Source organism: Selenomonas sp. F0473 (genome assembly GCF_000315545.1).
Classification (GTDB): Bacteria; Bacillota; Negativicutes; order Selenomonadales; family Selenomonadaceae; genus Centipeda.
The window spans coordinates 35280-149437 of sequence record NZ_JH992902.1; the positions used below are offsets into that span (position 1 = coordinate 35280).

Here is a 114158-nt window from a genome sequence, read left to right on the forward strand (position 1 = left end):
TCCACCTGTTCCCATTCCGAACACAGCAGTTAAGCGTCCGAAGGCCGAGGGTACTTCGTTGGAGACGACGCGGGAGTGTAGGTAGTTGCCGCAAAAGGGACTCGTGAATCGCGTGGTTCACGAGTTCTTTTACAAAATATGATAACGGCGGCTTTGGTGAAGCGGTTAACACACTGGATTGTGGCTCCAGCATGCATGGGTTCGATCCCCATAAGTCGCCCCATAGGGGTATAGCTCAATTGGTAGAGCAACGGTCTCCAAAACCGTAGGTTGTGAGTTCAAGTCTTACTGCCCCTGCCATTGAGATCAACCCGTATCGTGCAAACGATACGGTATTTTTATGCCTTCTACGTTCTTTTTCTTGTCAAAGATTCAATAATAGTGTAAAATGACACATGTGCAAAACGGCATATAATTTCCCGGGAATTTAAGGAGGAGATATACTCATGAAGAGATTCGTTCAGATGGCATTTGTGCTCTGCTTCACCTTGTTCGCTGTGCAGGCAAGCGCATCGCCCTATTCTGATAAAGTGACGCTGCAGGAAGGTGCAGTCATTACAAATATCAATCGTTTGGCTGTCGGCGCTCCTCTTTATATACCGGTCGGAGATGCCGCGCCTTCCCTTGAGATCTTGACCCAGGTCGTTGCAGATGCAAGCCGTATCACTCATGCGAATATCATTCCTTACGATACGGTTGTAAAGGGAATTCAGGAAGCGAAAGGCGTTGATATTAAGACCCTGCCACGCCGCGATGCTGCGAAGGAGTATAAGGACAATGTTGCAAACTTCGCAGATGCCTACATCATCCTGACGGTTGCAAACAACAGCCGCACGATTTTCTTCTTTGACGTCTACCGTTCCGGTTCGAACGATCTCCTTTATACCTACGAGGTACGTGCAAATAAATCCGACGGAGATACGGTGGCGACCTTTACGTCGCTCTCTGAGCAGTTCTATAAGAACTGGCAGCGGTCGGTCGAGGAACAGAATAAAGGTAAGTAAGATATCGTATTGGTAAGATATCGTATTGTTTAGAGCCCTCACATACGTGAGGGCTTTTTTCTGTCTTGAGACGAGTTTTATTACCAGCTACTGATAAATTTATTGACAAATGGGAAGTGCTGTAATAAGATAGACACGCTATCTTTTTGAACGGGTACTTTTGGGAGGCAAATTTTTGATATGAGTATAAATGAGAAACTCCGTAATATTGCGATCATCGCACATGTCGACCACGGCAAGACGACCCTTGTGGACGCGATGCTGCGGCAAAGCCACGTGTTCCGCTCGAACGAGCAGGTAGGAGAGCGTGTGATGGACTCGGGCGATATTGAGCGTGAGCGCGGGATTACGATTCTCTCGAAAAATACTGCCATTCTTTATGACGGGATCAAAATTAATATCGTAGACACACCGGGGCATGCGGATTTCGGCGGCGAGGTGGAGCGCGTCCTGAACATGGTGGACGGCGTGCTGCTCTTGGTGGATGCGTTTGAGGGACCGATGCCGCAGACGAAATATGTGCTGCGCAAGGCGCTCGAGCAAAAACTCAAACCGATCGTCGTCATCAATAAGATTGATCGTCCGGATCAGCGCGTGGACGACGTATATGACGAAGTACTGGAGCTCTTTATGGAGCTGGACGCGGACGACGATCAGCTCGATTTCCCCGTGATCTACGCGACGGCGCGCGACGGTATCGCAAAGTTCAACATGGAAGACGAGAGCGATAATCTCGAGCCGCTTATGCAGACGATTGTCAAGGAGATTCCCGCGCCGCAGGGCGATGCCGAAGGCCCTCTGCAGATGATGGTGACGACGCTCGAGGCAGACGATTATGTCGGCCGTGTCGCGATCGGCCGTATCATTCGGGGCTCTGTCCGTCCGAACCAGAATGTGGCGGTCATCAGCGGCGACCATGAGACGAAGGCCAAGATCGGCAAGGTCTATGTCTATCAGGGGCTCAAACGCGTCGATGTGGATGAGGCGGGGATGGGCGAGATTGTCGCGCTCACGGGACTCGGTGATGTGAGCATCGGTTATACGGTGGCGGATGTAGAGAATCCTGAGGCTCTGCCGACGATCAATATCGACGAACCCACACTCTCTATGACGTTCGGCGTCAATACGAGTCCGTTCGCAGGACGTGAGGGACAGTTCGTGACATCACGTCATCTGCGCGACCGTCTCTTTAAGGAGATCGAGACGAACGTCGCCATGCACGTCGAGGAGACGGATTCGGCAGATGTGTTCAAGGTCTCGGGACGCGGCGAACTGCATCTCTCCATTTTGATCGAGCAGATGCGCCGCGAGGGCTATGAACTCCAGGTCGGCAAGCCGGAGGTGGTCTATAAGACGATCAACGGGCAGCGCTGCGAACCGATGGAGAACCTGACGGTCGAGGTGCCGCAGGAATATATGGGCGCCGTCATGGAGGCACTCGGCACGCGCAAGGCGGAGCTGTCGAACATGACGGAACTCTCGGGCTATATCCGCATGGAGTTTTTCATCCCCGCGCGCGGCCTGATCGGCTTCCGTTCGGAACTCCTCACGAATACGAAGGGCAACGGCATTATGAATCACGTCTTCCACGGTTACGTCCCCTACAAGGGGGATATGAACGGGCGATCGCACGGATCTCTGGTGGCGTTCGAACAGGGGGAGACGACGGGCTACGGGATTTTCTCTCTGCAGGACCGCGGCACGATGTTCATTTCGCCGGGGCAGCAGGTTTACGAGGGCATGATCGTCGGCGAGAATTCGCGCGACATTGATATGGACATCAACCCGTGTAAGAAGAAGAACGTCACGAATCTGCGCACGTCGGCATCGGACGAGGCGATCCGACTCACACCGCCCCGTATTCTAAGCCTTGAACAGGCGCTCGAGTACATCAACGACGACGAGCTTGTCGAGGTGACGCCGGAAAATATTCGTTTGCGAAAGGCGATTCTCGATCGTACGGCACGCGGACGCGCTGCGAAAAATGCAAGGAAATAAGCGGCTATAGACCCTCAAAGAAAAATGTCAAGAAGAAAAAATATTTTTTAGCATGATTTTCTTGCATTTCTGAAAGAAATATGATAACATGTCTCCGTCAATAGGATTGAGACCTGTCACTAAATTTAGCGACAGAATATTTACTGAGGAAGGAAGATATAAATGGGTGCAAATTCATTCTTTGCCCGTGTGAAAGACATGCTTTCGCGTGTGGTGGACTCATTTATGCCAATGGCCGAAGAGGAGGAGTTCGAGGAGGAAGCCCGGCAGATCGGCGCACGTCAGGAGACGACCGCGTTGCGGGAGCGTCGTGTCGCCAACGGCGGGACGGTTTCGTATGCGGCTCCTTCCTACGGTACGGCTGCGCCGTACGCGGCAGGACGTACGTCCTCAACGGGGGATTCCGGCACGCAGTTTACCGTACATACGACGAAGGTAGCGGAACTCAAGGTTCGGATTCACCGCCCGCGGCGCTATGACGATGCGGCACCGGCCGTCGTTCAGCTCAAGCAGGGCATTGCGATTGCCGTCAATTTTGACTGCATGAACGAGCCCGAGCGCCGCCGTGTCTGCGACTTCCTCAACGGCGCCTGCTATGTGCTGCACGGTTCGGCGCGCGTCGTTTCAAGCACGATCATTTTTTACGCGCCGAAGGGTGTGGATGTGACCGAAGCGTTGATCATGACGAACTAATTGAATCGATATTACCGATCCGACATGGAAAGATCATTTTCTTTCCATGTTTTTTATTGGGGAATATGAAAAAATTCCTACGGAACATTGTTTTGTTTGTATTCTTATGCTATAATACACCGCAGTGTGAAAAAGCACGCGTTCCCGATAGCCAACCTGTGCCGCAGCTGCGGTGGTCCGGCACGTGAGGGACGCGGAAGAACAACAGGAGGTATTCTCATGGCAGTTATTTCAATGAAACAGCTTCTGGAGGCGGGCGTTCACTTCGGACACCAGACCCGCCGCTGGAACCCGAAGATGGCGCGTTACATCTTCACGGAGCGCAACGGCATCTACATCATCGATCTGCAAAAGACGGTGCGCAAAGTGGACGAAGCGTACAATTTCCTGCGCAGCGTCGCGCAGGAAGGAAAGTCCGTGCTCTTCATCGGTACGAAGAAGCAGGCGCAGGAGGCCATCCGCGAGGAGGCGCTGCGTGCGAATATGTTCTATGTCAACGAGCGCTGGCTCGGCGGCATGATGACGAACTTCCAGACGATTCAGCGCCGCATTCACCGGCTCAAGGAGCTTGAGGCGATGGAGGAGAACGGAACCTTCGAAGTTCTCACGAAAAAGGAAGTGCAGGGACTGCGCCATGAGATGGAAAAGCTCGAGCGCTATCTCGGCGGGATCAAGGATATGAACCGCCTGCCGGGCGCTCTCTTTGTCGTCGATCCGCGCAAAGAACGTATTGCCGTCGCCGAGGCGCGCAAGCTGAACATCCCTATCGTGGCGATCGTCGATACGAACTGCGATCCGGATGAAATCGACTATGTCATTCCGGGCAACGACGACGCAATCCGTGCGGTGAAACTCCTGACGGGCTGTATGGCGGACGCCGTGCTCGAGGGCAGTCAGGGCGGCGCGACGGAAGAAGCCGCGGCTGAATAAGGAATGAACAAGGGGGTAAGGGAGTATTATCCCTTGCCCTTTTTTTGATGAGGAGATCAAAATAGGAGGAATATATATGGCAACGATCAGTGCCGCAATGGTAAAGGAACTGCGCGAGCGTACGGGGGCAGGCATCATGGACTGCAAAAAGGCGCTTGCAGAGACCGACGGCGACATGCAGAAGGCGATCGACTATCTGCGTGAGAAGGGCATCGCGAAGGCGGAGAAGAAGGCCGGCCGCGTTGCCGCCGAAGGCGCCGTGACGGCGTATCTCTCGCATGACGCAAAGGTCGGCGCAATTGTTGAAATCAACTGCGAGACGGACTTTGCGGCGGGCAACGAGCAGTTCCGCGCGCTCAGCGCGAAGGTGGCAAAGCATATCGCAGACACGAATCCCGGGGATATCGATGCGCTCAACGCGAGCCGGCTGGACGGTAAGGATGTGGCGTCCCTTATCACCGAGGCGACGGCGACGATTGGCGAGAAGATTTCATTGCGCCGCTTTGCGCGGTATGAGAGCACGGGCCGCGTTGCGACCTATATTCACATGGGCGGCAAGATCGGTGTGCTCGTGGAACTCTCCGGCGGCGACGAGCAGCTCGGCAAGGATATCGCGATGCAGATTGCCGCGGCGATGCCGCTGGCAGTCGACCGCTCCGGCGTGACGGCGGAGCACATCGAGCATGAGAAGGAAGTGCTCCGCAAGCAGGCCCTCGAAGAGGGAAAGCCCGAGAAAATCATCGAGAAGATGGTCGAAGGGCGCATCAATAAGTTCTACGAGGAAGTCTGTCTGCTCGAGCAGAAGTTTGTGAAGGACCCCGAAAAGAAGATCTCGGAGGTGCTCGGCACCGTTCAGATCAAGGCGTTCACACGGTTCCAGCTGGGCGAGGGCATCGAGAAGAAGCAGGAAGATTTCGCTGCTGAAGTCGCCGCACAGATGCAGTAATAGCGCGTGAAGGAGAGCTGCCCGTCGGCAGCTCTTTTTTGCAGAGACAAAGCGGATTTTTTTGCAAAACTATGCTATAATATCGCAGAGTAGAGAGCGTGACAGGAGGAATCATCTTGGCAGCGAAATATCACCGCGTCGTTTTGAAACTCAGCGGAGAGGCTCTCGCGGGAGAGCAGGGCTTCGGCATCAACCCTTCTGTGGTCGAAGAGATCGCCGCACAGATTAAGAAGGTGCGGGATCACGGCATTGACATGGCGATCGTTGTGGGCGGCGGCAATATCTGGCGCGGGCTCTCGGGCAGCGCCAAGGGCATGGACCGTGCAACGGCAGATTACATGGGCATGATGGCGACGGTGATGAACGCTCTTGCGCTGCAGGATGCGCTCGAAAAACAGGAGGTCGATACGCGCGTGCAGAGCGCGATCGAAATGCGCCAGATCGCGGAGCCTTACATTCGACGCCGCGCGATTCGTCATATGGAGAAGGGGCGCGTCGTGATTTTCGGCGCGGGGACGGGCAATCCGTATTTCTCGACGGATACGACGGCGGCGCTCCGTGCCGCGGAGATCGAAGCCGACGTCATCCTCATGGCGAAGAAGGGGACGGACGGCATCTATGATTCCGACCCGAACAAGAATCCGGAGGCGAAGCGTTTTGAGGCGCTGGCCTATATCGATATTCTTCAAAAGGGGCTTGCCGTTATGGACGCGACGGCGACGAGCCTCTGTATGGACAATAAGATTCCCATCGTCGTGTTCAGTATCGACCGGTATGAAAATATTGCGCGCGCCTCGTTTGGGGAGGCGATTGGAACGACCGTAGGAGGCGAAGCCGTATGATCAAGGAGATCCTTTCCAAGCATGAGACGACTATGAATAAGGCGATCGAGGCGCTTCGCCGCGAGTTCTCGTCCCTGCGCGCGGGGCGCGCGACGCCGAATCTGCTCGATAAGGTGATGGTGCCGTATTACGGTACGCCGACGTCGGTCAACCAGCTCGCAAAGGTGACGGTGCCGGAGCCGCATATGATCGTCATTACACCGTGGGAAAAGTCCGTACTGCACGATATCGAGATTGCAATCTCAAAGTCCGATCTCGGTCTTTCGCCGAACTCGGACGGCAACGTGATCCGTCTCGCCATCCCGCAGCCGACGCAGGAGCGCCGCAAGGAACTGCTCAAGACGGTCGGCAAGAAAACGGAGGACGCGAAGGTCGCGCTCCGCAATATCCGCCGCGACGCGAACGAGGCGATCAAAAAACTCGAGAAAGATAAGGAAATCAACGAGGATGAATCCAAGCGCGGACAGGAATCCGTACAGAAGCTCATGGATAAATTCGTCAAGCAAATGGAAGAGATGCGCACGGCGAAGGAAAAAGAGGTTATGGAGATCTGATGCGGGAACTCTATACGGCGCGGCCTTGGCCGGCTGTTCGGAGAGAATTCGAGGCGGCGGGCATATCCTATACGGTGCGGCAGACGCGGTCGCCCCGTGATTTTTTTAAGGTAGACGAGCAGCGTCTCTATGTGGTTCGCACGAGGGAATCGGCGGGCGGCCTTGCGGTTATGATTGCGCCGGCACCCGGACGCAGCGCCTCTCTTGCCGCATATGACGCGGCCTGTCGCTGAGCGGAAAGAATTGCCCCTTCCGGCACTGCCGGAGGGGGATTTTGGCAGTAGGATCGTCGATCGGGGGCGGTGGGAAAAAGTTATGTGGAAACATATTTTTGGCGGCGGAAAATCGACTGCCAATCCACAGGAGCAGCCTTCGGCGATCGACTCGATTGATCGTACCAATATACCGCGTCATGTTGCTGTCGTTATGGACGGCAACGGCCGCTGGGCAAAGGCGCGAGGCCTTTCTCGTTCGGCGGGGCACGAGGCCGGGGCACGCACCTTAAAACGCATCGTACGCGCGGCCTCCGATATGGGCATCGAGGTGCTCACCGTATACGCCTTTTCGACGGAGAATTGGAAACGGCCGCCGATGGAGGTCGATTTCTTAATGCGCCTCTTCGATTCGTTCCTGCAGAGGGAGATTGAGGAACTGCATGCGGAGCATGTGCGGCTGCGCTTCATTGGGCGACGGGACCGATTCGGCGATCGGTTTTTACGCCGGATGCGGGAAGCGGAAGACCTCATGGCCGGCAATACGGGCATGAGGTTCAATGTGGCGGCAAACTACGGCGGTCAGGACGAGATCCTGCGTGCGGCGCGCAGCCTTGCGGCACGCGCGGCCGCAGGCGAACTCTCGCCTGAGGAGATCGATGAAGAATGTTTTTCAAATGCGCTCGATACGGCGGGAGATCCGCCGGTCGATCTCTTCATCCGCACGAGCGGGGATCTTAGGCTTAGTAATTTCCTGCTCTGGCAGTCCGCTTATGCGGAACTCTTTTTTACCGATACACACTGGCCGGATTTTACGCCGGAAGAGCTTGCCTCCGCTGTGAACGACTTCGCAGGACGGAATCGTCGGTTCGGCGGGCTCTCTGCGGATGATTAACATAGGAGGCTGTCTTTGATTACGCGTATGATTTCGGGGATTGTCGGCATAGGTCTTTCTGCTTACGTGATTCAGGAAGGCGGGCGAATGTTTGCGATCGCCGCGGCGGTGCTTGCCTTGCTTGCGTGGATTGAGTTCACGCGGGCATTTTCCCATCGCGGGGGGAATCCGACGCTCTTTACGGGCGTGCTCGGTATCGGAGGGATCCTTTACGGTGCTTTTTACGGAGCGCTTGACGTTATCCTGCTCTCCGTCACAGGCGCGACTCTCCTTGCCGTATTGAGCTGCGTGCTCCTCCGCGGGGATGTGTCGGTGCTCGATGTGGGCGTCTCCATTGCGGGGATCTGCTACATCGGTCTGCCGTTCGCACATCTCGTCATGCTGCGGCAGCTTTCGGGCGGGATATACACGACGCCTGTCGGAACGTTCGATCTAGGAACGGCGATGGTCTGGATCATGTTCATCGGCACATGGGCGAGCGACAGTTTCGCTTACTTTGCGGGGAATGCGTTTGGCTCGCATCGGCTGGCTCCGGCAATTAGCCCGAACAAGACGGTGGAAGGCTTTTTGGGGGGGCTTGTCGGGACGATTGCGGTTATGGTCGGCCTCGGATATGCGCTCCATTTTCCGCTCGAATATATGGCGGGACTTGGCGCCGCTATCGCTGTGCTCGCTACGTTGGGCGATCTCGTGGAGTCTATGATGAAACGCTATACGGGCATCAAGGATTCGGGTGCCGTTATCCCCGGGCACGGAGGCGTATGGGATCGCTTTGACAGCGTGCTCTTTACGGCGCCGCTCGTCTACTACTATACGATTTACTTTGTACTTTGATCATCGTGCAGTCATAAAGGAGACCCGATGTTAGAGAAGATTGTCGCGACCATTTTTGTATTTGGTCTGTTGGTCTTTGTCCATGAACTCGGCCACTTCATTACCGCCAAGCTGACGGGCATGCGTGTGGACGAGTTCGCGATCGGTTTCGGTCCGCGTCTCGTAAGTTTTCGCCGGGGAGAAACGCTCTATTCCATCCGTATCATACCGCTCGGCGGTTTCAACGATATCGCGGGCATGAATCCGGACGACAACGATGCGGGGGACCGCGGCTATTGCCGCAAACCGATCCTTTCGCGCATGTTTGTGATTCTTGCGGGTTCCGCGATGAATCTGATTCTGCCCGTCGCACTCTTCTTCGGCATCTTTTTCTTTGCCGGTGTGCAAACGCCGAACCCTGCGCCCGTGCTCGGCACTGTGCTTGCGGATCAGCCCGCGGCGCAGGCCGGGCTGCGGGCGCAGGACCGCATCCTCACGATCGACGGCCGACCGGTGGAGACATGGCAGTCCATGGTGGAGATGATCCGTGCCAATCAAGGGACGGTACCGCTGACAATGCAGGTCGAGCGTGAGGGGCAGGAATTGACGGTTAGCGTTATGCCGCGCTACGATACGGCACAAAAACGCGGCTATATCGGCATTGTCAACGATTTCGAGAGCACCTATCCGGGGTTCGTACAGTCCCTAACGATGGCGTTTGAGCGCACGGGCATGATCATCGTGATGATGCTGGATGCCCTGTACCGCATCATCCTCGAACTTTCCGGTTCAGAGCTTGCGGGGCCGATCGGTGTGGCACAGATGGCGGGCGAGGTTGCCGAGATGGGGATTGTGCCGCTGCTGAACTTTGCCGCACTCCTCAGCCTCAATCTCGGCATCATCAATTTGCTGCCGGTCCCCGCGCTGGACGGCGGACATTTCCTGACGCTCTGCGTCGAAGCCGTGCGCGGCAAACCGCTCAGCCCGAAGGTGATGCGCTACATTCAGAATGCGGGCGTGGGACTCATCATACTGCTCATGCTGCTCGCAATGAAGAACGATGTCGTCCGCATATTTGCAGGAGGCTGACTCAGGTTATGCCCACATATGAACGCCGCAAGACGCGGCAAATCCATATCGGCAATATTCCCGTCGGAGGGGGCGCCCCCATCTCCGTACAGTCGATGTGCAATACGAAGACGACGGATACGGAGGCGACCGTCCGACAGATCCGGGAACTCGCCGCGGCAGGATGCAATATTGTGCGGGTTGCCGTGCCCGATATGGCGGCGGCACAAAATCTCGGCAATATCATACGAGAAGTCAAGACGCCCCTCGTCGCCGATATTCACTTTGACTACAAATTGGCACTTGAGGCGATGAATCAGGGCATCTCGGCGCTGCGCATCAACCCGGGCAATATCGGCGGTACGGAGCGTGTGAAGAAAGTGGTAGCCGCGGCGCGTGCGGGCGGTATCCCGATCCGCATCGGCGTCAACGCCGGATCGCTCGACCACAAGATGCTGAAGAAGTACGGCGGGATCACCGCAGAGGCTCTTGTCGCGTCCGCGATGGAGCATGTGCGTGTCCTCGAAGAACTTAACTTTTACGATATGAAGATCTCGCTCAAGGCGCACGATGTGCCGCTGACTCTCGCGGCGTATCGTCTGATGAGCGAGCGCGTGGACTATCCGCTGCATCTCGGCATTACGGAGGCGGGGACGGCGGGCACGGGGATTATTAAATCCTCGGTCGGCGTCGGCGCGCTTCTTGCGGAGGGAATCGGCGATACGATCCGCATCTCTCTCACGGGGGATCCCGTCGTCGAGGTACGCACGGCAAATGAAATTTTGAAAGCCCTCGGGCTCAAAGAATACGGTCCCACTCTCGTCGCCTGCCCCACCTGCGGGCGCACGAGCATCAATCTCGTGGAGATTGCGGAGAAGGTGGAAGAGCGTCTGCGCGATATGGAGGATCCCATCGAGGTCGCCGTCATGGGATGCGTCGTCAACGGTCCGGGGGAAGCGCGCGGCGCGGACGTCGGCATCGCGGGGGGGAACGGCGAGGGGCTCATCTTCCGCAAGGGAGAGGTCGTACGAAAGGTGAAGGAAGAAGAACTGCTGTCCGAGCTATTCAAAGAAATCGATGCGATATTGGAGGAACGCAAGCAATCATGAGAGCGACGAATCTTTATGCGCCCACCCTTAGAAATACGCCTGCCGAAGCGGAGATCGCAAGCCACCGGCTCATGTATCGCGCGGGCCTCATCCGCAAATCCGCCGGCGGTATGTATACCTATCTGCCGCTGGCATGGCGCACGATCCGCAAGATCGAGCGGATCATCCGCGAGGAGATGGACGCCGCGGGCGGACAGGAGATCATGATGCCGATCCTCCAGCCGGCTGAACTCTGGGAGGAGAGCGGCCGCTGGGGGGCCTACGGCGCGGAGATGATGCGCGTCAAGGATCGCCATGAGCGCTCGTTCTGCCTCGGTCCCACGCACGAGGAGATGATCACGGCGCTTGTCCGTGACGAGCTGCGCTCCTACAAGCAGCTTCCCATCATGCTCTATCAGATTCAGGACAAATTCCGCGACGAACGCCGCCCGCGCTTCGGCGTCATGCGCAGCCGCGAGTTCATTATGCAGGACCTTTACTCCTTTGACAAGGACGTCGAGGGTATGCACGCATCCTACCGCAAGATGTATGAAGCCTATTCAAACGTATTTAGACGCTGCGGGCTGAATTTCCGCGCGGTCGAGGCGGACGCCGGCGCGATCGGCGGCGGCCGCTCCGAGGAATTCACCGTGCTCGCGCCCGAAGGCGAGTCGCGCATCGCCTGCTGCGATGCGTGCGGCTATGCAGCGAGCGACGAGAAGGCCCGGCTGCGCCCGATCGAGGCGCTCGACGAGACGGAACGCCCGCTTGAGAAAGTCGCGACTCCTCATACGAATACGATCGCGCTGCTGGCGGAATACCTCAAGATCCCCGTGGAAAAGACGATCAAGGCCGTCGCCTACCAGACGGAAGACGATACGCTCGTACTCGCCTTCCTGCGCGGCGATCACGAGGTCAACGAGGTCAAACTGGTCAATGCCGTCCCGGGGGCGCGCGAACTGCGTATGGCAGACGAGACAGCCATACGTGCGGCAGGGGGCTGTCCCGGCTTCATGAGCCCCATCGGCATCAAGGGGGGGACGCATATCGTTGTCGACGAGACGGCGATGCGGATGAAGAACGCCGTTTCGGGTGCGAACGAACAGGATTATCACTATATGAATGTCAATCCCGCGCGCGATTTCGGCAGCGTTACGGTCGCCGATATCCGGCTTGTCGCCGAGGGCGACCTATGCCCAGCGTGCGGGGAGGGGCGCCTCCATATCAGCCGCGGCATTGAGGCGGGGCAGATCTTTGCGCTTGGGACGAAGTACAGCGAGGCGATGCAGGCAAACTTCCTCGATGCCGACGGAAAGTTAAAGCCCCTGCAGATGGGCTGCTACGGCATCGGCGTCGGACGCACAATGGCGGCGGCGATCGAGCAGAACCGGGACGAGCACGGCATCATTTGGCCCCGCGCGATCGCCCCCTACGAAGTCGTCGTCGTTGCCGTCAACGCGAAAGTCCCGGAGCAGCTCGCCTACGCCGAGGAGATCTATGAAGAACTGCGCGCGGCGGGCGTTGACGTTCTGCTGGACGACCGCAGGGAGCGCGCGGGCGTGAAGTTCAACGACTGCGATCTGATCGGCTATCCCGTGCGCATTGCCATCGGGCCGAAGACAATTGAAAACGGCACAATCGAGGTCAAGCTGCGTCGGACGGGGGAGCTCGTGAACTTCGCAAGGGATACCTATCTGAAGGGCGTGCGCGATATGCTTGCCGCGCTTTGAATTTGAATAAGTGACGCGACGGTTTTATTTTAGATCCCGCGGCGCTTATTTTTATTACGGGATGCGGTATACGAAACGAAGGCTGTAGGGGCTAGGGTCCAAATAGATCGGAGACGATTTTTTTCGGCGTATTGAAAAGACGGTTTGTTATTGCTATAATGGTTCTATTCGAATAGATCCGATATGGGAGGTGGCTGTTGTGTTTCGTCCATTACCGTTCAACTTGAAAGAAAATGCCGAAAAGGGGCAGGAAATGCTCGGCAAGGTGCTTGAAACCGTTGTGGAGCATTCGTTTAACCCGCTGGACAAGGTCGGGGGGATGCTCTTCCCGTTCCGCGTCGATGTGATCGACTGTGAAAATCGCTACGAGCTGTTCGCGGAACTGCCCGGATTTTCCAAGGAGAGCATCGAGGTATCCTATCATGAGGACAGCAGACTGAAAATCAAGGCGGCGCGCGATGCGTCGGATTTCGCAGAGGCGAAGTTTCTCTGCCGCGAGCGTAAGACGGGCACATTCGAGCGCGATTTCCTCATTGACGACGTCGATGCGGCGGGCGTGTCCGTTTCCTACGAGGCGGGCGTTCTGCACGTTGTCCTGCCGAAACTTGAGGTTCAGACCTCTTGCCGTGTCTTTACGATTCAGTAAATTTTTTGAAGTAGGGAAAGAATTGTCGGGGAGGGCCGTTTATGGCAGAAGATCGGGATTGGGAGCTTTTTAAACAGAAATTGAAGGCGAAGACGGAAATCGATCTCGACCTTTATAAAGAGCCGCAGATGAAGCGGCGCATCAATAATCTGATCATGCGCGCGGGATACAAATCCTGCACGGAGTACTTTGACCATGTGTGCGGGAATAAGGACGACTTTGCGGCGTTCATCGAGTATCTCACCATCAATGTGTCGGAGTTCTTCCGCACGCCGGAGAAATTCAGCAAGCTTGAGACCGATGTCATTCCGGATCTCTTGAAACGATCGCCGAAACTCAATATTTGGAGTGCGGGCTGTTCGATCGGAGCGGAGCCGTATTCTCTTGCGATTATCATGAAGGAAATGACGCCGGGGACAAAGCACCGCATCCTCGCATCGGATCTCGATGTGGAGATTCTCGCGAAGGCTAAGCGCGGCGTCTATACGGCCGACGAGATCAAAAGCATGGCGCCGGAGCGCCGCCGCAAGTACTTCGACAAGGAGGGCGACAACTTTGCGGTCAAACAGGAGATCAAGAGCCTGATCGAGTTCAAGCGCCACAATCTCCTGCAGGATAAGTTCGAGACGGGGTTTGATCTGATCCTCTGCCGCAATGTTGTGATCTACTTTACCGATGAGGCGAAAGATCAGCTCTATCGGCATTTCTTTGAGGCACTGAAACCGGGCGGGATCCTCTTTGTCGGCGCGACGGAGTCGATCCTGAACTTCCGCAAGATGGGCTATACGAGTTTCCAGCCGTTCTTTTATCAACGGCCGCTCGAATCTTGACGGCGCGGCCGGTCGAGGCGCAGCGGCTGGCACTGCTGCGGCGTCAGATTGCGTGGGCCGAGGAAAAGACGTCGTTTTATCGCGAAGCGTTCGCGCGCACGGGCGTCGGTCCGGCCGATATCCGGTCTTTCGCCGATATGGATCGCCTGCCGCTTTTAGAGTGTGCAGCACAGGAAGGGGCGTCCGCCCCTTTTTTCATGCTTGCGCTTCCTCTTTCGGGACTTCTGCGTATGAGCGTGCTGCACGATGCGGCGGGGGATCCGGGCAGACCGCATTTTTACACGCGGGGCGACGTTGCGCGGCAGGTGCGGACGGCGGCGGAACTATTTACGGCATGCGGCGTCAACCGTGCGAGTACGGTGCTTCTTGCGGGGGATTTTGCCGACGGCAGGATGCTGGATCTTCAGTATGCGTTGGATATGATCGGGGCGCTGACGCTGCCGCTCGGTATCTCTCCCGACACGGAGAGGATGACGGCCGCACTGCGTGGCGCTGTGCCGGATACCCTCGTCGTCTGGGAGGAGGCACTGCCCGGACTGGCGGCCGCGCTGCGGGCCCGGGGGATTGTCGCGCAGCGCCTCGTTACGGTCGGGACGCGCATTGCGCCGACAAAGGAGTCGCGCAGCCTCTCTGCTGAGATCGCGGCGCAGCATATGCATATTTTGAGCAATGCCGCGCTTGGCGCGACGGTCGGATATTCCCGTGCGGGAGAAAACGGCATCCGGCTGGAGGAACGCCTTTTCTTTGCCGAAGTCCTCGATGCGGCGGGAAGAAGTCATATCGAAGACGGTGCGGCGGGAGAACTTGTACTCTCGACGCTTACGGCGGAGGCAATGCCGGTACTGCGCTATCGTACGGGACTAAAGGCGCGGTTGGAGCGGCGCGTACGCGACGCCGCAGAGATCGGTTTGTATATCATGGAGGTATGAAGAGTGGCGGATGATCGGCTGATTGCGGCGCTCGATGTGCCCACTCGCGGGGAAGCGGAAGCGCTCGTTGCGCGTCTTGGAGACAGCGTCGCTTACTATAAGGTCGGCATGGAGCTGTTTTATGCGTGCGGCGGCGATATCGTCATGTGGCTGAAGGAACAAGGGAAAAAAGTTTTTCTTGACCTTAAACTCCATGATATTCCGAACACGACCGCGCAGGGGCTGTGCTCGCTTTTGCGTCTCCGTCCCGATATCCTGAACGTGCACACGGCGGGCGGCCTGCGGATGATGCGCGCGGCGGCGGATGCCCTGCATGCGGCGGCGGAGGAACGGGGCGCCGCGTGTCCGAAGCTGATCGGGGTTACGGTTCTGACAAGCATGGATACGGGCGACTGGGCGGGACTCGGCCATGCGGGAACGATCGAGGATGCCGTTCTCCGGCGCGCGCGGCTTGCCCGAGAGGCGGGACTCGACGGCGTGGTGGCATCGCCGCAGGAGACGGCGCTCATACGGCGCACATGCGGTGCGGATTTTCTCGTCGTGACGCCGGGAATCCGTCCCGCGGGGGCGTCACGCGACGATCAGCGCCGCGTGACGACGCCGGCGGAGGCGGTTCGCGCAGGCGCGTCGCACATCGTCGTGGGGCGTGCGATTTATGCGGCGGAGGATCCGCGCGCAGCGGCGGAACAAGTGCTGCGGGAGATGGAGGAGATCTGATGACGGAAGAGGAAGTACGCGATCTGTTGGTGGAAACGGGCGCGATTATGGACGGTCATTTTTTGCTGACCTCGGGGCGGCACAGTTCGCAGTATGTGGAGAAATTTAACGTCCTGCAGCATCCGAAATATACGCAGCGGCTCTGCGAGGCGATGGCGGAGAAGTTCAAAGACGCGGGCATTGAGACGGTGGTCGGCCCCATGACGGGCGGTATCCTGCTCGCGCATGAGACGGGTAAGGCGCTCGGCACGCGCGCAATCTTTACGGAGCGTGTCGCGGGGAAGATGACGTTCCGCCGCGGTTTTACGCTGCGCAAAGGGGAGCGCGTCCTCATCGTCGAGGATATCGTGACGACGGGCGGCTCCATTAAAGAAGTCGTCGAGGTCGTGAAATCTGCGGGCGCCGTTCCGGCCGCGGTCTCGATGATCGTGGACCGCAGCGGCGGCAAGGCCGCGTTCGGCGATGTGCCGAAGTCCGTGCTCCTCACAATGGATGTGCGGAGCTACACGCCGGAGGAATGCCCCCTTTGTGCAGAAGGAATCCCGATGACCAAACGCGGGCGGACGGGTAAATAGGGAAACGGGCGAATGGCGGATTCATATACGGAGAAGATTGACGCCGCCCTTGCGGATTGGCGGAAGCTGGAGGAACTTCCGGAAGAGATCGTCGGCTTTCGGCGCACATATGAGCGCCAGCAGACGGAAGAGCGCTATGAGTTCTTTCGCTATGAGCATACGGAACTTCATCGCGCGGTGATCGGCTTTTATGACGCGGCGACGGATTCGTACAAGCTGCGCGTGCGGATCGGGGTCGTGAGTTATGCGTTGCCGGCTTTTATCCGTCAGGATCTCGAGAGTTTCGGCCGGGCGCTTGATATGTATCTGTCGCGCGTGATGGAGGAACTGACGGCCGAGACGCTGCATACGCAGGAGCTGGCGCCCGTGCGCGATGTGATCCTCGCGTGGCGGTACGGCGCGGCGCTGCCGAAGGAGTGTGAAGGATTCGCGCTCTTTGTGCGGCCGTCCTCTCCGGCCGCGCTGACGAACGGCTCCTATCTCGTCGTCGACTACGTGGATTTTGCCCGGGAAAGCGACGTCGGGATCTATTATAATTTTTACCGCAATGAGTTTTTTTGCGAGTACCACGTATGGGGCATGCCCTACGTCAGCTACGACTTCGACGCGGCGGATCTCGAGGAACTCGAGCGGCGCTTAGAACTGCATCTCGTGCAGTACCTCCGGATGGTGGCGGAAAAAGCGGATGCGGGGAGACCCGTGTGATATGTTTCGGTGTGAAAGAGAGGGAAACGTGCAGGGAGAGCGTTTGCAGGCGCTGCGCGGCGAGGTGCTCGCGCGGGCGGCGGGGCAGTTTCGCCGTATCGACGAGATCGCCGAGCACAATACGAAAAAAGTGCTCGATGCAATGCGCGCGTGCCGCGTGTCCGACGCGCACTTCGGCGTGAGCTTCGGCTATGCGTACAGCGATCTCGGGCGGGAAAAACTCGACGAACTCTATGCGCGCGTGTTCGGGGCCGAACGTGCGCTCGTGCGGACGCAGTTTGTCTCAGGGACGCATGCGCTTGCGACGGTATTATTCGGTATTCTGCGTCCGGGGGACGGTCTTGTCTCTGTGACGGGAAAGCCCTACGACACGATGCAGACGGTCATCGGTTACGATCACGGGAGTTCGGGTTCGTTGAAGGAGTTCGGCATCCGTTACGACGAATTGCCGCTGCGGGACGGTGCCGTCGACCTTGACGGCATCGCGCGCGTTATTGACGCGCAGACGAAGGTCGCCCTCATTCAACGGTCGCGCGGCTACAGCGAGCGGCGGCCGCTCAGCATCGAAGACATCCGTGAGATCGGCGCGCGCGTCAAGGCGGCGAATCCCGACTGCGTCTGTTTTGTAGACAACTGCTACGGGGAGTTTGTCGATACGCGCGAGCCGACCGATGTGGAGACGGTCGATATTACGGCGGGGTCGCTCATCAAGAATCCGGGCGGCGGGCTTGCGCCGACAGGCGGCTATATTGCGGGGCGCGGCGATTTGGTCAAAGCCACCTCTTACCGCCTCACGGCGCCGGGTATGGGGGATGAGCTCGGCGCGAGCCTTGCCTCCAATCGTCTGCTCTTTCAAGGGCTTTTTCTCGCCCCGCATGTTGTGGCACAGGCGCTCAAGGGGGCAATTTTTGCCGCGGGGGTCTTCGAGGGACTCGGTTATCGGACGTTCCCGCGCTTTACGGAAACACGCAGCGACATCATCCAGGCGGTTATCCTAGGGAATGCGGACCGCATGAAGGCGTTTGCCCGCGCGATCCAGGCGATGTCGCCCGTGGATTCGTTCGCCGCGCCCGAGCCGTGGGATATGCCGGGCTATGCGGATCAAATCATCATGGCGGCGGGGACCTTCGTGCAGGGGGCGTCTATCGAGCTGAGCGCAGACGGCCCGATGCGGGAGCCGTACTGCATCTATATGCAGGGCGGGCTTACGTTTGAACATGCGGCGCTCGCCGTGACGGCGGCGGCAGAGGCGATTGGGACGGGGCGAGATTTTGGCGCCTAGCGTCGTCATACGAAAAAATCCCCCGCGTGCGGACGGGCGCGCGGGGGATTTGCAGCGTATATACTTAGGCTTCGGGGAATGCGACGACGAGGAGCATCTTAAATCCCTTGTCCTTTGCCGCGTAAACCGAATGCGGATGCCGCGCGGGCATAACGATGCTCTCGCCTTCTTTGAGGTTGTAAACCGTGTCGTCGATCGTAATCACGCCCGCACCCTCGAGCGCGGTGACGAGCGCGTCTCCCTTCGACTCGTGCGTGCTGACGCCTTCGCCTTTGGCAAAGGCAAAGAGGGTGATCCCAAGCCCATTATTCTGAACGAGCGTCTTGCTGACGACCTGCCCCTCCACATATGCGACCTGTTCTTTGAGTAGAAGGGCCTGCTTGTGATCGATGTTATTTAAGATGGACATGATATTCCTCCTCCATGTATCGGTTGATTTGTTATGTGTCCAGCATACAATGAAGCGTGCCCGCAGGGCTGTGACTGAAACCACAATTCCGATGAAAATACTCGGAATGAAAGAAAAGCGAAGCTTTTTTTCTTATTGTCAAATGTCGGATGTTGTCCTATAATACGGATAGATTATTTTTATAAATCAGACAATCGTTCAAAAAGGAGGCTGAGACGATGGCATTGGATCGCAATGAGGTGATCGAACAAGTTCGTAAACTGAGCGCGGCGCCCTCCGTCTATGGAGGACTGAAGGAAAAGGCGGACGCATTCCTTGGCGCCGTGGATACGGCGCGGGAAAAACCGGCGTACGAGGCTTTGATTGAAGAGATCAAGAGCGACGTGCTGACGATCGATCAGCTCATCGGATTTACGGACTCCCCCGAGGGGATCGCCGCGTTTGGCGAGAAAAAGGCGAGCGGCCTGACGATTGCCGCGAAGAAAGCAAAATCGCAAGGAGAGACGACCTGTATTTGCCCCGCGTGTCAGGCGGGCAAGGTCATCCTAGAGAATAGGGCCGCAATTGCCTCATAAGAACGACGGAAGGAAAGGAGCTGCTGCACGAATCATTTCGTGTAACAGCTTTTTTATTGAGTCTCAAAGAGACCGGAGGGGGAAGATATGACAGTCGCCGACGTCTATATCAATATCCCCGTCAAGAGCATTGCGCGCGCATTTACCTATACCGTTCCCCCGGAGCTCCCGCAGATCGGCGCGGGGTGGCGCGTCTTCGTCCCCTTCGGCAATATGCGCGTGGAGGGATTCGTCGTCGATGTGCGGCCCCTGGATGAGACGCGGGACGGGGCGCATAAACTGCGCGCCGTGCTCGACGCGGTGGACGAAGAAGCGTGGTTCACACCGGAGCTTCTCGCGGCCGCGCGGGAACTATCGGACTTTTATCTTTGCTCCGCCGCAGAAATCATGCGTCTCTTCATGCCGGGCAAGAGCGGCCTGCGGATCTTTCCCGTCTATGAGGCGGCGGAAGACGCGGACCCCGCGCATCCTCTGTTGGCGGACGTCCGTGCGCGCGCCGTCTATGACTTTCTCCTGCAGAGCGGCGGGCATCGCATGGCGGAACTGCGCCGCGCGCTGCCCGACATGCCGGCGGAAGAGACGGTCGAGAAACTCCTGCGCTATCGCCTCGTGCACAAGAGATATCATGCCGACCGGCGGGATAAGGCGCGTTATGAAAAATATTATGCGGCTGCGGCAGAGATCACGGACGAGCGCCTTGCGGCATTTGCACGGAAACCCGCGCAGCTGCGTGCCCTGCGGATTTTCCAAGATCGGGAGGAACATGCGCTCCCTGCGCTGAAGCAGGCGGGGATCTCGCCCGCGACGGTGAAACGCCTTTGTGCGGAGCGGCTCGTCAAAGAGCATCTGCGCCGCAAGACGCGGGACAGCTACGGCGACCGCCGTGCGGCTGCCGTACGGGAGGCGCCGCTGACAGAGGCGCAGGCGCATGCGGTGAACGCTCTTCGCGAGGGACTTGCCGCCGATGCGTACCGCGGTTATCTCCTGCACGGCGTCACAGGCAGCGGCAAAACGCGCGTTTACATCGAAATCGCGCGTGCCGTGCGCGCCCGCGGGCGGCAGGTGGTTGTGCTCGTGCCGGAAATCGCGCTCACGGGGCAGCTCATCACCGCGTTTCGGGAAGTGTTTGCGGACGATATCGTCGTCATGCACAGCCGCCTTTCGCTCGCGGAGCGCAACGATGCGATCTTCCGCGTGCGGCGCCGGGAGGCCGGCATCATCATCGGGGCCCGCTCGGCACTCTTCACCCCCGCGGACAACGTCGGCTGCATCATCCTCGACGAAGAGCAGGACATGTCGTACAAGCAGGACGAATCCCCGCGCTATCATGCGCGTGCCGTCGCAGAGATCCTCGCGCGGCGCCACGGCGCGCTCCTCCTGCTGGGCAGCGCGACGCCCGCGCTCGAGACCTATGCGCGGGCGCGCGGGGGCGCGCTGACCCTCCTCACGATGCCGGAGCGCATCGGCAGTCAACCGCTCCCGCATGTGCGCGCCGTGGATATGCGGGAGGAACTCCGCCGGGGCCGGCGTACGATTATCTCGCAGACCCTGCGCGATCTCCTCACGGAGACCCTGGCGCGGCGCGAGCAGGCGATTATCATGCTCAATCGGCGCGGGTATTCGACTTTCGTCATGTGCCGCGCCTGCGGTGCGGTCGTCACCTGCAAGGACTGCGGGCTCCCGCTCGTCTATCATACGAACGGAACGCTCGTCTGCCATCACTGCGATCGGCGGGCCGCCGTACCGGAGACCTGTCCCGCCTGCGGCAGCCGTTATATCAAATATTTCGGCTCCGGCACGGAGAAACTCGAGGAGGAGCTCCTTCAGCTGCTGCCCACGGCGCGTGTCCTGCGTATGGACCGCGACACGACGGGGCGGAAACTCGCCCATGACGAGATCCTGGCGCAGTTTCGCAGCCGCGGCTATGACATCCTGCTCGGCACGCAGATGGTGGCAAAGGGGCACGACCTTCCCGGCGTACAGACCGTCGGCATCATCAGTGCGGATGCGAGTCTCAATCTGCCGGATTTCCGCGCGGCCGAACGCTGCTTTATGCTCATCACGCAGACGGCGGGGCGCGCGGGGCGTCACGGCGCGCGGGGCGAGGTCGTCGTGCAGACCTACAACCCCGAGCACTATGCCGTCCGCTGTGCCATGCGGCAGGACTATCGAGCCTTTTACGAGCGGGAAATTGTCTTGCGGCGCGAGCTCTTCTACCCGCCGTTCAGCCGCCTTGTGAAACTTCTCTTCCACGCGCCGCGCCGCGACGAAGCGTGGGAGACGGCGGAGAATTTTGCCTCCGCATGCCGCCGGCAGTTCGGAGCGGCGAAGGGGCGCGCCGTCATCGGACCGTCGCCCGCGCTCATAGAGAAAGAGCGCAGCGCGTATCGGTTCATCGTATTGATCAAGACGGATGAGCTTGCGCCCGTCCGGGAATTTTTACGTGAAAAAGAACTGCATTTACGGAATGACGTAGCTATTGATATTGATCCGATGGCTATATTTTGAAAAAGCCATTGTAAATAATTATAAATCATGGTAATCTTGACAAAGATAGGACGATGAGGGAAGTCGAATGGTGACGATTTTCGGATATGCGAAGATCAATTTGACGCTGGACATTTTGGGCGTACGGGATGACGGTTATCATGAGATTGCGACGGTCATGCAGTCGTTGGCGCTCAGAGACGAACTGACGCTGCGTCAGCGGGCGGAGGGCATCAGCCTCCGCGTGGATGTGCCGGGACTGGAGACGGATGCGCGCAATCTCGCGTATCGTGCCGCGGCGCTCCTCATAGAGGAGTGCGGCATCCGCGGCGGCGTGCATATCGACATCGTGAAGCGCGTCCCCGTTGCGGCCGGCCTTGCCGGCGGCAGCGCGGATGCGGCGGCGGCGCTGCGCGGGATGAACGAACTGTACGGCCTCGGCCTGACGGATGAGGAACTCCGCGGATTCGGGGCGCGGATCGGCTCGGATATTCCCTTTTCCCTGACGGGCGGCACTGTGTTTGCCACAGGCCGCGGCGAGATCATGGAACGGCTCTCCGATTTCCCGGAGACGGCTGTTCTGCTGGCGAAACCTCCCGTTGCGGTCTCGACGCCGTGGGCCTATCGTTCCTACGACGCGCATCCCCCGGAAAAGCACCCGGATAATGCGGCGTTCCTGCAGGCGCTTGCACACGGCGACGTCCATGCCTGTGCAAGACTTGCCGTCAACGTGCTCCAACCGGTCACGGAGGCGGCGCACCCGGTGATTGCCGATTACCGCGCGCGCATGCGCACGGGCGGCGCCGCGTGTGCGATGATGTCGGGCAGCGGGCCCACCGTATTCGGACTCTTTGCCGATGCGGCGGCCGCCGCACATACGGCCGAGGCGTTCCGCCGCGAGACGGACGCCGAAGTGCACCTGACACGGACAGCCAAGATGACGATGATAAAACGAACGTAATACCGAATCTGCATTGAAGGGATTTTATTTTATGAACGGAAAACTATCACCGGTTGTGGTCAACAGTTATCAGCCGCTGCGCGATATCGTCTGCGAGGTGTTGCGCGACGCGATTCGCAGCGGTGTGCTGAAACCCGGCGAATGGCTGAAGGAAAACGATCTCGCTGACGAACTGCTCGTCAGCCGCACACCCGTGCGCGAGGCGATCCGAAAACTGGAGCAGGAGGGTTATGTCGTTACGGTACCGCGGCGCGGCGCCTATGTCGCGAGCGTCTCTATCCGCGACATCAACGAGATCTTTGAGATTCGCGCGGCGCTTGAAGCGCTCGCGTGCGAACTCGCGGCCGAGCGCATTACGGAGGAGGAGCAGGAACGTCTGGAACGGCTGCTCGTCGCGATCGGGCGCGCCATCGAGGAACACGATATGGACCGTATCGTGCAGACGGATATTGAGTTCCACGAACTCCTCTATCAGGCGGCGCGCAATCAGCGCCTGCTGCTCATCATCGGCAACCTGCGCGAACAGCTCACGCGGTTCCGTACGATTTCCATGTCGTATCCCGGACGCCTGAAGGCGACGCTGGAAGAACACCGCGCTATCGTCGACGCCATCGGTTCCGGAGATGCGCGTCTTGCCCGCAAGGTCGGGGAAAAGCATATGGAAAATTCGGAGCAGACGCTGCTTTTCGCGATTGAAGATCAGGAGAAAAAGACGGGGACACCGCTCGTCAAGCGTAAAAGCAAGAAAAGCAAAGGGGCTGCCGAATAGCGTTACCCTGAGGATTGGAGGCATATATGTTGGACTTTATTACGGTCATACTGGCGGCGGGTAAGGGTACGCGCATGAAGTCGAAGCTGCCGAAAGTACTGCACTGCGCGGCTGGGAAACCCATGCTGCAGCACGTGATCGACGCTGCGGATACGGCGGGGGCGCGGCGCAATATTGTCGTCACAGGGTTTGGCGGCGAGACCGTGCGGAAAACCATCGGCGACAGCGCCGAATATGTCGAGCAGCGCGAGCAGCTCGGTACGGGACACGCGGTTCTGCAGACAAAAGAACTGCTGGCGGGAGAGCGCGGGACGATCATGGTGCTCTGCGGCGATACGCCCCTCCTCACGGCGGAACTCCTGGCGCGCTTCCATGAAGAGCATGTACAGGCGGGGGCAAAGGCCACCGTGCTCACGGCGATCATGCCGAATGCAAAGGGCTACGGACGCGTTGTCCGCCGTGCAAGCGGCGAGGTGCTGAAGATCGTCGAGCACAAGGACGCGACCCCGGAAGAACTGGAGATCCGCGAGGTCAACGCGGGCATTTACTGCTTTGACGCGGAGGCGCTCTTTTCGGCGCTCGAACGGGTGACGAACGACAACGCCCAAGGCGAGTATTATCTGCCCGATGTGCTCGGTATTCTGCGCGATACGGGGGAAAAGATCTGGGCGGTCGTCGCGGACAACTACGAGTGCACGCTCGGCATCAACTCGCGCAGCCAGCTCGCTGTGGCGGAGCGTATTCTGCGCAAGCGCAAGGTCGAGGAACTCATGGCGGACGGAGTGACGATCATCGATCCCAAGACGACGTTCGTCGATGCGGATGTGCGTATCGGCATGGATACGACCATTTATCCCTTTACGCTGCTCGAGGGCGATACCGTGATCGGCGAGGACTGCTGCATCGGACCGCACGTGCGTTTCCGGAACGCGGTCGTCGGGGACGGGGTCCGGGCGCATTACGCCTATGTGCACGACGCGGAGATCGACGGCGGGGCGGATCTCGGGCAGTTCACCCACATTCGCCCGGATACGCATATCGGGGAGAACGTCAAGATCGGCAATTTCGTCGAGGTCAAGAACTCCGAGATCGGCGCGGGCTCGAAGCTGCCGCATCTCTCCTACATCGGCGACTGCGACATGGGGACGGGGGTCAATATGGGCTGCGGGACGATTACCGTCAACTACGACGGCAAAACGAAGTTCCGCACAGTCATCGGCAATAACGCCTTCATCGGCTGCAACTCCAACCTCGTCGCTCCCGTTGCGGTAGGGGACGGCGCCTACATCGGCGCGGGCTCGACCATTACGCGCGATGTCCCGCCCAATACGCTGTCCGTTGCGCGCGCGCGTCAAAAAGACATCGAAGGCTGGAAAGACAAGAGAAAATAATCGTCCGGACCCGTTTTGAGATTCGTATGAAAAAGACGAACGAATACACTTCCAAAAGTATTCGGCGCGTGCTATACTGTAGTCGGTGTATGTATACAATCTAAGAAAACGCGCGCATTTTAGGAGGAATAGAAAGATGAGTTTTGAAACCGACAACGTTTGCATCCTGACGGGAAATGCGAATCCGAAACTGGCAAAGGACATTGCCGCACGGATCGGCGTTCCCCTCTGCGAGGCCTTCGTCGGGCACTTCAATAACGGTGAAACACAGGTGATGATCGAAGAGAGCATACGCGGAAAGGATATTTTTATCATCCAATCGACGAGCTTTCCGGTCAACGATAATCTGATGGAACTCCTCATCTTGACCGATGCGTGCAAGCGCGCCTCCGCGCACAGTATTACGGCCGTCGTTCCTTACTATGCCTATGCGCGGCAGGACCGCAAGACACGCGGCAGAGAACCCATTTCGGCAAAACTCGTCGCCAATCTTATGACGACGGCGGGCGTGACGCGCGTTGTGACCGTCGATCTCCATGCGGGGCAGATCCAAGGATTCTTCGATATTCCCGTGGACCATCTGGCCGCCGCTCCCGTGCTTGCCGGCTATTTTCGCGATCAGGCGATCGAGGACATCATCGTCGTATCGCCGGATCTCGGCGGGGTCACGCGTGCGCGCATCATGGCGGACTTCCTCCATGCGCCGATCGCCATCATCGAGAAACGCCGTCCGGAACCTGGCCGCGCGGAGGTGATGAATCTCATCGGAGACGTACAGGGCAAGACCGCGCTGCTCATCGACGATATCGTCGATACGGCAGGATCCCTCTGCGAGGGGGCCAAGGCGCTCATGGACCGCGGCGCAAAGAATGTGCTTGCAGCGTGTTCTCACGCGATCCTCAGCGATCCCGCAGTCGAGCGCATCGAAGCATCCCCTTTGGAGAAACTTGTCATCACGGACTCCATCCCGGTACCGCCGGAGAAGCAGTCCGACAAACTCGTTACGCTTTCCCTCGCACAGTCGCTTGCCGACGTTATTGTGCGCGTTCAAAGTCATCGATCGGTGAGCCTGCTGTTTAACCATCATTGAGCAAGTTCCCCGCGGCCGGATGAAGAGGCGTCTCAGGGGGCGTCTCTTTTTTCATCTACGCAGCTTTGCTAGGAGAGGTCCATGCATGTACTCATCATAGGCGCGGGGCCGGCCGGCGTCTCGGCCGCACTCTATGCGCGGCGCGGCGGCGCCGACGTGACAGTCGTTGCGAAAGGTGCCGGCGCGCTCCGTACGGCCACGTGCGTTGAGAATTATTACGGCATAGAAGATCCCGTCACGGGGGCGGAACTTGCGCGGCGCGGTATTGCGGGAGCGCGGCGCTTGGGCGTCGTATTCGTTACGGACGAGGTGCTCGGCGTCCGGGGCGATGAGGGCGGCTTTGCCGTCGACGGTAAAACGACGCGGTATCGGTGCGATGCCGTCATCCTGGCAACGGGGGCCGTCCGCGGGACGCTCTCCGTGCCCGGCATACGGGAGTTCACAGGGCGCGGCGTCAGCTCCTGTGCCGTCTGCGACGCATTCTTTTACCGCGGCAAGACGGTTGCCGTCGTCGGCGCGGGGGCATATGCGCTCCATGAAATACGGGTTTTGCAGCCCCATGCGGCACGCGTGATTCTGCTGACGAACGGCGCGGAGCCGACCGTCGGTATCCCGCCGGAGGTCGACGTCTATCCGGCGCAGATCGCACGGATCGAGGGAGAGCGGAGCGTTTCGCGCGTCGTCTTTGCGGACGGGACATCGGCGGATACGGCGGGCGTATTCCTGGCGATCGGCACGGCGGGCACCGCTGAACTCGCGGAAAAACTCGGCGTACTGATGGACGACGGCAAAGTTGTTGTACGCGCGCACATGGAGACCAACGTCCCGGGCGTCTATGCCGCGGGGGACTGTACGGGAGGCCTCCTGCAGATCGTTAAGGCCGCTTACGAGGGGGCGGAGGCGGGACTTGCCGTCGTACGGTATCTGCAAAAGAAGTGAAAAATACGGGGACTGCAGGGATTCCCCGTGAGAAAAGGGGAGGGATCGATATGCCGGCGCAAGCAAGGGAAGGCAGTCAATTCAGCGAACACATCGACGCGTTCAGCGTATGGGAGACGCTGACGAAGGAGGAGCGGGAACTCCTGCTCGCACATACGCAGTATGTGCGCTATCCGAAGGGGGCGGTCGTTCATCGCGGCGGACTGGGCCATATTCCGACGATGCATATCATGTCCGGCAGCCTGCGCGTCTATCTCCTCTCGGAGGAGGGACGCGAACTCACGCTGTATTTCATCCGGCAGGGCGAAATGGCGATCATTTCGAGCACCTGCGCGCTTGAAACCCTCAAGGGCGACGTCTATATCGACGCGAACGAGGATACGGAGGCGTTTGTCTCCGATACGACGGCTGTCCGCCGTATTCTGGACGCGAATATCAGCGCGCGTTTTAAAGCCTACGAGACTGCGGTGACACGGCTCTCGGAGACACTGTGGAAACTCCAGCAGATACTCTTTACGTCGGCGGACCGACGCCTTGCCAAATTCCTCATCGAGGAGTCCGAGCGCACCGCGCGCGATGAGGTGCGCTTTACCCATGAGCAGACGGCGCATTACCTTGGCACCGCGCGCGAGGTTGTCAGCCGTCTCATACGGGAATATGGACACGAAGGCCTCGTCCAAGCGTCGCGCGGCCGTATTCGGATCCTCGATCGCGCGGCGCTCCAAAAACGTGCGGGCGCCTAACTTCCCCGATCCTATAGCGGAGGTTTCTATGCTGCATTATCTGCCGGCAGGTATCGCCCTGCTGCTGCTCGTCATCTTGTTTCGATATCTGCCGCGGCGTGTTTTTTTCATCTTTGCGCTCTTGGTCGTTATTTTGGGCGGCGTACTCGTTCATATGCAGACGGCAAAACGTGCGGAGGCCCCCCTAACGAAGGAGCGGATCGAGACGATGAACCGGGACCAGGAGCTCTTCGTTCCATGGTGGGGGAGTTATCAAAAGAGCATCGGCGAGCTTGACCGCTGCTGGACGAGGTATCATCAGATTTTGGCGGATGCGAAGAAAGGGGAGAGCGATCTCGAGACCACCTATGCGCGTCTTGCGGATCTCGAGCGGGATATGCAGGAACTGCGCGCGCGCATGGATAAGAATGCGCCGTCCCTGGAACTCTCGGATGAGATATACAACCCGATTGCGAGCATCGTGAATAAGACGGGCGACTATGCCGCTGCGGAGCAGAAGGCTGTGACCCTTACGCGCGCGGCTGCGGATCCGGAGGCGATGAAGCAGCGGGATCCTGCGGAACAGGCGCGGCTCCTCGAACTCGTTATGCTTCGCGAGTCGCCCGTCGCACTCTTCATCGAAGACGAGATCGGTGCGATCCGCAGGTACCTTGCGCCCGTTTCCGCCGCGCATCGCGAAAATGCCGCGCATGCGGAGGAGCAGCCGCGGGAGAAAACTTGACGAACACGGCGTGTTCGGCTATAATACCCCTTGTGATTTAAGCAGCGCGCTCGTAGTCCAGTGGATAGGACGTTAGCCTCCGGAGCTGAAAGCGTGGGTTCGACTCCCGCCGAGCGCACCACTTTTGATCTTTTGCCCTGCAAATTTGACGCGGGGCTTTTTTTGTCTGAAAAAGGATTTTGACTGAATGCGAAGAATATTTACACCGAGAGTTTTTTTGTTTTTCGTTAGGAGATGAATGCATGGCCCGAAAAGAGGCGCAGGGACCGGCGATGCGTCCGATGCTCATGCGGACGCTGTACCTAAAAAAGAACGTCTTTCGGCAGTTTTTCTATGAGAGTTCGCTTCGCTTTGGGCAGCAGATCGGCCGCGATATCGCGGCGCTCAAAGATGAGACGGCATCCATCGTCAACAAGAAGTATATGTTCTCGTTGGGCAGAGATCGCAGCGGTGCGCACAGCTTTCTCAAATGGATCGCGGACGAGTTCAATGCGGAGGACGTATCGCATGAGCAGGAGGAACGCCTGCGCAGACTCGTCGCGGAGTATCCGAAGATCCGCACATATATCCGCATCGAGAGGGACCAGCTCGTCTTTGATCACGAGCGGTTCGCCGAGGATGTCGTGGCCGGCCGATTTAAGGAGAAGATTTTCGGCCTGACCTTTGATATTCAGAGCATCATCGAAACGGCCATCAATACGGGCTCCGTTCCGCTTGATTTCTCCATCGAGCCGTTCAAGAAGAAACTCCTGCAGTGCGACCATGTGCGGGCGAATATCCAGCCGTACGCGGAGCGTCTCCTTACAGATATGAGCCTCGGGCACTGGGACCTCTATGAAGAGCTGACTGCCGACGGGCGGGAGGACAGCGTCTGTCTGCGCCTGCCGCCGACGGATTTCCTCGTCGCACGGCCGCCGCAGCTCGACGTGATGATGAACGGTACCTGCGCCATTGATTTCGGCACGCGCAGCACCGTCGTCGTTTGCCGCGACCGGGAGGCGCGACTGCTGCGCATCGGCAAGGGGGACTACGCCAACGAGCCGACCATTCAGGACTATGAGAACCCGACGGCAATCGAGCTGATCGACATCGAGGCGTTCAAGCATCTTTACCGTGCGCGCGAGGGCCGTCCCTATACGGAGTGGGCGCAGGTTACGGCGTCGCATCAGGCGGCGGACGCGATCTTCAAGCGGCAGTCGGCGGAGGGGATTGCGGTCTATTACTCGGTGTTCAGCGAGTTGAAACGCTGGACGCGCGACACGGCGAACTCTCCGATCCTCAAAGACCGGCGCGGCTACATCCAAGAGGTCAAGCCCTATGCGGAGACGCTGCCGCTGGATGCGGGCGGATTCGATCCCATTGAGATCTACGCCTACTACCTCGGGCTTTACATCAACAATATGCACCGCAATATCTATCTCGATTACATCCTCTCGTTCCCCGTCGGTTATGAAAAGGATGTGCGGGAGCACATCCGCATGAGTTTTGAGCGCGGTCTCAAAAAGACCCTGCCGAAGGCGCTCCTCGACGATCCGGAGATGATGCGCCGCTTCCGCGTCTACGACGGGGCGAACGAGCCGGCCGCATATGCCGTCAGCGCGCTCGAGGCCTACGGACTCGAGCCGAGACATCCGGGTGAGGAGGTCGCCTACGGCGTGTTCGACTTCGGCGGCGGCACGACGGATTTCGACTTCGGCGTGGAGTATGTGCCGGAGAACCGCCGGCGTAAATTCATCATCGAGCAGTTCGGTTTCGGCAGCGATATGTATCTCGGCGGCGAGAATATCCTCGAGCTCCTCGCTTACGAGGTGTTTAAGGACAACCTCGCGGAGATGCGAAAGCACAAGATCACGTTTGCCCTGCCGCCCGAATGCGAGACGTTTGCCGGGGCGGAGGCGCTTGTACGCGAGACGCGCGATGCGGCCTCGCATCTCAACAATAAAATCCTCGCCGAGCGCCTGCGGCCCTTCTGGGAGCGGGGCGTGGGCTACGACGAGTTTGCGACGGGCGACGGGTTCCAGACGACGCTCACACTCTTTTCCTCGGAAAAGACGGGCAACGCCGGCAATCGCGCGCAGGTGTACCTCAACATCGACGTACGAAAACTCGAGCGCACGCTCGAGGGGCGCATTCGGCGCGGCGTGGAGAATTTCTTCCAAGCGATGGCGACGGCATTCAAGGGACGTACGGTGCGGCAGGTGCATATCTTCCTCGCGGGGAACTCCTGCAAGGCGCCGATCGTGCGTAAGCTGTTCGAAGAGTATATCGCCCGTCAGGTGGGCGGCGGAGCGCGCATCCAACAGAACTTCAAGAACGGCGGCCCCATGCAGAAAGGAAAGCCGCAGGCGGATCCCGCGAAGGCCGCCGCACCGCGTAAGGACGATCCGTTTCTGCTCTATCTACCGCTCGGTATGGAGGATGAGAAGAGCGGGAAGGGAAAGAAGATTTACGACGATTTCGACCGGCTCCGCACGGGCAAGACAGGGGTCGCATTCGGCCTTCTCCGCTGCCGTAAGGGAGGCAAGGATGTCAAGATCATCAACAAGAATGTGGATGAACACGACGAACTGCTCTTTCCTTACTTCCTCGGGAGCCTCAATGAGCGCGGCCGGTTCCGGGTGGATATCGACGCGCGCGTCGAGTACGGAACGTGGTCGTATTTCACCTATGCGGATGAAGATGAATTCGAGCTCTATTATACGCAGGAGCCGCGTGCGATGCAGGGACGCATGAAGGCCGCGGAGGTGCGTATGGTGCGCTGCATTATCGACGACGACGATGTGAGCGACGACGATGCGGTCGGGGTCTATATCCGCAAGAAGTCGCCGAATACGATCGAGTACACCGTAGCGTCGGAGAGAAGTTTGGAGACGAAGCCCTATGAGGGGAAAATATATACCGTTCGTCTGTGATCGTTTTGCGTGCAGAGAGGAGTACTGCGATGCGCCATTTGCCGTTTAAAAATTATATGGAGGACGCCGTCGATCACATGCTGGATCGGCTGGCGCCGCAGTATCCCCATATCTGCATGTGCGAGCGCTGCCGTACGGATATGATGATGATTGCGCTCAACAATCTTCCGCCGCGCTACGTCTCCACGCATAAAGGGGCCGTCATGCGCCGTGTGGAGGGCATGGAGATGTCCTATGATGTGGAGGTCCTGACAGAGACGCTGCGCGCGATGCAGATTGTCGGCGGGCAGCCGCATCACGGCCGCAACGAGGAAGGGATTTGACCGCTATTCGGAAACGATGACACCCGCTGATAAATATTTGTCAAGCGGGTGTTTTTTTGGTAGAATAGGAAAGACTGCAAAGGAATCTGCGCGTCGGCGTCTCTTCGGAGGTGCGGGCGCGTTTCTTTTGCGAGACGCTCGTCACTGAGAGAGAGGATGCTGCTATGTTCGCAAGGATCAGGCGCGATATCCGCGTTGTCTTTGAGCGCGATCCCGCCGCGCAGAGTACGCTCGAGGTTGTGCTCTGTTATGCGGGGCTCCATGCGATCTGGGCGCATCGCCTCGCGCATGCGCTCTATCTGCGCGGCTGGGTGCTCGTGCCGCGGCTCATCTCGAATTTTGCGCGTCTTTTAACGGGCATTGAGATTCATCCGGGCGCGACGATCGGCGAGGGCCTCTTCATCGACCACGGCACGGGTATCGTCATCGGCGAGACGGCGGAGATCGGCAGAAATGTCACGCTCTATCAGGGGGTGACGCTCGGCGGAACAGGAAAGGAGAAGGGCAAGCGCCACCCGACCCTCGGCAACAACGTTGTCGTCGCCTCGGGGGCAAAGGTGCTCGGCTCGTTCACCGTCGGGGATCACGCGAAGATCGGCGCGGGCTCCGTTGTGCTGCGCCCCGTGCCCGCCCACGCGACGGTCGTCGGCATTCCCGGACGCATCGTCGTCATGAAGGGCCGTCGCGTCCGCACGGAGACCGAACTTCTTCGTGCGCGCGCGCTTTCTATCGAGGAGGGGGAGAGCGTCGATGCGATTGCGGACGAACTGGACGTCGATCTCGATCACGATATGCTGCCGGATCCCGTGGCGGAGATGATCGACCAGATGCACGGAGAGATCGAGGCGCTCAAAGAACGCCTGAATACGCTTGAAACAAAATCATAGAGGTGTATGGAGTGCTTACTGTTTACAATACGATGACACGCAGGAAAGAGGAATTCCGGCCGCTCAAAGAGGGGGAAGTCAGCATTTACTGCTGCGGCGTGACGCCGTATAACGATCCGCATATCGGGAACGCCCGCCCCTTTGTCACGTGGGACGTCATTCGGCGCTATCTCGCGCGCAAGGGCTATCGTGTGCGCTACATTCAGAACTTTACGGATGTAGACGATAAAATCATCAACGCGGCGAACCGTGAGGGCGTGACGTGGAAGGAGATCGCCGATCGCTATATCGCCGCGTATTTCCGGGCGATGGATGCGCTCAATGTGCGCCGTGCCGATGTGTTCCCGCGCGTCTCCGAGACGATGGAGGACATCGTCCGCATGATTGAGACCCTGATCGCGCGCGGTTATGCCTATGCGACGCCGGAGGGCGACGTCTATTACAGCGTGGAGAAGTTCGCGCGTTACGGCAAGCTGAGCGGACGCAGCCTGGACGATATGGAGGCGGGGGCGCGGGTCGAAATCAACGAGACGAAACGGCACCCGATGGATTTTGCCCTGTGGAAGGCGGCAAAACCCAAGGAACCCGCATGGGAGAGCCCGTGGGGCCCGGGGCGCCCCGGTTGGCACATCGAATGCTCTGCGATGTCGGTGAAGTATCTCGGCACGGCGTTCGACTTCCATGGCGGCGGCAGCGACCTCATCTTCCCGCATCATGAGAACGAGATCGCGCAGGCGGAGCCGTGCATCGACGGACATGAGAAATTTGCACGCTATTGGCTGCACAATGGGTTCATTACGATTGACAACGAAAAGATGTCGAAGTCAAAGAACAACTTCTTTACAGTGAAGGACATCCTCAAGGAGTTCCCGGGAGAAGTGATTCGCTTCTTCATTCTCCAGACGCACTACCGCAGTCCGCTCGACTTCAGCGACGAGCGCCTGAGCGAGGCACAGGCGGCGCTCGCGCGCCTTTCTCATACGAAAGAGGTCATCGACGAGCTCTCGGGATGCGAGGGGACGGCGGACACTGCCGCCGTACTTGCCGTGCAGGCAAAGGAGTTCCTCGCGGCGTTCGATGCGGCGATGGACGACGACTTTAACACGGCGCTCGCACTCAGTCAGATGTTCGGGTTGTCCAAGGAAATTAACCGATACCGGCAGGAGCTCGAGCACGGCGCGGCGTTCGATGCAGCGCATTTTGCGGAGGCGGCGGATGCCTACCGTACGATGGCGGAGATCATCGGCATTTTTGAGCAGGAAACCGCGGCGGCGAGTGACGGGCTCGCGGACGGTCTCATGGAGATCATCATCGGTCTCAGGCAAGACGCACGCGCACAGAAGAACTGGGCGCTCGCCGACCGCATCCGCAACGAACTCAAAGAGCACGGCGTTGTCCTCGAGGATACCCCGACCGGCGTGCGCTGGAAGAGGGCATAACGGCGGCATGAAATTTGAACGCTTTCAAGAGCTTGTGCGGATGATGTTTGCGCCGGATGCCGCGGGGAACATCATCACACGCTATGAGAAAGTCGATGCGCGGGATGTGCATCCGCTCGTACTCGCTTACGTGGGGGACGCGTATTTCCATCTCTATGTGCGGATGCGGCTGCTCGCTTACGAGCAGTCAAAGGTGCGGCTTCTCGACACGTTCAGTGCGCAGATCGTCTCGGCGGTCTGGCAGGCAAAGGCGTATCGCGGCATTGAGCCGATACTCTTGGAGGAGGAGCGCACGATTTACCGCCGGGCGCGCAATACGAAGAGTCATGCGCCGCGCAGCGCAACGGTCGCGGAGTACCATGTGAGCACGGGCTTTGAGGCGCTGCTCGGGTCGCTCTATATGCGTGGAGAGACAGCGCGGCTCGAAGAGATCGCGGAAGCGGCGTTTCAAATCATCGCCAAAGAGATGATGGAACAGATAAGGAACAATCACAATGGAAATTAAACTCATATCAAAGACGCCGAACTACCTCAGAACCTGCTGGACGGCGGCGCGTACCTGTTACAGCGCGGACTCGCCCATCGAGCTCCTCACGCAGGAAAAGACGGACGAAGAAATGCTGCGTCTGCTCGATCGCATCATGAAGAGCAAGCACCTGAGCGTGGTCGAGCACTGCGCCATGACGTTTGCCGTCAAGGACGTCTCGCGTACACTCCTCGCGCAGTACAGCCGCCACCGCATCGGTGTCTCGCTGAGTGTGCAGAGCCAGCGCTACGTCTCCGAGCAGTCATCGAAGCAGGCGGGCGGACTCTTTGGTCATGTCGTTCCTCAGACCATCATGGAGAACGGCGAAGCACATGTGCGCTATATGGACTGCATGAAGGCGATTCAGGCGGCGTATGACGAACTGCTCGCCCTCGGCGTCGCGAAGCAGGACGCGCGTTTCGTCCTGCCGGGCGGCGCATGTACGAATTTTGTCACGACGCTCAATCTGCGCTCCTTTATGGACGTCTATGAGAAACGCGTCACGACCCCGGGCGCACAGTGGGAGATCAAGGAGATGATGTGCCGTATGCGCGACCTCATTGTCGCGGAGGAGCCGTGGCTCGAGCAGTATATTCCGCGAAGCTGATTCGATGCGCGGAACGTTGAGGACGTCTGTGAGAGGAGCGCGTGCATGAAACAGGAGAAACGGCATCCGGAGGAACGTCCCGCGGATCCTCCCGCCGGCATGCTGGTCGGGCGCCACGCGATCACAGAGGCGGTGAAGGCCGGACGCGGCGTCAACCGCATCCTGCTTGCGGACGGCATGCACGGCAACGGCATGCGGGAGCTGCGCGACCTTGCCCGTACCCATGATATCGCGGTGGATATCGTATCGCGGGCAAAGCTCGACGCCGCGGCGCAGGGGGCGCGGCACCAAGGCGCGCTTGCCTATGTCGCGCCCGTTTCCTATGTGCCTGTGGAGGAGATCGTCGCGGGCGCGCGGGCGCGCGGAGAGGAGCCGCTGCTGCTGCTGCTCGACGGCATCGAGGATCCCCATAACCTCGGCGCGCTGCTGCGCACCGCGGATGCGGCGGGGGTGCACGGCATTCTTCTGCCGCGTCGCCGCAGCGTGCCGCTCACGGAGACGGTGGCGCGCGTTTCGGCGGGCGCGCTCGCTTATGTTCCCGTCGCGCACATCGGCAACGTCGCGCAGACCATACGCGCACTGAAGAAAGAGGGCTTTTGGATCGCGGGTGCGGACATGGCGGGCAGCGACACCTACGACAAGGCAAATCTCACGGGGACGCTCGTCCTCGTCATCGGCAGCGAGGGACGCGGCATGAGCCGCCTCACGCGCGAGCTCTGCGACTTCACCGTGCGCCTGCCCATGCGCGGGAAGATGAACTCGCTCAACGCGTCCGCGGCAGGGGCCGTTCTCATGTACGAGGCGATGCGCCAACGTGCGGCGAAGGAGGCCGCGCATCATGGATAGCGGGCGGGAGCGCGCATACTATCTCGTTGATGGCTATAACGTCATCAACGCGTGGCCGGAGCTGATCCGTCTGCGCGGCAACCTCGACGAGGCGCGCGACGTGCTCGTTCGTATCCTCGCCGAATACGGCGCGTTCGAGAACTACGAGATGACGGTCGTCTTCGACGCGCTCTTTACCGAGGATGAGGAGCGCATTCTGCATCTCAGCAACCGCCTGCGCGTCATCTATACGGGGGCGGGGGAGACGGCGGACAGCTGCATCGAGCGGCTCGCCTATAGAGCGGTGCGCGCCGGACGGGAAGTCCACGTCGTCACCTCCGACGGCGCAGAGCAAAGCCTCATTCTGGGAGCGGGCGCCTACCGCATCCCCTCGCCGGAACTCCGCCGCGCCGTCAAGAAGGCGAAGAAACTGATGAAGGCGGAATACATTGCCGCGCATACGCAGCCCGTCGGGCGGATCGAGGTGCACGAACGTCTCGACCCCGCCACCGCCGCGCGGCTCGAGGAACTGCGGCGAAAGAAGTAAATCTCCCGCAGACCTTCGGTAGGAAAAGATAGAAGATATATTTACGAAAAGATGAGTTGCAGCCTTTTTCCATCCACTCTGACAAACAACCGAGTATTATGAGGAAAGCGCATGGAACTCAAAATCCTGATTACGTTCAAGACGATTATCCGTACGGGCAGCTTCTCCAAGGCCGCACAGCGCCTCAACTACACGCCGTCCACGATCACGTTCCACGTCGCGCAACTCGAGGAAGCGGCGGGGGTGCAGATCTTCGAAAAGAGCGGCCGGCGCATGATCTTGACGCAGGCGGGCGAGGCGCTCGTCCCTTACGTCGACGAGGTGCTCGAAGCCGCGCGTAAAATCCAAAATTTTCAATACGACATCTCGGGCTGTCACGGGACCCTTACGATCGGCGCGCCCGAATCCATGCTGTGCTTTCGCCTGCCGGCACTCCTCAAACGCCTGCACCGACACGCGCCGCATGTGGATCTCCGGCTGCGCTCGCTCTCGAGCCGCAGCGTGATTGAGGCGCTGCATGAAGACACCGTCGATATCGGCTTTGCCTACGGCGTGCACGATAAAGATCGGGAGCAGATCGATTTCCGGGTATTCGAGAACAGTCCGGCTCATTTTTACACATCGCCGTCGGTCGCCGCGCGCTGCCCGGATATGAAGACGAGCGGGCAGACGGTGGCGGAGGTAACGCGCATCTCCATGCCTCGGCCGGGGGAGATACGCGCGCTCCTGGACGAGTATCTGAGAAAGAAAGAGATTTCTTTTACGAATACCATCGAACTGCTCAGCACACAGACCATCATCAACCTCGTCGAAAACGATATGGGCATCGCGCTCCTGCCGGATTTCTCCGTGCAGGAGCGGGTGGCGCGCAAGACGCTCGCCATTGTGCCGTCCGAAAAGATCCACGTCCGCTCTTTCTGCGGAACGCGGAAAAATAAATGGCATAGCCCCGCGATGAATCTCTTTTTCGATATCCTGTCAGAGTATAAGGATGCGGCCGATGCGCCGTAATCGTTTGCCGGCCTTTTCGCCGCCGTATGAATGGTGAGGGGCGGCCTTTCTATTTGGGAGAGAAACACATGGAGCGGATCATTGCCGAAGAGATCAAGTCCTTCGATACGAGTATGGATGCGTTATGGAGCCGGCATGATCTCGTTCTGCTTGCTTCGGGATCCCTCATCTGCCTCCGTGCCGTATACCAAAGGGCGGCCTTGCGCGGCGTCCTTTCACAGCTGCGCTATGCTATTCTCCGCGAGGAGGACTACGCGATCGGCATGGCGGAGGAGAAGATCCGCGATGCGGTGCGGCGGGCGGCGATGCTCCAAGGGGCGCGCGTAATCGTCATTTATCTCTCCTGTCTCGACATCTTGATACGTCTCGACTTCTCCGATATCGAAGCGTGCCTTTCGGCAGAGACGGGGCGTATCGTGCGCTGTTTCTTTCGCGGCCCCCTTGCAAAGGCGGATGCAATCCCGCACGAGACGGCCAAGGAACTTCTGCGTCGTCTGCCGCCGGAGAAAACGCGCGTCGCTGCGCCTGCACCGCTGCCGCCGCCCATGAGCGACATTGCGGGCGTGAACGATCTGCTGCGCGGTTCGGATGCCGTAAACGTCCTTGTCACACCGTCGGGCTGCCGCAGCCCGCTGGCCCGCACGGACATGATGCGGGAACGCCGCGATGTATACGCCGCGCTGCCGGAGGCGGAGGATTATATCTTTGGCATGGAAGAGACGGTGCGCGCGCAGGTCGATACGCTTGCGGAAAGAGAGCGCTGCCGAACGCTGAATATTTTGAGCTCGCCCGTACCTGCATTCATGGGGCTGCAGGAAGAGTTCGTGATGGAGAATCTCCCCGCACAGAACTGTTATGGACGGTTTTTTGAAACGAACGGATTCCGAGATGCCGTCGCGGGGATTGCGGCGGCGACACTATTCCTTGTGCGGGAGGCTGCGGATGCGTGGGCGACGGTCTCCCGCGGCGTATACGTGCTCGGTTGGAGTGCGATCCTCGGCGGTGAGCGCGCACAATTTGAGACGGCGGAGCGGCTCTTTGCCGCGTACGGTTATACGATGCATATGGTCGGGGCGGACGAATTGCCGGAGTATCCCGCGCTCGTATGGGCGGTTTCCGCCGCGGGGGTGCCCGCGGCGGAGTGGATACGCGCGAACAGGGACATCCCTATGCTGCGGACGCTGCCCCTCTCCGCGGTTGGAACGGCGGTGTGGGAACGCGATGTGTGCGCGGCGCTCGGCGTACAGTATAAAGAAAGAATGTCGTTGAACGACGAGACAATATGCCCCCGCGAGGCATGCGGAGGGGAACGCGTTCTGCTGATCGGCGATCCGATCGCGTCGGAGGCGATTGCCAATGTCCTGCGCAGATACGGCCGGCATAACTTGCAGTTTGCGGCATATGCGTGGACGTCCGAGACGGCCGAACTCTATCGTCATGCGGCGGAGGGAGGGGAAATCTTTTGTTTTTGCACACGCGAGGAGCTGCAGCCCGTGTGGGATGCGGCGGATATCGTGGTTGCCGATCCCGTATATTGCGCTGTCCTCGGAGAAAAACGAATCGTCCCGCTCCCGTCCGGACTTCTGTCCGGCAGGAATGCCGCGCTGCCGGGCGGGGGCGTTTTAGGCGATGTGTTTTATAAGGAATTGATGAAATTTCTCGGACAATAACGCGCGTATCGAATAAAAAAGTTCAAAAAAATTGAATTCATCCTTTGAATCCTTTCAATTGTTCTGCGTCGTTCATTATGATAAAGTCAAAAACAATTCAACTTAACGGCGTATAAAAGGGGATTAGAACATGACAAAGAAAAAGATTGCGTCATTTCTTACGTTATGGCTGGCGGGCAGCGGCATCGCAAATGCCGCGCAGCCGGAGGTGCTCAGCGATACGGCAAGGGCGACGGAGGATACCTACGAACTCCCCGCAGTGACGGTCACAGGCGCGCGCACACTGACGGATACGGACGGGCGGCTCATGCTGCCGGGCGGCTTTCAAGCGCAGGAGACGAATTTCGGCCTGCTGGGCGATCGGGACGTAATGCAGGTGCCGTATACGGCGCAGAGCCTCACAACGAAGAATTTCGATACGTTTTCTGCGCCGTCGGGCGACGTGAATCAGGTTCTCGCGAATGTGCCGTCGCTGCGCGTGGGCACCTCGCTCATCAAGACGGACTTCTCCGCGCGCGGGATGCTTGCGAACGGTTCGGCGATGTATCTCAACAATGTGCCGGGCTTCTTCATCATGGCAGCTGGTCCGGTGACGAATACGATTGGACGTGCCGATGTTATGGTCGGGCCTGCGGCAACGCTTTCCGGCTCGGTGCAGTCCTACAACGGCCCCGACGGCGGACAGCCGGTCTCCGTCTACCTCTATACGAAGCGCCCGGAGAAGGGCGATTTCACGCGCTACCGGCAGACGATGGGCGGCTACGGCCACTACGGCAGCTATATCGACGTGAACCGCAGCGGTCTCGGCGACGGGACATTCGGCGTGCGCGTCTACGGCGAGCACAGCGAGGGGAATTTTGCCGTGAGCGGTGCGGGACGGCAAAAGACGAACCTCTTTGTCGATGTCAGCCGCGAGACACCGAAGAGCACGACGAATCTCTTCGGCGGATACTACAGGGACCGCCTGCGCGGAACGGAGCGGCGCTTCCAGATTCAGCGCACGGCGCGGCAGGTGCCGGGTGCACCCGATGCGAGCCGCAGCTACGATGATCCGAACCTCATGCACAGCGACTGGGACGGCTATCAGATCACGCTCAACCACGAGCAGAAGATCAATCCGCATACGAAGTGGTTCCTGAACGCCGGCACGAACGACATGACGAACCGCCGCTTCATCTATTGGTCGCAGGTGACGATTGATGGAGACGGCAACCTGCGCGGCAACCGCGTCTGGTCGCAGTATTTCTATCTCAAGAGCCGCTACGGACAGATCGGGGTAAACCATAAATTCCGCACGGGAGCAGCGGAGCATGACGTGACGCTCGCCGTGGACCGCTCGTGGCGCGTCCAGTACAACAATACGCGGCGCGATGGGGCGGGGGCGCAGGTGTCGGGCAATATCTACTCCGGCATCATCTATCGGCCCTCGATCTACAGCTACGACATCTCCGACAGTCTCGGGCAGAAGTTCCAGTATCAGGAAATGGATACGAGCATCAACCTGATGGACAATGTAAAGATCGGGAAATGGAATCTTCTCGCCGCCGTGACGCGCCGCCACGGGAACTATCGCGGCAGTGCGGCGGGCAGTCAGATCTCCGATACGCAGTATGCGCCGACGTTCGGTGTGACCTATGCGCCGACGGAGCGCCTCTCGGTCTATGGGGCATATGCGCGCTCCACGACGCGCGGGCAGGTCGTCCCCGGCGGCTATGACAACGAGGGGACGATCCTCCCCTCTGTGAAGGTGACGCAGAAGGAACTCGGCGTCAAGTACAAGTTCGGCAATATGTACGCCGCGCTCGCGTATTTCGACGTGAACCAGCCGAACTATATCGATGTTGCGACGGGGGCGTCGACGAAGGCATATCGCCTCGACGGCGAGAACCGCTATCGCGGCGTGGATCTCAGCATTACGGGCGCAGCCGCGCCGAAGTGGAACGTATTCGGCGGGATTCAGTACCTCCATGCGCGCCAGCAGCGGACGCAGGGCGGCGTAAACGACGGCCTGCCGACGGACAGCTCGGCGCCGTGGAGCGCCGTTGCGGGGGTTGAGTATATGCCGAATGCGGACTGGACCATCACGGGGCGTCTGAACTACGTCTCGCGCGGCACGATCATCGGCACCGGCCGCCGCGAACTCTCCGTACCGTCATCGGCAGTATTTGATCTCTTTGCGAACTATCGAACGAAGATCGGAACGACGCCCGTGTCTCTGCAGGCGTCCATCTACAACGTATTCGACCGCAGTTACTGGATTTTGCAGCCGGGTCAGGGGAGCAAGCTGCTGCTCTCGATGCCGCGGACGTTCATGCTCTCCGCGACGTTTGATCTCTGACTGCACTGCGGATAGACATGCAGGAGGGGCCGCTCCAGGACTTTTACAAGCCTTTGGGGTGTGCCCCGTATTGTATTTATGCTATAATTTCAGATGGAAGTTTTGGGAATAGGAGGATGATCATGAAACATCGTTTGTCATTTGGTTTTCTTGCGACTCTGATGCTCCTCTGCATCGTGCTCGCAGGATGCGGAGCGCAGCAGGCGTCCGCCCCTAAGGAGGAGCGTGTCGTGACGGATACGACCGGGCGTGAGGTACATTTGCCGGGAGAGATCAAGAGCCTCGCTATCGTGCCGATCCCGTGGGCGTCCATTGTCTACGCGGTAGACGGCACGGGGCAGCGCATCGCGGGGATGCATCCCTCGGCAAAGGCATCTTATGAGAAGTCCATGCTGAAGACGTTGGCGCCCGAACTGGCAGGAGCTTCGACGGATTTTGTCGGGCAGGATTTTTCCATTCACATGGAAGAGCTCGGCAAGTTGAACCCGAGCGCCATCGTCGTTTGGAATTATCAAGAGGAGGAAATCAAACAGCTGGAGGCGCTTAAGGTTCCGACCATCGCGTTGAAATACGGCACGATGGAGGACTTGCAGAACGGCATCCGCGTCATCGGAAAAGTGCTCGGCAAAGAGGACCGTGCCGAGGAAATCATTGAGTTCCAAAAGGACACAATGGCCTATTTCGACGGGAAAAAGGCGGCACTCGCGGACAAACCAAAGCCGAAGGTCCTTTATTTATACGATGAGAATCTCAAGGTTGCGGGCGGCAACGCCGTCAATACCATGATGATTGAGACGGCAGGCGGCGCGAATGCGGCGAAGGAAGTCGACGGAACATGGGTCAATGTCACGATGGAGCAGGTCGCCGCGTGGAATCCCGATGTCGTGATCGTCAGCAATTTCTCGCAGGTTCAGCCAAGCGATCTGTTCGAAAACAAGCTCGAAGGCCAGAACTGGAGCAATATTGCCGCCGTTCGTGAGGGTCGTGTGTGGAAAGCGCCCATCGGCCTCTACCGTTGGGATGCGCCGTGTGTCGAGACGCCGCTGATGATCAAGTGGCTCGGACAGAAGCTGCATCCGGACGTCTTTAACGACTATGTGCTTGCCGACGATATGCGCAGCTTCTATGAGAAATTCTTCGGTTATCAGCTGACCGACGAAGATTTGAAGTTCATTTTCCATGAGTGAGGCCGGGTTATGCAAAAGAGTAACCGATTGCTGTGGCTGAGCCTGACCGGCGGCCTGATCGCCGTGTTTTTCCTCTCCCTGGCGGCGGGGCGTTACCCGCTGTGGCCGGACGAGGTCGCTGAGATTCTGATGAATGCCCTCGGCGGTGCGCCCGGTGAAGATATGGCATCGACCGTTGTACTGGAACTGCGCCTGCCGCGTACTCTGCTCGCGATGCTGGTCGGCGCGGGACTCTCGCTCTCGGGGGCGGTATACCAAGGCATCTTCCGCAATCCGCTCGTCAGTCCCGACGTGCTCGGCGTCAGCAGCGGTGCGGGTTTCGGTGCGGTGCTCGGCATCCTGCTCTGGGGAACGGGCGGCGGCACGTCCTTGCTCGCATTTTTATGCGGTGCGGCTAGTGTGTGGCTCGCGTACTATTTCTCCAAGAGTCGCGGATCGGTGTCGATGATGTCACTCGTCCTTTCGGGCATCATCATCTCGTCCATCTTCTCCGCGCTCATTTCACTGGTCAAATATGCCGCCGATCCCTATGACAAACTGCCAGCCATCACCTATTGGCTGATGGGGAGCTTTTCCAAGGCGGACTTTGACAAGCTCGAAATCATCGGGCTCCCGATGATCGCGGCGGGGGCGCTCCTTCTCGCAATGCGCTGGCGGATCAACATTCTCTCGCTCGGCGAGGAGGAGGCGCGTTCGCTCGGAATCGATCCCGCGCGGCTGCGCAATATCGCCATCGTTGCGGCGACCGTTATCACGGCGCTCTCCGTGACCAGCTGCGGCATCGTCGGCTGGGTCGGACTCGTCATTCCGCATATGTGCCGCCGGATGGTCGGCGTCGATCATCAGCGGCTGCTGCCGGCAACCTGCTTCGTGGGCGCGATCTTTCTTGCACTCGTCGACATCTGTGCGCGCAGCCTGCTCGCAGCGGAGCTGCCGATCGGCATCCTCACCGCACTGCTCGGCGCACCTTTCTTTGCCGTACTCCTCAAGCGTACGCGGGAAAAAATGGGGGATTGGTCATGATCGAGGTGAAGGACGCCGCATTTTCTTACGACGGCAAAACAGAAATCTTTTCGGGGCTGAACTTCTCCCTCCGTGCGGGCGAGATATTGACGATCCTCGGACGCAACGGCATCGGCAAGACCACATTCCTCCGCTGTCTGCTCGGCATCCTGCCGTGGACGCGCGGCGGCTGTTTGGTGGCCGGGGAACCTCCCGTACCCGACGCCGTCAGCGACAAGATCGGGTATGTGCCGCAGAGTCATGCCCCCGCGTTTCCCTATACCGTCTTTGAGATGGTCATGATGGGGCGGGCGCGGCGCATCGGCCTCTTTCGAACGCCGAGCGATGAGGATCGCCGCCGTGTGGCGGAGCTGCTCGAACTCGTCGGCGTTGCGCCGCTCGCGGATCGACGCGCGACGGAACTCAGCGGCGGCCAGCTGCAGATGGTCTACATCGGGCGCGCGCTTGCGACCGAACCGAAGATCATGATCCTCGACGAGCCGGAAGCGCATCTCGACTTCCACAATCAGCTCATCGTACTGCGCCTGCTCAAAAAACTGGCAAGCGAGCGGAACATGACGATTGTTATGAATACGCATTCCCCCGAGAATGCGCTGAAAATATCCGACAAGAGCCTCATGATGCGCCGCGGCGAATACGTCTTCGGCGATACGCAGAACGTCCTCACCGAGGAGAATCTGCGCCGTTACTTCGATATTGACTGCCGCGTACTTGAGACACAAGTAGGCGGCGAAACCCATCGGGGGTTGCTGACGCTGCTCTAGCGATGAACAAAAACTGTTTGTATCCGTAGTTGGTGCAGATAGTTTTTTGATGCGCGGTTTTTGGTACAACATATCGGATATTCCCTCAATAAGGGATTTGTATTATAATAAATGCAGATATCATTTCGCAGCGATGGGGGGCTTAACGATGGCAGTCAAACAGACGGCGGGCAGAGATGTTTTAGGCGCGTTTGCGCCGACATTTGCTGCGTTGAACGACGACGTATTGTTCGGCGAGGTGTGGAGCAGGGAGGATGCACTTTCCCTGCGGGACCGCAGCCTCGTGACGGTGACTGCGCTCATGGCGCAGGGGCTCGTGGATGCGTCGTTCCGCTATCATCTCGAAAGTGCGAAGGCGAATGGCATCACGCGGACGGAGATCGCGGAGATCCTCACGCACGCCGCGTTCTATGCGGGATGGCCGAAGGCGTGGGCGGCGTTTCGCATGGCAAAAGACGTGTGGGCGGAGGAGACGAACGATGCCGACGACGCGATGGCGCGGCATGCGCGCCGGATGGTCTTTCCCATCGGCGCGCCGAACGATGCCTACGCGCAGTATTTCAGCGGAAAGAGCTACCTCGCGCCCATCTCGACGGCGCAGCTCGGCATTTACAATGTGACGTTTGAGCCGGGCTGTCGCAACAACTGGCACATCCATCATGCGGCGACGGGCGGCGGTCAGATTCTCGTCTGCGTCGCGGGACGCGGTTACTATCAGGAGGATGGGAAAGAGGCGCGGGAACTCCGGCCGGGCGATGTGGTCAATATCCCGCCGAACGTGAAGCATTGGCACGGCGCGGCAAAGGACAGTTGGTTTTCGCATCTCGCCGTCGAAGTCCCGGGCGAGCATACGAGCAACGAGTGGTGCGCGCCGGTGTCCGCCGAAGCGTATGGGAAACTAAAATAATAGCAAGCGCATAAAAGCAGCCTGTATCTCGAAAACACAGGCTGTTTTTTTGCCACGACGCACGAACGGAGATCCGCGCGGTTAAAATGAAATCTTCTCGCCCTGCCAGCCCGTTGTGCGGAGAAAATCCTTCCAGCGCAGCGCGTGCGGGTTGATGTTTCGATACCATGACAGATCGCGCGTCTTTTGATAATAGCCGTATTCAACCGCGTAGCGTGTCATGCCGCAGAGTTCCTCGACGAGCGGCTCGTTCGCGGCAAAAGCGGGGAAATGGGAGAGCAGCTCTTCGCGCGTATACGCGGAGCTATATACCGCCTGCTTGCCGGTGACCTCGACGAAGGTCTCGACAATTTCCCGCGGCGAGAGAACGTCTCCGATCACGGGCAGGGAGGCGCCCGCATACTGCTCCGGATGGGAGAAGATTTCGAGAACGGCCGGTCCCGTGGCGCTTGTCGGGTCGACGAACGGCGCTTTGAAATCCTCCGGCAGATAAATCGGAAAGACGAGCGTGTCGCCGTCGTCTTTCCGGTACGGCGTATAGAATTCCATAAAATTCGTATAGAAGAACGCCGGGTAGATAAAGCTGCTCTGAACGGGAAGGGTACGAATATATTCTTCGACGCGCGCCTTGTCAGTGAAATGCGGGGCGGAAAGCCTTCCGCCCGTAATCTGATCGACGTTCTCCAGACTGCTGTATACGATATGCGGCACGCCGGCCGCAGCGGCGGCGTCCGCGAGTTCTTTGCCAAGCGCCGTCTCATGCGTCGCAGGCGGCGGGAGATTGGGCGTCATCAAGAAGACTCCGTAAGAGCCGCGAAAGGCGCTCTCGAACGCGTCTTTATGTCCGAGCGTCAGCGGAATATGGACGAGCTCCGCGCCGCGGCGGACGAGTTCCCGCGCTTCGGGCGTATCCGTGCGCCGCGTGATCCCGCGCACGGCGAATCGGCCGTCGGCAAGCAGCGTCTTGGCGACGCTCGACCCTTGTTTTCCCAAAACGCCCGCGATCGTAATCAGCGGTTTTTCCGAACGGTTCATAACGCATCCTCCTTAAAACGTGTGCATTCTCACATGCATCATAACGCGGCGAAAGAGAAACGTAAATACACACAATGAAGTAAGGAAACGCTTACTTTTTGGTAAGTATTGCCGGGGCATGCGGCACAGGATATAATAGACGGGGAGGCGCATCCTATTGAAACAATATCGTCTGGGAATAGAAGCCACGCTGGAAATTCTCGGCGGCAAATGGAAAGCGCTGATCGTTTGCCTGCTCATGGCGGGGACGAAGCGCACGGGGGAGCTGCGCCGCCGCATCCCCGGCGTGTCGGAAAAGGTCTTGATCCAGCAGCTGCGCGAGCTTGAGCGGGACGGGATCGTCAAGCGGACCGTATACGAGCAGATGCCGCCCAAGGTGGAGTATTCGATCACGGAATACGGACGCACCGCCGATGCGATCGTCGACGTTATGTGCGCATGGGGGCGTGAAAATATCCGCAGGCGTCAAATGATGGGCGAGCACATTGTGCTGGACGGATGGAAGGATGGAGGATACTGAAAAAGCAGTCTGTATCTCGAAAATACAGGCTGCTTTTCGCATTTATCTCCTCAATCGCATCATTACCTCCTCATGTGATGCGAATAGGAGAAGTGAATCGTTTTATGTCGATGCGGGCGCTGCCCGCTTATTTTTTTACCACCGCTTGGTCTTGCGCCAAAACGACGGGCGCAGGAGAATGAGGAGCGTAAAGATTTCGAGGCGGCCGAGGAGCATCGTGAGGCAGAGCACAGCCTTGACGAAATCTGAGAGCGGCGCATAGGTCGCGGTCGCGCTCACGATGCCGAACGCGGGGCCGATGTTGCCAAGCGTCGTGACGGCAACGGCGAGGGCGTCGAACGGGAGCAGGCCGTCCGCCGTGAGCAGCAGCGCGGTGATAAAAATAATGAGGAGATAAAGGAAAAAGAACGTACCCACGCGCAGCAGCGCGGCACTGTCCACACGCGAGCCGTTGAGCGAGACGTCAACGACGCGGTGCGGATTCAGTTTTTGCAGGATAATGGCGCGGGCGTTGCGAAAGAGGAGAACGACACGCGCGACCTTGATGCCGCTCGCCGTCGATCCCGCGCAGCCGCCGATGATCATGAGCGTCAGCAGCAGGAGCTTTGAGAAGGTCGGCCACACTTCAAAATCTGCGGATACGAATCCCGTCGTCGAGAGGGACGGCACTTGGAATACGGCGGCTCGCAGTGCGGTCGGCACATCCAGCCCCATCTCAAGCGTGAGGTTCAGCGTGACGAGGAGGATCGCTCCCAGCACGATGAAGAGATACGTGCGAAACTCCGTATTGCGGCGGACGGCGGACGGCCCTTTGATCCAGACGCGGTAATAGAGCGAAAAGCTGCCGCCCGCGAGGAACATGAAGAAAGCGGTCCACAGCTCGAACGCAATGCTGTGAAAGTGCATCGCGCTGTCGTCATAGGTCGAGAACCCGCAGGTGCCGATCGTCGACATGGCATGGGTCACGGCAATGCCGGGTTCCACGCCGCAGAGCATATAGACGGCGGTTGCGGCCGCGGTAAAGACGAGATAGATCTTAAAGAGCGCCATCGTCATATCCCGCAGGCGCGGCATCACGCGGTCCATCGTCGGCCCCGCGCCCTCGGCGTTGTACATATAGATCGTACTCGCGCCCGACTGCGGGAGGAGCGCGATGAAGATGACGATGATGCCGAGACCGCCGATCCACGCGGTCATCATGCGCCAAAAAAGGATGCTGTAGGGGAGCGGGGCCAACGTTGCAAAGACCGTCGCCCCCGTCCCCGTAAACCCAGAGATGCTTTCAAAGAGCGCGTCGAGGAACCCGAGGTAGCCGCCGAGCAGATAGGGCAGCATCCCGAGGAATGTGCCCGTCATCCAGCCGAACGCCGTAATGGCGATGCCCTCGCGTGCCGTCAGTTCCTCGGCAGGTCGGCCGTAACGGCGGAACGTGAGGCCGAGAAACGCGCTGACAAGTGCGGACAGCATGAATGCCTCGCGGCTGCTTTCATGATAAACAATGGCCAAGACGAGCGGTATGACGAGCGACGCCGCGACGGCGAAGGCGAGGCGCGAGAGAATATAGTTGACGGTATAGATATTCATAGCTTTTTACCACTTACGCCCCGTACCTTCGAAGACCGTACCGACGAATAGAAAGAACGAAAATATTTCAATCCTGCCGAGAATCATCAACAGGGCGCATAGGACTTTCGTCCATGCAGGCAGGTCGGCGAGGATATCGAGCCCCGCGAGTGAGGCGACGCCGCCCGTCGTCGTAAGGCAGGAGACCGCCAGCGAGATCGTCTCGATCGGGGGAAGTCCCGCGAGGGCGAGCAGAAGGCTGCCGGCGGTAAATACGACGGCAAAGAAAAATGCGAGCATGAGAATCCGTCCCGCGGCGTGCAGGGAAACGATCTCTCCGCCTTGCCGCACGGCGAACACCATATGCGGATGCAGGGTGCGCAGCAGTTCCGTCCACGCAAGCGAACACAGGACCAAGAGCCGCGATACGCGGAATCCGCCCGCTGCGGATCCCATGCAGCCGCCGACGACGGCGAGCAGGATGAGGAGCAGATGCGAGAATCCGTGAAACTCATCCGGCGGACGGAGGGTCAGACCGTTTGTGGATAAAAAGGAGACGGCATAGAAAAAACCGCGTTCGATCGATTCCGATATCGGATGGCCGCCGTCTAAAATCGGGGGGAGCGAGAGTAGGATGCCCGCAAGGGCCAAGAGCGCAAAAAAAGCCCGCAGCTCCATATGCCGCATGAGGGTTCCTCCGGAGCGGCGGCGCAGCGTCTGCCAAATCGTGAGGAGCGGCAGGGCGGAGAGCAGCGATACGAGTCCTCCCGCCAGCATGAGCCCGGGCGTTGGCGCGATGCCGCCCGCCATCGAACCGGCACCCGAGGAGACGGTAAAGAGTGCGAGCATGAGCGCGGGCAGCGCCGCGTCGCCCGCAGCGAGATAGATACCCGCCGCCGCAAAGGTCAGCCCGATATAGAGCAGCATCATCTCCCGCATCGGCCTTGTCATGCGGTTCCAGAGAGGGCTGAACAGCCGATCCTGCCGCACCGTGAAATCGAGACCGAAACACCCGCCGGTGACGGGCAGCACCGTGACGAGAATGACGACGAAGAGAAGCCCGCCGAACCAGCTCATCAGCGCCCGCCAGAGAAGCAGCATCGGCGGCAGCACGCCGCCGAGCACGGTTGTGCCCGTCGTCGTGAGCGCGGAGATACACTCGACAAAGGTATCGACAGGGGAGAGCCGGAGGCCCGTCAGATGGAAGGGCAGCATTCCGAGCAGGCCCAGCATCGGCCAAACGATGAGGATAAACATCGTGCCCTCCAGTACGGAAAGCTGACGCATATGGCTGTGCCCCATATTTCCGAACACCATGCCGAGAATCGCCGTCAGCACGCTGAGCGCGAAAAATGCTCCCGCCCCTTTCTCGCCGTGTGCAAATCCATAGGCGAACGGGATCAGATAGAGCGGCGCGAAAACATACGCTGTGCGCCCCATCAGCACCCAGAATAAATCGAAACGCATCAGTCGTCTCCAAAATAAGACAGCGCCTTTTGGGCAAAACTTTTCAGCACAAAGAGGATCACACGGTCGCCCGGCAGCAGTTCCGTCGTGCCGTTCGGGATCGCGGCCTCCTCATTGCGCACGTAAGCGCAGACGAGACATTCGCGCGGGAGTTTTGCGTTCATGAGCTGCTTGCCCGCGACGGGCGCGCCGGGACTGACGATCACTTCGAGCGCTTCCGCGCGCGCTCCCTCGAGCAGGGTCACGCGCGCCACGTCGCCGCCGCGCGCGTAGGCGAGCACCTCGCTCGCGGAGAGCAGGCGCGCCGAGAGCGCGATGTTGACGCCGACCTTTTCCATGAGGTCGATGTATTCGTTGCGGTCGACGCGTACGACCGTCTTGATCCGATTGTCCGACAGATGGCGCGCGAGCAGCGCGAGCATGAGGTTCAGCTTGTCGTCCTCCGTGAGACAGACGATGGCGTCCGCTTCGGCGACCCCTTCCTCCGTGAGGAGATCCATGTCCGTACCGTCTCCGCAGATCGCAAGCCCCGTGGTCAGTTTCTCGGCGAGCATTTCGCAGCGTTCGCGGCTGCGGTCGATGACTTTGACCTGCACGCCCTGCTGTTCCAGCATAACGGCGAGCGCGCGCCCCGTGCGTCCCGCGCCGATGATGGCGACGCGTTTCAGTTTGTGCGTATCGCTCTGCACGAGACTTTGGCTGAACTGCTCGATCTTGTCCGGCAGTCCGATGAAGTAGGCGTTGTCGCCCGGGAGGAACACGTCGTCGCCGTGCGGGATGATCATGCGGTGATCGCGGAATATGAGGCCCGCGAGCACGCCGGGCGGCAGCTTCAGAGACTTCAGCGGGGTGCGCGCGATGGCAGATTTGCGGCGAATGCGCGTCTCGAAAAGACGCACCTTCCCCTGTCCGAAATCCTCCACATTGAGCGCGGCGGGCGTCATGAGGATGCGGTTGATCTCGCGCGCGGTAATGAGCTCCGGATTGAGGGCGAGATCGATGTCGAAGTTTTCTTTGAGATAGGTGCTTGCCTCCACTGTGAAATTCATATCGCGGATGCGGGCGATCGTATGGGCGATCCCGTGCTTTTTGGCGAGAATACAGGCGACCATATTCACCTCGTCGCTCTCCGTCACGGCGATGAGGATGTCCGCACTGGCGATGTCCGGGTCGTTCATCGTGAGCGGGCTCGCGATATTCGCCGCAACGGTCAATACGTCGAGGGTCGCCTTCGCCGCCTCGAGCTGGCTCTCCTCGCCGTCCACGACGACGACGTCCATCCCCTCTTCGGAGAGCAGGGACGCAATGCTGTACCCCAGCCTCCCCGCACCTGCAACAACGATACGCAAAACGATTTCCTCCCGTCGGCACTGTCAAATGATATAAGAAGTATACCATAATTTTCGCCCAATTCAAACGCACATTGTTATTTGCGGGAGGAACGGAGAAAAATTACGCGGGGAATCTTGCGCAGGGCGTGCAAACATGTTATACTAACACACGTCGCGGTCGCGTCTTTCGTGCGCGCTCGCGCGGAAATTTCTCTGCCGCCGCATGCCGCGGCGGCCACAGACCAAAGAGGAGGTGATTTCGTGAGAATGTACGAAGTCATATTTATCGTGAAGCCGATGGAGGAAGAGGCGACCAATGCCGTCATCGAGAAGTTCACGAAGCTCATTCAGGCAAACGGCGGTACGATTGAGAAAGAGGACCGCTGGGGCAAGAAGCGCCTCGCCTATGAGATCAATGACCACAGCGAAGGATACTATGTTCTGCTGTATGTGAACGCAGAGCCCGCCTGTGTCGCCGAGTGCGACCGCGTGATGAAGATCACCGACGATCTCTTAAAGCACATGATCGTCCGTGCGGAAAACGGCGTTCCGGAATCTGACAAAGAGTAAACAATCATCCCATCGACATGCGGGAGAGAACAACCGATGAACAGAGTCATACTGATCGGGCGCCTCACGCGCGACCCCGATATACGCTACACACAGAGCGGCAAGGCTTTCTGCCGCTTCACCGTCGCCGTTGACCGCCGCTTTTCGCGCGCGGCGCAGCAGGAAGGACAGCAGACGGCGGATTTTATCCCCGTCACCTGCTGGGAAAAGCTGGCCGAAATCTGCGGCAACAACCTCACGAAGGGGCGCCGCATCGGCGTCGAGGGGCGCATTCAGGTGCGCAGCTACGACGGCAATGACGGCCAGCGCAAATACGCGACGGACGTCGTGGCGGACAATGTGGAGTTCCTCGATTCGAAGAATGCCGGCGGCGCGGGCGGCTATGATGCCCCCGGCGGCTCCGGTCCTGCGCCCGCCGCGGGCGGCGCCGCACCCGACATGATGGGACCCGTGATTCCGGACGACGACATTCCATTCTGAGCGCCGATACGCCCGGAACACCCCGTGACAAGGAGGGACAAATACAATGATGAAACGAGATCGGGGCCGCAAGCCCCGTCGAAAGGTCTGCTCGTTCTGCGTGGATAAAGTAGATCATATCGATTACAAGGATGCCGCGAAACTCCGCCGCTTCACGACGGAACGCGGAAAGATTCTTCCGCGCCGCATTTCCGGCAACTGCGCCAAACATCAAAGACAGGTTACGCTTGCCATCAAGCGCGCCCGTAATATCGCACTTCTTCCGTTTACCGCGGAATAAGGGAGACACAAAGAATCAGAGATTCTTTCAGCGTCGCACCTTCACAGGTGCGGCGCTTTTTAAATAGAGTGAGAGGGAAAGAAAGGAGCGATTGTATGGATCCGAAGAAAAAGGCCAAACGGGTCGGCATCGCATTTATCGTACTGTTTATCGTCGCCGGGATTGTCCTCATGTATACGGGGAACGATGCCGTGGTGCTCGCAACGCGGCAGAAAGAGGGCATCCTCACGGCGGAGCAGGTGAAGATCGCATTCGACTCTGTCGGCGGGCGGCTCGTGCGGGAAGCCGTGCAGGAAGGGGATGAGGTCAAGGCGGGCGATATCATCATGGAGATCGATCCGACGGATAACGCGCTTGCCCTTGCGCGCGTCGAGGCACAGCTTGCGCAGATCGAGGCGCAGATCGCGGGATCGCGCGCCTCGATGGGAATTTCGATGCAGCAGGTCGGAACGAACGAGACGCAGAGCTTCCGGTAGATTGATCAACAGCGCGCGGCGCTCCAGTCCGTGCGCGCAACGGAGGCGAACAGCGCGCGCGACTATGAGCGTATGGCTGCTCTCTTTGCCGAGGGGGCGGTCTCGAAGGAGGCGCTCGACAACGCCGAGATGCGCCTGTCCGTCGCGCGCGCCGCGACCCGCCGCGAGGAAGAGGGGCTCGCGCAGCTCCTCGGCGGTGCAGCGGATACGGGCAGCACCGATACGATCGCGCTGCCGACGATCGATCAGGCGCGGCAGCGTGCCGCCAATATGGCGAACGATGTCGCGGCGCTTGAGGCGCAGCGCGATGCGCTCCTCGTGCAGAAACGCGAACTGGAGGTGGCGCGCGACCGCCTCGTCCTGCGCGCGCCGGAGGATGGGAAGATTCTCAAAATCCTTGCGAAAAAAGGAGAAATGATCGCGCCGTCCGCGCCCGTAGTACTGCTCGAGAGCAAGCGCGGCTACTACGACATTTATGTCAGCGAACGGCAGGTGGGCGGCGTCAAGGAGGGCAGCCGTATCACCGGACATACGGTTGCGGGGGCGCGCACCGATGCGAAACTACCATCAACAAATACAAAATCCGTGTATCACCGGACATACGGTTGCGGGGGCGCGCACCGTCCCGGGGACGGTGCGGCTCGTCACGGAGGCCCCCGGATTTGCCGATCTCAAGATGACGCGTGAGAAGAGCCAGGCGGACCTCTCGGCGTTCCAGATCCGCATCTATATCGACCCGACCGACGGGATCATCCCGGGGATGACGATTGGGGTGAACGATCGTGAATTCACTCAGAGCTGAGCTGAAATATCTCTTTTCGGGACAGGGGATGCCCTATGAAAAGGTCAGCATCATGGTCGCGATGGTCATATCGGTCGTCCTGTGCGTCATGCTGGGCGGAAATTTTTCCAAGGACGCTCCGGTCGTCGTCGTCGATCTCGACAACTCGGCCTATACGCGCGAACTCACGAACCGTATCGATGCCTCCGAATACATGAAGGTCGCGGCCGTCGTCAATACGCCAGCGGATCCGCGTTCCTTCCTCTATCGGGACCGGGCGGTCGCCGTCGTTTATTTCCCCGCGGGGATCGAAAAGGACCGGTATACGGGCGTGGAGAACCGCATCGGTATTTTTTACGATAATACGAACGTTGCGCAGACCGCAGAGATCAAAGAGGCGATGAACGAGCTTATCGCGCTCGACAACGCGGCCGCCGGCGGAGATCCGGGCAGTACGAACGACACGATTGCCGGAGGCATCCGCCTCGCGGACCGCAATCTGTTCAATCCGAACGCTTCTACGAGCAACGGCATGACGCTCGGATTTCTGTTCTTCTTCGGCTCGATGTTTTACACCTTTGCCACGATCGGTATGGTCCCGCGCCTGCGGCTCAGCGGCGAACTCGATGCGGTCCTGCGTGCGGGGACGCCGTGGGATATCATCGTGCGGACGCTGCCTTACGGCGGACTCCTCATCGTCTCGTGGTGCGTCGGCATGGCGGTGCTGCGCGTCTGGGGCGATCTCATCTTTGCGGGGCATCTCGCGAACTTCGTCTTTGTGCAGATCTTCTATGTGTTCGTCCTCGGCATGGTGACGACGCTCACGGGCTGGACGGCGGCCAACCCGGGCATCGCGGCGAGCCGCATGATCCTCATCATCCCGGGCGGGTTCATCTTCGGCGGTCCCACGGGTCCGCTCACACATTTTGCCGATTGGGTCGTCGGTTTTTCCCATATATGGCCGCTCACGTGGGAGTTCCACTTCACGCGGGACATCATCACGCGCGGGGCGGATTTCATGAACTATGCCGCGACCTTCGGCGCCTTCCTCATCTACATTGCCGTCATCGGTATTCTCTACACACTGCGCTTCTATCGTGCAAAGAAGGAGCTGCTCGCGCGCGATGCCGAGGAGCATGCGCGCGCCGGAGCAAGGCTTACGGCGGAAAGCTAAAGGAGGCGTTCACGATGGATATGACATCTCTGATTGCGGAGATTGGAAGCCGACCGGCGCATGAGATATCGTGCAGGCGCATCCTCGTGCCCGTCGACGGTTCGCACGCGTCGATGCACGCCGCCGGCTGGGCGATCGAATTGGCGCGAGTTGCGGAGGCGGAGCTGACGGTACTCATGGTCGTCGACTACGACGCGCATGTCTCGGCGCTGGAGCAGGTCAGTACGAGCGGCTACATGCCCGCGGAGCTAAAGATTTCGGCCTATCGTCTCCTCGCGGAGCTGATGCACGAGATTCCGCGGAGCATACGCGCGCATCCGCGCGTCGAGGAGGGCAATCCCGGCGAAATGATCGTCGCGGTCGCGGCCGAAGAGGAAAGCAACCTCATCGTTATGGGCATGCGCGGCTTCGGTACCTTTGAGCGGCTCGCGTTCGGCAGCGTGTCGTCGTACGTCAGCAAGCATGCACAATGTGCCGTATTGCTGAGCAAATAACTTCTAATGAACAGTTTACATGTTCTTAAATGATATCCAAGGGAATTGCGGTAGAGTAACAATGTCCATGAATCATCCGTAAAGGAGAGTGGGGAACATGAAGAAAAAGACAAATCGTTATTTTGCAGCCGCCCTTGCGGCGGCGATGGGGCTTGGTATTATGGCCTCGTCTGTCGGCACCGTCGAGGCGGCGCGCGGGGACCGTCCGCCCGCATATGAGAACGGCACGTCGAACGAGTTCAGTTTCCGCATGCGGGAAGAGGACCGCGTCCACGAGCAGAATATGCGGAAGATCCGCTTTGAGTTCCGCCGCGACGGCGATCAGGGCAAGTATCAGCGCGCCGTGCGCGAGGAACAGAAACGCCACGATCAGGTCGTGAACAAAATTATGCGGGACTATAAGAACAATAAGCCGTGGCATCGTTAACGACGAAGCGCGGGGACAGCGGCATCCTCTTTGATAAGACTTTCCGGTCGGAAGGTCTTATTTTTTTGTTCGTATACGGCGGGACCGTTTTTTATTTGTAATTTCATGCAGGTGTTTTGAAATGAAAGAAGAATTTTATGGGATGAGAGCAAATATATGCGGCTCTCGCCTAGTTTGGCAGAGATTCGCGTGAATGTTAAGGAGTGACGTCTATGATGAGCAGAAAGAGCATGAGGGGAATACTCGCCGCGATGGTATGCGCAGCTGTGATGTGCATGGGGGCTGCGATACCGCCGGCAGAAGCCGCTCGTATGAGCGATATGGTGGACAGCGTCAGTATTATGCTGGATATTGACGAGACGCAGGTACCGTCGGAGCACCCGCTCGCGCGTGTGCGCATCGGCAAGAAGTGGGGCGCGGTCGATGCGCGCGGCGAAGTCGTCATCCCCGCAGAGTACGATGAGATTCTCCCCAGCAGCGAGGGGCGCTTTCTCTCCGTCCGCAAGGGGAAACTGCGCGGCGTATTCGACCGCAGCGGAAAGACAGTCGTTCCGGTCATGTATCAAAGTATCGATCCGTACCACGAGGGGCATTTTGTTGTGAAAGACGCCAAGGGGAAATACGGCGCTTATGATGAGAACGGCAAGGTTACCGTTTCCATAGAAAACCGCGATATGGTTCCCTATACCAATGGACTTGCCGCTGTCCAGCGCAATGACAGAAAGTGGGTTTACTACCGTTTGGACGGCACATTGCTGAACGATAAGACATATACATGGGCGGGGGTATTCGCAGAGGAGATTGCCCCCGTACAGAACCCAAAGAAGCGGATTGGCTTTATCGACACATCGGGCAATGAGGTCGTTCCCTATGAGTATGAGGCGGCATTTCCCTGTCGGGAAGGTCTGATTGCCGTGCAGCAAAACGGAAAATGGGGGTTCATTGATAAGTCCGGCACAATGGTGGTAGCGCCGCAGTTCAAAGAGGTTGCGGGAGGTTTTAGCGAAGGTCTTGCGGGGGTCAAAGATGGTCAGGGATGGGGCTATATCGATCGAACGGGGACGAAACTCTTCCGCGCGGACTATGATTATGTGCTGCCGTTCAAAGACGGCATTGCAGAGGTGCGCCGCCGCGTCCACACGGTCAATCCGCTCCTCGGCGCGCTGGCAGGAGCGCTTGTGCTCGGAACCGGCTACTATGGCGGCGAAAATATCATGGATGAGCACACGAAGCGCGGCTATATCGATCGTACGGGCAAGGAGATTGTCTCGACAAAGAACAACTTTACCGATGTGTATGAAAACGGTCTTGCGCGCGTCTCGGTAAAGGAGCGTTGGGGCGTTGTCGATAAACGGGGCGATTATGTCATAGAGCCAAAGTATGAGGAGATGAAAAACTTCACGGAAGGACTGGCCGCGGTCAAGGCGGGCGGCGTCTGGGGCTATGTGAATATGCAGGGCGTCGTCAGCATCATGGCAAAATACGATGAGGCGAACGAGTTCCATGAGGGCGTCGCTTCTGTTCGTAAAGGAGAGATATGGCGCGTGATTGATACGAGCGGCATCTCGGCGTTCCGGCTTCCGGCGGGCGTCACAGGGCTCGGTTCGTTCTCCGACGGCTTGATGCCGGTCAAGATCGGTGAGAAGTGGGGCTATATGGATCATCAGGGGACGATCGTCGTCACGCCGCAGTACGACGAGGCATGGTCGTTCAGATGATGCGGTAGGTTATTTGCTCATCAAAAGAGGGCTGTCGCACCGGCACTAAAAATGCCGGCACGACAGCCCTTTTGCTGTGCGTATATTTATTTAGTCGATCTTCACATTGTGAATCTGCTCGGCGAGACGTTTCAGCGCGTCGACGCTGCGCACGCCCGGGGTGATCTCGGAGAGTTTCACGCGGACGAAGTGGTTCTCCTTGATTGCCGTGACGCCTTGGAGGCGCGGGTTTGCTTTCAGCTTCTCGACTTTTTGGTTGAAGTCATCCTCGTTACGGATGCTCGTGCCGTAGTCGGCGATAATGATGTATTCGGGATCAGCGGCGACGACGCTCTCCCAGCTCGTCTTGCTCCACGTCTTATCGACGCCCTGTCCGCTCATGACGTTGTCCGCGCCGATGAGACGCAGAAGGTTCGGCGTATAGCCCTCGAATACGGTGAACGGCTCGCCGTCCTCGGAATCAAAGACAAAGACGCGCTTATGCGGCAGTTTGTCGATTTTGTCCTGTACGGCGGCGAGCTGTTTCTTCTGCTCCGCGACCCACGCCTCGGCGCGGTCTTTGACGCCGAAGATTTCGCCGAGTTTGACCATATCGGCAAAGACCATGTCGAGATCTGCCTTTGTAGACTGCATGGAGTCGGGGATGAAGATGGGGATGTTCTGTGCGGTGATTTTATCCGCCTCGATGCCGCGCTTGGTGAAGGGGACTTCCCAACCGGTTGCGAAGTCGGGCTTTGCCGCCATAAAGACTTCGTAGGACGGCCACTTCTCGGCGAGGACGGGGACTTTCTCATACGCCGCTTGGAGGGGCGGATAGATTTCCTCTTCCTTGAACGCGGTGCCCGCCATGTGGTCGCCGAGATCGAGGGCGAGGAGCATCTCCGTCGTCGCCTGCGACATGGAGACGGCGCGCGTCGGCGGGGCGGTCGCCTTCATGTCGAGCGTCTGACCGCCGATGTTTTCCGTCCAGGAGACGGGCGTGTAGGACGAGGATGCGGTCTCCGTCTTTGTCTCCGCCGCCTGCTGCTGACCGCAGCCGGCGCCGAGAAGCAGCACCGCTGCGCCGAGTCCCGCCAAAAGAGTTTTCTTTGTCTTGAACATAAATGTCCTCCTTATTATCGTGGTCAATAATACAAATAGCGTGTGCCCTGCTGTTCGCTTGTGTAAAACGGAACCTCGAACACGTCCTTGAGCAGCGCGGAAGTGAGCACGTCCTGGGCCGCGCCCTCGGCGACGGTTTCGCCCGCGCGCAGGACGGCGGCATGGTCGCAGTAGCGCGCCGCGAGTCCGAGGTCGTGCAGGACGATGACGACGGTGCCGTCAAAGCGCCGCAGTTCCTCCATAAGGGAAATCTTGTACTTTACGTCGAGGTGATTGGTCGGTTCGTCGAGGAGCAGCACCTCCGGCTCCTGTGCAAGCGCCTTTGCGACAAAGACGCGCTGGAGTTCGCCGCCCGAGAGCTGTCCAATCTTTTTCTCCGCCATGGGGAGAATGCGGAACCGGCGCATGACGTTCTCTGCGATTTCATGATCGTGGGCGCTGTACGATTGGAAGCGCTCCTTATACGGGTAGCGTCCCATGAGTACGACGTCGCGGACGGAGAGTTCCGCCGCCATCTGCAGGTGCCGCTGCGCGAGCACGGCGAGTTTGCGCGCATACTCCGCCGCGGGGATCGTCTCGATCGGTGTGCCGTTCATAAAGACGGCACACCGGCTCGGCCGCAGCCGCGCGATATGCGCGAGGAGCGTGGACTTGCCGCAGCCGTTCGGGCCAATGATGCCCGTGATTCTGCCGCGCGGGAAGGTCAGCGAGATGTCCTTTAGGATCGGATTGCCGCGGATGGCATAGCTCAAATGTCGGATTTCAATCATAGGCGTCACCGTACCGTCTGCAAATGATCCAAATGAAGAGCGGCGCGCCGAGATATGCGGTCAATACGCCGATCGGCAGTTCCTCGGGGCGAAAGAGCGTGCGCGAAAGCACGTCCGCCCACAGCAGAACGCAGCCGCCGAGCAAGGTGCAGACGACGGCCAATACGCCGTGCTTTGCTCCGATCAAGATGCGCGCGATATGCGGAACGATAAGGCCGACGAAGCCGATGATGCCCGCCTTCGCGACGAGCGCGGCGACGGTGAGCGAGGAGGCGGCGACGGCGGCGAGCTGGAGTTTTTTCACCGAGATGCCGAGCGCATGGGCTTCGCTCTCTCCGAGCAGGAGAATGTCGAGCTCGTGCCGCACGAACTGAAGGAAGGTGAAGATGCCGAGACAGACGATCGCGGCGAGCGGCAGATCTCCCCACTGGATGCCGGAGAGACTGCCGAGCAGCCAAAACATCGCACTGCGCACCTGTGCCTCGTGGTTCGCGCTGTAGATGACGAGCATTGTCAGCGCAGAGAAGAGCGCCGACATGCCCATGCCGATAAGAACGAGCTTCGTCGGGTTGCTGCTTTTACCGACGAAGAAGACCGCCAGCACAGTGGCGACGGTCGCGCCGAGGAGAGCGCTGAACGGTACGGCGTACGCGCCGAGGAAGGCAAACGCTCCCCAAATGATCGCGCAGACCGCGCCCGTACTCGCGCCCGAGGAGACGCCGAGCACATACGGGTCGGCCAGTTCATTGCGCGTGATGGTCTGGAGCAGCAGCCCCGCAAGCGAGAGCCCCGCGCCCGCCAGCACCGCGAATAGTGTGCGCGGCATACGGATCGTGTAGAGCACCATGCTCTCCGTTGTGCCTGTGTCCATGCCGCCGTTCATGAGCGTCTGCACGATGCGGTCGGGCGGGATCGGAACGGAGCCGAAGCCGAGCGACAGAATCATGCTGACGGCGAGCAGCAGGACGAGGACAAGGATTGTTTTCATACGGTTGGTATGCATCCCCTTTCCCATAGTTCCCATAAATATCTAAACCCCATTATAACACAAGGGAGAGGGCTTGGAGAATATCGAAAAATATTGAAGCGTTTACTGTGTTAGGAGCAGACAGCTTCTCTTGGATAAATGTTTGCCGCTATGAGAGAACCATTGCGGGCGATATTCGCGGGGGCAGTATCATTCATAAAACAATATACGAATATGTCATGCATAGTTCAAGAAAATAGGGGAGTACGTGCATGCATGACGAACGGAGAACTTTCGTTTTGGGGGCCTTCGCTGCCTCGGTTCCATCAAAATAATCCAGGGGGAAGTAGAATTACTTATTGAAAATTCCTTGTATACGTTCTGGAATTTTCTTGACGAGGAGATAGATCATGAGACTAATGAATACGATTTTGGTGAAGGCCGGGATCATAGCGTCGGCGTCTCTGACTTTAGCAATGTATACAAATTGCAGACAGAAGTAGGACAATGCACAGTTCACGATTTTTGTGACGAAGAGCATGACATAGACGTTCAGTGCGAGAGTGAACGTTTTGCAAAGTGCCCGCATCAAGATTTTTGTGCGTGAGGGGGCAAAGAATGGGATCAGCAGAATCGAGAACATCGCTACTATATGGAATATAAACTCGTCCAAAAGAATCTCGATCGCCGCAAAGAGGAGCAGGGCAGATGAAATAAGGAGACAAACGGCGGCAAATGTACCTGAGGAAGGCGTCTCCGCGGAAAATAACATCTCCGCTCGATCAAAACCGGCAGACAATATTGTGACGGCACTGTCGATCAGTGCGTCTGGGTGTCCTGTCCCTCCCATATGAGCCCCAAGCCGATGAGCGCCGTCATATAAATGTCCCATAAGATCGATTCCGCTCCCGTACCAGTTGAAAATAAGGAAAAGACAAAGAGCGGTTTCTATCCCTTTTTGAATAAAGAATATTTTAGCGTCACCGTTGATATCGTCAGTTATAAGGGCAATTGCCGTAAAGACGGCGAGAAGTTTTACAGCGTACGGAATTAAGATGACCGCACCTCTTTTCGTATGTTCACGACAAGCCGATGAGAGCGTTTGTCCTACATTATTCCGCTGCATATGTTCATTTACTTCGAGATGTATGTTGTAAACATCCGTTCTTTGATGAGGTGCCGGCGGAAAATATGGGGCATAGCCCGTCATGATGTTTTGATTGCTTTGGCACAGTGAGGATGCGTTGGGAAATGTGTGCGCAGGTGTAAGAATTCCCATTGCTAGGAAGAGAAACGCCGCGCAGACAACAGCGGTAAAAATTAAGATTTTCATGATATGCACACTCCTTTTTATATATATTTCCTCTAGTATAGCGGAGAAATTATGTCAAAAATTCCTATCTTTTTGCAAATCCCCATGAATTTGGAAATTTTTTCAAAACGTTTTTCTGTAGCAAAGGTTACGGTCTTTTCCATAATTCCGCGCTATAATGTGCACATTGTTTTGAGAGATAGCGAAGTATGATATAAAGGAGTTTTATGATGGAAAAGGTATTAGACCTTAAAAAGACGGTCGCCGAGCTCGTCGGCGAATACCCCGAGGTGCGGTCGATTATGGCGGAGGTCGGTTTTCGTGAGATCACGAGCGATGTGGCGCTGAATGTGATGGGGCGCATCATGACGATCCCGCGCGGCGCGGCGGTGAAGGGGGTCGACCTCAATAAGGTCATCGCGGCGTTCGAGGAGCACGGGTTTACCGTTGTCGGCGATGACCGCGGGACACGGCAGGGACGGCTGCGCAGCTTCATCGAGCGGCTTTCGAGCGGCGAGGATTTAGAATCCGTCCGCAAAGACTTCGTGCAGGAGTTCAGCCATGTCGAGGCACACGAGATCATGGATGCGGAGCAGACCCTCATCAAGGAGGGCATGCCGATCACGGAAGTCCAGCGCCTCTGCGACGTGCATTCCGCGCTGTTTCACGGAACGCCCTCCGCACCGCCTCCGGGGGCGCTCTCGCACGATGAGATTCACGCGCAGGCGGAATCTGTGAATCCGGATGATATCGACGCTTTGGCGGCGGGGCATCCGCTGTCTATCCTGCGCGCGGAGAATGCGGCGCTTGGAACCCTGCTTGATACGATTGGGGCCGAACTCGACGGCGCAAAGCGTACGGATGTTATACTGGAGCAGGTTCTTGCGCTCGGCGATGTGCGCATGCACTATATCAAAAAAGAAGAGCTGCTGATGCCGGTTCTCTACGACTACGGCGTCACGGGACCCTCGCAGGTCATGTGGGGCATCGACGACGAGATGAAACGCGAGCTCAGCATGATCATCAAGGCGCTCAAAGAAGATCCGGAGAATCTGCCGATGTACGAGGCGCGTCTGCGCGCCCTCACGCAGCGCATCCGCGAGATGATCTTTAAGGAGGAGAAAATTCTCTTCCCGCTCAGCCTCCGCTACTTTACGGAGATCGAGTGGTACCGTATGTACCATGACCTGCCGGATATGGGTGTCTCGTTCGGCGTGGCCATTCCGGCATGGCCGGCAGCGCAGCCGTGGCTTGATCGAGAGGCGGCGCGTCTCGCGGGCAGTACGACGGACGGCAAGCTCCAGTTCCCGACGGGCGAGCTCTCGATGGATCAACTCGTCGCGATCTTCAAGATGCTTCCCGTAGACATCACCTTCATCGACAAGGACGATACGGTGCGCTTTTTCACGAACGAGGGGCAGGTGTTCACGCGCCCCATGTCGGCGCTCGGACGCGACGTCATGAACTGTCATCCGCCCGAGATCATCCCCGTCGTGCGCAACCTCCTCGCCGATTTTAAGGCGAAGAAACGCTCGCAGATGATCGTGCACCGCTATATCCGCGAACGACCCATCCGCGTCCATTATCAGGGGCTCTACGACGCGGCGGGCGACTATATGGGAACGGTTGAGTTCGTAACCGATCACGCCGAGCCGCTCGAAAAATTCCGTCGCTAAACATAAAAATACAGTCTGTCAAGAAAAATACTTGACAGACTTTTCGTTTGTCGTTATACTGCGAGAAGCGATTGGGGAACACGACGGTTGTTTCCCTGAAACGGGGGATGTGCGCATGGAGCGGCTCTATGATCTCGCGCAGTTATACGATCTCTACGGCGCGCTGCTGACGGGAAAGCAGCGGGAATGTCTGCATCTCCACATTGCCGAGGACTTCTCGCTCACGGAGATCGGCGAGGCGCTAGGCATCACGCGTCAGGCGGCGCATGAGAGCATCCGGCGCGCGGAGCGCTCCCTCGAGGAGATGGAAGAGCGGCTCGGTCTGCGCGCCTGCCGCTCGGAGGAAGAGCGTGTACTCGCGGGTGTCTACGAGGCGCTGTGCGCCCTCGGAGAGCCGATTGCGGCGGCAGAGGTACGGCGGATTGCGGAGCCGCTGCGGAAATATGCGGAACAGGAGGAGGTGAGTTCATGATCTTTGAGAATTTGTCCGATCGACTGCAGGGGATTTTCAAAAAACTGCGCAGACACGGCAAACTGACGGAAGGCGACGTCAACGAGGCGATGCGCGAAGTGCGTATGGCGCTGCTCGAGGCCGACGTCAATTTCAAAGTCGTGAAAGATTTTGTAACGCGTGTCAAGGAGCGTGCCATTGGCCGAGAGGTGCTCGATACGCTCACGGCGGCACAGGCTGTCGTTAAGATCGTAGACGAGGAACTCACCGCCCTCATGGGCGGGACGGAGAGCCGCCTGAATATCAGCCCGAACCCGCCGACAGTGATCATGCTCGTCGGCCTCCAGGGCTCGGGTAAGACCACCTCGGCGGGCAAACTCGCGCTCATGCTGAAAAAACAGGGGAAGCGTCCTCTCCTCGTGGCGGACGACATCTATCGCCCCGCCGCGATCAAACAGCTCGAGGTCATCGGCGGGCAGGTTGACGTTCCCGTATTCTCAGAGGGCCGGAAGGACGCCGTCGCCATCGCGCGCGCCGCAATCGCACATTCGGCGTCCCATGCCAGCGACGTCGTTATCATCGATACGGCGGGACGCCTGCAGATTGACGAACCGCTCATGCAGGAACTCCGCGATATCAAGGCGGCGGTCAAGCCGCACGAGATTCTCCTCGTCGTTGACGCCATGACGGGGCAGGAAGCCGTGAACGTCGCCGAGGCGTTCGACGCGTCCCTCGGGCTCGACGGCGTCGTCATGACGAAGCTCGACGGCGACGCGCGGGGCGGCGCGGCGCTTTCGATCAAAGCGGTCACGGGCTGCCCCGTGAAGTTCGTCGGCATGGGCGAGAAGATCGAACCGCTCGAGATATTTCATCCCGACCGGATGGCGTCGCGCATCCTCGGCATGGGCGACGTGCTCTCCCTCGTCGAAAAGGCGCAGGAGAATTTTGACCTCGAGAATGCGAAGAAGATGGAGGAGAAGCTCCGCAAGAACGACTTTACCCTCGACGACTTCCTCGCTCAGATGCAGCAGGTGAAAAAACTCGGCTCGCTCCAGAGTATTCTCGGTATGATTCCCGGGATGGGAGGTCTCAAGAAAAAACTCGGCGACAGGGAACTTGATCTCGACGGTAAGGAAATGCGCCGCATCGAGGCGATTATCCGCGCGATGACGCCGAAGGAGCGCGCGGACATTACCGTCATAAACGGCAGCCGCCGCAAGCGCATCGCCGCGGGCAGCGGGACGCGCGTGCAGGATGTGAACAAGCTCCTCAAGCAGTTCGGCGAAATGCGCAAGATGATGAAAAAGATGAACCGGATGAAGGGCAAAGGGAAGATGCCGGAGATGCCACCCCTTGGCGGCATGGACCTCCCGAAGATGCCGTTCTTTAGATAACACAACGAAAGGTGGTGAGAATATGGCAGTCAAGATTCGTTTGAACCGCATGGGTGCGAAGAAGAATCCCTTTTACCGCATCGTCGTTGCCGACTCGCGCGCACCGCGCGACGGAAGATTCATCGAGATCCTTGGAAATTACGATCCGTCGAAGCAGCCCGCCGTCGTCAGCATTGACGAGGAAAAAGCGATCGACTGGATGAAGAAGGGCGCACAGCCGACCGACACGGTCAGAAATATTCTGAGCAAGAACGGTACGATGGCAAAATTTGCCGAGGCAAAGCGTAAGAAGGACTAAGCGATGCGTGTGCCCGGGAGAGGAGATTCCTTCGTCACGAAGGAATCTCACGCCGGGTGCGCATGGCGCGATGAGGAGAGACGGCCGCATGAAAGAGATAGTCGAGGTTATCGCCAAATCCTTGGTGGATCATCCGGAAGCTGTCGTCGTTGACGAAACGCAGGATGATCAGGAGATCATATTGAGACTTCGCGTGGCGGAGGATGACATGGGTAAGGTCATCGGCAAACAGGGGCGTATCGCAAAGGCGCTGCGCAGCGTTGTCAAGGCCGCCGCGACGAAAGAGAATAAGCGGGCGACGGTCGAGATCGGCTGAGCCTGCAGAAACGGCGTGCGTCATGGACGGCCGCCGTTTTTGCATAAGGAGAGATACAGAGTGGATTCTATTTCGATTAAAGTACCCGTGACGGTCAAGGCGAAGCTGACGGAGAAACTGCGCACAAAGATGCGCACGGAGATGGAGGAGGGCATCAGCCGCGCGGAGCTCGAACTGCAGCAGATCGGCATTCAGGAAAAGCGCGTCATGCAGGAGGCCGAGCAGGGCGATCTCACACCGCAGGCGATCGACAACATCAATATGATCCGGCAGGAACGCCAGCGCCGTATGGAATATGTGGAACAGACTCGAGTGCAGCTCGAAGAACTCGAGAAATTCGCCGAGGGGGCGGAGATTATTCAGGGCACGATCGAGCGTCAGGTAGAGGCAAAGGTCGGCGACGACATGCGCGAGCTCATGAACGTTGAGATCCTGGTCGAAGATGACAAGATTATCGCCATCCGTTCCTGAGGATCGTATCGTCATCGGGCGTATCGGCGCCGCGCATGGCATCGCAGGCGATGTGCGCGTCATTCCGCTGACGGATTTTCCCGAGCGCTTTGCAGATCTCCGCGAGGTCATGGTCGGCGACGAGCTTCTTCACATCGAGCGTACGAAGCCGCAGGGGAAGAATATCCTCATGCGCTTTCGCGAGTACCCCGCCCGTGAGGATGCACAGCGTCTCACGGGCCGTCTCCTCACCGTCGCACGCGCGGATGCCGCACCGCTTGAGGAGGGAGAGTACTATGTCTTTGACATCGTGGGGCTCTCCGTCTGCGATGAGAACGATGCGCTCCTTGGAACCGTCGAAAACGTTATCCGCACGGGCAGTAACGACGTCTATGCCGTGCGCACCGAGGACGGAAGCGAGCTCCTCATCCCCGCGCTGCGCAGCGTCGTCAAGCAGATCGATATCGGCGCGGGGCGGATGGTTGTGTGTCTGCCGGATGACGTTGATGAAATGCTTTGATATCAATATCGGAGCCTATCAAATCCTGCGTATCATACGGTCGTATAATTTTATGTCAGAATATGTGTGGGATAGCGATTTATAGAAGAACCGCTCTGTCAAAGGAATACATCGCGCATTGTTTCCTTCAGACACTGCGGTTCTTTATATCACTGAGGGTAACATGAAAATTGTCGTTTTGGACGGCTATACGGAGAATCCGGGAGACATCAGCTGGGGGCCGATTGAGGCGCTCGGCGAGGTGACGGTGTATGACCGCACCGCCTATGAGGAGTCGCCGCTGATCGCGGAGCGCATCGGCGACGCGGAAGTGATTGTCATCAACAAGACGCCGATCAGCAGGGCAACGATGGATAGGTGCCCGAATCTGAAGGCGATTGCCGTGCTCGCGACGGGCTACAATGTCGTGGATTATGCGTATGCCAAAGAGAAGGGCATTCCCGTGATGAATGTGCCGGTGTACGGGACGGACAATGTGAGCCAGTTTGCCATTGCGCTCCTGCTTGAGGCCTGCTCGCATGTCGGGTACCACGACCGGTCGGTGCACAGCGGCGAATGGGCGTCCAATCCGGATTGGTGCTATTGGCACCATCCGCTCATCGAGGTCTCGGGCAAGACGGCCGGCATCATCGGCCTCGGGCGCATCGGCCGGAACACGGCGCGTATCCTGCGTGCGATGAACGTCAATGTCCTCGCGGCGGATGCCAACGAGAACGACAAGGGGCGCGAAGTAGCGACCTATGTCCCGATGGACGAGCTCTTTGCCAAATCGGATTTCATCTTCCTGCATTGCCCGCTTTTCCCGGAGACGGAGGGAATCATCAACGCGGCAAATATCAAGAAGATGAAGGACGGCGTGATTCTCGTCAACAACAGTCGCGGCCCGCTCGTTGTGGAGCAGGACCTCTGCGAGGCGCTCGCGCGCGGGAAAGTCGCCTGTGCGGCGCTCGATGTGGTATCCAGCGAGCCGATTAAGAAGGAAAATGTGCTGCTGAAGGCGAAGAACTGTATTATCACGCCGCATATCTCTTGGGCGACGAAAGAGGCGCGGATGCGTATCATGCAGACCACGGCGGATAATATCAAAGCATGGGCGCAGGGCGCGCCGACCAATGTCGTCAACGCGTAGCGCAGGCGCTTGACATGCTGCCCGCATACATCGGAGATATGATGTTTCCGGTTTATGCGGGCTTTTGTTTTGGGAAAGGAGTTTCACATTATGAACGAGCGCAGTGGTCTTCGCAGCGATGCGGATGCGATTGTCGCGGGCGCCCTTCGGGATGTTCTTCCCGATGCGGCAGTCGAAAAGGCGTTGACGGGACATTCCTTTGCCAAGGGGAAGGTAATTCTCGTAGCGGTGGGCAAAGCCGCGTGGCAGATGGCGAAAAAGGCGGACGAACTGCTCGGCGACCGCGTTCATGGCGGCGTTGTGATTACGAAATACGAGCATGTACTTGCGCCGATTCGTGGGCTCGATTGTCACGAGGCGGGACATCCTATTCCCGACGAGAATTCCTTTGCGGCAACGGAGCACGCCCTGCGGCTGACGGAGCATCTCAGCGCGGACGATACGGTGGTGTTCCTCTTATCGGGCGGCGGCAGCGCGCTCTTTGAACGACCGCTCATTCCTGCCCAGGAGCTTGCGGAAATCACGAAGGCGCTCCTCGCATCGGGGGCGGATATCGTTGAAATCAATACGATTCGCAAGCGTATGAGCGCGGTGAAGGGCGGCCGTTTCGGTGCGCACTGTGCACCGGCACATGTGCTGAGCATCGTGCTGAGCGATATCATCGGCGACCCGCTCGACATGATCGCATCGGGTCCCGCATATCCCGACCGCGGCAGCGCGGCGGAGGCGAAGGCAATCGCTGAGAAGTACCGCCTGAAGCTATCGCCGCAGGCAACGGCGCTGCTCGATGTCCCCTTGCCGCAGGAACTCCCCCATGTGGAGACGCATATCACGGGCAGCGTACGCGAACTTTGCACCGCGGCGGCAGAGGAGTGCCGCGCCCTGGGCTATACGCCGCATATCCTCACCGACCGGCTCAGCTGCGAGGCGCGGGACGCGGGGCGGTTCCTCAGCGCCATTGCAAAGACCCACGCGAATGACGGCCCCGTCGCCTATATTGCGGGCGGGGAAACGGTCGTGCACCTGACGGGGCACGGCAAGGGGGGGCGCAATCAGGAGATTGCGCTGGCCGCCGCCGAGGGACTCTCCGGTATGGAGAATGCGGCGGTGTTCAGTTTTGGCAGCGACGGTACGGACGGGCCGACGGATGCGGCGGGCGGCTATGCGGACGGGCATACGATGGGGCAGCTCGCTGCGCGCGGCATCCGCATCGACAAGGTTCTCCGTGAGAATGACGCCTATCATGCGCTGAAGTCTGTGGACGGTCTCATCGTCACGGGGCCTACGGGGACGAATGTGAACGATGCGGCGATTCTTCTGATTCGATAGGCGGCGGTGCCGGCTCGTTCGTTTTTCTTTTTGCGCAAAACCCGCGTGCGTGTTATAATATATCAGAACTTTATTTCGGTTTTTGCATACATTCATAAGGGGTTGAACTATGCTCACCTGTATCACGCATTCTCCGGAGGAGACTGCGCATTTAGCGGGAACGATCGGTAAAATCATCCGGGAAGGGACGGTGATCTGCCTCGACGGAGAACTTGGCGTCGGCAAGACGCTCTTCGTACGCGCGCTCGCGCGTACGCTCGGGGTCGAGAGCGACGTGACGAGCCCGACGTTCAACCTGATGAATATTTACGAGGCGGCATGTCCGATTGTGCATTTTGACCTCTATCGGATTGATTCGGAGGAGGAGCTTGAGGACATCGGCTTCCACGAGTATGCGGAGGCGCTCGAGGGGATTGTGCTCATCGAGTGGGCGTCGAAATTTCCGGATGCCATGCCCGCCGACCGGCTGACGGTGCAGATCGACGCGCTCACGGATGAGGAGCGCCAGTTCACCTTTGATGCTGTGGGCGAGAAGAGCACCGTGCTCTTGAAGGAGCTGGACGGACTTGTCAATCCTAGCCGTTGATACGGCCTCGCAGGTGTCGAGCGTCGCCGTACTCTCGACGGAACGCGTCGCCGCAGAGATCGGTATGCAGGGGGCGCTGACGCACTCGGAGACGCTCATGCCGCATATCGAGACGGCCCTTCGTATGGCGCGCGTGAAAAAAGAGGAGCTCGACGGCATCGCCGTCAGTATCGGCCCCGGTTCTTTTACGGGGCTGCGCATCGGCCTTGCCGCCGCAAAGATGGCGGCGTATGCGCTGCGCATCCCCCTTGTCGGCGTGCCGACGCTCGAGGCGCTCGCCTATCACTGCATGTGTGAAGGCGTGCGCCTCGTTCCCATGATGGACGCGCAGAAGGGGAACGTCTATGCCGAGGAGTTCGCATGGGCGAATGAAGGCGATATATTGACCCTTCGTCATGTGCGTCCGCTCGCCATCCTGCCGCGCGCAGAATTTATCGCATCCCTTGCGGGGACGGCGCAGCCCGTATTCCTGCTCGGCGACGCGATGCAAAAGCATACGGGGACGGGCCTCCCCGCGGGGGTGCGTCTCGCGCCCGTCCATATGCGGATGCCGCGCGCCGCCTGCGTGGGGCTCGCGGGGCTTGCGCGGCTGGGAAAGGGCATGTCGGACGATCCCATGACGCTGGAGCCGCTCTATCTCCGTCGGAGCGAGGCGGAGGTGCTGTGGGAGAAACGGCACGGGGCGGAGAAAGAGTCGTGATAGTGTTCCGCGCGCTCACGGCGGCGGATGCGGCGGGCGTCGCCCATGTGGAGCGCGAGAGTTTCCCGACGCCGTGGTCGCGCGAGGACTTTTGGCGCGAGGCGAACAGCGAGTTTGCCTGCTATATTGTGGCGTGTGAGGATGACGCCGTCGTCGGTTTTGCAGGCTGTTGGATTTCCTTTGAGGAGGCGCAGGTGATGAATATCGCCCTCCTGCGGGCGCACCGCGGGCTCGGCCTCGGCCGCCGCCTGATGGAGGAGATGATGCGCGCGGCCGCGGCGCGCGGCGCCGAGCGCATGACTCTCGAGGTGCGCCCGTCGAATGCCGCCGCGCTGCATCTCTATGAGCGGCTGGGATTCTCCGCCGTCGGCGTGCGTAAAAAATACTATCAAGACAACGATGAGGACGCCATCCTCATGTGGCATACGAAACTTAGGGAAGCATATGCGGATGCCGCGCCCGATGCAGGGGAATGCGGCTCTTGAAAAGGAGAATATGTTATGAAGAAGAAATGGGGAAAGCGACTTTTCGTCGGCGCGCTCTTGTCGACAATGTTCTTGCTGCCGGGAGGAAACGCCGAGGCGGGGATTCTGGGGAACATGATTCGCGCTTTGATGGTTGTCGACGAGGAGGACGAAAAGTCCGAAATCATCGAGCATCTGGTCATTGTCCATACGGGTAAGAAACGCGCTGTCCTCGATACGGCGGGGAACGTCGTTGTTCCGCCTATTTATGATAAAATCCGCTTTGACAGCGCGGGATTTATTCATGTCACGGATAAAAAAATCTGCGGCGTTCTGCGTGCGGACGGAACGGTCTTGATTCCGGTTGCGTACGAGAGCGTCGGGGATGCCAAGGAAGGGCGCTTTATCGTATACGACAAGAAGAGCGGCCGTTACGGCGCCTACGACGAGGAGGGGAGCGTCGTCGTTCCGATCGAGCAGCGCGAGATGTATTCTTATTGCGAAGGCCTTGCCAGTGTGTGCCGACCGGATAAAACGTGGACGTTTGTCGACCCGGAGGGGAATTTCCTGCCCCTGCATTATCGGGGAACAAACCATTTTTCGGAGGGACTGGCGGCGGTCAAGGACGATACGAACCGCTACGGCTATATCGATAAGACGGGGACGCCGGTCATTCCGTGCGTCTATGCGGAGGCGCGTCCGTTTTCGGACGGATTGGCGATTGTAAGGGACGGTACGAGACGTTACGGCTATATCGATAAGACAGGCGCGCAGGTTGTTCCCTGCGCGTATACGGAAGCGCGGGAGTTTTCCAACGGCTACGCGGCCGTACAAAAGAATCACGGCGCGATTGCGCGCCCTGACTGGGGATTCGTTGACCGAACGGGAACGGAGGTAATCAAACCGCAGTTTTACTATGTCGATCACGACTTTACGGAGGATGGGCGCGCGATTGTCAGCGACGATGAGTTTGCGCACTTTATCGACGCGACGGGGGCGGCGCTTTGGCCGTCGGCATACGATCGCATGGAGCCCTATAAGGACGGGCTTGCCGCGGTATATAACCGCGTCGGAACCTATAGCTTCAACGCGATTTCGACCATGTCGGTCGGCAGCAAGTGGGATAAGATCTACGACGATAAGATTTTCACAAGCATCGACCACGACGTCTTAAAGCGCGGATACGTCGATGCCGCGGGGAAAGAAGTCATTTCGACGAAGAACGACTATGTGAGCCCTTTTGACAAGAACGGTCTTTCCTATGTCATGACAAAGGGGAAGTGGGGCGTCATGGACAGAACGGGCGCTTATGTGATCGCACCGCAGTATGAAAGAATCTATCCGCTGAGCGAAGGCCTTTTCGCGGTGCGCCTCAACGATCAATGGGGCTTTATCGACGGCGCGGGCGGCGCTGTTATCCCGCCGACGTACGATCAAGTCGTGAGCTTCGGCGAAGGCGCGGCGAGCGTATGTAAGGATGGAACGTGGCATGTGATTGACAAAGAGGGCAAAGATCTTTTGACGCTGCCCGACGGCGTGACGGATCTCGGCCCCTTTGCCGCGGGACTGATGCCGGTGCGGGTCGGTAAACTGTGGGGCTATATGAATCATGCAGGTGACTTTGTCGTTGCGCCCGCGTATGATGCCGTGGACATTTTCCGAACGAAAGAGAGAGCGTTGCTTCCGACGGATGATAAATAATAAGCGGTCTGCCGCGGAGGGAAGGGAGGTCGACGATGCGCGAAAAAATAACGCTCGGCATTGAGACGAGCTGCGACGAGACGTCTGCAGCGGTGCTGCGCGGTGCGCGCGAACTCCTGTCCTGTGTGATCGCGACGCAGATTCCCATTCATCGGAAATACGGCGGCGTTGTGCCCGAAATCGCCTCGCGCAACCATATCCTGAGCATCCTGCCCGTCGTTGACCAAGCGGTCAAAGAGGCGGGTATCAAACGCTCGGATATCGATCAAGTTGCCGTGACCTATGGCCCGGGGCTCGTCGGCGCCCTTCTCGTCGGCGTGTCGGCGGCAAAATCGCTCGCGTTTTCGCTTGGCGTTCCGCTCATCGGCGTGAACCATCTTGAGGGGCATATCTTTGCGAATTTCCTCGAGACGAAAGAACTCGCGCCGCCCTTCATGGCCCTCGTCGTCTCGGGCGGACATACGGCGCTTGTCGACGTCGCGGATTACGAGACGTTTCGTCTGATGGGAAAGACGCGCGACGACGCGGCGGGTGAGGCGTTCGACAAGGTTGCGCGCGTGATGGACCTGCCGTACCCCGGCGGCCCCGAGATCGATAAACTCGCGCGGGAGGGCAACCCGCATGCCGTAGATTTCCCGCGCGCACTCGCGCAGGAGGGGAACTACGAGTTCAGTTTCAGCGGCTTGAAATCTGCCGTGCTGAACCATATCAACAGCGAGCGGATGAAAGGGCATGAGCCGAATAAGGCGGACATTGCAGCATCGTTCCAGGCTGCGGTTGTCGAGGTGCTCGCGCACAAGGCCTTCGAGGCCATCCGAGAAGCGGGACGCGATACGCTCGTTCTTGCGGGCGGCGTCGCGGCGAATGCGGCGCTCGAAAAACGTCTGCGAGAGACTGCAGCGGAGCGCGGCATCCGCTATCTCTATCCGTCGCCGCGCCTTTGCACGGACAACGCCGCGATGATCGCCTGCCGCGGCGCCTACCAAGCGGCGGCGGGGCGTTACAGCGACCTTTATTTGAATGCGGTGCCGGGGCTGGATTTTGTATCGGCATAAACGAGGTTGTAGTCGGTGTGTGAACGTGCGTCGCGCATCGACTTTTTTCGATTGGTTCATAGGATTATTTTATAGGAGCGTGTACGATATATGTTGTAAGAATGAGAGAGATTCGCTATAATGAAACTCATCGTATACGATACGCGGTGTGGGTATGGGGGCGTACGTATACCGGCCTATGTGTTCGAGGAGTTTTCCAAGAAATTTTTGGGACGGCTCTTATTTTATGTTATACACGAAGGGGGATTTTTATGAGTCAACAGGGCGGAGGGGCACAGGAGGCCATGCAGAAATTCGGCCGGTTCCTGTCCGGAATGGTCATGCCGAATATCGGCGCATTTATCGCGTGGGGATTCCTCACGGCGCTATTCATCCCGACCGGATGGATGCCGAACGAGACGCTCGCGCAGGTCGGCGGTCCTATGAGCAAATGGCTGATTCCGCTGCTCATCGGATTTACCGGCGGCTTTGCCGTCAACGGACACCGCGGCGGCGTCATGGGTGCGATTGCGACCTCGGGCGTGATCGCGGGTTCCGATATCCCGATGTTCCTCGGGGCGATGATCATGGGGCCGTTGGGCGGCGTGATCATCAAGAAATTTGACAATGCCGTCCGCGACAGTATACCGGGCGGCTTTGAGATGCTCGTCAACAACTTCTCGCTCGGCATTCTCGGCGGCCTTCTAGCGATCCTCGCGTTCGAGGTCGTAGGACCGATCGTCAGCGCCGCGAACGACATCCTCCGCTCCGGCGTCGAGGGAATCGTCGCGGCGGGGCTTCTGCCGCTGGCATCCATCATCATCGAGCCGGCCAAGGTGCTTTTCCTCAACAACGCGCTCAACCACGGCGTGCTGAGTCCGCTCGGCATCCAGCAGGCACAGGAGTTCGGCAAATCCGCATTCTTCCTGCTCGAAGCGAACCCGGGCCCCGGCTTTGGGATACTGATCGCGTATTGGCTCTTCGGAAAGGGCATGGCGAAGTCGTCCTCGCCGGGCGCGATGATCATCCACTTCCTCGGGGGGATCCACGAAATCTATTTCCCGTATATTCTCATGAAGCCGATCCTCATCGTCGCGGCGATCGCAGGCGGCATGTCCGGCGTCTTTACGCTCGTTATGCTGAACGGCGGCCTGATCGCGCCGGCCTCTCCCGGCTCGATCTTTGCGATTATCGCCATGACGCCGAGCGGCTCTGCGCTTTTTGCAAACCTCTCGGCCGTTGCCGTAGCGACGGCGGTGTCCTGTGCGGTCGCGTCCGTCTTTATCAAGATGTCCAAAGATGTCGACGACGAATCGCTTGAGACGGCGCGTGAAAACATGGCGGACATGAAGAATCGCGGCAGGGATCTCCCGATGGAGAAGAAGGTTTCGGGCAAGGATCTGAAGGTCATTGTCTACGCCTGCGACGCGGGGATGGGCTCGTCGGCGCTCGGCGCGGCGGCACTGCGCAAGAAGCTCAAGAAGGACGGATATACCGATATCTCGGTCACAAACTGTGCGATCGGGGCGATCCCGAGCGAGGCGCAGCTCGTTATCTCGCATGAAAAACTTGCGGAGCGTGCGCTTGCGGATTCACCGCAGGCAGAGCACATTTGGGTGCGCGACTTCACGCAGAACAACGTGTACGAAATCGTCACCGAGCGGTTGAAGGCTGCCGCCGTCGGCACATCGGCACCGGCAGAAGAGGAAGCCTCTGCGGAGCCAAGGATCGGCGCGGGCGTTCTCCTCAAAGAGAACATCAAGGTCGGACTTCCGAGCGTCAGCCGTGAAAACGCCGTTGCGGAGGCGGGAAAACTGCTCGTCGCGGGCGGCTATGTCGGCGAAGCCTATGTGCAGGGGATGCTCAACCGCGAGAAGGACATTTCGACCTATATCGGCAAGGGCATTGCGATACCGCACGGCGAGAATGCCGTCAAGAGTGCGATCAAAAAGACAGGCATCGTCATCCTCCAATATCCCGAAGGGGTAAAGTTCGGCGACGAGACCGCGCACCTCGTGATCGGCATCGCCGGCATGGGCAACGACCATCTCGCCATCCTCGCGAATATCGCCACAATGATCGGTGATTACAGCGACGAGCAGCTCGAGGCGCTCTTTACGACGAAAAATGCGGACGATCTCTATGCCGCGTTCATGCGGGAGGACTGAGAGGAGTTTCCTATGAAACAGGCACTTCATTTCGGCGGCGGCAATATCGGCCGCGGCTTTATCGGCGAGCTGCTTGTCCGTTCGGGCTATGAAGTCACGTTTGTCGATGTGGCGGAGGCGCTCGTCGACGAGATCAACGCGCGCCGCGCCTATGATATCGAGATCGTCGGAGACGCGCCGCAGCGCATTCATGTGGAGCATGTCAAGGCGATCAACAGCAATACGAGTCTTGCGCCTCTGCTGGATGCCTTTGTGACGGCCGATATCGTGACGACCGCCATCGGTCCGAATATCCTCAAATTTATCGCGCCGAACATCGCGAAGGGGCTCGCGCACCGTCTTGAAAAGAACGAGGCGCCGCTCAACATCATCGCGTGCGAAAACATGGTCGGCGGTTCGACCGTACTCAAAAATTTCGTTTACGAGCATCTCTCGGACGAGGTGAAGGCAAAAGCGGACCGCTGTATCGGCTTCCCGGATGCGGCTGTCGACCGTATTGTGCCGATCCAGCACAACGAGGATCCGCTGCTTGTCAAGGTCGAGCCCTTTGCAGAGTGGGACGTCGATCGGAAGGGGGCGGCCGGAGAACCGCCCGCCATCGAGGGGCTGACGTGGGTGGACAACCTCGCGGCATATATCGAGCGTAAACTCTTCTCCGTCAATACGGGGCACGCCTCTATCGCCTACATGGCCTATCTGAAGGGCATCGAGGATATTGCCGCCGCCATGCGCGACGAGGAGATCGTCTCCTTCGTCCGGCGTGTCTGGGCGGAGACGAGCGAGCTCCTCATCGAGAAATATGGATTTGACCGCGAAAAACATGCGGCATATATCAGAACGGCGGAAGAGCGGTTCAAGAATCCACATCTTTCCGACGCTGTGACGCGCGTTGCCCGCGGACCGAAACGTAAACTTGGCGCACAGGACCGCCTCGTATCTCCCGCCGTCCAACTGGTGCGGATGGGGAAACGGCCGGACGCCCTTGCGACCGTGATTGCCGCCGCTCTCCGGTTCGACTACGCGGACGATCCCGAAGCGGTCGAGGTACAGGATTATGTGAAAGCGCACGGCTTCGATGCGGCGCTCACACACTTCACCGAGATCCCCGCAGGCTCAGAGCTGTTCGGCCTCATCGTGGAGAAGAACGCGGCGCTGAACGCATAACGCCGGTACAAAATTACATAAAGGCCTCTGCATCAGCGCGGTGCAGAGGCCTTTTTATGTGTTGTCGGTTTTCATTCTTTGGCATATAATGGAGAAAACATGAATGAGGAGCGAATGCAGATGAACTATCGTAAACTAGGCAATCTCACCGTCTCGTCCGTGGGGCTTGGCTGTATGGGCATGAGCCATGCCTATGGCGCGCCGGCGGATAAAAAGGAGATGCGCGAGCTGATTGCGGCGGCAGTCGATATGGGGGTTACGCATTTCGACACGGCGGAGGTCTACGGTTCGTCCGACGATCCGCATGACAACGAGCGGCTCCTCGGTGCGGCGCTCGCTCCATATCGGGAGAAGGTCGTCATCGCGTCGAAGTTCGGCGTCTCGTTCGATATGTCGCTCCTCAAGGAGGGGCGCAGCCCGATCGTGACGGACGCGCGGCCGGAAGTGATTCGTTCCTCTGTCGAAGGTTCGCTGCGGCGCCTCGGGACGGATCATATTGATCTCTACTATCAGCACCGCGTCGATCCGAAGGTGCCCGTCGAAGAGGTTGCCGGCGTCATGGGAGAGCTCATACGGGAGGGGAAGATTCTCTACTGGGGCATCTCCGAGGCAACGGAGAACGATATTCGCCGCGCACATGCGGTCTGCCCGCTGACGGCAGTACAGAACCGCTACTCTATGATGGCGCGCGGTTATGAACGTCTCTTCCCGGTGCTCGAGGAGCTCGGCATCGGCTTCGTCGCCTTCTCTCCGCTGGCAAACGGCGTTTTAACGGGGGCGTACGGTAAGGGCGACATATTCGATGCGAAGCTCGATATGCGCGCGCGGATGCCGCAGTTCACACCCGAGGCGATGGAGCGGAATGCGGAGCTGCTCGCGCTCCTGCGGAACCTCGCGGAGGGAAGGAGCGCGACGAGTGGGCAGATCGCGCTCGCGTGGATGCTCTGCAAGAAACCGTACGTCGCGCCTATCCCGGGCACGCGGAAAATCTCGCGGCTTAAAGAGAATGCAGGAGCCGCAGAGATCGTCCTCTCCGCCGCAGAGGTCGCCGCCATCGACGAGCAACTGTCGCGTGTGCCGATGTCCGCCGTATTCGGCGGGTCGGGATCCTAATATCAAGAAGAAAAATATTGATAAATCGGGGCTGCCGCACTTGCACATGTGTGCAAGCGTAACGGCCCTTTTTAATTTATGAATACCCTTCAATATTGATATAGAATACAACTATAAAATAGACCTATATAAAATATGTATTCCTTTTTTCTTGAAGAACATGGTAAAATAAATTAAAGTTATGGAAGGGATAATCTATGGTTGAAATCCGATTTAACGGCGTCGGGCAGTCATTTGAAGGGCGAGAAGTGCTGCGGGACGTCACCCGTAACTTTGTCGGCGGACGGATAACGGCGGTTGCGGGCCCGAACGGCAGCGGGAAGTCGACGCTGCTCCGCCTTGCGGCGCGGCTGATGATACCGACGTCGGGACGGGTCGAGACATTTCTTGACGGGGCGGAGGTCACCGGTGCGGCGTACCGTGTGCTGATTGGGATGGCAACGCCGGAGATGGAACTCTATACGCGTCTGACGGTGCGCGAAAATCTCGCTTTTCTGCTTGGGGCGCGCGGCGTTTCTGTGGAGGAATCGGCTCTGCAAGATCTGCTCGCGCGTATCGGGCTTTCGACGGAAGTCTTGTCTCGTCCGGCAGGACAGCTCTCCACGGGGATGCGTCAGCGCGTGCGGCTCGCGGTGCTCTTCGGCACCGATACGGATGTATGGCTGCTCGATGAGCCGGGGCTGGCGCTTGACAAGGCGGGATGCGCTCTTCTCAGAGAGGAAGTCCGCCATGCCGCCGCGCGCGGCCGGCTCATCCTGTGGGCGACAAACGACCGTGCGGAGAAGGAGGCGGCGGATGCGTGCATCGATCTTTGAGGCAACACGCCGTGTCGCCTACAAGGAACTCCTCGACGGTGTGCGTCACCGCGCAGGCTATGTGACGATGGGCATGTTCGCCCTCACTGTCATCGCCTTTATGAGTATGTCGCTTGCAGGCGATATGCCGGATGCGCGGCAGTCGGCGACGCTCTACTGGATCGTACTCTTCTTCGCGGCAACACTCCAAGGGGAACGCCTCTTTGCAGAGGAGGCTGCGGCAGGAACGCTTCTCTTCCTGCGGATCTATGTTCCGGCACAGGCGGTGCTCTTTGGCAAGATGGCGGCACACCTTGTCACACTGTTGATTCTTTCCGTTATCATTATGCCGTTCGTCATCGTCTTAATGGATGCGATGTTTATGCTCGATACGGCATTTCTCGCTGTCCTCCTGCTCGCGCTTTGGGGGATGGCGGCGGCAGATACCCTCCTCGCGGCGGTTGCCGCGTCTGCAAGCGTGCGCGGAGGTCTCGTGCCGGTGCTGCTACTGCCGTCGATGCTCCCCATTCTCCTGACTGCGATTGCCATTACAGCGGGAGAGGACGAGGGAGTACTGCTCGGCGGTATCCTCATCTACGATATGGCGCTTACGGTTGGGGCGTCGCTCCTGTTCGACTATCTATGGATTGAAAGCTAGGGGGAAGGGGGATATCGATGCTCAAAGGAGCCATCGGCATCTTAACGGCTGCCGCTCTCTATGCCGTGTTCTTCGTCGTTCCTCCGGCGGAGAGACTGGGCGAGTACGTGCGCATTGCATTCTTCCACATCCCCGTCGCGTGGGTCTCGGTCATCGCGTTTTTCTATGCCGCGTACCGCGGCGGGCGCTATCTGCGGACACGCGATCTTAAACACGATGCTGCGAGCGCGCGCGCAGCCGTACTTGGGCTCATCTTCACGCTCCTCGCGACAGGGAGCGGGGCGATTTTTTCAAAACTGACGTGGGGCGCGTACTGGAATTGGGATCCGCGGCAGACGACGATCTTCATCCTGCTCCTCATCTACGGCGCCTATCTGACGCTGCGCATGACGATGCGGGAGGAACGCGCGCGGGCGTCCGCATCGGCGGTCTATGCGCTCTTTTCCTTTCTCTCGGTTCCGTTCCTCGTATTCATTCTGCCGCGTATGTTCTTCTCGCTGCACCCGTCGCCCGTCATCAACGGCGCGGGACAGCTCGATATGGACCGCGTTATGCTTGCCGTGTTGATGCTTTGTCTTGTGGATGTAACGCTTATATTTGCCTGGCTGATGAAACGGAGGCCGTCATGAATCGTACCTATCTATTTATCGGGCTCATTCTTGCCTTTATCGGATGCCGGCTATTTCTTTGCGGACTCCGTGACGCCCTACGTCGGTATCGCAGAGGCGCGTGCGGTGGCGCGCAACGTGCAGGTCAAGGGCCTGCCGGATAAATCGGTCGCGGCGCATATGGAGGACGAGACGTTCGTGTTCTCCATCGCCGACGAGGAGACGGGCGAAACGATGCTCGTGCGCTATAAGGGCGTCAAGCCCGACACGTTCGACGAGGCGTATCACATCGTCGCCATCGGCAAATATGCGGACGGCAGCTTCAATGCGGACAAACTGCTGATCAAATGTCCCTCCAAATATGAATCCCAGAAGGGCAAGGTAAACGTATGATCGGTACCGTGTTTCTCGCCGGTGTGCTCCTTTCGGCGCTCGGTGCAGCCGTGTGTGACGCGCAGGGAAAGCATCGCGCGAGCGATATCTGCGCGTATCTCGCGGGACTCTTAGCGCTCGGCGCGGCGGCCGCGCTCCTCGCCGCGATTCTCACGGATGACTTCGGCTATGCCTACGTCGTGAGCTACTCGTCCATCGCGCTGCCGCTGCTCTACAAGGTATCGGCATTTTGGGCGGGGCAGCAGGGCTCCTTCCTTCTCTGGCTCCTCATTCACGCCGTCGTCGGCGTGATCATTGTGCGGCAGGGGCGTATGGGGACGTTCGGGCGCATTGTCTATCAGCTGCTGACGGCGCTGCTCGTCTTCCTCGTGCTGATCAAAAGTCCCTTCGCGTATGCGGAGACGATGGTCTCCGACGGCAACGGGATGAATCCGCTCCTGCAAGACCCGTGGATGGCGGTACATCCGCCGATCATTTTCGTCGGCTACGCGCTGCTCGCCGTGCCGTTCGCCTACTCGATCGAGAGCATGCTGAAGGCGCCCGCAGACGGCAATTTCCTCGCCCCTATGCGGCGTTGGGCGCTCGTCGCGTGGGCGTTCCTCGGCGCCGGCATCTTCATCGGCGGCTACTGGGCGTACAAGGTGCTCGGCTGGGGCGGCTACTGGGGCTGGGATCCCGTGGAGAACTCCTCCCTCGTGCCGTGGCTGCTCGCCTGCGTGCTCATCCATCTGATCTCTGTGGCGCGTGAGCGGCGCGGGGCATACTATCTCGTACATCTGGCGGCGATATTCTCCTACGCGTTCGTCCTCTACGGCACGTTCCTCACGCGCAGCGGCATCCTCGGCGACTTCTCCGTGCACTCGTTCGCGGGATCGGACATCGGGTTCTACATCGCGCTCGCGAACGGATTGGTGCTCCTCGCGGGACTCGGCATTCTCGCCGCACGGATCGAGCGCCTGCCGAAGGGGGCCGTCTACGGCGCGCACAAGAGCCGTGCATTTCTGATCCTCCTCGGTATGTTGCTGCTCGTCTTCATCACGGCGATCGTATTCTTCGGCATGTCGATGCCGCTCATCTCGGGACTGATCGGGGAGAGCGCAGCGGTCGATACGGGGTACTATGTGCGGACGACGCTGCCGATCGCCGTCGTGCTTGCCCTGCTGATGGGGGGCGGCGTACTCCTGCCGCGCACGGAGGGGGGGCTCGTTCGTCCCCCGTGGATCTTTGCCGCAGCCGTGCTCGGCGGCATCGCCGCAGGAGTCGCCGGCGTCACCGAGGCGGCCGCCGTGGTTCTCGCCGCGTTCGGGCTCTTTGCAGCGGCAGCGGCATGCGCCGCATTCCGTGGGCGGCGGCTTGGTCTTGGCGGGATGCTCGCCCACGTCGGCGCGGGACTCGCGCTCCTTGCTTTTGTCCTGTCGGGGAGCGGCAGTCAAACGATGACCGTGACGCTGACCCCCGATGTGCCGCAGGAAATCTACGGGCACACTGTCCTTTACCGCGGACAGGAATTCGCCGAGAGCGGCGGGGAAAAATCCTATCTCTACGAGGTGGACGGCGCGGCGTGTGAGGCGGTGACGAAACTCCGCGCGAACGGCGAAGATGCGGCGCGGGAACCTGCGATCGCGCGGACGCTCTCGGGCGATCTCTACATCGCCCCGACGCCGACCGCAGCGGAGCGGGACGAGATGATCCTGCACCGCGGCAGGACCGCGATGGGCGTGAACGATTATGCCTACCGCTATGAGGACATCAGCTACGAGCCGCAGGGCGGCGGCAAGACCCTCGTCACCGCGGATGTCGCCGTGACGGACGGCGAGACGGTCGAGACGGCGCAGCCCTCGATCCTCGCCACAGAGCGCGGCGGCACCTCGCGTCCCGTCGATGTGATGGACGGAAAATTCCGCATCCGTCTCACAGGCGTCTCTGGCGACGATCGCGACATCCGGCTCGAGCTGCTGCCGGCACGCGCGGAGGAGGCTGCGCTGCCCGTTACCGCGGCGGTCAGTACGAAGCCCGGCATCTCGCTGCTCTGGCTCGCCTGCATGCTCGTCACCGCGGGCGGCATCGCGGCGGCACTGCGGATGCCGCGCGGCAAAGGAGGTGGATCGCAGCGTGATTCCCAGGAATAAAACAGAAGGGAGGAAGGAAACATGAATCTAAAGCAGCTTTTGGAGCGGCATACGCTACGCTGCATCATCGGCGGATTTGCCCTCGGGCTGATCGTCGTCGCGGGCGGCATGCTCATGGACAAGGCGTCGGCCTCGCCCGCATTCTGCGGTATGTGCCACGCGATGCAGCATGAAGCCGCGACGCACGCCGTGTCCTCACACCAAAAGATTGCCTGCGTGGAATGCCATCTGCCGCATGATAACATCGCCGTCTATTACTTTGAAAAGGGAAAGACGGGCATGCACGACACGCTCCATCAGGTACTCGACGACTATCCCGTACACATCAAGATCTCCGATCACGGCCGGGATATCGTCAACGACAACTGTCTGCGCTGCCACGAGACCACCATGAGCGCCGTGTGCGTAGATCAGGGCAAAGACGGCAGCGCGACCTGTACGAAGTGTCACAGCCGCATTCCGCATGGTTCCAATCCTTTGGAAGGGGGGATAAGAGTTGAGTAACAGACAGAAAATCATCGCGGGCATGGCCGGGCTCTGCGCCCTGTTCTTTGGATTCGTCGCCGTGCGTATCGGCGCGCAGCCGAACGATACGAGTGTGAAGCTCGTCCAGATTTCCAAGGAGAACAACGCGCAGATTGGCAAGGAAGCGTACAAGGAAGCCTACCCGCTGCAGTACAACTCGTTCATGAAGAACAACGACGAGTCGCCGTCCCCCACGGGTTACGGCGGCAGCATGGAGGGGAACTCGCATCTCGAACATCAGCCCGAAATGGTCGAGAACTTCAAGGGGTACAAGTTCGCCATCCAGTATGACGACGACCGCGGACATACCTATGCGGGCTACGATCTCCTGCATTCGAAGCGTCTGCCGGGGCAGAAGGGCAGCTGTATCGTCTGCAAAGGCTCCTACATGTATGACGTCTGCTTCAAGGAGGACGGCTGGGCGTTTGCCTCCAAGCCGTTCCCCGAGGTCGCGGAGAACATCGCGGACGATCAGTGGTTCGGCTGCTCGAGCTGCCACGATCCCGACACGATGGAGCTGCGCGTCTATCAGCAGGGCTTCATCGAGTCGATGGCAAAGCGCGGCATCGATGTGAACGCCGCGAGCCACAACGAGATGCGCGCCTACGTCTGCGCACAGTGCCATACGGAGTATTACTTCACGGCGGAGGACGGACGCGTCGCGCATCCCTATGAGAACGGCTTCGACGCCGAGGACGAGTACCGGTACTATCAGTCCGGCCAGGCGGGCGGATTCAAACGCGACTGGGTGCATGCCGATTCCAAGGCACAGATGCTCAAGGCGCAGCATCCGGACTTCGAGTCGTGGGCGACCAGCGTGCACGCGGATGCGGGCGTCACCTGCGTGGACTGCCATATGCCCTATATGCGTGACGGCGGCAAGAAGTACACGTCGCACTGGATGACGAGTCCGCTCAAAACGACGAAGGAATCCTGCCTCAAGTGTCACGACGAGAGCGAGGAGACGCTCGTCGCACGCGTGAAGACCATCCATGACAATACGTTCCGGCTCCAGCGCATCGCGGGACAGACCGTCGCGAAGGCACATCTAACGATCAAGGCCGCGATGGACGCGGGCGTGCCCGACGCCGCGCTTGAGGATGCGCGGGCAAAAGTGCGCGAGGCACAGTGGTACTGGGATTGGGTCGCCGCAGAGAACGGCGTCGGCTTCCATAACCCGGATAAAATGACGCGTACCGCGGGTCTTGCGATCGATCTCGCACATCAGGCGATCGAGTCCGCAGAAGCGGCGCGGTATGGATTTCAACCGCTCTAAGGATATATGAACGCAACAAAAAAAGAATCGCCGCGGCGATTCTTTTTTTGTGTGTGATTACACCATTCCGCTCATCCAGATGAGACGCAGGCCGAGCGCGAACATAGCTGCGGAGAGGAGGACGAGGATCACGGCGGATTTGGTCTTTTTTGAAAGCGCGGCGCCGATCTGCGCGCCGACGGCCGCGCCGACGGAGATGCAGACGGCGGGCGTCCAGATCACGTGCCCCAGCCATACGTGGCTGATCACGCCGAACGCGGCGGACGCCGCGAGAACGAAATGAGACGTCGCCGTCGCCATGTGCACGGGAAAGCCGAAGAGATAGACCATCAGCGGCACATGGATCACGCCGCCGCCGATACCGAAGATACTCGAGAGGAAGCCGACCCCCGTACTCGAGGCAATGCCGAGCGAACGGTTGAATGCAAATCCCGCGGGCAGATCGTGGACATCCGCGTGTTTCTTATGCGTCGCGTTCCAGAACATGATACCCGCCATGATGAGCAGGAACGCGCCGAACGACGCGTAGAGCATCGGCCCGGTGAAGTCGTCGACGATATACGAGCCGAGGAACGCGCCGGGCAGCGTCGCGAGCGCGAACGGCACGGCGGCGGGGAAGAAGACGCGCTGCTGCCGGACGTACGCCATCGTCCCGGAGAGCGCATTGGCAAGTACGATCACGAGCGAGGTCCCCGTGATCTGCGCCGCCGTGTGAAAATACGGATAGATTCCGCCGTCCGATAGGAAGAAGATGAAAATCGGCACACAGATCAAACCGCCGCCGATGCCGACGAGCGTTCCGAACGTCCCGACAAACACGCCGAGCACGAGAAAGAGAAGGATGTCCAACCCCATAAAAATACCTCCTAAAATATCGACTTATTGCTCATTATAGCACAGCGGAAGCGTTAGACAATAGGGGAGAATTATGGTAATATAACAAAAAAAAGAAGCCGAGTTATTATTTTTAGGATTTCTTTAGGAGGGCTTCTTTGCGGTTTTAGAAGGGAAGGAGGGCAGACGAAAACTTTATTGGAAAGGCCGTTCGTATATCTTTGTGTATTGTAAGGAAAGAAGTGACAAGCAATGGTTACATTTCTTGGCGCGCTCGCAACGCTGATTTTGGGCTATCTGATCTACGGCACCATCGTAGACAAGGTATTCGGCCGCACGGGGGAAACCGCGCCTGCCGTCCGGCTGGAGGACGGCGTGGATTACATCCCGCTTCCCACGTGGAAGGTATTCCTCATTCAGCTCCTCAACATCGCGGGACTGGGACCTATCTTCGGCGCGCTTGCAGGCGCGCTCTGGGGGCCGAGCGTTTACCTGTGGATCGTCTTCGGAAGCATCTTCGCGGGCGGTGTGCACGATTATCTTTCGGGCATGATTTCATTCCGTGAGGACGGTAAGAGTCTCTCGGAGATCGTCGGGAAGAATTTGGGCAATATCATGCTCCAGATCATGCGCATTTTCTCCATCGTCCTGCTCGTCCTCGTCGGCGTCGTCTTTATGACGGGACCGGCGATGCTCCTCTCGAAGCTGACGGGGCTCCAGGTGCTCCTATGGCTCGCGGTTATCTTCACCTATTACACACTTGCGACGCTTCTGCCGATCGACAAGATCATCGCGCGGTTCTATCCGCTTTTCGGCATCTGCCTCATCGTCATGGCGCTCGGCATCATGGGCGGCATGCTCTTCGGCGTCGGCGGACATACGATGCCCGAGATGACGCTCGAGAACCTGCATCCGAAAAACCTGCCCATCTGGCCGCTGCTGTTCATTACCGTTGCATGCGGCGCCGTGTCCGGCTTCCATGCGACCCAGTCGCCGATCATGGCGCGCTGTCTCAAGGATGAGAAGATGGGACGTCCCGTATTTTACGGCGCAATGATTGCCGAGGGCATCATCGCGCTCTGTTGGGCGGCTGCGGGCGTGACCTTCTATGACGGTACGGCGGGACTTGGCGCCGCGCTCAAGGAGGCCGGCCCCGGCGGCGTCGTCTACGATATCTGCGTCGGATTCATGGGGGCGATCGGCGCCGGCGGCGTGAGTATCGGCGCGATCCTTGCCATGCTCGGCGTGATTGCCTGCCCCATTACATCCGGCGATACGGCGTTCCGCTCCGCGCGTCTGACCCTTGCCGACTGGCTGAACATCCCGCAGAAAGAGGCGGCGAAACGCCTCGTGATCGCCGTCCCGATGCTCGGCATCGGACTCGTCCTCTCGCAGATGGATTTTACCATCATCTGGCGGTACTTCTCGTGGGCGAACCAGACGCTCGCTATGATTACGCTTTGGATGGGGACGGCGTATCTCTATCTGCATAAACCGGGCTCCTATGCTTATATCGTCGCCATGCTGCCGGCTATCTTCATGTCGGCCGTTACGACGACATACATCCTTCAGGCACCCGAGGGATTCGGCCTGCCGACCGACATCACCTATCCCGCCGGCATCGGCTTCGCCGTATTGTTCACCGCGCTCTTCTTCCGCGCGTATATTCTCAGGAAGAGAACAATCTGACGGCAACGATACGGTCTGATAGAAAGCCGTCGTATAATTGCGGCGGTTTTCTATTGCAAGTATGCGGATAAACATGATACAATAATTCCATCCTATGAACGGGGACGAATCTTATTTGCACAGCGATAAGGAGGAAATATTTACATGGCAAGCAGCGAAGAGAAAGATTTGCAGGACAAGGTAAAAAAGAGCGCCGCGGCGCCGGAGACGCCTGTCCCGGAGGGCGGAGCGAAGGCGGAGAAATTCAAGACCTTCCTCAAAGAGAACGACATCAACTTCTTTGAATCGCAGACGCTCGCGGATGAGTTCCATACGACGATCTTCCGCTCGCGCATCGAGGCGAAGGGGCAGATCATGCCGATGGCGATCTTCATCGACGACAGCATCTTCACCATCATTCGCACCCAGGTTGCCACGGGCATCAACGCGAAGAATGTCGCGCGCATCAAGGACCACCTCAACGCGTTGAACGCGGAGTACAAGATCTTTAAGTACTATCTGCGTGAGGACGGCAACATCTATCTCGATATCTGCGTTCCGTTTGTCGACGAGACTTTCGATAGCCGGATGATCCAGACCCTCCTGCCGATCCTCGTACAGCAGCTCGAGACCGTTTACGAAGATCTTATGGCGGTTGTTTGGGCAAAAAAATAGAAGCCGCGCTATAATAACGTTCGATAGGGCTAAGATATGAACGCGCATGCCGCATTTATACCTTAGTCTTTTTTATGCAAAATATTCACAGTCCGGTCATACGCTCCCTTGATTTCTTTTTCAAATCTCAGTACAATAAATGGCGGAAACGGGGGAATGGCATGAACTTCAAGAAAATTATCGGCGGGCGTCAGTTCTGGACGTTGATCGCCGTGCTTGCCATTCTTCTCGGCGCGCTGCTCATCCTTTGGAAACCGGAGGAACAGGCGCAGGCGGTGCGGCTCCCGCATGCCGAGGACGATACGCAGGTGGTCGTGCTGAACTATCATATGGTCAACTCCATGTTCATCTCCCTCGCCGTTGAACCGGAAGATTTTGACTGGCAGATGAAATACCTTGTCGAGCACGGTTATCATACGATCACGCCCGACGAACTTTACGACTACCTCGCAGGGACGGGGACGCTGCCCGATCGTCCCGTCCTCATCACATTCGACGACGGCTATGTCGACAACTATACGACGGCGTATCCCATTTTAAAAAAATATAACCTCAAGGCGACCATCTTCGTCGTCACGGGGTTCCTCAGCAAGCGCAAGGGCTATCTCACGTGGGATCAGCTGCGCGAGATGGAACAGCACGGCATTACGATAGAGTCGCACACCGTGACGCACGCCCCGCTTCCCGAGCTCCCGGACGACAAGATCCGCGAGGAGCTCGTCGACTCGAAACGGCAGGCGGAAAAAGAACTCGGGCATCCGGTTGAGTTTATCGCATACCCCACGGGCGTCCACGATCTCCATATCGCACAGATGGCGCGGGAGGCCGGGTATAAGGGCGGGTTTACCGTCAAATACAGCGACGTCGATCGGAACAGCAATGTGTTCGCGATGGAGCGCGTGCCCATCTTCCGTACGGCGAATACGAACAAAGACTTTACGGATCGTCTGCGCTACACGTCGAACATGACGCAGTTCGGCTGGACTCGAAATTAGTGAGAAATATTCCCGATATTCAAAATAAAAACATAAAACTATAAATTTTACTTTTAAAAAGTATAACCTTATGGTATAATAACATCGTTGCATCTGATAGAGGAGTTATATGCGAGGGAACACGGATACTCGTCCTCCTGTATCGGGTCAAGATATTTCTTTGACGGCGGGAAAGTCCCGCAAGGAGGATTAGCATGAAGAAGACTTTAGTAGCCGCTCTTGCAGCTGCGCTGACGGTCGGCGCGGCTTCGACGACGTTTGCGGCCGCGAATCCGTTCTCGGATGTGCCCCGCGATCACTGGGCATACGACGCCGTGACGCAGCTCGCTGCCGACGGCGTTGTCGAGGGCTACGGCGACGGCACGTTCCGCGGCGACCGCAACATCACGCGTTACGAGATGGCGCAGATGGTTGCAAAGGCAATGGCAAAGGGCGATATGTCCGCGTCGGACCGCGCGCTCGTCGACCGCCTTGCCGCCGAGTTCGCGGATGAGCTCAACAACCTCGGCGTCCGCGTTTCGAACCTCGAGCGCAATGCCGATATGGTGAAGTGGAACGGACGCCTCCGTTACACCTACACGAGCAACCGCCACGATGCGAATCACAGCAAGGTAAACAACGACGGACTGCTGTTCCGACTCGAACCGTCGGCAGAGGTCAACAGCCATTGGCACGTCAAGGCGCGTCTCGATGCGACGGCGAACATGAAGAATGATACCAGCAGCGATGTTTCGCTGAAGCGCGCTTATGCGCAGGGCGACTATACGAACTTCCAGGTGAAACTCGGTAAGATCGGCCTTGCCTCTCCCGAGAACAAAGTCCATCCGGGCTCCGGCTGCCTCCTCACCGATGAGAGCGCAAAGTTCTCGGGCGCCGAGGTCACGTTCGGCAATAAGTTGCAGGCAACCGTACAGGCAGGCCGTTACGCCTATGATTCGAAGACCATCTACGGCAGTTCCGTAAAGCCTCTCCCGAAACTCTCCAATGAGACGGCGAACTATCAGTCGATCGATCTCAAGTATATGGCCGGCAATGTGTCGCTCGGCGCGGGATACTTCCATCTCGGATCGATGCAGTTCGTGGGCCGCGGGATCGGAACGCAGCCGTATGCAAGCGGCAGCAACGATGCCAAGGATGCGAATATCTGGCGCGTTTTCGCCGGGTATCGTTTCGACAAGAACAATGCCCTCGGCGGTTCTTATGCCAGCAATACAAAGGCGGACAATTACAAGAACGCTTACACCGTCGAGTATGACTACAAGGGGGCAAAGGCTTCCGATCAGGGATCATGGGGCGCGTATGTCGCGTACCGCAAGCTCGGCGCTTTCGCGGCGATTGCCCCGACGACGGACGGCGCGGGATACAACCAGAAGGGCGTCGAGGTCGGTTTCGACTACGTTCCGCTCAAAAATGTCGTTTTGAAAGCAAAGTATTTCAACGGCAAGGACATGTATGTCCCCGCAGGCAGCGACGATAAGGTGCAGAATCTCTTCGGGCGCGTAGAGTTCCTGTTCTAATCGAATCTGATGCTCACAGCAGAAAAGCCCAAGGCATCCGAGCGGTGCCGCGGGCTTTTTGATTTGAAATATAAAGAGGGGATCGGAATTTAATGGTTGTCGATATTTGTAATAACATTACGATAATAAAATTTAGACTTTGCAAATATCAAATTCATATGATATAATAACCGCGTTGAACTGCGGTATAGGGGCTTGATGTGAGGCAACAAGGATACTCCGTCCTCCTGTACCGGGTCAAGATGTTTCTTTGACGGCGGGAAAACCCCGCAAGGAGGTATTAACATGAAGAAGACTTTGGTAGCAGCTCTTGCGGCTGCGCTGACGGTCGGCGCGGCTTCGACGACGTTTGCGGCCGCGAATCCGTTCTCGGATGTGCCCCGCGATCACTGGGCATACGACGCCGTAACGCAGCTCGCTGCCGACGGCGTTGTCGAAGGCTACGGCGACGGCACGTTCCGCGGCGACCGCAACATCACGCGTTACGAGATGGCGCAGATGGTCGCAAAGGCGATGGCAAAGGGCGATATGTCCGCATCGGACCGCGCGCTCGTCGACCGCCTTGCCGCCGAGTTTGCGGATGAGCTCAACAATCTCGGCGTCCGCGTCTCGAACCTCGAGCGCAACGCGGATATGGTGAAGTGGACGGGCGAACTGCGTTACCGTTATTGGAGTCGTCGTAACGACCACAAGAACGACACAAAGGTCGCTCAAAAAGCAAACAAGGATCAGCTCCAGCTGCGCCTGTTCCCGACGGCGGAGATCAACGATCACTGGCATGTCAAAGCGCGTCTGACGGCTTCGAGCAACATGAAGACGGATGAGAGCGGTGATGTCGCCCTTACCTATGCGTATGCGGACGGCGACTACGGCAAGTTCCATGTCCAGCTCGGTAAGATGCCGCTGTTCTCGAATGCCGATCAGGGGATCGTCGCCGACGATTTCTTCTCGGGCGCACAGGTCTCCTACGGTGACAAGTGGTCGGTGCTTGCGGAAGCGGGCCGCTGGAACCTTGACGATGCCAATAAGAATATTGCTGCAGCGACGGATAAAGCCGCCAACTATCAGGGCATCGAACTCGGCTACCGTTCCGGCAAGCTCGTGCAGAGCGGCGTTGGCTATCGCCACTTCTCCAGCGAGGCGTTCAAGAGCGCAGCCCTTTACAATACGAACGGCGCGCCGCAGGATAAGGCCGACATCTGGTCTGTCGGCGCAACGTATGCGTTTGACAAGAACGCGTCCCTCAGCGCCGCCTACGCGAACAACACGAAGGCGGACGATCTGAAGAAGGGCATGAGCTTCCAGCTCGACTACAAGGGGGCGAAGAAATCCGATATGGGATCGTGGGGCGCCTATGTCGCGTACCGCAATATCGGTTCCAACGTAGGCCTTGCGCCGACCTTCTCGACGGATCAGCTGACCACTGTAAAAACCAACGGCGCGAAGGGCATCGATCTCGGTCTCGGCTATGTTCCGTTCAAGAACGTCCTGATGCAGGCGCAGTACTTCAACGGCAAAGAGCTTAAGACGGACAACAAGATCCAGACGCTCTACGGCCGCGTCAGCTTCTTCTTCTAAAGAATTTAAATCCCATAACGGGATTTCCGTAAAAAAAGAGTGCCGATCGGCACTCTTTTTTTATGTCCGAATTTATCTTACAGCACTTCTTTCAACACCCATGCGATGAGGTGTTCGCCGCACGGTACGCCGACGCGGTCGGCGGCGGCCTTTGCTTCCTCCGAGGCGTCGGCGGGAGCGACGCCGATATCCGCCGTGCGGAGGAGCGAGACGTCGTTTCCGTAGTCTCCGCATGCAACGACGCGGCGCCCCGCGTAGGCGGGCATGGCGCGCAGGACGTCCGCCATATCGCCCTTCGATGTGCCGGGGGCGACGTATTCCAGGTAGTTCGCATCGGAGTAGAACGACGTGGAGATTTTATCAATGCCAAGTTCTTTCGCCAGCCGCTCGACAAAGGTCAGGTTGACGGGCGCGTCGCAGACGAAGAATTTCAGCCATGTCTCCTGCTCTACGTCGCGCAGGGGGCGGCGCGTCACATTGTAAAACTCATCGTCGAGGCGCGGGTCGTCGTTTTCCTCAGGCGTGAGAACGTTGCAGTCGTCGGCGGTATAGACCTCGACGCAGGCGCGGGGGAACCGGAAGAGGACTTGCGCGGCAAAATCCCGCCAAATATCTCCGTCGAGCGTCCGCGACTCGAGCACGCAATCCGCACTGAGATCTTTCAGCATAGCGCCGTTGAAGAAGATGGAAGGCGCGTTTACGGCGATGCCCTCGAGGTAGGGAAGCGCCGCGCCGGGCGCGCGTCCGGTCGCTATGGCAAATGCGCCGCCGCGTTCCGTAAACGCATGAATGGCGTTTATGTTTTCCTCCGAGATCATCTCGTAACGCGGGACGATCGTGCCGTCGAGGTCACTGATGAGAAGAATGTCGTCGTATCTTTTTTCACTCATAGAGCGTCAATATCCTTTAGATAGTTTTCCATCATAGCGCGTCCCGCGGGGGTCAGAATCGACTCGGGGTGGAACTGGATACCCTCGATGGGGAGCGACTTATGGCGTACGCCCATGACGGTGCCGTCGTCCAATTCGCTTGTAATTTCGAGTGCGTCGGGAAGGCTCGTACGGTCGATGATCAGAGAATGATAGCGCGCAACCCGCACGCCGTCCGGGATACCGCGGTAGAGCCCCGTGCCGCAGTGTCGGATGGGAGAAGATTTGCCGTGGACAATCTCGTTCGCGCGGATGATCTTTCCGCCGAACACCTCGCCGATCGCCTGATGACCGAGACAGATGCCGAGAATGGGGAGTACTCCGCTAAGCGCGCGTACCGCATCCTCTGTGACACCCGCATCTTTCGGCAGGCCGGGGCCCGGGGAGATGACGACGCCGCCGTAGCCGCGCGCGCGAATATCATCCGGCGTCATCGCATCGCTCCGGACGACTTCGACGTCGGCGCCGATATCTTTCAGCAGCTGATAGATGTTGTAGGTGAAGGAGTCGTAGTTGTCAAGCAAAAGCAGCATTGTTCTCCACCTCCTCTACCACCTGAAAGAGCGCTTTGGATTTTTGCAGAATCTCGAGATACTCTTTCTCCGGAACGGAGTCCTTGACAATGCCCGCGCCCGATCGGATCACCGCCGTGTCGTCGTTCTCGATGCACATGGTGCGCAGGGTGATGCACATGTCCATATTGCCGCGGAAATCCATGTAGCCCACCGTGCCCGCATAGAAACCGCGCGGGGCATCCTCCAAATCATGGATGATCTCCATTGCGCGCAGTTTCGGCGCGCCGCTGACGGTGCCCGCGGGGAAGGCCGCGCGCAGGACATCCATCGGCGCGTAGGAGGGCGCGATTTTCCCTACGACGCTGCTCACCATATGGGAGACATGCGAGAACCGCTCGACGGCCATGAGTTTCGGTACGCGCACGGTGCCGGGCACGCTGATGCGGCCGAGGTCGTTGCGCGCGAGGTCCACGAGCATGGCGTGCTCGGCACGTTCCTTTTCGTCCGCAAGGAGATCTGCGGCGAGCGCCGCATCCTCTTCCTCCGTTCGGCCGCGTTTACGCGTGCCGGCGATGGGGTAGGTCCAGACGGTATCCTTCGCGGCCTTGACCAGCATCTCGGGCGAGGCGCCGACAAGCTTCACCGTGCCGAAATTGTAGTAGAACATATAGGGCGAGGGATTGACCTGCCGCAGTCTCCGATAAAAGAGAAAAGCGGGGCGCGTGATCTTCTCGCGGAATCGATAGGAGGGGACGACTTGGAAAATATCGCCCGCATAGATGTGTTCCTTGGCCTTCCGGATCGCTTCGAGGAAACGCGCGGGGGGCGCGGCATAGCGCGCCATAAAATCTACGGGGGCGGTCCTTTTCGAACGCGGCGCCGGAGGCGGGGAGAACGGGGCGGCAAGACGCCCGCGCACCTCCGAGAGGCGATCCGCAATCGTGTCGTAGAGCTTGCCGGGATCGTCGCCTTCCTTGATATCCGCAAGATAGTGCAGACGCGCGCTTCCCTTGAGCGCGTCGTAGACGACGAGGAAGCGGCACATCATGAACTGTCCGAGGAGATCCTCGCCGCTAAGTTCCACACCGCGCACACGGTCGAATGTGGCGGCCGTCTCATATGAAAAATACCCCGCCAGTCCGCCGTGGACAAGCGGCAGCTGCTCGTCATCCGCGGGAACGGCGGGGGTAAAACGCGCGGCATAGGCCTTCATCGTCTCGTGCGGCGGACCCGCGATGCTCTTCATCAGGCCGTTCTCGTTGACGAGCAGTTGATCGGCGAATACTTGAACGCGCACGAACGGCTCGCCGCCGATGAAGGAATAGCGGCCGAACTGCTGCTGCGTCGTGTCGACGGACTCCATGATGTAGCCCTTCTTCTCGCCGACGAGTTTATAGTAGACGGAAACGGGCGTGTCGAGATCCATCGTCAGTTCGGTGAAGACGGTGATGAGGTTTGCCGTTTTACTGTAAGCGATAAATTCTTCTTTGCACGGCGTCAGCTTCATCCGTTGATCTCCATCACGATGTCCTTCTCGTTGCGGCCGAGAATCCAGCCGAGCGCCTTCAGCTCCGCATACAGCATCTGCTGTTGCTCGCGGTTGTTTTCACGGCTGAGTTTCAGCTGTTTGTACTGCTTGCGTCCGAGGTTGTAACGCGCGAGGATCTCCGCCTCGCTGCGCATTTTGCGCCTGCCGCTCGCATGCATGCGGACGAGCTCCTCGACGTCCGCCTCCGTATAGGCGGGCGGCTTCGGCGGCGCGGCCATTTGGCGCACGAGATTCGTGATGTCCTGATCGCTCATATCCATAGTGGATGCTCCCTTCGTATTCCTCTTTTATTTTATCCGGTCAATGTTCGGCATTTTCGGGAACGGATCCTTCCTTGCGGCGAAGATACTCGATCATCGCGTCGGCGACGTGCTTTGCGTTCTTGACGACCTGTACGACGTTCCAAGGGCCGAGGACGACGTCGCCCGCGGAGAAAACCCCGTCGCGCTCCGTCATGCCGTTTTCGTCGACTTTGACGAGCCCTTTCTCGTTGAACGTGACGCCCTTTGTCGTGCGGACGATTTTATCCTTGACGCCTTGGCTTGCCGCAATGACGGTGCTGTCTGCCGGGATAAGATAAGGCGCGCTCTCGCCGATGAGGTTCTGCTCCTCGTCAAAGATACGGTCGCACATCATCGGGCCCTCGGGTGTTACCGAATGAATGCCCTTCGCATATTGGATCTCGCAGCCGTCCATGAGGGCGTACTCCAGCTCGCGTTCGCTCGCGGAGATGCCGTTGCGCCGCGCGTAGATGGTGACGTAGCGGCTGCCTTTACGGATCGCTGTGCGCGCCACATCCATCGCGGAGTTGCCGGAGCCGATGACGGCGACGCGGTCGCCGAGCCGGTAGACGTCCGGGTTTTGGAGGTAGTTCACCGCATAGTGGCAGTTGCCGAGGGTTTCGCCGGGGATATGGAGGGCTTTTGCGCGCCACGCGCCTGTGCCCATGAAGACCGCCTCGTACCCGTCGCGGAAGAGGTCGTCTACCTTCAGCGCGCTGCCGATCGTCGTGTTCGGGCGGATGTGGATGCCGAGCATGTGGAGCTTCTCTCCGTAGCGGTCGATGGTCGACGGGGGCAGGCGGAAATCGGGGATGCCGTAGCGGAGCATGCCGCCGATCTTCTGCATGCGTTCGAATATCGTCACGCCGTAGCCCTCCTGCGCAAGTTTGACCGCAACGACGATGCCCGCGGGACCCGCGCCGATCACGGCGACGTTGTGCCCGTTGTAGGACTTGCGCGTGAGGACGAGTTTATCGAGAAAGGTGTCGGAGATATAGTGCTCGATGCTCGAGATTTGGACCGGCGCGCCGCGGCGCCCTTGGATGCAGTTGCCTTCGCACTGTGCGTCATGATCGCAGACGAGCGAGCAGAAGACGCTCATGGGGTTGTTATCGTAGAGCATCGCGCCCGCCTCGTTGATCTTGCCGTCGAGGAACAGGCGGATCATCTCCGGCACGTTGGTCTGCACGGGGCAGCCTTTGATGCGGCACAGCGGTTTCTTGCACTGGAGACAGCGGCGCGCCTCGTTGATGACATGAACGGCCATAGAAAGATTCCTTTCGTTCGCTTCCTAAATATTATTGTATACACATGCGTAATTATACCATACTTTCACGCCGATACAAAAGAATTTTACTATTATTGAAATGACGATTATAGGACTTAAGGCTTGATAATGCATGGGAGTTATGATAATATAATTTAAAAGAATAAAATTTCCCTGTGAAAAAGGAGTGGTCCGCGGTGCAGTTCAAATCAATTCGTACAAAATTTTTAGCATTTATTATTCCCGTTACGCTCGTCGGCTTCCTTATTTTCTTTGGCGTCAGTTACACAATGTCGAGCCGTATGCTCGACGCCAATGCCGAGCGGATCGGGACGGGGATCGGCAAGCAGGCGGGACTCGATGCGCAGCGCGTCTTTGAACAGAACAAGGCGCACCTGGAGGATCTCTCGCGTGAGGACGCGATCCTCAGCGGGGACCGCGCGGCGCGGCTCGCGAAACTGCGGGACGTGAAGGAACACACGAATATGTTCTCCAACGTCTCCTATATCGGGCTCGACGGTATGGGATTCGATATCGACGATCATAACTTTGACCGCAACGACCGCGATTATTTTAAGCGCGCGGTACAGACGAAGTCGACCGTCATCTCGGAACCGGTTATCTCCTCCATCACGGGTAAGGTCATCGTTGTGATCTCCGTTCCGGTCATCGACAACGGCGCCGTGCAGGGGGTGGTGACGGGAACGATCGGCCTTGCGAATTTCGACGAGAGCCTGGCATCCATGTCCGTCTACCGAACGGGGAACCTCATCGTTGTGGATGAGTCCGGTGTCGTGATCATCGCGCCGAAGGATGCGGCAAAGATCGGCAAGGCGGCCTTCGGCAAGGAAAACGCAGACGAAAAGACGGCGCCGGAGCTTGTCGCGGCGTTTAAGAGCGTATTGGATCAGAACGCACCCGCAATCGCGCACTATACGGGGGCGCAGGGCGACGCGATGACGGGGATGCTCGTTCCCGTACAGCTTGACGGGCGCCGTTGGGTCGTCGTGTCCGAAGTGACGACGGGAGAGATTCGCGCAGAGGCGAATGATCTCTTCGGCATCCTCGCGGGACTGACGATCTTGATGCTGCTCATCGTGATGGGGGTCATCTTCTACATCGCGAACAACTTCGCCGCAAGCATTAAAAAGGTGCTCGCCGCATTTGACCTCCTCAACGATGGTGATCTGCGCGACCGGCCGAAGTCGGTCACGTCTGCGGATGAGCTCGGACAGCTCTCCGACGGTTTTATTAAGATGCGCAAGACCCTCCGCGATCTGATCAAGGGGATCCAATCGCATGCCGTTGACGTCTCAAAGTCCGCGGAGACCGTATCGCATGCCGCGCAGCAGTCGACGGAGGCGTCGACACACGTCGCGGACACGATCTCGGAGATTGCGGCGGGCGCGGACCGGCAGCACGCGTCCGCGGTATCCGTGACGAATGCGGCGACGGCGATTTCGGAACGCACGACGACGATGGCCGCGCGTGCGGAGGAAGTCGCGGAGGTGACGAATAACACGATCGACCGCGTACGCGAAGGCCGGCACTCCATCGATGAAGTTGTGAATTATATGGAGCAGATCAAGACGGGGGCGGAGACGGTCGATGCGGCCATTACGGCGCTCGGAAAGAGTTCCGAAGAGATCAGCCACAGCGTCGAGGTCATCGTGGGCATCGCCGAGCAGACGAATCTGCTTGCGCTGAACGCCGCGATCGAGGCGGCGCGCGCAGGCGAGCAGGGGCGGGGATTTGCCGTCGTCGCCGAGGAAGTCCGCAAACTTGCCGAGGAGTCGGGAGAATTTTCAAAGCGTATCGCGCAGACGATGCAGTCGGTGCAGTCCGATATGGAACGCGCCGTCGAGGCCGGCAAACGCGGCGGCGAATATGTCGGCTACGGTCTGACCTCCGTTCGGACGGCCGACGATGTCTTCCAGTCGATCTCCGCGGCGATCCAGCAGCTTGGCGACGGCGTGAAGGGCATTACGGACGGCATCAAGCAGATGGACGGTCAGGCAAAGACCGTACGCGAACAGATCGTCTCCGTGCAGGAGATCAGCATGTCGAATTCGAGCGGCGTGCAGTCGGTGTCCGGCGCCGCACAGGAGCAGTCGGCTTCGATGGAGGAGATCTCCGCCGAGACGCGCGCTCTGTCGGATCTCGCGGAGGAACTTGCCGGCGAGACGAAACGGTTCAAACTGTAAATCATATATTGCCATCCATAAGAGGCGGCGGCTGCCGCCTCTATTTCTATACGATCAATGAAGAATTCGAATATTTTTCACCATTAAATATTAATGATTTAAGTTATTTATGTCTTGTTAATATATGAGATTTATGATACGATGCAATTCAGCGGTAAAACTGAATAAGCACGTATTCTTAGGGGGGTAGAGAAATGCAGTTTAGATCTATTCGGACGAAATTTTTAGCGTCCATTTTGCCTGTCGTGCTGATAGGGTTCCTCGTGTTCTTCGGCGTGAGCTACATGATGTCGAGCAGCATGCTGGACGAAAATGCAGAGACGATCGGCAAGGGCGTCGGGAAGCAGGCCGCCGTCGAGATTCAGCGCGTCTTCGACACCAACGAGGTTCATCTTGAGGTTCTGTCGCGCGAGGAAGCGATCCTGCACGGGGATGATGCGGCGAAGATCGCCAAAATGCAGGAAGTGAAAAAGGATGCGCAGGTGTTCTCCGTGATCTCGTACCTCGATGCGACGGGGAAGGGGTTCAGCGTCGAAGGCGAGCCGATCGAGCGTTCTAACCGGGCTTATTTCAAGAAAGTCATGGAGACCCAGAAGACCGTGGTATCGGAGCCGCTCATATCCGGGAGCACGGGGAAAGTAGCCACTGTTATCGCTGTTCCGATCAAGGAGAACGGCGCCGTCGTCGGTATGGTGACCGGAACGGTCGGTCTTACGCGTTTTGACGACACGCTTGCGGCGATGGCGACATATAAGACGGGACAGCTGGTCGTTCTGGATGAGACGGGCATCGTCATCATCCACCCGAAAGAACCGGAACAAGTCGGAAAACTCGACTTCAGCAAGGAAGTATCCAGCGTCCGGATTTCGCCGAGTCTTGTCGAGGCATTCAAGAATGTCATCGATAAAAATGAGCCCGCCGTTGCGCACTATGAGCGCGAATCGGGCGAGAAAATGACGGGCATCCTCGTGCCGATCCAACTCGACAACCGCCGCTGGGTGGTCATGTCGGAGGCATCGGACAGCGAGATTCTAGCGGCGGCGCATCATTTGCTGCTCATCCTCACGGGACTGACCGTCCTGATGCTGATCGTCATCACGGCAATCATCTTCTTCATATCGCATAGTTTTGCGGATGGGATCAAGCGCATCGTACGCGTCTGCGAGGTTCTCAACAGCGGCGACCTGCGCGATACGCCGAAGTCCGTCACGTCCGAAGACGAGATGGGACGGCTCTCTGACGGTTTCATCCAAATGCGCCGGACGCTCAACAAACTCATCAAGGGGATCCAGTCCAACGCGGCGGAACTCTCGACCTCGGCGGAGGCGCTGACAGACGCATCGCAGCAGTCGGCGGAGGCGTCGAATCACGTTGCCATCTCCATTACGGAGATCGCGGAGGGCGTCGAGCGGCAGTCCGAATCGTCGCGTTCCGTGGCGGATGCGGCGGCGTCGATCTCGAGCCATGCGGCGGAGATGTCGCAGCGTGCGGAGTCGGTTGCCGAGGTGACGAACGAGACGGTCGAGCGCGTCAAAGAAGGACGGCGTTCCATCGACGAAGTAGTCAACTACATGAATCAGATCAAGAGCGGCTCCGAGACCATCGAAGGAGCGATTACGGCGCTCGGCAAGAGTTCGGAGGAAATCAGCCGGAGCGTGGACGTCATCGCGGGCATCGCCGAGCAGACGAATCTGCTCGCGCTGAACGCGGCGATCGAGGCGGCGCGCGCGGGCGAGCACGGGCGTGGATTCGCCGTCGTCGCCGAGGAAGTCCGCAAACTCGCGGAGGAGTCGGGCGAGTTCTCCAAGAAGATCTCGCAGACGATGCAGTCCATCCAAGGCGATATGGACCGCGCGATGGAGGCCGGCAAGAACGGAACGGCGGACGTTGCGCGCGGACTTGAATCCGTGCAGACGGCGGACGGCGTGTTCCAGTCCATCTACGACGCCATCCAGAAACTGGGCGATGGCGTGCAGGGGATCACGGCGGGGATCCAGCAGATGGAGAGCGAGACGCAGACGGTACGCAGCCAGGTCGAAGAGATCCAAAAGGTGAGCACGGCGAATGCGGACAGCGCGCAGAACGTTTCCGCGGCGACCGAAGAACAATCGGCTTCGATGGAGGAGATTGCGGCCTCGACGCGCCGTCTGTCGAACCTTGCGGAGGAACTTGCGGGCGAGACAAAGAAGTTCAAACTGTAAATCGCATATTGTCCTCAATAGAGGCGGCGTCTGCCGCCTCTATTTCTATACGATCAACGAAGAATACGAATATTTTCTACCATTAAATGTTAATGATTTAAGTTGCTTATACCTTGTTAATATATAAAATTTGTGGTACGATTCGTGTGGCCAGGAAAAGTAAACGGGCACATATTTTTTGGGGGAGAGTAGAGAAATGCAGTTTAAGTCTATTCGGACGAAATTTTTAGCGTCCATTTTGCCTGTCGTGTTGATAGGGTTCCTCGTGTTCTTCGGCGTGAGCTACATGATGTCGAGCAGCATGCTGGACGAAAATGCGGAGACGATCGGCAAGGGCGTCGGGAAGCAGGCCGCCGTTGAGATTCAGCGCGTCTTCGACACCAACGAGGTTCATCTCGAGGTTTTATCGCGCGAAGAAGCGATCCTGCACGGGGATAATGCGGCGAAGATCGCCAAAATGCAGGAAGTGAAAAAGAATACGCAGGTGTTCTCTAACATCTCATATATCGATGCTACGGGAAACGGCATCGATGTAGATGGAAACGAGTTCAACCGCGCGGATCGCGACTACTTTAAAAGAGCGATACAGACCCAGAAGACCGTGGTATCGGAGCCGGTAATCTCCTCGATCACGGGAAAGGTGATTGTCGTGATCTCCGTTCCTGTGAAGGAGAACGGCGCGGCGGTGGGAGTCGTCACGGGGACGATCGGCCTCTCGAACTTCGACGACACGCTTGCCGCGATGGCGACATACAAGACGGGACAGCTGGTCGTTCTGGACGAGACGGGAATCGTGATCATCCACCCGAAAGAACCGGAACAGATCGGAAAACTCGACTTCAGCAAGGAAGTATCGAGCGTTCGGATTTCCCCGAGCCTCGTCGAGGCGTTTAAGAACGTCATCGATAAAAACGAGCCCGCCGTCGCGCATTATGAGCGCGAATCGGGCGAGGCGATGACGGGCATCCTCGTGCCGATCCAGCTCGACAGCCGCCGTTGGGTGGTCATGTCGGAGGCGTCGGACAGCGAGATCCTCGCGGCGGCGTATCATTTGCTGCTCATCCTCACGGGACTGACCGTCCTCATGCTGATCGTAATCACGGCAATCATCTTCTTTATCTCGCATAGTTTTGCGGATGGGATCCAGCGCATTGTCCGCGTCTGCGAGGTGCTCAACAGCGGCGACCTGCGCGAGATAAAGAAAACGATCACGTCTCACGACGAGATGGGACAGCTCTCCGACGGCTTCATCAATATGGGCAAAACGCTGAATAAACTCATCAAGGGAATCCAGTCCAACGCGGCGGAACTCTCCACCTCTGCGGAGGCGCTGACAGACGCATCGCAGCAGTCGGCAGAGGCGTCGAACCATGTCGCCATCTCCATTACGGAGATCGCCGAGGGCGTCGAACGGCAGTCCGAATCGTCGCGGTCCGTAGCGAATGCGGCGGCGTCGATCTCGAGCCATGCGGCGGAGATGTCGCAGCAGGCGGAGTCGGTGGCCGAGGTCACCAACGAGACGGTCGAGCGCGTCAAAGAAGGGCGGCGTTCCATCGACGAAGTAGTCAATTACATGAATCAGATCAAGAGCGGCTCCGAGACCATCGAAGGTGCGATTACGGCACTCGGCAAGAGTTCGGAGGAAATCAGCCGGAGTGTGGATGTCATCGCGGGCATCGCCGAGCAGACGAATCTGCTCGCGCTGAATGCGGCGATCGAGGCGGCGCGCGCGGGCGAGCACGGGCGTGGATTCGCGGTTGTCGCCGAGGAAGTCCGCAAACTCGCGGAGGAATCGGGCGAGTTCTCCAAGAAGATCTCGCAGACGATGCAGTCCATCCAAGGAGATATGGACCGTGCGATGGAAGCGGGCAAAAACGGTACGGCGGACGTTGCGCGCGGACTTGAATCCGTGCAGACGGCGGACGGCGTGTTCCAGTCGATTTACGACGCGATTCAGAAGCTGGGCGACGGCGTGCAGGGGATCACGGCGGGCATCCAGCAGATGGAGAACGAGACGCAGACGGTTCGCAGCCAGGTCGAAGAGATCCAGAAGGTGAGCATGGCGAATGCGGACAACGCGCAGAACGTTTCCGCGGCGACCGAGGAGCAGTCGGCCTCGATGGAGGAGATTGCGGCCTCCACGCGCCGTCTGTCGAACCTTGCGGAGGAACTTGCCGGCGAGACGAAGAAGTTCAAACTGTAATACGAATAGAATCCTCAAAAGGGGGCGCTGCGCTTGCAGTGCCCCCTTTGCTGTTGTATGATAGGGGATATATAAAAGGAGGCGTTTTCATGGGAAAAGCGATGATCATCGGCGCGGGCGGCGTGGCAAGCGTTGCCGTGCATAAATGCTGTCAGAATCCTGAGGTGTTCGAGGAGATCCTCATCGCCTCGCGTACGAAGTCGAAATGCGATGCGCTCCAAGAGAAACTCGGCGGGGGCAGGACGAAGATTCGGACGGCGGCGATCGATGCGGACGATGTGGCCGCGCTCACCGCGCTGATGCGGGAGTTCAAACCCGAGGTTGTGCTGAACCTCGCGCTTCCGTATCAGGATCTGCACATCATGGACGCGTGCCTTGCGGCGGGCGTACACTATGTGGACACGGCGAACTATGAGCCGGAGGACACGGCGAAGTTCGAATACAGCTGGCAGTGGGCGTATCGCGACCGGTTCCGAGCGGCGGGGCTGACAGCGCTGCTCGGCTCGGGTTTTGATCCCGGCGTGACGGGGGTATTCAGCGCGTATGCAATGAAGCACGAATTTGACGAAATCAACGATATCGATATCCTCGACTGCAACGGCGGCGACCATGGCTATCCCTTCGCGACGAATTTCAATCCGGAGATCAACATCCGCGAGGTTTCGGCGAACGGCAGCTATTGGGAAGACGGCAGGTGGATCGAGACAAAGCCGATGGAGATCAAACGCGTCTACGACTTCGCGGAGGTCGGAAAGAGAGATATGTATCTGCTCCATCATGAGGAACTCGAGTCGCTCGCGCAGAACATCAAGGGAATTCGCCGCATCCGGTTCTTTATGACGTTCGGCGAGAGTTATCTGACGCATCTGCGCTGCCTCGAGAACGTCGGCATGACGTCGATTGAGCCGATTGACTTCGAGGGGCACAAGATTATCCCGCTCCAATTTCTAAAGGCGGTGCTCCCCGATCCCGCAAGCCTCGGTCCGCGTACGAAGGGCAAGACGAACATCGGCTGCATCTTCCGCGGGAAAAAGGACGGGAAAAAGAAAAATTACTATCTCTACAACGTCTGCGATCACGAGGAATGCTACAAGGAGGTCGGATCGCAGGCGGTCGCCTATACGACGGGCGTGCCCGCGATGATCGGCGCGATGATGGTCATGACGGGCAGATGGAGAAAGCCCGGCGTCTACAATGTCGAGGAGTTCGATCCCGATCCCTTCATGGACGCGTTGAACCAATGGGGGCTGCCGTGGCGGGAAAACCGGAACCCCGTCCCGGTGGACTGATGACGGCGCAGTACGGCGCGTGGCGCACGGAGTGGGACGTCGTTCCGACGCCTTCGTATCTTGTCTATGAGGATCTGCTGACGCACAACCTCAGGATTCTTGCGGGCGTTGCGGAGCGCACGGGGGCGAAGGTGCTGCTCGCGCAAAAATGTTTCTCCATGTACTATTATTATCCGCTCATCGGTCGCTATCTGGCGGGGACGACGGCGAGCGGCATTTATGAGGCGCGCCTCTCCCGCGAGGAGATGGGCAAGGAGAACCATGTCTTTAAGCCCGCCTATGAGGAGACGGAACTCGCCCCGCTCGCGGCGATCTGCGATCATATCGTCTTTAACTCCTTCGCCCAATGGGAACGGTTCGACGCCGCCGCGCGTGCCGGGGGAGCGTCCTGCGGCATCCGCATCAACCCCGAATGCTCGACGCAGGAGCACGCGATCTACGATCCGTGCGCGCCCGGCTCCCGCCTTGGCGTAAAGATCGCGGATTTCCCGGAAGAACTGCCGGCGGGGATCGACGGCCTCCATTTCCACACGCTCTGCGAGCAGGGCGCAGATGCGCTCGCCGTGACGCTTGCTGCCGTCGAGGAAAAGTTCGGCAGATATCTTCGCGGGTTGAAATGGCTGAACTTCGGCGGCGGCCATCATATCACGCGCGCGGACTACGATGTCCCGCTGCTCGAATCGCTCGTTCGCCATGTGCGGGAGACGTACGATGTCGCCGTGTACCTCGAGCCGGGGGAGGCGGTCGCGCTGAACGCCGGCTTCCTTGTGGCGTCCGTACTCGACGTACGGGCGGACGGCAATGTGATCCTCAATACCTCCGCCGCCTGTCACATGCCCGATGTGATCGAGATGCCGTACCGGCCGCCCGCCGTCGGCGCGGGTGCCGCGGGGGAAAAGCCGTATACCTATACGCTCGCGGGGCCGACCTGCCTCGCCGGCGATACGATCGGCACGTATTCGTTCGATGCGCCTCTTGCACCGGGCGCCCGCGTCGCATTCGGCGACATGGCGATCTATACGATGGTGAAGAACAACACGTTCAACGGGATGCCGCTCCCGCATATCGTCGCCGTCGACCCCGCAGGGCGATGGGAGATCGTGCGTTCCTTTGGCTACGACGACTTTAAGGCGCGGCTTTGAGCGGAGATTCGGCGGCAATCGCGCGGACTTTTCCGGGGACAGCGCGGCAAGATTGCCGGAGCCGTCCCTTTTTCTTGTAATTTTTGAGCGGAATATTTATAATGGAGGTCATCGAAGGAGTGTGAACGGATGACGGAGCAGAATCGACCGACGGCGCCGGATCTTGATCGCGCGGCGGCGGCAATGCGGGAATTCCTCGCGGCGCTCGGTGTCGATACCGCGGCCTGCGGGATCGAAGAAACGCCGATGCGGGCGGCGGAACTCTACGCGGAACTCTTTGCGGGAGTGCGCGGCAACCCGCATGCCCTTTGGGCGGATACGCTGATTGAGGATGCGGACGGGCTCGTTGCCGTGCGGAAGATCCCGTTTCACTCCATGTGCGAACATCATCTGCTGCCGTTCTTCGGAACCGTCGATATTGTCTATCGACCGCGGGCGGGACGCGTCGCAGGGTTCGGCGCCTTTACGGAACTTGTCGCATGCTATGCGGCGCGCCCGCAGCTGCAGGAGCGCCTCACGGCGCAGATCGCGGACGAGATCATGTCGGGCCTGGATGCGCTAGGCGTGCTGGTTCTCGTCCGCGCCCGCCAGCTCTGTATGACGATGCGCGGCACGCACGCGCATGGGACACGGACGGCAACCGCGGCGTGCCGCGGCGCGTTTGGCACGGATGCGGTGCAGAGCGCGCAGGCGTGGCAGATGTTGGGAGAACGGGCATGACGGCAGAAAGAACGTATCGATTTCGCGACGGCAAGAGCCTGACCCTGGGGAAGCGCACGCTCATTATGGGCATATTGAACGTGACGCCGGATTCGTTCTCGGACGGCGGACGGTGGAATACGGTCGACCGCGCGCTTAGACATATGGAAGAAATGGTGCGGGACGGCGCGGACATCATCGACGTCGGCGCGGAATCCAGCCGTCCGGGGTTTGTGCCGATGGGCGCCGCGGAGGAGACAGAGCGGCTGCTGCCGTTCCTCGAAGTCGTTCTGCGGGAATGTCCCGTGCCGGTCTCTGTGGATACGTTCAAGGCGGAGACGGCGCGCGCGGCGCTATCCGCGGGCACGCATATGCTCAACGATATTTGGGGGCTGCAGTATGCGGAAGAGCCGGGCGCAATGGCGCATGCGGCCGCAGAGGCGAACGCCCCCGTCGTCGTGATGCATAACCAAAATGGAACCTCCTATGACGGCGATATCATCGCCGCGATGCGGGACTTCTTCGGGCGGTCGTTTGCCGCCGCGGATGCGGCCGGACTCGCACGGGACAATATTATTCTCGATCCCGGCATCGGCTTTGGAAAGACGCCCGCGGCGAATATGCATGTCATGCGGCGGATGGGCGAACTCGTTTCTTATGGCGGTGAGGACTATCCCGTGCTGCTTGGTCCGAGCCGTAAAAGTTTTATCGGTGCGGCGCTGGATCTGCCCGTGGAAGAGCGGACGGAGGCGACGGGCGCCGCGTGCGTCCTCGGCGTCACGCGCGGCGCGTCCATCGTGCGCGTGCATGATGTGAAGCCGATTGCGCGCATGTGCCGCATGACGGACGCGATATTGAGGGCATAAAATGGATCGTATTTTTCTGCGCGGGATGACATTTTCTTCATGTCACGGCGTGCTGGCGCATGAGCGTGATATCCCGCAGCGCTTCATTGTGGACGCGGAGCTACTGCTCGACCTGCGGGCGGCGGCGGCGCGGGACGACCTCGCGGCGACGGTGAACTATGCGGAGGTTTATGAGATCGTGCGCGCGGTCGCGGAAGGAACGCCGAAGCGGCTCATAGAAGCCGTTGCCGGGGAGATTGCGGCGCGCACGCTTGCCGCGTTCCCGCGCGTCTGCGCCGTTCGTATCGCCGTGCATAAACCGGAAGCGCCCATGCGCGGACTGTTCTCGGATGTGGGAGTCAGCATCACGCGCCACAGGGGAAAATGACAATGCATACGGCATACGTCGGACTTGGGGCAAACCTCGGCGACCGCGGAGAGACGATGCGCGAGGCGCTGCGGCGCATGGCGGCGCATCCGCATATCAAGTTAGAGGCTGTTTCCTCGTTCTATGAGACCCCGCCGTGGGGGAAAACGGATCAGCCGCCGTTTCTCAACGCCGCGGCACGCGTCTCGTTTGACAGTACGCCGCAGGAACTGCTGAGATTGCTTCGGTCCGTCGAGGATGCGCTCGGCAGGGTGCGGCGGGAACACTGGGGCGCGCGGACGATCGATCTCGACATTCTCCATGTCGAAGGCGTTTGTCAGGAAGACGAGACTCTGATCCTGCCGCATCCTTACCTGTGCGAACGCGCATTTGTGCTTGTGCCGCTGGCGGAGATTGCGCCCGAACTGGACGTTCGGGGCAAGTCGGCTGCGCGGCGGCGCGCGGAAACGGATCGGACGGGGATCGTCCGTGCGCCGGAGCTCGCCGCGCCCTATCCGCTCGAACTCATTGCGGCGGTCGATGCGGAGAACGGCATTGGGCGCGCAGGCGGCCTCCTCACCGACTGTCCTGCAGATATGGCGCATTTCCGCGCGGAGACGATGGGGCATATCGTCGTTATGGGGCGGCGCACGATGGAGAGCCTACCGGGGGAAAAACCTCTCGCGGGGCGTGAGAACGTCGTCCTTTCACGGATACGGGAGAAGGCAGAGGGCTTTCGTCTTGTGCATGATCTTCCGGCGCTTTGGCATCTGCTTGGACGGCTGGCTGTCGATGCGCCGCGGCGTATTTTTGCGATCGGGGGCGCGGCGTGCTATCGTCTGCTCCTGCCCTATGCGCATCGGGCGCATGTGACGCGGCTGCCCGGAAGTTATGCTGCGGATCGTTTCCTGCCGCCGTTGGAGGGGTTCGAGCGGACGGGGCGTCGTCCGGCAAAAGACTGTGTCTTTGAAATTTACGACAGAATCTAGGAAGAGTGCCATGGCAAAAGCAATTTTTCAAAACGATTGGCAGGAACTGCTTGCGGACGAGATGGCGCAGCCGTATTACCGAGAGCTGCGCGCATTCCTCATCGAGGAGTACAGGACGCGCAGAATTTATCCGGATATGTATTCGATCTTCAATGCAATGCACTATACGAGTTTTGCCGCGACGAAGGTCGTCATCCTTGGGCAGGATCCCTATCACGGGGACGGGCAGGCGCACGGCCTTTCCTTTTCCGTGCAGGTCGGCATTGACCCGCCGCCGTCTTTGATCAATATTTACAAGGAACTGCAGGATGATCTCGGTATCGCGCCGCCCGATCACGGGTGCCTCATTCCGTGGGCGCGGCAGGGCGTGCTCCTCCTCAACGCCGTGCTCACGGTGCGCGCGCATGCGGCGGCGTCCCATCAGGGACGCGGCTGGGAGCGGTTCACGGACCACATCATCAGCCTGCTGGGCGCGCGGGAGCGCCCGCTCGCCTTTATCCTGTGGGGCAGCCCCGCGCGGCGCAAGCGCAGCCTTATCGCGAATCCCGCGCATCTCATCGTCGAGTCGCCGCATCCGAGCCCGCTCTCGGCGCACCGCGGGTTCTTCGGCAGCCGGCCGTTCTCGCGCGTGAACGACTTTCTCATACGCGCGGGGGAAACGCCGATCACATGGGCGCTGCCGCCGGCAGATGAAATCAAACCGTAAGATGAACGGCTCGAAAGGGGAACCTATATGAATACCAAAGGAATACGTCTCGCATGCGCGATAGGGCTGATCTTCTGCCTCGGCGGATGCGGTACGCCGGGCGCCTCGTCAACGGCGTCTGCAGAGATGCCGCGCGGCATCGTGCAGAAAAATCAACCGAAGGACGGACAGGCGGAGATCTATCTCGCAGGCGGATGTTTTTGGGGAACGGAGCTGTATACGAGTCTCGTGAACGGCGTCGTCTCCGCCGAGAGCGGCTACGCGAACGGGAAAACTGCAAATCCGACGTATCGGGAGGTTTGCGGCGGCAGCGGCCATGTGGAGGCGGTGCATGTCGTCTACGATCCGCGGATCGTGTCGCTGGACGAGCTGCTGACCGTGTTCTATGACTCGATCGATCCGACGACGCAGGATCGGCAGGGCAACGACGCGGGGCGTCAGTACCGCTCGGGCGTCTACTATGTGCCGAATGAGGACGGGAGCGAGACGGCGGATGAACGTACGATCCGCGCGTCGCTTGACGCGCTGCAAAAGCGTATCGGAAAGCCGATCGCCGTTGAGACCGGGCCGATTGTGAACTTCTACCGTGCGGAGGAGGGGCATCAGGAGTACCTCGCGAAGAATCCGAACGGTTACTGCCATATTTCGCCCGCGAAGATCGCCGCGCTGCGTGAAAAACGCGCCGCGGCGCAGAAGGCTGCGGCGGAAAAGAAAACGGAACAGCGCCCCGCACGCGCCTACGCGAAGCCGTCGGATACGGAGCTCAAGGAAAAGCTGACGGATATGCAGTACGCCGTGACGCAGGAAAAGGCGACCGAGCCGCCGTTTCGCAACGCATACGATCACGAGTTCCGCGCGGGCATCTACTGTGACGTTACGACGGGGGAACCGCTCTTCGTCTCGACGGACAAGTATGATTCGGGCTGCGGATGGCCCGCGTTCTCGCGCCCCATCGACGATACGCTCATCGCGGAACACGAGGACCGCTCGTTCGGTATGGTGCGCACGGAGGTGACCGCAGCGGGGAGCGGCGCGCACCTCGGTCATGTGTTTGACGACGGACCGCAGGAAACGGGCGGGCTCCGCTACTGTATCAACAGCGCTTCGCTGCGTTTTATCCCAAAAGAGGATATGGAAGCCGAGGGGTACGGCGACTATCTCTATCTGCTGGAGAATCGATAACGATAGGCGTCGGCCGTTTTCGGGGGGGAAAAGTAAGACGTGCCGACCTTCATGCGCTCCCTTTACGAATAGGAAGAAGATGGTTTTTATGAGGAATCAAAAGGGGAAATTTCTTGCGCCGCTGCTTTGCGGCGCGCTTCTTGCTCCGTTTCATCATGTTTATGCCGCGGGCGCGGCGGGCAATACCGGCGCGCAGGGCCTCGACACTTACACCATGGGCGAGGTCTTTGTGACGGCAACGCGCTCTGAGAAACGAGATGTGGATGTGCCGGCGGCGACGACCGTCGTCACGGCCGAGGAGATCAAGGCGAGCGGCGCCGCGCATGCATCCGACGCGCTCGCGCAGGTCAACGGGTTCGCCTATAAATCGTTCGGCCCCAACGGCGCGTCGATGGGAACCATGACGAACGAGCTCAATGTCCGCGGGGCGAAGGGCGGTATGCTCGTGCTCATGAACGGAAACCCGATCTCGTGGCGCGGGAAATACAATCTCGACGCGATTCCGGCATCCTCCATCGAGCGCATCGAAATCGTTAAGGGCAGCGGCTCCGTTCTTTACGGCAGCGAGGCGGTCAGCGGCGTGATCAACATCATTACGAAAAAGCAGGCGTCGAACGAGGTGCACGCGGGATTCGGCAACTATGGACAGAGAAGCGCGGGCGTGAGCGTCGGAGACGATCGCTTCGGCGCGTATTATAACTACGACAAATGGGGGCGCCAAAACGGCCTGACCTATACGGACGTCAACCAGACCAGATTCAAAGGGGAGACCCGTACCGATATTCGCGACGTTGAAAAGAAAAATTTCGGTTTTAGCTACCGCGTCAATCCGCGGCTCGACGTTCTGTTCAACGCCTATGAATCCTCGGCGCGCTATCAGCGCTATGTGACGGCACGGCATGCCGACAGCATCCCGCTGACCGTGGGAGAGCCGTACAATAACCGTAAATATGAGTCGAAGCAGTATATTACGCAGCTCAACTACCATGACGCCGACTGGAAAGGAAGTCTGTACTTTAACACGAGTACGATGGAGTTCGCGGGACCGACGTATTTCAGTACGAGAACCGGCGCGCGTACGCCGAACGGTTTCTACGATTCGCGCGAGAAGAATATGACCTATGGGCTGGATCTGCAGCGGACCTGGCAGGTGAACGCAAAGGCGACGGCGATCCTCGGCATCGATTTTGAGCACGAATACTACGCGGCGCTTCCGACCGCGGCGAGCACGGAGAACGACCGATATTCCCGCAATAATTGGGGACTCTTCGGACAATGGGAACAGCGTTTCGACGCGCGCAACACGGGAATCTTCGGACTGCGAGAGACGTGGACGACGGGCGCGGCGAAGCGGCAGAATTTCCACAATCTCAGCGCTTCGGGACAGTGGCTGCACAAGCTGAACGAAGAGAGCAGCATTTACCTGAACGTCAGCCAATCGTTCGTGATGCCGACCTTTGCGCAGATGTACGGCAGCAACGGGCGCCAGCTGCCGGCCTCGGATCTGCGGCCGCAGACGGGCGTCAACTATGAGATCGGATGGAAGAAGAACCATGGCGGGCACGCGTGGAAAGCGGCGCTCTTCCATATGAATGTCAAGGATAATATCACGGCAAAGGTAAACAGCGGGCGCACCGAATATCAATACACGAACGAGGATTTCCGCAACACCGGGATGGAACTTTCCTGCGATATCACGGGAACGCGCGGTTTTTCGTACAACTGGGGACTGACGTGGCAGAATCCGGAGACGAACAGCTCGGATGTTGCCGGCGGCTGGGACCGTACGTTTGGAAAGATACAGCTGACGGGCGGCATAACCTATCGGAAAGGGAAATGGAACTCTTCGCTGACGGCGTCCTACCTCGGATCCCGCGTACAGTCGCCGTCCAAGAAGCGTTCCTATCCGACGAAACCCTATCTCCTGACCTCTTGGAACACGCGTTACGCGCCGGACGAGCACAGCGAGATCAGTCTGCGCATCGATAACGTGCTGAATCGCGAGGATACGACGATGCACAGCGGAACGGTCTACTATGTCGCACCCGTCAACTATCTGCTGAGCTACAGCTATCGGTTCTAAAGCGGCGGACACGGCGGCGTAAAGTTATCTAAGGGAGAATCGGACATGTTGGAACTCGTCAATGTATCGAGCGCGGACTGCGATGTCCGCAACCTGCCGGGCGGCACGCCCCGGGGCGCGGAAGAACTTGTGCGGCGCTATGCGCTTGACGGCATCGAGTTTATGGTATGCGACGCGAAGGACATCGGCCTCTTTCCGCAGCGCCTCGTCCGCGGCATGCATCTATGGTTCTATCCCTCGTGGATGCATTTTTGGCGCGGGAATCGGGAGCTCCTTGCCCGGGATTATACGGCGGAGCAAATACGCCGCATCTTCGGCGACTCGCGCGAGGAATGGCTGGCGCGCTTTCGGGAGAATTTCCGCATGGCGGGGGCGTGCGGGGCGGAGTATGCCGTCTTTCACGTCGCGCACGCGGGGCAGAGCGAGATCTTTTCCCGAAGATTTTTCTATGACGATCGGGCGGTCGTCGCGGGGACGATCGAGGTTGTGCGCGAACTTATATCGGCGCTTCCCGAGACCTGTGCGCTCCTCTATGAGAATCTTTGGTGGCCGGGGTTGACATTCCGTGATCCCGCGCTTGCCGCACGCCTGATTGAGGAGACGCCGCACGCGCGGACGGGATTCATGCTCGATACGGGTCATCTCATGAATACGAACTGGGATCTGCGCACGGAGGAGGAGGGCGTGCGCTATGTGCTCGAAACGATCGAAGGGCTGGCACGCTATGATGCGGCGCTCGCCGCGCGCATCTACGGTCTGCATCTGCATCAGTCCCTCTCCGGAGCGTATGCGCAGACCGTCCGGGCGGCGGTGGTGCGCGGCGAAATGCCGGAGCGGCCGACCCCCGAGGAATCCATCGACTATGTGCTGCGGATCGATCAACACCGTCCGCTCCATACGCCGCGTGCGCGGGAGATCGTCGACCGCGTCCGGCCGCGCTGGCTTGTGCATGAATTCATCCCAAAGAACCGAGCCGACTGGGAGGAAAAAATTACCGCGCAGCAGGCCGCGATTCACGGGCGTTAAATCACGTTTATGAAATATCAATTTTATTATAAACGAGGCTTGCATCTATAGGATTCTGTGGTACAATTTTATATGATTTGGGATACTATATAAAATCGGGGAGGAAGTAGGAATGGTAGGAAAGAATGCCGAAGCTGCGCCGGAGATCGGCGGAGCGGGAATCGGCGCGGCGATCGATCGGCTGGTCGAAGGACACGCGAAGAACGAGCCGTTTGAAAAAATTTCCGGCAGCACGCCGTATGCGAACGAGTTGAACCGTCTGATTGACTGCATGAACGATGAGTTGGAGTACCAGCGGTTTCGTCTGCGTACCGTCAACGAAGCGGTTCATTCCGGCATGTGGTATATGAAGATCAATGCGGATTTCAGTATTGCGTATGCGATTTGGTCGGATGAGTTCCGCCGGATGATCGGTTTCAAAGGGGAAGCCGATTTTCCAAATCAGGTGGAGTCGTGGAGTTCCCGTCTGCACCCGGAGGATGCGGATGCAACGCTCGCGGCGTTTATGAAGTGCATCAAGGATCTCAGCGGGAACACTCCGTATGACGTGGATTATCGACTCAA

112 protein-coding genes, 3 tRNA genes and 1 pseudogene (1 of these 116 only partly in view) are annotated in these 114158 nt (G+C 58.9%); 101 read left to right on the forward strand and 15 right to left on the reverse strand.

The features are described from left to right. Positions 1-147 precede the first annotated feature (147 nt). From HMPREF9161_RS00135 to HMPREF9161_RS00240, 22 genes are all read left to right on the forward strand, one after another. Positions 148-223, forward strand: a tRNA-His gene (locus HMPREF9161_RS00135). A 1-nt stretch (position 224) separates the two neighbouring features. After that, positions 225-300 (forward strand) — tRNA-Trp (locus HMPREF9161_RS00140). A 146-nt stretch (positions 301-446) separates the two neighbouring features. Beyond that, positions 447-1004, forward strand: coding sequence for a hypothetical protein (locus HMPREF9161_RS00145; protein ID WP_009727638.1), 558 nt, complete (start codon positions 447-449; stop codon positions 1002-1004). A gap of 180 nt (positions 1005-1184) precedes the next feature. Beyond that, on the forward strand, positions 1185-3002 hold the full coding sequence (typA, locus tag HMPREF9161_RS00150; RefSeq protein ID WP_009727639.1) for a translational GTPase TypA: 1818 nt from the start codon (positions 1185-1187) through the stop codon (positions 3000-3002). A 162-nt stretch (positions 3003-3164) separates the two neighbouring features. Next, on the forward strand, positions 3165-3695 hold the full coding sequence (sepF, locus tag HMPREF9161_RS00155) for a cell division protein SepF (RefSeq protein ID WP_009727640.1): 531 nt from the start codon (positions 3165-3167) through the stop codon (positions 3693-3695). Positions 3696-3914: 219 nt separating this feature from the next. Continuing rightward, positions 3915-4625, forward strand: coding sequence for a 30S ribosomal protein S2 (rpsB, locus tag HMPREF9161_RS00160; RefSeq protein WP_009727641.1), 711 nt, complete (start codon positions 3915-3917; stop codon positions 4623-4625). Between the two features lie 76 nt (positions 4626-4701). Further along, complete coding sequence (gene tsf / locus HMPREF9161_RS00165) at positions 4702-5571, forward strand: translation elongation factor Ts (RefSeq protein ID WP_009727642.1); 870 nt, start codon at positions 4702-4704, stop codon at positions 5569-5571. A gap of 116 nt (positions 5572-5687) precedes the next feature. Then, the gene (pyrH, locus tag HMPREF9161_RS00170) at positions 5688-6413 is read left to right on the forward strand and encodes a UMP kinase (protein WP_009727643.1); all 726 of its coding nucleotides are present in this window, start codon (positions 5688-5690) and stop codon (positions 6411-6413) included. Then, positions 6410-6967 carry a ribosome recycling factor gene (gene frr, locus HMPREF9161_RS00175; RefSeq protein WP_009727644.1) on the forward strand — a complete coding sequence of 186 codons (558 nt, stop codon included), beginning with the start codon at positions 6410-6412 and terminating at the stop codon, positions 6965-6967. Before pyrH ends, frr begins: the two co-directional genes overlap by 4 nt. Continuing rightward, positions 6967-7200: a hypothetical protein gene (locus HMPREF9161_RS00180; protein ID WP_009727645.1), complete on the forward strand. Its 234-nt coding sequence runs from the start codon at positions 6967-6969 to the stop codon at positions 7198-7200. Before frr ends, HMPREF9161_RS00180 begins: the two co-directional genes overlap by 1 nt. Positions 7201-7282: 82 nt before the next feature. Beyond that, positions 7283-8074, forward strand: a complete 792-nt coding sequence (locus HMPREF9161_RS00185) for an isoprenyl transferase (protein WP_009727646.1) — start codon at positions 7283-7285, stop codon at positions 8072-8074. A 15-nt stretch (positions 8075-8089) separates the two neighbouring features. Then, entirely contained in the window at positions 8090-8908 is an 819-nt protein-coding gene (locus HMPREF9161_RS00190; protein WP_009727647.1) for a phosphatidate cytidylyltransferase, read from the forward strand. Positions 8909-8935: 27 nt separating this feature from the next. Continuing rightward, a complete protein-coding gene (gene rseP, locus HMPREF9161_RS00195) occupies positions 8936-9976 on the forward strand; it encodes an RIP metalloprotease RseP (RefSeq protein WP_009727648.1) in 1041 nt (346 codons plus the stop codon). A gap of 8 nt (positions 9977-9984) precedes the next feature. Next, positions 9985-11064, forward strand: coding sequence for a flavodoxin-dependent (E)-4-hydroxy-3-methylbut-2-enyl-diphosphate synthase (gene ispG / locus HMPREF9161_RS00200; RefSeq protein WP_009727649.1), 1080 nt, complete (start codon positions 9985-9987; stop codon positions 11062-11064). Next, positions 11061-12773: a proline--tRNA ligase gene (locus HMPREF9161_RS00205; protein ID WP_009727650.1), complete on the forward strand. Its 1713-nt coding sequence runs from the start codon at positions 11061-11063 to the stop codon at positions 12771-12773. The genes ispG and HMPREF9161_RS00205 overlap by 4 nt, the downstream gene beginning before the upstream one ends. A gap of 199 nt (positions 12774-12972) precedes the next feature. After that, positions 12973-13419, forward strand: coding sequence for an Hsp20 family protein (locus tag HMPREF9161_RS00210; RefSeq protein WP_009727651.1), 447 nt, complete (start codon positions 12973-12975; stop codon positions 13417-13419). 41 nt (positions 13420-13460) lie between these two features. Beyond that, complete coding sequence (locus tag HMPREF9161_RS00215) at positions 13461-14249, forward strand: protein-glutamate O-methyltransferase CheR (RefSeq protein ID WP_009727652.1); 789 nt, start codon at positions 13461-13463, stop codon at positions 14247-14249. Then, positions 14246-15178 carry a hypothetical protein gene (locus HMPREF9161_RS00220; RefSeq protein WP_009727653.1) on the forward strand — a complete coding sequence of 311 codons (933 nt, stop codon included), beginning with the start codon at positions 14246-14248 and terminating at the stop codon, positions 15176-15178. Before HMPREF9161_RS00215 ends, HMPREF9161_RS00220 begins: the two co-directional genes overlap by 4 nt. A gap of 3 nt (positions 15179-15181) precedes the next feature. After that, positions 15182-15895 (forward strand): orotidine-5'-phosphate decarboxylase, encoded by a 714-nt coding sequence (gene pyrF / locus HMPREF9161_RS00225; RefSeq protein ID WP_009727654.1) that lies wholly within the window; start codon positions 15182-15184, stop codon positions 15893-15895. Next, complete coding sequence (gene pyrE / locus HMPREF9161_RS00230) at positions 15895-16470, forward strand: orotate phosphoribosyltransferase (protein ID WP_009727655.1); 576 nt, start codon at positions 15895-15897, stop codon at positions 16468-16470. The genes pyrF and pyrE overlap by 1 nt, the downstream gene beginning before the upstream one ends. A gap of 12 nt (positions 16471-16482) precedes the next feature. After that, a complete protein-coding gene (locus tag HMPREF9161_RS00235) occupies positions 16483-17175 on the forward strand; it encodes a hypothetical protein (RefSeq protein ID WP_009727656.1) in 693 nt (230 codons plus the stop codon). A gap of 1 nt (position 17176) precedes the next feature. Further along, entirely contained in the window at positions 17177-18457 is a 1281-nt protein-coding gene (locus tag HMPREF9161_RS00240; RefSeq protein WP_369791782.1) for an aminotransferase class I/II-fold pyridoxal phosphate-dependent enzyme, read from the forward strand. A gap of 64 nt (positions 18458-18521) precedes the next feature. On the opposite strand, the gene HMPREF9161_RS00245 is transcribed toward HMPREF9161_RS00240, so the two are convergent. Next, positions 18522-18866 carry a cupin domain-containing protein gene (locus HMPREF9161_RS00245; protein WP_009727658.1) on the reverse strand — a complete coding sequence of 115 codons (345 nt, stop codon included), beginning with the start codon at positions 18864-18866 and terminating at the stop codon, positions 18522-18524. A gap of 218 nt (positions 18867-19084) precedes the next feature. Between HMPREF9161_RS00245 and HMPREF9161_RS00250 the strand changes: the two genes are divergently transcribed. From HMPREF9161_RS00250 to HMPREF9161_RS00370, 25 genes are all read left to right on the forward strand, one after another. Further along, positions 19085-19441, forward strand: coding sequence for a hypothetical protein (locus tag HMPREF9161_RS00250; protein WP_009727659.1), 357 nt, complete (start codon positions 19085-19087; stop codon positions 19439-19441). An 87-nt stretch (positions 19442-19528) separates the two neighbouring features. Next, a complete protein-coding gene (gene priA / locus HMPREF9161_RS00255; protein ID WP_009727660.1) occupies positions 19529-21949 on the forward strand; it encodes a primosomal protein N' in 2421 nt (806 codons plus the stop codon). 67 nt (positions 21950-22016) lie between these two features. Continuing rightward, the gene (gene ispE, locus HMPREF9161_RS00260) at positions 22017-22889 is read left to right on the forward strand and encodes a 4-(cytidine 5'-diphospho)-2-C-methyl-D-erythritol kinase (protein WP_009727661.1); all 873 of its coding nucleotides are present in this window, start codon (positions 22017-22019) and stop codon (positions 22887-22889) included. 31 nt (positions 22890-22920) lie between these two features. After that, positions 22921-23658 (forward strand): GntR family transcriptional regulator, encoded by a 738-nt coding sequence (locus tag HMPREF9161_RS00265; protein ID WP_009727662.1) that lies wholly within the window; start codon positions 22921-22923, stop codon positions 23656-23658. Positions 23659-23684: 26 nt separating this feature from the next. After that, entirely contained in the window at positions 23685-25049 is a 1365-nt protein-coding gene (glmU, locus tag HMPREF9161_RS00270; RefSeq protein ID WP_009727663.1) for a bifunctional UDP-N-acetylglucosamine diphosphorylase/glucosamine-1-phosphate N-acetyltransferase GlmU, read from the forward strand. A gap of 136 nt (positions 25050-25185) precedes the next feature. Continuing rightward, positions 25186-26139 carry a ribose-phosphate pyrophosphokinase gene (locus tag HMPREF9161_RS00275; RefSeq protein ID WP_009727664.1) on the forward strand — a complete coding sequence of 318 codons (954 nt, stop codon included), beginning with the start codon at positions 25186-25188 and terminating at the stop codon, positions 26137-26139. An 81-nt stretch (positions 26140-26220) separates the two neighbouring features. Continuing rightward, entirely contained in the window at positions 26221-27078 is an 858-nt protein-coding gene (locus tag HMPREF9161_RS00280) for an NAD(P)/FAD-dependent oxidoreductase (protein ID WP_009727665.1), read from the forward strand. A gap of 50 nt (positions 27079-27128) precedes the next feature. Then, entirely contained in the window at positions 27129-27821 is a 693-nt protein-coding gene (locus tag HMPREF9161_RS00285; protein ID WP_009727666.1) for a Crp/Fnr family transcriptional regulator, read from the forward strand. A 28-nt stretch (positions 27822-27849) separates the two neighbouring features. Next, positions 27850-28542 (forward strand): hypothetical protein, encoded by a 693-nt coding sequence (locus HMPREF9161_RS00290; protein ID WP_009727667.1) that lies wholly within the window; start codon positions 27850-27852, stop codon positions 28540-28542. Positions 28543-28588: 46 nt separating this feature from the next. Further along, a tRNA-Arg gene (locus HMPREF9161_RS00295) sits at positions 28589-28663 on the forward strand. A 121-nt stretch (positions 28664-28784) separates the two neighbouring features. Beyond that, entirely contained in the window at positions 28785-31454 is a 2670-nt protein-coding gene (locus tag HMPREF9161_RS00300) for a hypothetical protein (protein ID WP_009727668.1), read from the forward strand. A 29-nt stretch (positions 31455-31483) separates the two neighbouring features. After that, positions 31484-31777, forward strand: a complete 294-nt coding sequence (locus HMPREF9161_RS00305) for a late competence development ComFB family protein (protein WP_009727669.1) — start codon at positions 31484-31486, stop codon at positions 31775-31777. 164 nt (positions 31778-31941) lie between these two features. Continuing rightward, the gene (gene cysE, locus HMPREF9161_RS00310; RefSeq protein ID WP_009727670.1) at positions 31942-32664 is read left to right on the forward strand and encodes a serine O-acetyltransferase; all 723 of its coding nucleotides are present in this window, start codon (positions 31942-31944) and stop codon (positions 32662-32664) included. A gap of 11 nt (positions 32665-32675) precedes the next feature. Next, on the forward strand, positions 32676-34103 hold the full coding sequence (gene cysS / locus HMPREF9161_RS00315) for a cysteine--tRNA ligase (RefSeq protein WP_009727671.1): 1428 nt from the start codon (positions 32676-32678) through the stop codon (positions 34101-34103). A gap of 7 nt (positions 34104-34110) precedes the next feature. Next, entirely contained in the window at positions 34111-34608 is a 498-nt protein-coding gene (locus HMPREF9161_RS00320; protein WP_009727672.1) for a Mini-ribonuclease 3, read from the forward strand. Then, complete coding sequence (gene thyX / locus HMPREF9161_RS00325; RefSeq protein WP_009727673.1) at positions 34598-35236, forward strand: FAD-dependent thymidylate synthase; 639 nt, start codon at positions 34598-34600, stop codon at positions 35234-35236. The genes HMPREF9161_RS00320 and thyX overlap by 11 nt, the downstream gene beginning before the upstream one ends. A 45-nt stretch (positions 35237-35281) precedes the next feature. Then, complete coding sequence (gene rlmB / locus HMPREF9161_RS00330) at positions 35282-36082, forward strand: 23S rRNA (guanosine(2251)-2'-O)-methyltransferase RlmB (protein WP_009727674.1); 801 nt, start codon at positions 35282-35284, stop codon at positions 36080-36082. Next, complete coding sequence (locus HMPREF9161_RS00335; RefSeq protein WP_009727675.1) at positions 36075-36608, forward strand: NYN domain-containing protein; 534 nt, start codon at positions 36075-36077, stop codon at positions 36606-36608. The genes rlmB and HMPREF9161_RS00335 overlap by 8 nt, the downstream gene beginning before the upstream one ends. A 111-nt stretch (positions 36609-36719) precedes the next feature. Next, on the forward strand, positions 36720-37619 hold the full coding sequence (locus tag HMPREF9161_RS00340; RefSeq protein ID WP_009727676.1) for a LysR family transcriptional regulator: 900 nt from the start codon (positions 36720-36722) through the stop codon (positions 37617-37619). 68 nt (positions 37620-37687) lie between these two features. Then, a complete protein-coding gene (locus tag HMPREF9161_RS00345; RefSeq protein ID WP_009727677.1) occupies positions 37688-39289 on the forward strand; it encodes a nitrogenase component 1 in 1602 nt (533 codons plus the stop codon). A gap of 130 nt (positions 39290-39419) precedes the next feature. Continuing rightward, positions 39420-41627 carry a TonB-dependent siderophore receptor gene (locus HMPREF9161_RS00350; protein ID WP_009727678.1) on the forward strand — a complete coding sequence of 736 codons (2208 nt, stop codon included), beginning with the start codon at positions 39420-39422 and terminating at the stop codon, positions 41625-41627. A 122-nt stretch (positions 41628-41749) separates the two neighbouring features. Then, positions 41750-42814, forward strand: coding sequence for an ABC transporter substrate-binding protein (locus tag HMPREF9161_RS00355; protein ID WP_009727679.1), 1065 nt, complete (start codon positions 41750-41752; stop codon positions 42812-42814). Positions 42815-42823: 9 nt separating this feature from the next. Then, complete coding sequence (locus tag HMPREF9161_RS00360) at positions 42824-43837, forward strand: iron ABC transporter permease (protein WP_009727680.1); 1014 nt, start codon at positions 42824-42826, stop codon at positions 43835-43837. Next, complete coding sequence (locus HMPREF9161_RS00365; RefSeq protein WP_009727681.1) at positions 43834-44601, forward strand: ABC transporter ATP-binding protein; 768 nt, start codon at positions 43834-43836, stop codon at positions 44599-44601. The genes HMPREF9161_RS00360 and HMPREF9161_RS00365 overlap by 4 nt, the downstream gene beginning before the upstream one ends. Before the next feature lie 148 nt (positions 44602-44749). Further along, positions 44750-45508: a carboxymuconolactone decarboxylase family protein gene (locus HMPREF9161_RS00370; protein WP_009727682.1), complete on the forward strand. Its 759-nt coding sequence runs from the start codon at positions 44750-44752 to the stop codon at positions 45506-45508. 81 nt (positions 45509-45589) lie between these two features. On the opposite strand, the gene HMPREF9161_RS00375 is transcribed toward HMPREF9161_RS00370, so the two are convergent. Further along, positions 45590-46543, reverse strand: a complete 954-nt coding sequence (locus HMPREF9161_RS00375; protein ID WP_009727683.1) for an NmrA/HSCARG family protein — start codon at positions 46541-46543, stop codon at positions 45590-45592. 157 nt (positions 46544-46700) lie between these two features. Here HMPREF9161_RS00375 and HMPREF9161_RS00380 point away from each other — a divergent pair, with 157 nt between their 5' ends. Next, complete coding sequence (locus tag HMPREF9161_RS00380) at positions 46701-47063, forward strand: helix-turn-helix domain-containing protein (RefSeq protein ID WP_009727684.1); 363 nt, start codon at positions 46701-46703, stop codon at positions 47061-47063. Between the two features lie 135 nt (positions 47064-47198). Here the strand turns inward: HMPREF9161_RS00380 and HMPREF9161_RS00385 are convergent, their stop codons facing one another. Genes HMPREF9161_RS00385 through trkA form a run of 3 tightly spaced genes read right to left on the reverse strand, consistent with a single transcriptional unit; the run spans position 47199 to position 51442 of the window. Then, the gene (locus HMPREF9161_RS00385) at positions 47199-48647 is read right to left on the reverse strand and encodes a TrkH family potassium uptake protein (protein ID WP_009727685.1); all 1449 of its coding nucleotides are present in this window, start codon (positions 48645-48647) and stop codon (positions 47199-47201) included. A gap of 6 nt (positions 48648-48653) precedes the next feature. Next, positions 48654-50093, reverse strand: coding sequence for a potassium transporter TrkG (locus HMPREF9161_RS00390; protein WP_009727686.1), 1440 nt, complete (start codon positions 50091-50093; stop codon positions 48654-48656). Next, a complete protein-coding gene (trkA, locus tag HMPREF9161_RS00395) occupies positions 50093-51442 on the reverse strand; it encodes a Trk system potassium transporter TrkA (RefSeq protein ID WP_009727687.1) in 1350 nt (449 codons plus the stop codon). Before trkA ends, HMPREF9161_RS00390 begins: the two co-directional genes overlap by 1 nt. A 243-nt stretch (positions 51443-51685) precedes the next feature. On the opposite strand from trkA, the gene rpsF reads away from it, so the two are divergent. The 10 genes from rpsF (at position 51686) to HMPREF9161_RS00440 (ending at position 57824) form a co-directional block, all read left to right on the forward strand. Continuing rightward, positions 51686-51994 carry a 30S ribosomal protein S6 gene (rpsF, locus tag HMPREF9161_RS00400; RefSeq protein ID WP_009727688.1) on the forward strand — a complete coding sequence of 103 codons (309 nt, stop codon included), beginning with the start codon at positions 51686-51688 and terminating at the stop codon, positions 51992-51994. A 36-nt stretch (positions 51995-52030) separates the two neighbouring features. Then, positions 52031-52474 (forward strand): single-stranded DNA-binding protein, encoded by a 444-nt coding sequence (locus HMPREF9161_RS00405; protein ID WP_009727689.1) that lies wholly within the window; start codon positions 52031-52033, stop codon positions 52472-52474. A 46-nt stretch (positions 52475-52520) separates the two neighbouring features. Then, the gene (gene rpsR, locus HMPREF9161_RS00410; protein WP_006306231.1) at positions 52521-52754 is read left to right on the forward strand and encodes a 30S ribosomal protein S18; all 234 of its coding nucleotides are present in this window, start codon (positions 52521-52523) and stop codon (positions 52752-52754) included. A gap of 95 nt (positions 52755-52849) precedes the next feature. Continuing rightward, a complete protein-coding gene (locus HMPREF9161_RS10015) occupies positions 52850-53230 on the forward strand; it encodes a biotin/lipoyl-binding protein (RefSeq protein WP_009727690.1) in 381 nt (126 codons plus the stop codon). A gap of 30 nt (positions 53231-53260) precedes the next feature. Next, positions 53261-53917, forward strand: a complete 657-nt coding sequence (locus HMPREF9161_RS10020) for an HlyD family secretion protein (protein ID WP_009727691.1) — start codon at positions 53261-53263, stop codon at positions 53915-53917. Next, on the forward strand, positions 53907-54032 hold the full coding sequence (locus HMPREF9161_RS10110; RefSeq protein ID WP_255344678.1) for a hypothetical protein: 126 nt from the start codon (positions 53907-53909) through the stop codon (positions 54030-54032). Before HMPREF9161_RS10020 ends, HMPREF9161_RS10110 begins: the two co-directional genes overlap by 11 nt. 28 nt (positions 54033-54060) lie before the next feature. Beyond that, on the forward strand, positions 54061-55185 hold the full coding sequence (locus HMPREF9161_RS00425; RefSeq protein ID WP_009727692.1) for an ABC transporter permease: 1125 nt from the start codon (positions 54061-54063) through the stop codon (positions 55183-55185). Positions 55186-55199: 14 nt separating this feature from the next. Beyond that, positions 55200-55679 (forward strand): universal stress protein, encoded by a 480-nt coding sequence (locus HMPREF9161_RS00430; protein ID WP_009727693.1) that lies wholly within the window; start codon positions 55200-55202, stop codon positions 55677-55679. Between the two features lie 97 nt (positions 55680-55776). Next, positions 55777-56106: a hypothetical protein gene (locus tag HMPREF9161_RS00435; RefSeq protein WP_009727694.1), complete on the forward strand. Its 330-nt coding sequence runs from the start codon at positions 55777-55779 to the stop codon at positions 56104-56106. A 212-nt stretch (positions 56107-56318) separates the two neighbouring features. After that, entirely contained in the window at positions 56319-57824 is a 1506-nt protein-coding gene (locus tag HMPREF9161_RS00440) for a WG repeat-containing protein (RefSeq protein ID WP_009727695.1), read from the forward strand. A 90-nt stretch (positions 57825-57914) separates the two neighbouring features. Here the strand turns inward: HMPREF9161_RS00440 and HMPREF9161_RS00445 are convergent, their stop codons facing one another. The 4 genes from HMPREF9161_RS00445 to HMPREF9161_RS00460 form a co-directional block, all read right to left on the reverse strand. Further along, positions 57915-58925, reverse strand: coding sequence for an ABC transporter substrate-binding protein (locus HMPREF9161_RS00445; RefSeq protein WP_009727696.1), 1011 nt, complete (start codon positions 58923-58925; stop codon positions 57915-57917). A 23-nt stretch (positions 58926-58948) separates the two neighbouring features. Next, on the reverse strand, positions 58949-59695 hold the full coding sequence (locus tag HMPREF9161_RS00450; RefSeq protein WP_009727697.1) for an ABC transporter ATP-binding protein: 747 nt from the start codon (positions 59693-59695) through the stop codon (positions 58949-58951). After that, a complete protein-coding gene (locus HMPREF9161_RS00455; protein WP_037348742.1) occupies positions 59688-60683 on the reverse strand; it encodes an iron ABC transporter permease in 996 nt (331 codons plus the stop codon). Before HMPREF9161_RS00455 ends, HMPREF9161_RS00450 begins: the two co-directional genes overlap by 8 nt. Positions 60684-61014: 331 nt before the next feature. After that, the gene (locus HMPREF9161_RS00460) at positions 61015-61995 is read right to left on the reverse strand and encodes a hypothetical protein (RefSeq protein ID WP_009727699.1); all 981 of its coding nucleotides are present in this window, start codon (positions 61993-61995) and stop codon (positions 61015-61017) included. A gap of 209 nt (positions 61996-62204) precedes the next feature. On the opposite strand from HMPREF9161_RS00460, the gene HMPREF9161_RS00465 reads away from it, so the two are divergent. The 24 genes and pseudogenes from HMPREF9161_RS00465 to HMPREF9161_RS00580 all read left to right on the forward strand — a co-directional run bounded on the left by HMPREF9161_RS00465 (position 62205) and on the right by HMPREF9161_RS00580 (position 84850). After that, entirely contained in the window at positions 62205-63650 is a 1446-nt protein-coding gene (locus HMPREF9161_RS00465) for a DUF438 domain-containing protein (RefSeq protein ID WP_009727700.1), read from the forward strand. Between the two features lie 115 nt (positions 63651-63765). Next, entirely contained in the window at positions 63766-64122 is a 357-nt protein-coding gene (locus HMPREF9161_RS00470) for a sigma factor-like helix-turn-helix DNA-binding protein (RefSeq protein ID WP_009727701.1), read from the forward strand. Continuing rightward, positions 64119-65495, forward strand: a complete 1377-nt coding sequence (ffh, locus tag HMPREF9161_RS00475; RefSeq protein WP_009727702.1) for a signal recognition particle protein — start codon at positions 64119-64121, stop codon at positions 65493-65495. The genes HMPREF9161_RS00470 and ffh overlap by 4 nt, the downstream gene beginning before the upstream one ends. A 22-nt stretch (positions 65496-65517) precedes the next feature. After that, positions 65518-65793: a 30S ribosomal protein S16 gene (gene rpsP, locus HMPREF9161_RS00480; RefSeq protein ID WP_009727703.1), complete on the forward strand. Its 276-nt coding sequence runs from the start codon at positions 65518-65520 to the stop codon at positions 65791-65793. Between the two features lie 88 nt (positions 65794-65881). Then, complete coding sequence (locus tag HMPREF9161_RS00485; RefSeq protein ID WP_006306836.1) at positions 65882-66109, forward strand: KH domain-containing protein; 228 nt, start codon at positions 65882-65884, stop codon at positions 66107-66109. Between the two features lie 60 nt (positions 66110-66169). Continuing rightward, the gene (locus tag HMPREF9161_RS00490; RefSeq protein ID WP_009727704.1) at positions 66170-66580 is read left to right on the forward strand and encodes a YlqD family protein; all 411 of its coding nucleotides are present in this window, start codon (positions 66170-66172) and stop codon (positions 66578-66580) included. Next, positions 66552-67079, forward strand: coding sequence for a ribosome maturation factor RimM (gene rimM, locus HMPREF9161_RS00495; RefSeq protein WP_009727705.1), 528 nt, complete (start codon positions 66552-66554; stop codon positions 67077-67079). The genes HMPREF9161_RS00490 and rimM overlap by 29 nt, the downstream gene beginning before the upstream one ends. A 163-nt stretch (positions 67080-67242) precedes the next feature. Further along, a complete protein-coding gene (locus HMPREF9161_RS00500; RefSeq protein WP_009727706.1) occupies positions 67243-68208 on the forward strand; it encodes a D-2-hydroxyacid dehydrogenase in 966 nt (321 codons plus the stop codon). Between the two features lie 90 nt (positions 68209-68298). After that, positions 68299-69537, forward strand: a complete 1239-nt coding sequence (locus tag HMPREF9161_RS00505; protein ID WP_009727707.1) for a glycerate kinase — start codon at positions 68299-68301, stop codon at positions 69535-69537. Between the two features lie 109 nt (positions 69538-69646). Next, on the forward strand, positions 69647-70123 hold the full coding sequence (gene tsaE / locus HMPREF9161_RS00510) for a tRNA (adenosine(37)-N6)-threonylcarbamoyltransferase complex ATPase subunit type 1 TsaE (protein ID WP_009727708.1): 477 nt from the start codon (positions 69647-69649) through the stop codon (positions 70121-70123). Beyond that, positions 70104-70823, forward strand: a complete 720-nt coding sequence (gene tsaB, locus HMPREF9161_RS00515) for a tRNA (adenosine(37)-N6)-threonylcarbamoyltransferase complex dimerization subunit type 1 TsaB (RefSeq protein WP_009727709.1) — start codon at positions 70104-70106, stop codon at positions 70821-70823. Before tsaE ends, tsaB begins: the two co-directional genes overlap by 20 nt. Continuing rightward, the gene (rimI, locus tag HMPREF9161_RS00520) at positions 70820-71308 is read left to right on the forward strand and encodes a ribosomal protein S18-alanine N-acetyltransferase (protein ID WP_009727710.1); all 489 of its coding nucleotides are present in this window, start codon (positions 70820-70822) and stop codon (positions 71306-71308) included. Before tsaB ends, rimI begins: the two co-directional genes overlap by 4 nt. Before the next feature lie 15 nt (positions 71309-71323). Continuing rightward, positions 71324-72988: a WG repeat-containing protein gene (locus HMPREF9161_RS00525; RefSeq protein WP_009727711.1), complete on the forward strand. Its 1665-nt coding sequence runs from the start codon at positions 71324-71326 to the stop codon at positions 72986-72988. A 35-nt stretch (positions 72989-73023) separates the two neighbouring features. Next, on the forward strand, positions 73024-74043 hold the full coding sequence (gene tsaD / locus HMPREF9161_RS00530) for a tRNA (adenosine(37)-N6)-threonylcarbamoyltransferase complex transferase subunit TsaD (protein ID WP_009727712.1): 1020 nt from the start codon (positions 73024-73026) through the stop codon (positions 74041-74043). Between the two features lie 251 nt (positions 74044-74294). Then, positions 74295-76190, forward strand: coding sequence for a PTS mannitol transporter subunit IICBA (locus HMPREF9161_RS00535; RefSeq protein WP_009727714.1), 1896 nt, complete (start codon positions 74295-74297; stop codon positions 76188-76190). A gap of 12 nt (positions 76191-76202) precedes the next feature. Continuing rightward, positions 76203-77354, forward strand: coding sequence for a mannitol-1-phosphate 5-dehydrogenase (locus HMPREF9161_RS00540; RefSeq protein WP_009727715.1), 1152 nt, complete (start codon positions 76203-76205; stop codon positions 77352-77354). Positions 77355-77474: 120 nt separating this feature from the next. Then, the gene (locus tag HMPREF9161_RS00545; protein ID WP_009727716.1) at positions 77475-78467 is read left to right on the forward strand and encodes an aldo/keto reductase; all 993 of its coding nucleotides are present in this window, start codon (positions 77475-77477) and stop codon (positions 78465-78467) included. A gap of 197 nt (positions 78468-78664) precedes the next feature. Continuing rightward, positions 78665-79282: an ATP-binding cassette domain-containing protein gene (locus HMPREF9161_RS00550; RefSeq protein ID WP_009727717.1), complete on the forward strand. Its 618-nt coding sequence runs from the start codon at positions 78665-78667 to the stop codon at positions 79280-79282. Then, positions 79263-79919: a heme exporter protein CcmB gene (locus HMPREF9161_RS00555; RefSeq protein WP_009727718.1), complete on the forward strand. Its 657-nt coding sequence runs from the start codon at positions 79263-79265 to the stop codon at positions 79917-79919. The genes HMPREF9161_RS00550 and HMPREF9161_RS00555 overlap by 20 nt, the downstream gene beginning before the upstream one ends. 17 nt (positions 79920-79936) lie before the next feature. After that, positions 79937-80548 (forward strand): cytochrome c biogenesis protein CcsA, encoded by a 612-nt coding sequence (gene ccsA, locus HMPREF9161_RS00560; RefSeq protein ID WP_009727719.1) that lies wholly within the window; start codon positions 79937-79939, stop codon positions 80546-80548. Continuing rightward, positions 80545-80920: pseudogene (locus HMPREF9161_RS00565) on the forward strand (cytochrome c maturation protein CcmE). The gene ccsA (HMPREF9161_RS00560) and the pseudogene HMPREF9161_RS00565 overlap by 4 nt, the downstream one beginning before the upstream one ends. Next, on the forward strand, positions 80917-83049 hold the full coding sequence (gene ccsA, locus HMPREF9161_RS00570; RefSeq protein ID WP_009727721.1) for a cytochrome c biogenesis protein CcsA: 2133 nt from the start codon (positions 80917-80919) through the stop codon (positions 83047-83049). Before HMPREF9161_RS00565 ends, ccsA (HMPREF9161_RS00570) begins: the two are co-directional and overlap by 4 nt. 21 nt (positions 83050-83070) lie before the next feature. Further along, positions 83071-83553: a NapC/NirT family cytochrome c gene (locus HMPREF9161_RS00575; protein WP_009727722.1), complete on the forward strand. Its 483-nt coding sequence runs from the start codon at positions 83071-83073 to the stop codon at positions 83551-83553. Next, entirely contained in the window at positions 83546-84850 is a 1305-nt protein-coding gene (locus tag HMPREF9161_RS00580; RefSeq protein WP_009727723.1) for an ammonia-forming cytochrome c nitrite reductase subunit c552, read from the forward strand. Before HMPREF9161_RS00575 ends, HMPREF9161_RS00580 begins: the two co-directional genes overlap by 8 nt. Before the next feature lie 57 nt (positions 84851-84907). On the opposite strand, the gene HMPREF9161_RS00585 is transcribed toward HMPREF9161_RS00580, so the two are convergent. Continuing rightward, positions 84908-85705 (reverse strand): sulfite exporter TauE/SafE family protein, encoded by a 798-nt coding sequence (locus tag HMPREF9161_RS00585; protein ID WP_009727724.1) that lies wholly within the window; start codon positions 85703-85705, stop codon positions 84908-84910. Between the two features lie 231 nt (positions 85706-85936). On the opposite strand from HMPREF9161_RS00585, the gene HMPREF9161_RS00590 reads away from it, so the two are divergent. The 5 genes from HMPREF9161_RS00590 (at position 85937) to HMPREF9161_RS00610 (ending at position 92117) form a co-directional block, all read left to right on the forward strand. Next, on the forward strand, positions 85937-87373 hold the full coding sequence (locus tag HMPREF9161_RS00590; RefSeq protein ID WP_009727725.1) for a carbon starvation protein A: 1437 nt from the start codon (positions 85937-85939) through the stop codon (positions 87371-87373). A 144-nt stretch (positions 87374-87517) separates the two neighbouring features. Then, a complete protein-coding gene (locus tag HMPREF9161_RS00595; protein ID WP_009727726.1) occupies positions 87518-88027 on the forward strand; it encodes a YbjN domain-containing protein in 510 nt (169 codons plus the stop codon). 161 nt (positions 88028-88188) lie between these two features. Continuing rightward, a complete protein-coding gene (locus HMPREF9161_RS00600) occupies positions 88189-89022 on the forward strand; it encodes a polysaccharide deacetylase family protein (protein ID WP_009727727.1) in 834 nt (277 codons plus the stop codon). A 194-nt stretch (positions 89023-89216) separates the two neighbouring features. Further along, complete coding sequence (locus tag HMPREF9161_RS00605) at positions 89217-90539, forward strand: S-layer homology domain-containing protein (protein WP_009727728.1); 1323 nt, start codon at positions 89217-89219, stop codon at positions 90537-90539. Between the two features lie 285 nt (positions 90540-90824). Beyond that, entirely contained in the window at positions 90825-92117 is a 1293-nt protein-coding gene (locus HMPREF9161_RS00610; protein ID WP_009727729.1) for an S-layer homology domain-containing protein, read from the forward strand. A gap of 77 nt (positions 92118-92194) precedes the next feature. Here HMPREF9161_RS00610 and HMPREF9161_RS00615 read toward each other — a convergent pair whose 3' ends face one another. From HMPREF9161_RS00615 to HMPREF9161_RS00635, 5 genes are read right to left on the reverse strand one after another with little or no spacing between them, the layout of a single operon-like run. Next, positions 92195-93007 (reverse strand): HAD-IIB family hydrolase, encoded by an 813-nt coding sequence (locus tag HMPREF9161_RS00615; RefSeq protein ID WP_009727730.1) that lies wholly within the window; start codon positions 93005-93007, stop codon positions 92195-92197. Further along, the gene (locus tag HMPREF9161_RS00620) at positions 93004-93579 is read right to left on the reverse strand and encodes an aminodeoxychorismate/anthranilate synthase component II (protein ID WP_009727731.1); all 576 of its coding nucleotides are present in this window, start codon (positions 93577-93579) and stop codon (positions 93004-93006) included. Before HMPREF9161_RS00620 ends, HMPREF9161_RS00615 begins: the two co-directional genes overlap by 4 nt. Further along, positions 93563-95068: an anthranilate synthase component I family protein gene (locus HMPREF9161_RS00625; protein ID WP_009727732.1), complete on the reverse strand. Its 1506-nt coding sequence runs from the start codon at positions 95066-95068 to the stop codon at positions 93563-93565. The genes HMPREF9161_RS00620 and HMPREF9161_RS00625 overlap by 17 nt, the downstream gene beginning before the upstream one ends. Further along, positions 95065-95370 (reverse strand): hypothetical protein, encoded by a 306-nt coding sequence (locus tag HMPREF9161_RS00630; protein WP_009727733.1) that lies wholly within the window; start codon positions 95368-95370, stop codon positions 95065-95067. Before HMPREF9161_RS00630 ends, HMPREF9161_RS00625 begins: the two co-directional genes overlap by 4 nt. Positions 95371-95410: 40 nt before the next feature. Continuing rightward, a complete protein-coding gene (locus HMPREF9161_RS00635) occupies positions 95411-96658 on the reverse strand; it encodes an FAD-dependent oxidoreductase (protein WP_009727734.1) in 1248 nt (415 codons plus the stop codon). 197 nt (positions 96659-96855) lie between these two features. Here HMPREF9161_RS00635 and HMPREF9161_RS00640 point away from each other — a divergent pair, with 197 nt between their 5' ends. The 14 genes from HMPREF9161_RS00640 to HMPREF9161_RS10160 form a co-directional block, all read left to right on the forward strand. Continuing rightward, positions 96856-98862 carry a methyl-accepting chemotaxis protein gene (locus tag HMPREF9161_RS00640; protein WP_009727735.1) on the forward strand — a complete coding sequence of 669 codons (2007 nt, stop codon included), beginning with the start codon at positions 96856-96858 and terminating at the stop codon, positions 98860-98862. A gap of 194 nt (positions 98863-99056) precedes the next feature. After that, positions 99057-101063 (forward strand): methyl-accepting chemotaxis protein, encoded by a 2007-nt coding sequence (locus tag HMPREF9161_RS00645; RefSeq protein WP_009727736.1) that lies wholly within the window; start codon positions 99057-99059, stop codon positions 101061-101063. 196 nt (positions 101064-101259) lie between these two features. Continuing rightward, the gene (locus HMPREF9161_RS00650) at positions 101260-103266 is read left to right on the forward strand and encodes a methyl-accepting chemotaxis protein (RefSeq protein ID WP_009727737.1); all 2007 of its coding nucleotides are present in this window, start codon (positions 101260-101262) and stop codon (positions 103264-103266) included. 89 nt (positions 103267-103355) lie between these two features. Next, a complete protein-coding gene (locus HMPREF9161_RS00655; RefSeq protein WP_009727738.1) occupies positions 103356-104555 on the forward strand; it encodes a saccharopine dehydrogenase family protein in 1200 nt (399 codons plus the stop codon). Further along, positions 104555-105697 (forward strand): carboxynorspermidine decarboxylase, encoded by a 1143-nt coding sequence (gene nspC / locus HMPREF9161_RS00660; protein WP_009727739.1) that lies wholly within the window; start codon positions 104555-104557, stop codon positions 105695-105697. The genes HMPREF9161_RS00655 and nspC overlap by 1 nt, the downstream gene beginning before the upstream one ends. Positions 105698-105826: 129 nt before the next feature. After that, positions 105827-106417: a GTP cyclohydrolase I gene (gene folE, locus HMPREF9161_RS00665; protein ID WP_009727740.1), complete on the forward strand. Its 591-nt coding sequence runs from the start codon at positions 105827-105829 to the stop codon at positions 106415-106417. After that, complete coding sequence (gene folP, locus HMPREF9161_RS00670; RefSeq protein ID WP_009727741.1) at positions 106414-107262, forward strand: dihydropteroate synthase; 849 nt, start codon at positions 106414-106416, stop codon at positions 107260-107262. The genes folE and folP overlap by 4 nt, the downstream gene beginning before the upstream one ends. A gap of 1 nt (position 107263) precedes the next feature. Continuing rightward, the gene (gene folB, locus HMPREF9161_RS00675) at positions 107264-107629 is read left to right on the forward strand and encodes a dihydroneopterin aldolase (RefSeq protein WP_009727742.1); all 366 of its coding nucleotides are present in this window, start codon (positions 107264-107266) and stop codon (positions 107627-107629) included. Then, complete coding sequence (gene folK / locus HMPREF9161_RS00680; RefSeq protein ID WP_009727743.1) at positions 107626-108597, forward strand: 2-amino-4-hydroxy-6-hydroxymethyldihydropteridine diphosphokinase; 972 nt, start codon at positions 107626-107628, stop codon at positions 108595-108597. Before folB ends, folK begins: the two co-directional genes overlap by 4 nt. Positions 108598-108607: 10 nt before the next feature. Next, on the forward strand, positions 108608-109303 hold the full coding sequence (locus tag HMPREF9161_RS00685; RefSeq protein WP_009727744.1) for a uracil-DNA glycosylase: 696 nt from the start codon (positions 108608-108610) through the stop codon (positions 109301-109303). A gap of 27 nt (positions 109304-109330) precedes the next feature. Next, positions 109331-110485 carry a peptide-methionine (R)-S-oxide reductase MsrB gene (gene msrB / locus HMPREF9161_RS00690; protein WP_009727745.1) on the forward strand — a complete coding sequence of 385 codons (1155 nt, stop codon included), beginning with the start codon at positions 109331-109333 and terminating at the stop codon, positions 110483-110485. Positions 110486-110573: 88 nt separating this feature from the next. Then, positions 110574-112568: a TonB-dependent siderophore receptor gene (locus HMPREF9161_RS00695; RefSeq protein ID WP_037348744.1), complete on the forward strand. Its 1995-nt coding sequence runs from the start codon at positions 110574-110576 to the stop codon at positions 112566-112568. Positions 112569-112613: 45 nt separating this feature from the next. After that, on the forward strand, positions 112614-113594 hold the full coding sequence (locus HMPREF9161_RS00700) for a TIM barrel protein (protein WP_009727747.1): 981 nt from the start codon (positions 112614-112616) through the stop codon (positions 113592-113594). 112 nt (positions 113595-113706) lie between these two features. Further along, on the forward strand, positions 113707-114158 hold the 5' portion of the coding sequence (locus tag HMPREF9161_RS10160; protein ID WP_009727748.1) for a PAS domain-containing methyl-accepting chemotaxis protein. The gene runs 658 nt beyond the window's last position; only the first 452 of its 1110 coding nucleotides appear in the window; it begins with the start codon at positions 113707-113709; the stop codon falls past the right edge of the window.

Coding starts and splice junctions, on each gene's coding strand:
- HMPREF9161_RS00250 (WP_009727659.1), top strand. CDS start 19,085: ATGGCATTGGATCGCAATGAGGTGATCGAACAAGTTCGTAAACTGAGC.
- HMPREF9161_RS00700 (WP_009727747.1), top strand. CDS start 112,614: ATGTTGGAACTCGTCAATGTATCGAGCGCGGACTGCGATGTCCGCAAC.
- ispG (WP_009727649.1), top strand. CDS start 9,985: ATGCCCACATATGAACGCCGCAAGACGCGGCAAATCCATATCGGCAAT.
- HMPREF9161_RS00290 (WP_009727667.1), top strand. CDS start 27,850: ATGCTGCATTATCTGCCGGCAGGTATCGCCCTGCTGCTGCTCGTCATC.
- HMPREF9161_RS00585 (WP_009727724.1), bottom strand. CDS start 85,705: ATGGGGTTGGACATCCTTCTCTTTCTCGTGCTCGGCGTGTTTGTCGGG.
- HMPREF9161_RS00350 (WP_009727678.1), top strand. CDS start 39,420: ATGACAAAGAAAAAGATTGCGTCATTTCTTACGTTATGGCTGGCGGGC.
- HMPREF9161_RS00625 (WP_009727732.1), bottom strand. CDS start 95,068: ATGAAGCTGACGCCGTGCAAAGAAGAATTTATCGCTTACAGTAAAACG.
- HMPREF9161_RS00630 (WP_009727733.1), bottom strand. CDS start 95,370: ATGGATATGAGCGATCAGGACATCACGAATCTCGTGCGCCAAATGGCC.
- HMPREF9161_RS10110 (WP_255344678.1), top strand. CDS start 53,907: ATGACGCGTGAGAAGAGCCAGGCGGACCTCTCGGCGTTCCAGATCCGC.
- HMPREF9161_RS00650 (WP_009727737.1), top strand. CDS start 101,260: ATGCAGTTTAAGTCTATTCGGACGAAATTTTTAGCGTCCATTTTGCCT.
- HMPREF9161_RS00355 (WP_009727679.1), top strand. CDS start 41,750: ATGAAACATCGTTTGTCATTTGGTTTTCTTGCGACTCTGATGCTCCTC.
- HMPREF9161_RS00425 (WP_009727692.1), top strand. CDS start 54,061: ATGCCCTATGAAAAGGTCAGCATCATGGTCGCGATGGTCATATCGGTC.
- HMPREF9161_RS00610 (WP_009727729.1), top strand. CDS start 90,825: ATGAAGAAGACTTTGGTAGCAGCTCTTGCGGCTGCGCTGACGGTCGGC.
- HMPREF9161_RS00695 (WP_037348744.1), top strand. CDS start 110,574: ATGAGGAATCAAAAGGGGAAATTTCTTGCGCCGCTGCTTTGCGGCGCG.
- priA (WP_009727660.1), top strand. CDS start 19,529: ATGACAGTCGCCGACGTCTATATCAATATCCCCGTCAAGAGCATTGCG.
- HMPREF9161_RS00405 (WP_009727689.1), top strand. CDS start 52,031: ATGAACAGAGTCATACTGATCGGGCGCCTCACGCGCGACCCCGATATA.
- HMPREF9161_RS00385 (WP_009727685.1), bottom strand. CDS start 48,647: ATGAATATCTATACCGTCAACTATATTCTCTCGCGCCTCGCCTTCGCC.
- HMPREF9161_RS00460 (WP_009727699.1), bottom strand. CDS start 61,995: ATGAAAATCTTAATTTTTACCGCTGTTGTCTGCGCGGCGTTTCTCTTC.
- rimM (WP_009727705.1), top strand. CDS start 66,552: ATGACAAGATTATCGCCATCCGTTCCTGAGGATCGTATCGTCATCGGG.
- folE (WP_009727740.1), top strand. CDS start 105,827: ATGACGGAGCAGAATCGACCGACGGCGCCGGATCTTGATCGCGCGGCG.
- HMPREF9161_RS00185 (WP_009727646.1), top strand. CDS start 7,283: ATGTGGAAACATATTTTTGGCGGCGGAAAATCGACTGCCAATCCACAG.
- HMPREF9161_RS00360 (WP_009727680.1), top strand. CDS start 42,824: ATGCAAAAGAGTAACCGATTGCTGTGGCTGAGCCTGACCGGCGGCCTG.
- tsf (WP_009727642.1), top strand. CDS start 4,702: ATGGCAACGATCAGTGCCGCAATGGTAAAGGAACTGCGCGAGCGTACG.
- HMPREF9161_RS00535 (WP_009727714.1), top strand. CDS start 74,295: ATGAGTCAACAGGGCGGAGGGGCACAGGAGGCCATGCAGAAATTCGGC.
- HMPREF9161_RS00265 (WP_009727662.1), top strand. CDS start 22,921: ATGAACGGAAAACTATCACCGGTTGTGGTCAACAGTTATCAGCCGCTG.
- rpsP (WP_009727703.1), top strand. CDS start 65,518: ATGGCAGTCAAGATTCGTTTGAACCGCATGGGTGCGAAGAAGAATCCC.
- folB (WP_009727742.1), top strand. CDS start 107,264: ATGGATCGTATTTTTCTGCGCGGGATGACATTTTCTTCATGTCACGGC.
- HMPREF9161_RS00615 (WP_009727730.1), bottom strand. CDS start 93,007: ATGAGTGAAAAAAGATACGACGACATTCTTCTCATCAGTGACCTCGAC.
- HMPREF9161_RS00595 (WP_009727726.1), top strand. CDS start 87,518: ATGGCAAGCAGCGAAGAGAAAGATTTGCAGGACAAGGTAAAAAAGAGC.
- HMPREF9161_RS00430 (WP_009727693.1), top strand. CDS start 55,200: ATGGATATGACATCTCTGATTGCGGAGATTGGAAGCCGACCGGCGCAT.
- HMPREF9161_RS00505 (WP_009727707.1), top strand. CDS start 68,299: ATGAACGAGCGCAGTGGTCTTCGCAGCGATGCGGATGCGATTGTCGCG.
- folP (WP_009727741.1), top strand. CDS start 106,414: ATGACGGCAGAAAGAACGTATCGATTTCGCGACGGCAAGAGCCTGACC.
- cysE (WP_009727670.1), top strand. CDS start 31,942: ATGTTCGCAAGGATCAGGCGCGATATCCGCGTTGTCTTTGAGCGCGAT.
- HMPREF9161_RS00240 (WP_369791782.1), top strand. CDS start 17,177: ATGTTTCGGTGTGAAAGAGAGGGAAACGTGCAGGGAGAGCGTTTGCAG.
- HMPREF9161_RS00590 (WP_009727725.1), top strand. CDS start 85,937: ATGGTTACATTTCTTGGCGCGCTCGCAACGCTGATTTTGGGCTATCTG.
- tsaD (WP_009727712.1), top strand. CDS start 73,024: ATGCGCGAAAAAATAACGCTCGGCATTGAGACGAGCTGCGACGAGACG.
- ffh (WP_009727702.1), top strand. CDS start 64,119: ATGATCTTTGAGAATTTGTCCGATCGACTGCAGGGGATTTTCAAAAAA.
- typA (WP_009727639.1), top strand. CDS start 1,185: ATGAGTATAAATGAGAAACTCCGTAATATTGCGATCATCGCACATGTC.
- folK (WP_009727743.1), top strand. CDS start 107,626: ATGACAATGCATACGGCATACGTCGGACTTGGGGCAAACCTCGGCGAC.
- glmU (WP_009727663.1), top strand. CDS start 23,685: ATGTTGGACTTTATTACGGTCATACTGGCGGCGGGTAAGGGTACGCGC.
- ccsA (WP_009727721.1), top strand. CDS start 80,917: ATGATCGGTACCGTGTTTCTCGCCGGTGTGCTCCTTTCGGCGCTCGGT.
- HMPREF9161_RS00275 (WP_009727664.1), top strand. CDS start 25,186: ATGAGTTTTGAAACCGACAACGTTTGCATCCTGACGGGAAATGCGAAT.
- HMPREF9161_RS00545 (WP_009727716.1), top strand. CDS start 77,475: ATGAACTATCGTAAACTAGGCAATCTCACCGTCTCGTCCGTGGGGCTT.
- HMPREF9161_RS00180 (WP_009727645.1), top strand. CDS start 6,967: ATGCGGGAACTCTATACGGCGCGGCCTTGGCCGGCTGTTCGGAGAGAA.
- HMPREF9161_RS00465 (WP_009727700.1), top strand. CDS start 62,205: ATGGAAAAGGTATTAGACCTTAAAAAGACGGTCGCCGAGCTCGTCGGC.
- msrB (WP_009727745.1), top strand. CDS start 109,331: ATGAATACCAAAGGAATACGTCTCGCATGCGCGATAGGGCTGATCTTC.
- ccsA (WP_009727719.1), top strand. CDS start 79,937: ATGCTCAAAGGAGCCATCGGCATCTTAACGGCTGCCGCTCTCTATGCC.
- HMPREF9161_RS00390 (WP_009727686.1), bottom strand. CDS start 50,093: ATGCGTTTCGATTTATTCTGGGTGCTGATGGGGCGCACAGCGTATGTT.
- HMPREF9161_RS00245 (WP_009727658.1), bottom strand. CDS start 18,866: ATGTCCATCTTAAATAACATCGATCACAAGCAGGCCCTTCTACTCAAA.
- ispE (WP_009727661.1), top strand. CDS start 22,017: ATGGTGACGATTTTCGGATATGCGAAGATCAATTTGACGCTGGACATT.
- thyX (WP_009727673.1), top strand. CDS start 34,598: ATGGAAATTAAACTCATATCAAAGACGCCGAACTACCTCAGAACCTGC.
- HMPREF9161_RS00435 (WP_009727694.1), top strand. CDS start 55,777: ATGAAGAAAAAGACAAATCGTTATTTTGCAGCCGCCCTTGCGGCGGCG.
- HMPREF9161_RS00300 (WP_009727668.1), top strand. CDS start 28,785: ATGGCCCGAAAAGAGGCGCAGGGACCGGCGATGCGTCCGATGCTCATG.
- HMPREF9161_RS00605 (WP_009727728.1), top strand. CDS start 89,217: ATGAAGAAGACTTTAGTAGCCGCTCTTGCAGCTGCGCTGACGGTCGGC.
- HMPREF9161_RS00280 (WP_009727665.1), top strand. CDS start 26,221: ATGCATGTACTCATCATAGGCGCGGGGCCGGCCGGCGTCTCGGCCGCA.
- HMPREF9161_RS00655 (WP_009727738.1), top strand. CDS start 103,356: ATGGGAAAAGCGATGATCATCGGCGCGGGCGGCGTGGCAAGCGTTGCC.
- rpsB (WP_009727641.1), top strand. CDS start 3,915: ATGGCAGTTATTTCAATGAAACAGCTTCTGGAGGCGGGCGTTCACTTC.
- HMPREF9161_RS00205 (WP_009727650.1), top strand. CDS start 11,061: ATGAGAGCGACGAATCTTTATGCGCCCACCCTTAGAAATACGCCTGCC.
- HMPREF9161_RS00335 (WP_009727675.1), top strand. CDS start 36,075: ATGGATAGCGGGCGGGAGCGCGCATACTATCTCGTTGATGGCTATAAC.
- HMPREF9161_RS00455 (WP_037348742.1), bottom strand. CDS start 60,683: ATGAAAACAATCCTTGTCCTCGTCCTGCTGCTCGCCGTCAGCATGATT.
- HMPREF9161_RS00525 (WP_009727711.1), top strand. CDS start 71,324: ATGAAGAAGAAATGGGGAAAGCGACTTTTCGTCGGCGCGCTCTTGTCG.
- HMPREF9161_RS00305 (WP_009727669.1), top strand. CDS start 31,484: ATGCGCCATTTGCCGTTTAAAAATTATATGGAGGACGCCGTCGATCAC.
- HMPREF9161_RS00285 (WP_009727666.1), top strand. CDS start 27,129: ATGCCGGCGCAAGCAAGGGAAGGCAGTCAATTCAGCGAACACATCGAC.
- HMPREF9161_RS00145 (WP_009727638.1), top strand. CDS start 447: ATGAAGAGATTCGTTCAGATGGCATTTGTGCTCTGCTTCACCTTGTTC.
- HMPREF9161_RS00445 (WP_009727696.1), bottom strand. CDS start 58,925: ATGTTCAAGACAAAGAAAACTCTTTTGGCGGGACTCGGCGCAGCGGTG.
- HMPREF9161_RS00620 (WP_009727731.1), bottom strand. CDS start 93,579: ATGCTGCTTTTGCTTGACAACTACGACTCCTTCACCTACAACATCTAT.
- HMPREF9161_RS10015 (WP_009727690.1), top strand. CDS start 52,850: ATGGATCCGAAGAAAAAGGCCAAACGGGTCGGCATCGCATTTATCGTA.
- HMPREF9161_RS00375 (WP_009727683.1), bottom strand. CDS start 46,543: ATGAACCGTTCGGAAAAACCGCTGATTACGATCGCGGGCGTTTTGGGA.
- HMPREF9161_RS00340 (WP_009727676.1), top strand. CDS start 36,720: ATGGAACTCAAAATCCTGATTACGTTCAAGACGATTATCCGTACGGGC.
- rseP (WP_009727648.1), top strand. CDS start 8,936: ATGTTAGAGAAGATTGTCGCGACCATTTTTGTATTTGGTCTGTTGGTC.
- HMPREF9161_RS00685 (WP_009727744.1), top strand. CDS start 108,608: ATGGCAAAAGCAATTTTTCAAAACGATTGGCAGGAACTGCTTGCGGAC.
- HMPREF9161_RS00235 (WP_009727656.1), top strand. CDS start 16,483: ATGGCGGATTCATATACGGAGAAGATTGACGCCGCCCTTGCGGATTGG.
- HMPREF9161_RS00600 (WP_009727727.1), top strand. CDS start 88,189: ATGAACTTCAAGAAAATTATCGGCGGGCGTCAGTTCTGGACGTTGATC.
- HMPREF9161_RS00450 (WP_009727697.1), bottom strand. CDS start 59,695: ATGATTGAAATCCGACATTTGAGCTATGCCATCCGCGGCAATCCGATC.
- rlmB (WP_009727674.1), top strand. CDS start 35,282: ATGAAACAGGAGAAACGGCATCCGGAGGAACGTCCCGCGGATCCTCCC.
- HMPREF9161_RS00645 (WP_009727736.1), top strand. CDS start 99,057: ATGCAGTTTAGATCTATTCGGACGAAATTTTTAGCGTCCATTTTGCCT.
- HMPREF9161_RS00345 (WP_009727677.1), top strand. CDS start 37,688: ATGGAGCGGATCATTGCCGAAGAGATCAAGTCCTTCGATACGAGTATG.
- HMPREF9161_RS00470 (WP_009727701.1), top strand. CDS start 63,766: ATGGAGCGGCTCTATGATCTCGCGCAGTTATACGATCTCTACGGCGCG.
- HMPREF9161_RS00540 (WP_009727715.1), top strand. CDS start 76,203: ATGAAACAGGCACTTCATTTCGGCGGCGGCAATATCGGCCGCGGCTTT.
- rpsR (WP_006306231.1), top strand. CDS start 52,521: ATGATGAAACGAGATCGGGGCCGCAAGCCCCGTCGAAAGGTCTGCTCG.
- tsaE (WP_009727708.1), top strand. CDS start 69,647: ATGCTCACCTGTATCACGCATTCTCCGGAGGAGACTGCGCATTTAGCG.
- sepF (WP_009727640.1), top strand. CDS start 3,165: ATGGGTGCAAATTCATTCTTTGCCCGTGTGAAAGACATGCTTTCGCGT.
- HMPREF9161_RS00370 (WP_009727682.1), top strand. CDS start 44,750: ATGGCAGTCAAACAGACGGCGGGCAGAGATGTTTTAGGCGCGTTTGCG.
- HMPREF9161_RS00555 (WP_009727718.1), top strand. CDS start 79,263: ATGCGTGCATCGATCTTTGAGGCAACACGCCGTGTCGCCTACAAGGAA.
- pyrE (WP_009727655.1), top strand. CDS start 15,895: ATGACGGAAGAGGAAGTACGCGATCTGTTGGTGGAAACGGGCGCGATT.
- HMPREF9161_RS00550 (WP_009727717.1), top strand. CDS start 78,665: ATGGTTGAAATCCGATTTAACGGCGTCGGGCAGTCATTTGAAGGGCGA.
- HMPREF9161_RS00440 (WP_009727695.1), top strand. CDS start 56,319: ATGATGAGCAGAAAGAGCATGAGGGGAATACTCGCCGCGATGGTATGC.
- nspC (WP_009727739.1), top strand. CDS start 104,555: ATGACGGCGCAGTACGGCGCGTGGCGCACGGAGTGGGACGTCGTTCCG.
- HMPREF9161_RS00500 (WP_009727706.1), top strand. CDS start 67,243: ATGAAAATTGTCGTTTTGGACGGCTATACGGAGAATCCGGGAGACATC.
- HMPREF9161_RS00635 (WP_009727734.1), bottom strand. CDS start 96,658: ATGGCCGTTCATGTCATCAACGAGGCGCGCCGCTGTCTCCAGTGCAAG.
- HMPREF9161_RS00485 (WP_006306836.1), top strand. CDS start 65,882: ATGAAAGAGATAGTCGAGGTTATCGCCAAATCCTTGGTGGATCATCCG.
- HMPREF9161_RS00575 (WP_009727722.1), top strand. CDS start 83,071: ATGAATCTAAAGCAGCTTTTGGAGCGGCATACGCTACGCTGCATCATC.
- frr (WP_009727644.1), top strand. CDS start 6,410: ATGATCAAGGAGATCCTTTCCAAGCATGAGACGACTATGAATAAGGCG.
- HMPREF9161_RS00365 (WP_009727681.1), top strand. CDS start 43,834: ATGATCGAGGTGAAGGACGCCGCATTTTCTTACGACGGCAAAACAGAA.
- HMPREF9161_RS00320 (WP_009727672.1), top strand. CDS start 34,111: ATGAAATTTGAACGCTTTCAAGAGCTTGTGCGGATGATGTTTGCGCCG.
- HMPREF9161_RS00215 (WP_009727652.1), top strand. CDS start 13,461: ATGGCAGAAGATCGGGATTGGGAGCTTTTTAAACAGAAATTGAAGGCG.